This window comes from Caballeronia sp. LZ043 (assembly GCF_031451075.1).
Lineage (GTDB): Bacteria > Pseudomonadota > Gammaproteobacteria > Burkholderiales > Burkholderiaceae > Caballeronia.
The window spans coordinates 72,410-182,811 of sequence record NZ_JARUXT010000001.1; the positions used below are offsets into that span (position 1 = coordinate 72,410).

The following is a 110,402-nucleotide window of genomic DNA, read 5'->3' on the forward strand; positions in this document are numbered from 1 at the left end:
AGTCTTTGACGACTGCTTGCTTGAATCGTGCGCTGTGCTTGCTCATGAAAAAACACCCCAAATCGTTGGACTGGTGTCCAACTTTTGGGGTGCAGTTCACGTGCGCGGTGTTTTGTTCTCAGCAGCCGGCGATCGAAACCGGAAAGCGAAACTCAGCCGATCGCCAGCCGCGCTTTCGCGTCGTCGTATTCGCTCTTCAGCCGGGCGACGAGTTCCGCGACGCTCGGCACGTCGCTCATCAGTCCGACTCCCTGTCCCGCGCCCCAGATGTCCTTCCACGCCTTCGCCTTGGGATCGGCGAAATTCATCGCGGTCTTGTCGGAGACGGGCAGCGCGTCGGGGTCCAGGCCCGCGTTGACGATGCTCTCGCGAATGTAGTTGCCGTGTACGCCGGTGAAGAGATTGGTGTAGATGATGTCGGCGGCATTCGCCTCGACGATCGCGCGCTTGTAGCTTTCCTGCGCATGCGCCTCCTGCGTGGCGATGAAGCGCGTGCCCATGTACGCGAGATCGGCGCCCATGGCCTGCGCCGCCAGAATCGAGCCCCCGTTGGCAATGGCGCCCGACAGCACGATGGGACCGTCGAACATGCGCCGCACTTCGCCGACGAGCGCAAAGGGAGAGGTCGTGCCCGCGTGTCCGCCCGCGCCGGCCGCGACGAGGATCAGCCCGTCGACGCCGGCTTCGAGCGCCTTCTGCGCGTGCCTGATATTGATGACGTCATGCAGGACGATGCCGCCATACGAGTGCACGGCGTCAATCATTTCCTTGACCGGCGCGCGCAGGCTCGTGATGAAGATCGGCACCTTGTGCTCGACGCATACGCGCACGTCCTGTTCGAGCCGTGCATTCGACTGGTGAACGATCTGGTTCACCGCAACCGGCCCGATGACCGCGTCGGGATGGGCTGCCTTGTGCTCGGCGAGCGACGCCTGGATCTGCGTGAGCCATTCATCGAGCATTTCGGCGGGGCGGGCATTGAGCGCCGGGAACGATCCGACGATGCCTGCCTTGCACTGCGCCAGCACCAGTTCCGGATAACTGACGATGAACATGGGCGAACCGACGACCGGCAAGGCAAGGTGCTGCAGGATGGCGGGCAGGGCCATGGCACGAGTCTCCAGAAAGGGGCGCGAGCGGTGTTGAGTGATTTTACGAGCAAGGGTTCGTTGCGGCACGCACGATCGTGCTGCGAACGGTCGTTCGATTGTAAATGAAACAGGCTGCGTGACCACTCGGGGCGTTCCCGAAGAAGTCTTCGGTTTTGCGGTTTCATGGCGCTGCCGCCATCAGTCACGGAAGCCCCGCGCCTACAATGTTCCGCAACGCCACGAGCCCATAACAACCATGTCTTTCGCAGACTACGAAACGTTCAGCGTTGCTGCAGGAGACGTCGATATCGTCGGAATGAAGGGCGGCGACGGTCCTCCGCTGCTGCTGTTGCATGGACATCCGCAAACTCATGAGATCTGGCATCGATGTGCCGATGAACTGGCTCGCCATTTCACGGTGATCGCCACCGATCTGCGCGGTTACGGCGCATCGGGCAAGCCGCCCAGCGACGCGCGGCACACCCCCTATTCGAAGCGCGCGATGGCCGCCGATCAGGTCGCGGTAATGCGCCATTTCGGCTTCGAACGTTTCCTGGTGTGCGCGCACGATCGCGGCGCGCGCGTCGCGCATCGCATGGCCCTGGATTTTCCCGACGCGGTGGACCGGCTGATGCTGCTGGACATCGCGCCGACGCTCGCCATGTATGAAGCCACTGATCGCGCCTTCGCGACCGCGTACTTCCACTGGTTCTTCCTGATTCAGCCGGCGCCGTTGCCGGAACTGCTGATCGGCGGCAATCCCGACGCCTATATCGAGCGCGTGATGGGCAACCGTCACGCAGGCCTCGCGCCGTTCGCGCCGCATGCGCTGCAGGCGTATCGCGACGCGCTGAAATCGCCGGGCGCGATCTTCGGCATGTGCGAGGACTATCGCGCGTCGGCGGGCATCGACCTCGAACACGATCGCGCCGATCTCGAGCGCGGCCTGAAGATCGGCTGTCCGTTGCGCGTGCTGTGGGGGCAGGAAGGCGTGATCGCGCAATGCTTCGATGCGCTTGCCGAGTGGCGGCGCGTCGCGCGCGACGTGAGCGGCCGCGCATTGCCGTGCGGGCACTATATTCCCGAGGAACAGCCGGACGCCTTGCTCGCCGAAATGCTCGCGTTCTTTGCCGCCGAATCCGCCTGAACCGCGCAACGGAACATCGTCTTACACGGGGTCAGGTGAGCGAAAATGTTCTGTAGGGAAAGCACCGATGCACGTGAAAATGTGTCGCGCTACGATACGCTGGACGTTGATCACGTCCCTATGATTCCGCCGCTTGCCGTAGCTGACAAGCGGCTTTCTTTTTGAGCGCGTGGTCCTGGCAATGCGCCTGTTCAGGCCGCCGACACACACTCGCCGCTCACCTTCACCGCACCGCTGCGCGCCAGTTCCCCGACGATCTTCTCCAGCAACGCCCGCCGTTGCGCGGCAGGCGCGAGCGCTTCGGCGGCGGCGCGCATCGCGCGGGCCTCCGCGGTCATCGCGACGATGGCGTCGAGCGTCATCGTGCGGACTTCCATCAGCCGGAACACGATCAGCACCTTGAGCGCGTTCTTCGCGTTGCGGGCCGGGTCGGCTTGCAGATAGTCGAGCCGCGACACGGCGGTGTCGAGTGCGCGGGCGACGTCGGTGAACGGCGCGCCATGGCCCGGAATCACGACATCGATATCGAGCGTGGCGATCAGATCCAGCACCGCGCGCGCTTCCACGAAACCGCTCTCGCCTTCCAGTTCCGGAAAGATCACCCCGAAGCCGTTTTCCCACAACGCGTCGGCGCTGATCAGCACGCGCATTTCCGGGCTATACAGCATCAGCGAATGCGGATCGTGACCCGGCGCGCCGAGCGCGTTCCACGCGAAGCCGCCAAGTTCGAGCGTCGCGCCCTGCGCGAGCGTGCCGCTCAGGGCGAAGCGCTCGCAGTGCTGGCCGGTCGCGCGAAAGGACAGCGCCTCTTCGTCCCAGGCGCGCACGGCCTGCGCGTCGCCGGCGGGCACCAGCGTGTCGCACGCGTAGGTCCGTTGCAGCAGCGCGTTGCCGCCGCAGTGATCGGAATGAAGGTGCGTATTGACGATCAGGTCGAGCGGACGCGCGCCCAGTGTCTGCTGCACCAGCGCGAGCGTCTGCGGCGCATGCGCGGCATAGCCGGTGTCGACGATGGCCGTGCCTTCGGCGCTCGCGAACAGCACGTTGTTCGACGAGAGCCAGCCCCGTTCGAACACCGTCATGGCATCACGCAGCGGCTGCGGCAATGGATTCATGTCGCGCGCTCCAGCGGCATCACGACGATGGTCGCGGTCGCTTCGATGACCGTCTCGCCGGACTGATTGCGCGCACTGCCTTCGAGCTTCACCAGGTCGCCGTTGAGGCTGGCTTTCCATTTCGCGTCGATGACTTGCCAGCGCATCGTCAGCGTGTCGTTCGCTTTCACCGCGCGCCTGAGACGGATGCCGAACTCGAGGCCGAGCGGCTGCGCGAAGGTCGAGAAATGCGCGGCGATCAACGCCATCAGATGCGCGGTCGGCTGCGTACCCGACGCGATCAGCGAGCCGAAACGGCTGGCGCGCGCGTAGGCGTCGTCGTGATGCAGCGGGTTCGTGTCATTGACGAGCGTGGCGAACTGCCGGATGGAGTCGGGCGGCAGCGTAAGCGTCGCTTCGAACGATGCGCCGATCGTCACGACACGCGCACCCTGGCGACGGCTCTCCACGCGCGCCAGCACCGCGCGTTTCTCGCTGTCGCCGCACGATGCCCAGGCGGCGATCTCGTCGATGGTGCGCAGGCAGCCTTCGCAGAAACCCGTTTCCGGATTCATGCGGCAGACGTCCACGCACGGCGACGCCACGTCGCTCATGATTCCGCGGTTTCGCGCAGGGCGACGTCGGCCACCGGCGCGCCGGTCAGCTCGATCAGTTCCTGCGGCGACAGATTGAACACCGCATGCGGATGACCGGCCGCGGCCCACAAGCTGTCGAGCGCGAGCAGGTCGGCGTCGATCAGCGTGACCGGCTCGACCGCATGGCCGATCGGGCAGACGCCGCCGATCGCGTAGCCGGTCTTCTCGCGCACGAACTTCGCGTTCGCACGCGCCAGTTCGCCCACGCGCGCGGCCACTTTCGCTTCATCGACGCGATTCGCGCCGCTCGCGATCACCAGCACGGGCGCATCGTCCTTGCGCCGGCGAAACAGAATCGACTTGGCGATCTGCGCGACCGAGCAGCCGAGCCCGGCCGCCGCTTCGGCCGAGGTCTTGCCGGTCTCGGGCAGCATCACGACATCATGCGGATGGCCGCGTTCCTTGAGTAACAGCGCGACGCGGCGCGCGGATTCAGGCAATTGATCGATCATTGGGGTTTTCCGGAGGTCAGACACAGGCTGCGGCGCCGTCGCGTTTCCTGGTGAGGAGCGCGCGGCCCGCGCGCGAAGAACTGGTCTTGCCGATCGCGCGCGAAATGAAGTCACCGATCTCGATGAGTTCATCGAGGTCGATGCCCGTCTCGATGCCCAGGCCGTTCAGCAGATACACGACATCTTCCGTCGCGACGTTGCCCGTCGCGCCCTTCGCGTACGGACAGCCGCCCAATCCTGCTACCGACGCGTGAAAGATCTCGATGCCTTCGAGCAGCGACGCATAGACATTGCCGACGGCCTGACCGTAGGTATCGTGAAAATGGCCGGACAAGCGCTCGCGCGGAAATGCCTTCGATGCCGCCGCCATTACTTCGCGCGTGCGCTTCGGCGTGCCGACGCCGATGGTATCGGCGATATCGATTTCGTCGCAGCCGAGCGCCTTGAAGCGTTCGACCACATCCACCACGGACGCGACGCTCACTTCGCCCTGATACGGACAGCCGAGTGCGCACGAGACGCTGCCGCGCAGACGGATGCCCGCTTCCTTCGCGGCCAGCGCGACCGGTTCGAAGCGCGCGACGCTCTCCGCGATGCTGCAATTGATGTTCTTCTGCGAGAAGGCTTCGCTGGCCGCGCCGAAGATCACGATTTCGTCGGCTCGCGCTTCGAGCGCGCCTTCGAAGCCGCGCATGTTCGGCGTGAGCACGGAGTAGATCGTGCCCGGACGACGCTCGATGCCGGACATGACGGCGTTGGCATCGGCCATCTGCGGCACCCATTTGGGCGACACGAACGAGGTGGCCTCGACATTCACGATACCCGCCCGCGCGAGCCGGTTGACGAGTTCGATCTTGGTCTCGGTGGGCACGAACTCTTTCTCGTTCTGCAGGCCGTCGCGCGGCCCGACTTCGACGATCTTCACTTTGGCTGGAATCATGCTTGTCTCCTGAAGAGGATTGTGGCGCGTGGCGCTTGCCGAATCATGATGCCGCCATTTTCCGGTTTACTCGCCGCGATTGCCAGAGAAGACTTTTTTGGCAGCAATTCAAGGACTCGGGCAGTGACCGCCGTTGGCAAGCATGTCGCCTGCAATGCACTCGCATGCATGCGGCGATGTGGACGCTCACGGCAGCCGCGAACGCCGAGACTGCGATAAACCTGAGCGAAGTCAATCGCATTGTGCAATTTCGTCCCGCCACGGGGTCGCTCGGCAGAGCGCTTGAATAAAATCCGGCCTCCGAAGTGAAACGTATCGACGGTACATACCGTGTCCGGTCTGTTCTCGAGGCTTTCACTTCGCTTTTACGCGACCTGAAGATGAGGCAGCTCAATGAGATTCGACTTGCTTCCACTCACCGAAACTCAGGCGCGGGCCGTCAGGCATGCCGTCCCGGCCTCTGGTCGGCGCGCGGTGTTTCGATTGCCAGGCGTGCCCGACAGCGAACGTCTCGCGCGCGCGCTGACACGGGTCGCCGAACAATGCCAGGCCTTGCGCTGGCGCGTCGTCGACAGCGAGGACGGACCACGGTATCAGGTGCACGAGTACGGGCTCAACAAGCTGGAAGTCATCGATCTCGACGTTGCCGACGAGTTGGGCGTGTTATCGACGATCAGCATGCTCGGCGACCGTCCCTTGCGGATCGACACAGGCGCGCCGTGGGCAATGACGTTGTTGCGTGGCCAGACAGCAAGCTTCCTGGTGTTCGTCTGTCATCCGGGCCTGCTCGACCGCTTTTCGCTGCAGCCGCTCTTTCGCGCTTTATCCCAAGCGTTTTCGGATGAGCCGGTCGATGCAAGACTCAGTCTCGATCAGCAAGCCTTGGCTTCTGCAGATCGACACAGTCGGTCGCGATGACCATTTCTTCCACGCCGGCGGGAATTTGCTGCTCGCTACACGCATGCAGGCCCGGGTGCTTGCCCGTACCGGACTCGCATTCCAGATGTCCGCGTTCTACCGGTCGCCGACGATCTCGGGGCTCGTGGCAGGCGCAGCGCGGGACGACATCGCGCGGGCCGTCGCCGATGCTGCTGCTCCGGTTGCTCCGGACGTCGGTACTCATCGCGAAGCGGGCGCGAAGTCGATACGCAACGTGATCCTGACCGGCGCGAGCGGTTTTGTCGGCATTCATTTGCTGAGTGAACTGACGCGTCAGGTCGACCGGGTGTTCTGCCTGCAACGCTGTGACACGGCTCGTGCGGGGCATGCGCGGCTCGAGCGCGAAGCGCGCACCGCGGGACTCGCGATCGACTTCACGCACATGGAGGTCGTGCAGGCGGATCTGACGCTGCCCCAGGCCGGCCTTTCCGACGCGGACTGACACCGTCTTGCGGGCGAAGGCGATGCCGTGTGGCATTGTGGCGCGCACGTGCACCATCTGCTTGGCTACAGCAGCCTGAAGGCGGCGAATGTCGACAGCACGGAAAACCTGTTGCGCCTGGCCGTGACCACACGCCGCAAACCGTTCTGCTTCGTCTCGACCATGTCGGTGCCGCTGATGCTCGAAGGCGTAGCGAGTGCGGAGGAACAGGTCGGCACGGAGCGGCCGGCCTCCGACAATGGCTATCTGCTGGGCAAATGGGTCAGCGAGCAGCGTGTCGCCGCCTATGCCCGCGCAGCGGGACTGCCGGTGACCATCGCTCGCATCGGCAACGTCACCGGCCACAGCAAGAGCGGCTACAGCAACCATCGTAACGATCACTTCTGGCTGTTCAACCAGAGCTGTGTGCAATTCGGCGCGTACCCGGACAACGGACAGATGATCGAGATGACACCCGTCGACGTGCTCGCGCGAGCGCTTGGCGCGCTTGCGCTCCATCCGCGTGCCGGATTGCACGTCGCGAACCTGCAGAACCCGGCGCGGATCGGACAGCGGTGAATGGTTCGACGCGTTGAGCAAACTCGGGCTCGTCGCGAAGGCGGAAGCACCCGGCGAGTGGCAGCTGCGTCTTGCGGGGCTGGATGCGTCGAGTGGCCTCGCGCTGCTGCGCGACTTCTACACCGGCGACCTGTCCTGGCACGACACGCCGGTTGAGCAGGCCGGCACGATCGCCTTGCTCGCGCAATTCGACATCGATCTGACGGCGGACTACGCGCGCCTGATTGATGTCTATACGTGCTATTTGCTGGGCGAGCGGTTCTTCACGGTGAAGGAGGCGGCTCTCGCCGCTACGTGATCATCGCCCGGGCAAGAGGGGTGGGCGCGGTCTGTTCGGCCGGTCCGCGCCCCGGTCTCAATATCCGCGCCCGATATCGACGATGCCGCTGATCGGTTCGCCGCGTGCCAGCGCCCGGATCTTGCCGGCGATCTGCACGATGCTCTCCCTCTGCAGCGTTTCCGCCGCAATATGCGGCGTGACCGACACGCGCGGATGCGTCCAGTACGGATGATCCTGCGGCAGCGGTTCGGCGTGGAACACATCGAGCGTCGCGGCGGCGATCTGGCCGCTGTCGAGCGCGGCGAGCAGATCCGCATCGACGAGATGCGGGCCGCGCGCCAGGTTCACCACGTAGGCGCCGCGCGCGAGCCTGCCGAACGTGCGAGCGTTCAGGATACCCTCGGTGTCCGGCGTATGCGGCAACAGGTTGATGAGCACCTGTACGGTGTCGAGGAACGTGTCGAACTGCTCGTGTCCCGCGTACACCTGCACGCCTGCGATGTCCTTGGGCGAACGACTGTAGCCGCGCACCGGCACGCCGAGCGCAAGCAGGCGCCGCGCGACTTCCGCACCCAGCACGCCGAGACCCAGCACGCCGACCGTGAACGACTCGCGCGCGTGCTGCTCCAGCTTCTTCCAGCGCCCTTCGCGCTGCAGCAGATCATATTCGTCGAAGCGGCGCAGATAGCGCAGCACGCAGTAGACCGCGTACTCGATCATCTGCTGCGACATGCCCGTGTCTTCCAGGCGCACGAGCTGCGCATTCGGCGGCAGCGTGCCCGGCTGCTGGCGCTCCACGTCGAGGATCGCATCGACGCCGGCGCCGAGATTGAACACCGCCTTCAGGTCCGGACGGTTCGCGAACAGCTCGCGCGGCGCGCGCCAGACGATTGCGTAATCGGCGGGCGCGGTGTCGCCGGGCGTCCAGACGCGCAGCTCCGCGTCCGGCAACTCTCGTCGCAGGCCGCCCAGCCAGCCGTCGAGATCGGCGTTCTGCTCGTAGAAGATGATTTTCATGAGCGCGCCTGATCAGTTCGCGTGCGTGTGCGCATGCGAGTGCGCAGGCTCGTGACCGCAACCGCGTTCCGCCTGCTCCGCGCCGGCATGCTGCGCGTGCTGGGCGCGCATGCCCAGCCGCTCGATCAGCTTGCGGTCGGCCTCCGCTTGCGGATTGCTCGTGGTCAGCAACTGATCGCCGTAGAAGATTGAATTCGCGCCTGCTGCGAAGCACAGCGCCTGCAGGGCTTCGTCCATTTGTTCGCGGCCGGCGGAGAGGCGCACCATCGCCTTCGGCATCGTGATGCGCGCAACCGCGATCGTTCGCACGAACTCGAACGGATCCAGCGCTTCGGTGCCGGTGAGCGGCGTGCCCGCGACCTGCACGAGATTGTTGATCGGCACGGATTCCGGATACGGGCTCAGGTTGGCGAGCTGCGAGATCAGCCCCGCGCGTTCGCGGCGCGATTCACCCATGCCCACGATACCGCCGCAGCACACGTTGATGCCCGCGTCGCGCACGTGTTCGAGCGTATCGAGGCGGTCCTGATAGGTACGCGTCGAAATGATCTGGCCGTAGAACTCGGGCGACGTATCGAGGTTGTGGTTGTAGTAATCGAGGCCGGCGTCGCGCAGACCTTGCGCCTGATGCGCTTCCAGCATGCCGAGCGTCACGCAGGTTTCGAGGCCCATCGCCTTCACGCCCCGGATCATGTCCTTGATCGGTTCGAGATGGCGGTCCTTCGGATTGCGCCACGCGGCGCCCATGCAGAAGCGCGTCGCGCCGTTGGACTTGGCGATTTCGGCCGACTTCAGCACCTCGTCGACATCCATCAGCTTCTCGGCCTTGAGGCCGGTGTCGTGATGCACCGACTGCGGGCAATAGGCGCAGTCTTCCTCGCAGCCGCCGGTCTTGATCGACAGCAGCGTGGACAGCTGCACGGCGTTCGGATCGAAGTGTTCGCGATGCACGGTCTGCGCGCGATACAGCAGGTCGTTGAACGGCAGGTCGTACAGCGCGACGACATCGGCGACGCGCCAGCGTTGCAGCGGTTGCGGAGTGAGCGTGGCGGTCGTCTCGGTGGCGGTGTGCTGGGTCATGAAATCAATCCTTGTGTTGAAGCGGGTGTGTCAGGGCGCCGATGTCGAGCGCGGCGGCGGCGCGGCTCGCATCTGCCGGCGCGAGATGCGGGATGACGCCGAGCAGCGGCGCGTGCAGGCGTTGTTCGAGTGTGGCGATGTTCTCGTCGGGGTAGAGCATGTCCGGGTCCACGCCGTTCGCGACCCAGCCGGCGAGCGTCAGGCCGCGCGCGGCAATCGCTTCGGCGGTCAGCAGCGCATGGCTGATGCAGCCGAGCCGCATGCCGACGACGAGCACCACCGGCAGATTCAGCGCGACGGCGAGATCGGCGGTGTCGTGCGTGTCGTCGAGCGGCACCCGAAAGCCGCCGACGCCTTCCACCACGACGACATCCGCCTGCGTCACGGCGAAGCGATGCGCCTCGACAATGCGCCCGATATCCAGCGCGATGCCTTCGCGCGCGGCGGCGATATGCGGCGCGATCGGCTCGCGCATCATGAACGGCGTGCGGATCTCGTTCGGCAACGCGACGTTCGCGGCTGCGTCCAGTTGATCGGCGTCTTCGTTGTGCAGCACGCCGTCGCGCAGGACGGCGCCCGAAGCGATCGGCTTCATCGCGGCGGCGCGCAGTCCGGCGCGCACGAAGCCGTGCAGCAACGCGGCGGAGACGATGGTCTTGCCGATCTCCGTATCGGTTCCGGCGACGAAAAAGGACAAGGCGGTCATAGCGTGGTCAAGGCGTGGTCGAGGCGCGCGAGATCGTCCTCGTTGTGCGCGGCGGACAGTGAAATGCGCAGGCGCGAGGTGCCGGCGGGCACGGTCGGAGGACGGATCGCGGGTACCCAGAGGCCCTGGCGGTCCAGCGCAGCGGCAATGTCGAGGGTCTCGTCGTTGCCGCCGATCACGAGCGGCTGCACGGCCGTATGGGAATCGACCGGCAGCCAGCGCGTGCGTTTCAGCATCGCGCGCGTGGTGTCGATGAGCGCGGCGAGATGCGTGCGGCGCGCGTCGCCTTCCTCGCCCGCGATGATCTTCACGCTCGCCGACACCGCATGCGCAACCGCCGGCGGCGACGCGGTCGTGAAGATGTATGGACGCGCGCGCTGCACGAGCCATTCGATCACCGTCTCATGCGCGGCAACGAACGCGCCGGAGACGCCCGCGGCCTTGCCGAGCGTGCCGACATAGACGAGATGCGACGAACGCAGCGCGAGTGCGGCGAGCGCGCCGCGCCCTTGCGGGCCGAGCACGCCGAAGCCGTGCGCATCGTCGACGATGAGCCACGCGCCGTAGCGTTCCGCCAGCTCGACGAGACGCGCGAGCGGGGCGATGTCGCCGTCCATGCTGAACACGGTGTCGGTCACGATGAGCCGGGTCGCGGCTTCGTCGCGCGAGGCGTCGAGCATGGCGTCGAGCGCTTCCATGTCGGCGTGCGGATAGATCTGCGTCTGCGCGCGCGCCAGCCGCACGCCGTCGATGAGTGACGCGTGGTTCAGCGCGTCCGAGAACACCAGCGTGCCGCGTCCGGCGAGCGCGGTGACGATCGCGAGATTGGCCATGTAGCCGGTGCTGAAGTACAGCGCGCGCGGGTTGTCGACGAAGCCGCCCGAGAACGCGGCAAGCTCGTCCTCCAGACGCGCGTGCGCCCGGGAATGGCCGCCGAGCAGGTGCGAGCCGCCGCTGCCCGCGCCATACAGCGCCGCGCCTTCGGCCAGCGCCGCCCGCAGCGCTTCATGCGCGGCGAGACCGAGATAGTCGTTGCTCGCAAATCCGATGATGTCGCGGCCATCCACATTCAGATGCGCCGAGCACGCGCCGTCGATGATCTTGCGGCGGCGCCGCAGACCGCGCGCGTCGATGTCGGCGAGGCCTTGGTTCAGCGTGTGATAAAGCGCCTGCGAGGTGTCCTTCATGCGGCCTCTCCGGCCAGCGTGGCATCGAGCGTCTCGCGCGTGCGGCTTGCGAGCAGCAGCAGTTCGTCATCGCTCAGGATGTACGGCGGCATCAGATAGACCGTCTTGCCGATCGGCCGCATCAGCAGTTCGCGCTGCAAGCCTTGCGCGAAGAAACGGCGCGAGAACGTGGGGTCGTCGGTGCTCACGTCGAACGCGAAGATCGTGCCGCGCTCGCGCAGTTTGCTCACGCGCGGATGCGCGGCGAGCGGCTGCAAGGCTTCGCGCAGCAAAGCCGACTTGCGGCGGTTCTCCGTCAATACGGCGTCGCGCTCGAACAGGTCGAGCGTGGCGAGTGCCGCGCGGCAGGCGAGCGGATTGCCCGTGTACGAATGCGAATGCAGGAAGCCGCGCGTGACGTCGTCGTCGTAGAAGGCGGCGTAGATCTCGTCGCGGGTCAGCACGATGGACAGCGGCAGGTAACCGCCGCTGATGCCCTTGGACAGGCAGATGAAATCCGGCCATATGCCGGCCTGCTCGCACGCGAAGAACATGCCGGTGCGGCCGCAGCCGACCGCGATTTCATCGGCGATCAGATGCACGTCGAACGCGTCGCACAGCGCGCGCAGGCGCGTGAGATAGGACGCGTCGTACATCGCCATGCCGGCGGCGCACTGGACGAGCGGCTCGACGATCACCGCCGCCAACTGCGGCGCGCGTTGTTCGAAGAGCGTGCGCATGGCGTCGAGCGCCGCGTCTTCGCCGACCGCCGCCGGCGACGCCACCACATGCGCGTGGCGGACCAGCGGGTCGTAGGCGTCCTTGAAAAGCGCGACATCGGTCACGCCGAGCGCGCCGATGGTTTCGCCGTGATAGCTGTTCGCCAGACACGCGAACTCGCGCTTCTCGCTCCGGCCGCGATTGCGCCAGGCGTGAAAGCTCATCTTCAGCGCGATCTCGACGGCCGACGCGCCGTCCGATGCGAAGAAGGCGTGGCCGAGCGTGTGCTGCGTCAGTGCCGAAAGACGCTCGGCCAGTTCGATGGCGGGCGCATGCGTGCAGCCCGCGAGCATCGCGTGTTCGAGCGTGTCGAGTTGCTCCTTGAGCGCCCGGTTGATGTCGTCGTTCGCGTGGCCGAAGAGATTGACCCACCACGAACTGATCGCGTCGAGATAGCGCGTGCCGTGCGGATCAAAGAGCCACGCGCCCTTGCCGCGCGCGATCGGTACGAGCGGCACGCGCTCGTGATGTTTCATCTGGGTGCACGGATGCCACACGGCTGCGAGCGAGCGTGCAACCCAGTCCTGATTGGCTTCGATAGTCAAAAACAGCTCCAGGGCCCGCGCGCGCAGCGGGCCGGATGCGTCGCGCAGGCGTTGGGCGCCTGCGTGGCGGTTGAATTGCGGGGGAAAACTGCGCCCGTCAATTATCGCTAAAAGCGCCGCCACCTTCCGTAATCGGAAGGTTTTTGGGCCGCGCACCTGCGCGCAATGGAAATGCAAGAAAACGCTATGGCCCGTAACTTCGCCGATTTCGTCGCCTAACCGGACGATCGGGCGTCGAAGATGTGAAAACGCCGACACTGAGGCCGGCGTTCGAAAGACAGCAGAAGCGGTGAAGCGTCAGCGCGATGCGGTCTGCGTCTGGGCCTGCTGATCGTTCCAGACCACACGGTTGTTCACCGCGTACAGCTTGCACGGGTCGGCGCTTTGCCGTTCGCAGCTGGCAATGGCCACGGCCATCGGGTCGTCACCGCCTTCGGCCCACGACCACGCGCCGGAATCCGACACGGCGAACGCGCGGCTCGAGTACTGCGACAGGAAATTGCGATAGCCCGCACGGCCGTTTTCGTCGATGAACGGCACGGCTTGCACCGAGTCGAGGTTGGCGAAGTCGCTGGCCTTCGGCATGCTCGGCTCCGACACCTGGTACTGCACGGCAGTCGGCATGCCGATCTGCGTGAGAAAGGTCTTCACGCGCGGCCACCAGATCTGCACGCCGTCGCGGTCGCCGACCAGACGATGCGCGTCGTTCTTGTAGTTGCCGAAATCGATCAGGTTGGCGCGCGCGCCGTGCGACGTGAAGGCCGTGAACATCTGCGCCGACAGATCGCCTTGCCAGACCGAGTCGTTGTCGCCGTAGAGCCACAGCGACGGCAGGCGCACGTTCTGGCCATAGTCGCCAAACGCGCTGACGAGATTTTTCTGCCAGCCTTCGCATTCGTCCTGGCGCAGGCCGCCGGAGAAGTTGATGAGGCCGCGCACGCCCGGGGCGGCGATGGCGTCGCGCGCGCCGTAGGCGATGGTCGTCAGGCCGCCGTGCGAGGTGCCCGCCACGACGATATGCGTCTTGTCGACGTACGACTGCGCGCTCATGTAGGCGACCGTCGCGGCGACATCCTCGGCTTGCGCGAAGCCGTTTGCTTCGACATCGCAGCCGTGACCCGCGTAGTCGCCGCCCGAACCTGCGAAGCCGCGGCGGTTCGGCACGACCACGACATAGCCGTGACGCACGAATTCACGGGCCAGCGCGACCGGCCGGTTGCGCGGCTGCGCGTGCGAGTCGCCGGGAAGCTTGCCGTGATTGAAGACGATCATCGGGAACGGGCCCGCGCCGTCCGGCTTGAACACGGTGGTCTGGAGCGCGATGTCGGCTTCGGGGATCTCGATGACGGCTTCGTTCAGGCCGCTCGCGGCGGCGGGAAGGCCGGCATCGAGGGAATCGGGAATCTGCGGAAGCGCCTGGCCAAATGCGGGAGCCTGGAGACCTTCGGACTGACGTACCCCGCCGATGGGTTCGGCGCGCGCGCCGGATGTGACGAACGACGTCGCGAGCGAGCACACCACGCTGCATCCGACTAACCAGGTTCTGATCGCCATCCGTGAACTCCGACCGCACTTTCCAAAGAGACATTGATACGGCTCGGCCCCAACGTGCGTTTTGAAGTCACAAACCTGTCGCGCTGCTCTGCGTGAGCAGTATCGGTTGCGGTATCCGGGAGTCATGCCCTGAACAGGCATGACAAATGGCTTCAAAACAGGACTTCAGTACGGGGCTTCGCTGCGAGCGCCGGGCGCGAGAATGACTGCGCCCTGACCTGAACAGATTAACTGTTCAAAATTGCGCTGCACAATAAGCGTTACCCCGTAACTGTTTAATCTGAAAGGATTATCAGGAAATTAATACCGTGGTATGGCGCACATTTCTTAAAGGCATATTTACTTTTCACTGACCTGGCCGTCGACGTAAATCCAGTCGCCGGCGCTGTTCCGCTCGAAGCGGCTCGCCTCATGAAGACGATGCGCCCGGCCACCCGTCTTGTAGCGTGCGACGAACTCTACTTCCGCGTGCGCTTCGTCGATCTGCTGGTGGCGTCTGATCTGCAAGCCGAGCCAGCGGGTGTGGGTGGTGTCGGAGGCATCGAGGTCGGGCGGGCAGGTTGACGCGGCCCAGGTCGCGCGCAGCCAGGCCGTGTTGCCGAGCACGTAGGCGGTGTAGCGCGAACGCATTAGTTCCAGCGCGGTGGCGGGCTTTTCTCCCTGTTCGATAAAGCGGCCGCAGCAGGTTTCGTAACGCGGCGCGGGCGCCTTTGGTGCGTTAGGTCGAGCATCCGGCGCCGCGCCGCCGCAGGGGCATTCCTCGGGCGCAATCATTCGACCCCCGGCATCGCGACGTAACGCGGCTGCGCGCGCACGCGGTCGAGCCACGCGCGGATGGCCGGATAGCGCGACAGGTCCACGTTCGCTTCATTGGCGACATGTGTATAGGCATAGAGCGCGATATCGGCAACCGTGTAGCGCTCGCCGACGAAGAACCTCCGCGTCGCGAGATGCTGTTCCATCACGTCGAGCGCGCGGTAGGAGCCGGCGATCCTGTCGGGAAGGCGCGCGTCGTCGGGCTGCCTCAGGAATTGCAGGATGAAGCGCGCGACCGCGATATACGGCTCATGGCTGTATTGCTCGAAAAACATCCACTGCAAGACCTGCGCGCGCTCCAGACGGTCATCGGGCAGGAGCGGCGTGCCATCGGCGAGATAGCACAGGATGGCGTTCGATTCGGACAGGATCGTGTGTTCGTCGATGATGAGCACCGGCACCTTGCCGTTCGGATTGATCTTCCGAAAGGCCTCGGTGCGGGTCGCGCCGTTCATCATGTCGACTTCATGCCAGACATAGGGCAGGCCCAGTTGTTCGAGCGCGAGGCGCACCTTGTGGCAATTGCCGGACGGCGAGACGCCGTGTACTTGATAGGTCACGAGCGGGTTTCCTTTCATTACCTTCGAATTTTGTCTGATCACCACTCGAGCTTCGTGCCGTCGTACTGGACGAAGGTTCCGTTGAACTGATCGCGCATGGCGCCGGCTTCGGCGATCACGGCGCGCATGCCGGACACGCTGTGCGCGACGTCGATCGCCGCGCTCGACCCGCCCATTTCCGTACGCACCCAGCCGGGATGCAGCGCGATGCAGGTCGAATGCCGCGATTCGAGCGACGCCGTCTTCAACGCCGAATTGAGCGCCGCCTTGCTCGCGCGATAAAGCCAGCCGGTCGTGCCGCTCGCCTCGCCGATGCTGCCCATCTTGCTCGACACGACCGCGAGCACACCATGGGCGGCGTCGGTGAGCGGCAGGAGCACGGGGATCAACTGCATCGGGCCGCGGACGTTGGTGTGCATGACCTGATCGAAATCGTCGGCGCTGATCGTCTCGACGCCTTCGCTGCGCGGTCCGTAGACGCCCGAGACGAGGATCGCGACATCGATGCGCTCTTCGTCGAGCTGCCACGCCAGGGCGCCGATCTGCTCGGGCTGGGTGACGTCGACGGAGAAGGTCTGCGCGCCGAGCGCGTCGAGGGCGGAGAGCGCGGCCTTGTCGCGGGCGGTGGCGAGCACGCGCCAGCCGTCGCGGCAATACTCGCGTGCGAATTCGTGGCCGAGGCCGCGGGAAGCGCCGACGATCAGGACGGTTTTCATGGGCGAAGTTTTCCTTGGGGAGTTGATTTTCGGAATATAGCGCGTGAGAAGCGCTTGCGCTTCGGCTAGGATGCGTCGGGGGATGAACGGGGCGGAACCTGGCCGTTCGGATGACTAGTCATGCTGATTGATTTCGCGAAAGATGAAGCGTCCGGGGCCGCTCTGGAGAGAGGAAGGTGATGGATAGAGTGGAATTCAAGGTTGTGCAGAGTGAGTGGCCGGCTCACATCAGGAAGGAATGGGTCGAGGAGTTGCGCGCGGAGGTCAAGGCCGAGCGCGAAGCGCTGGCATTGGCTCGGAAAATTCTGGGAAAGGAGGATCCGCCGGATCTGAACGAGCGCTTCATCGACCATCTCATGAATTTTCATGGGATCGATTGTGAGGACGAGATCTTCGCGCGGTATCCGAATGAACCGTCCGTGGTTGCCACGGAAGGAGGAAAGTAATGGATAGAGTGGAATTCAAAGTTGTGAAGGGTAAGTGGCCGTCTTGGCTCAGCAAGGAATACGTTGAAGAGCTTCGCGAGCGCGGGAAGCCCAGGCGTGAAGCGCTGGCATTGGCTCGGAAAATTCTGGGCAAGGAGGATCCGCCGGATCTGAATGAGCGCTTTATCAACGCTCTTTTGAATTTTCCCGAGATCGACTGCGAAGACGACATCTTTGCAAGACATCCCGGCCGGGGAGACTCGGATGTATCTGGCTGACACGAACGTCATCAGTGAGACGGGACGACTGCATCGCGCGAACAAAGGCGTTCGCGCGTTCTTCCGGCAGGCTGAGATCGACAAACGTGACATTCACCTGTCGGTTATCACCGTTGGAGAACTTCGCCGTGGCGTGGAGCAGCTCCGTCGGCGAGGCGACTCTATGCAGGCCGGGAGGATCGAAGCCTGGGTGAAGAATGTCCCGGTCGAATACGAAGGCAAGTTTCTGTCGGTCGATCAGGAAATCGGTGACCTGTGGGGCAAGATTCGTTCGCAGCATCCGGAGCCTGCTGTGGACAAGCTCATCGCTGCGACGGCAATCTTCCATGGCCTCACCGTCGTCACGCGTAACGTCCGGGACTTCGATGTAACGGGCGTAGACGCGATCAACCCCTTCGACGACTGACGCGACTGGGGGCCGGTCCGGCACGCACTCCAACCAGACCGGCCGCGACACTCAAACCATCTCCAAGCCCATCGCCGTCGCTTCCCCGCCGCCGATACACAGACTCGCCACCCCGCGCTTCAACCCGCGCGCCTTCAACGCGCCGAGCAGCGTTACCAGAATCCGCGCCCCGGACGCACCGATCGGATGCCCCAGCGCACACGCACCGCCATTCACATTCACCTTGTCGTGCGGCAGATCGTGCTCGCGCATCGCGGCCATCGTCACCACGGCGAAGGCTTCGTTGATCTCGTACAGATCCACGTCCCCCGCGCGCCAGCCGTTCTTCTCGAACAGCGCGCGAATCGCCCCAACGGGCGCCGTCGTAAACAGCGCCGGCTGTTGTGCGAACGTGCTGTGCCCGACGACCCGCGCGAGCGGCGACACCCCCAGCCGCTCCGCCGTCGATTCACGCATCATCACGAGCGCGGCCGCGCCATCGGAGATCGACGACGAATTGGCCGCCGTCACCGTGCCGTCCTTCGCGAACGCCGGCTTGAGCGACGGGATCTTCTCCACGTTCGCCTTGAACGGCTGCTCGTCGCGCTGGATCACGACGTCGCCTTTCCTGCCCTGCATCGTCACCGGCGCGATTTCCCAGCCGAACGAACCGTCTTCGTTCGCCCGCCGCGCGCGGTTGAGCGATTCGATCGCGAACGCATCCTGCGATTCGCGCGAGAACGCATACGATGACGCACACTGCTCCGCGAACGTGCCCATCAGACGGCCTTTCTCATACGCGTCCTCGAGTCCGTCGAGGAACATGTGGTCCAGCACCTGGCCGTGTCCCATGCGCATGCCGCCGCGCGCCTTCGGCAGCAGATACGGCGCGTTGGTCATGCTCTCCATCCCGCCCGCGACGATCACCTCGGCCGAGCCCGCCAGCAGCATGTCGTGCGCGAACATCGCGGCGCGCATGCCCGAGCCGCACATCTTGTTGATGGTCGTGCAGCCGGTGGCGAACGGCAGGCCGGCGCCGAGCGCCGCCTGTCGCGCGGGCGCCTGTCCCTGTCCGGCCGGCAGCACGCAGCCCATGATCGCTTCCTGGATCTGCTCGGGCGCGATGCCGGCACGCTCGCGCGCCGCGGCGATCGCCGCCGCGCCCAGCTGCGCCGCCGTCAGCGACGCGAATTCGCCCTGAAACGCGGCCATCGGCGTACGCGCCGCTGCCACGATGACTACCGGATCCCTGCGTGTCTCACTCATGTTTGAGCTCCTTGATGACGCCTTGAATGACGGCGGGAACGTCGCCCAGACGCGCGGCCTGCGCCGCATCGGACGCGAGGACGTCGTTCTCCGCGGAATGCGCGCCGCTGCGGCTCATCGCGGCGATGCACGACTGATACACCGGATCGACCTCGGCCGGCGCGCTGATCATCATGCCCATGTTGCGCAGCCGGCCATCGTGCACGCCGTAGGTCCAGCCATGCACGGTGAGCGTCTGGCCGCGCGCCCATGCATCGCCGACGATGGTCGTGCGGCACACGTTGATGGCCTGCTCGATCGTGTTCAACTCCACCAGCCGGCGATGCCGCGCCTCGCCCATCGGCCATTCGTCGAGCAGCGCGGCGTGCTTCTCGCGCACGTCCTCGACATGACGCAGCCAGTTGTCGGCGAGGCCCACGCGCCGGCCCACCAGCGCCGCGCCCACGCCCGAGCAGCCGTAGTGACCGACGACCATGATGTGCTTCACCTTCAGCACATCGACGGCGAACTGGATCACCGACAAGGCATTGAGATCCGAGTGCACCACCACGTTCGCGATGTTCCGGTGCACGAACACCTCGCCCGGCGGCAAGCCGATGATCTGATTGGCCGGCACGCGCGAGTCCGAGCAGCCGATCCACAGATACTCGGGCGCCTGCTGATGCGCGAGGCGCTGGAAGAACTCGGCGTCTTCCGCCAGCTTGCGCTCGACCCAGCTCTGGTTATTCGAGAACAGATGGGCGAGGGGATTGGAAGCGTCGTCGTGGTCGTGATTGGAGTTCATGTTCGATAGTCGATGCAGGGATGCGCGGCCTTCAGGCGCCGGGCGCATCCGTTCGACCGGATGCACCGAACCGTTCCGGATAGCGGACGCAGAATCGGACATTCCGGTCATAGGGAAAAAAGTCGGCGAGTTCGCCGCGCAGCAACTGCTCCTTGTGACGCTGCCAGAGCGCGGGATCGAAGAAATCCGCGTGATGGCGCATGAACGCTGCGCGCACGCGCGGATCGCCGAGCAGAAACGTGCCGTACGTCTCGGGAAAGATGTCGTGCGGCCCGACGGTATACCACGGTTCGCCGGACAGCTCGTCTTCCTCGTGGCGCGGCGGCGGCACGCGGCGGACGTTGCAGTCAGTCAGGTACTCGATTTCATCGTAGTCGTAGAACACCACGCGGCCATGACGCGTCACGCCGAAGTTCTTGTACAGCATGTCGCCGGGGAAGATGTTCGCCTGGATCAGTTGCTTGATCGCGTCGCCGTATTCCTTGATGCCGTGCTCGATCGCTTCGTCGCTGCCGTTCTGCAGGAAGAGATTCAGCGGCACCATGCGGCGCTCGATATACACATGGCGGATCACCAGGTTGTTCCCTTCATATTCGATCATCGACGGCGCGTCGCGCTCCAGTTCGCGGATCAGCGCGTCGTCGAGGCGCGCGAGCGGCAGCGCGACGCTCGAATATTCGAGCGTGTCGGCCATGCGGCCGAGGCGGTCGTGCCGTTTCACGAGCTGATAGCGGTCCTGGATCTTTTCGCGCGTGGTTTCCTTCGGCGGCGGGAACGCGTCCTTGATGAGCTTGAACACATACGGAAACGAGGGCAGCGTGAAGACGATCATCACGAGGCCCTTGATGCCGGGCGCGACAATGAAGCGGTCGCTTGAATGCGACAGATGGTGCAGCAGGTCGCGATAGAAATCGTTCTTGCCCTGCTTCTGCAAGCCGACCGACGTGTAGATCTCGGCCTTCGGCTTGCGCGGCATGATGGTGCGCAGGAACTGCACGAACGCGGACGGCACTTCCATGTCAACCAGAAAATACGAGTGCGAGAAGCTGAAGATGATCAGCACCTGCTCGGGCGACAGCAGCACGGTATCGAGCGCGAGCTGCCCGGGGTGCGCATGACGGATCGCGATGGTGAACGGCAGCAGCGCATCGCCGTTGATGATGCGGCCCACGATATACGCCGCCTTGTTGCGGAAGAACAGCGACGACAGCACATGAATCTGGAAGTTGGGCGCGGGCGTGAGCGTGCCGAATGCGTCGCGCAGCGCCGCCAGGATGCACTGCACGTCGCGCGTCAGGTCCTCGAACGGCGTCTCCAGCTGGAAGTTCGTGACGATGCGTTCGAGCGTCCCGGCAAGCCCGTCCTTCTCCGGGTAATACGCGCGATACGTGGGCTTCGCGGCGGGCTCGTCGTTCTCGATGTATTCCGTCGAGATTGCGGGCCGCACGAAGATGAAGTCGTTGTTGAAGTACGAGCGATGCAGGATCTTGCAGCACACCGAGTTGAAGAAGGTCTCGGCGCACTCGGGTTGACGGTGTGTCGTCAACAGGCCGATGTAGTGCAGCTTGATCTGCTGCCAGACGTCGTCATCGATGTTCTCGGCGTCATATTCGTCCTCGAGCCGCATCACGCATTCCGCCACGCGCTCGTCGTAGGACGCGATGCGATCGCGCGCCAACTGCTGCAAGGCCGGCCAGTCGCCGCGCTCGAACAGCGGCTTGGCGCGGATGGCGGCGTCGCGGAACACGCGGTAATGGCGATCGAATCCTTCGAGCATCGTCTGCGCGACGTCGAAGCCGATTTGCGACGAGAGCAGCTTGGGGAAGTGATTCATGCCGGCGTGCGCCTCCGATGCAATCAGTTCATGCCGCCCTGGGCTTGCGCGGACGCTTTTCCGTGCCCGCCGTGAGCAGCGCGCGGCCCTGTTCCTCGTAGGCGGCGAGTTCGGCCAGCGTCGTGTTCAGGTCTTCCAGCTGACGTTCGAGCACTTCCCGGTGCGCCGCGATGGTATCGACGAAAGCCTGCAGCTGCGTGTTCGTGCCGGTGGGCGAGTCGTACAGATCGAGCAGCGTGCGGATTTCCGATAGCGTGAAGCCGAGGCGCTTGCCGCGCAACGTGAGCTTCAGACGCGTGCGGTCGCGCGGCGAATACACGCGCCGCAAGCCGTTCGACCCCGCGCGCTGCGGCGCGAGCAAGCCCTGATCTTCGTAGAAACGAATGGCGCGCGGCGTGACGTCGAACTCGCGCGCCAGGTCGGTGATGGTGTAGTGCGTCGGTTGAGTCATCGCGGCCGGCAGCGCAAAAGCGCACGCAACGTTAGAATGGACGTTTACGTTATCGTCAACTTCGCCAGATTGCAACGCGGCGCAAACCCGGAGGCAAGGACCGAATGAACGCACTCGAAAGCCAGCTCGACTATGTTTTTTCGGACGAATTGCCGGAGGCCGGCGGCGTCAAGGAAGTCGCGCCGGGTGTGTTCTGGCTGCGCATGGCGTTGCCGTTCGCACTCGATCACATCAACCTCTGGCTGCTGCGTGACGAGATCGACGGCGAGCAGGGCTGGACCGTGGTCGATTGCGGGATTTCGAACGAGACCATTCGCGCGAACTGGGAACGGGTGTTCGATACCGTGCTCGATGGCCTACCGGTGCTGCGTGTGATCGTCACGCACTGTCATCCGGACCATCTTGGCCTCGCCGACTGGATCTGCAAGGGCGGCGACAGGCAGCGCTGGAACGTGCGCTTGTGGATTTCGCTCGGCGAGTATGCGATGGGCCGCGTGATGGCCGCGGGCGACGGCTCGAATGCGGGCGGCGAGCGCGCGGCGGCGCATTTCGCGGCGCACGGCCTGACCGACGAAGCCTCGCTCGACGCGCTGCGCAAGCGCGACAGCTACTATCCGACCCTGGTCCCTTCCATTCCGCATGAATACCGCCGCATTCGCGACAACGATGTCATCCGCATCGGCGGGCGCGACTGGACGGTGGTCGCGGGCTTCGGCCATTCGCCGGAGCATAGCGCGCTGTTCTGCGCGGCGGACAAGCTGCTGATTTCAGGCGACATGGTGTTGCCGCGCATCTCGACGAACGTCTCCGTGTTCGCGCTGGAACCGGAAAGCAATCCGCTGGCGCTGTTTCTGGAATCGCTTGGCCGCTACGAGCCGATGCCCGCGGAGACGCTCGCGCTGCCGTCACACGGCAAGCCGTTTCGGGGCGTGCGGACGCGCATCGCGCAACTGCGCGACCATCATCGCGCGCGTCTGGCGGAAGTGCGCGAGGCGTGCATGGAGAAGCCGTGCAGCGCCGCCGATATCGTGCCGTTAATGTTCAAGCGCAAGCTCGACATCCATCAGATGACGTTCGCGCTCGGCGAGGCGCTTGCGCACCTGCATGTGCTCTGGCTCGATGGAACGCTCAGGCGCCGAACCGGCGATGACGGTGTGATCCGCTTCGCGCCGGCCTGACCGGCATTTACTGCACCGACACGCCACCCAGGTTCAGCCGCCCGAACGGGCTCACGTTGAAGCCGCTGACGTTGGCGCGCGTGAGTGCGGCGGCAGTCGGATAGACGAGCGGAATCCACAGCGCCTGATCGTGAATGATATTCTGCGCGCCATCGTACGACTGCGTGCGTTTGGCGACATCCGGCGTCGCCTTGCCGTCGGCGATGAGCTTGTCGAGTTGCGGGTCGCAGTAGCGCGCGAAGTTGATGCCGGACTTCACCGCGTTGCAACTGAACAGCGGCGACAGATAGTTGTCGGGGTCGCCGTTGTCGCCTGCCCAGCCCATGAAGAGCATGTCGTGCTGGCCAAGCTTCGCCGAGCGGATCAGCTCACCCCACTCGATCACTTTCACCTGCGCCTTCACGCCGATCTTCGCAAGGTCCGCCTGCAGCAACTCGGCGCCGACCTTCGGATTCGGGTTCAGCACGCTGCCGTTCGGACGCACCCAGATGGTCGTGTCGAAGCCGTTCGGAAAGCCCGCTTCGGCGAGCAGCTTCTTCGCGGCATCGGGCGAGTATTTGTAGGCCGCGATGTTCTTGTCGTAGCTCCACGTGTTCGGCGGATACGGATTCACCGCGGCCGTGCCGGTGTTGTCGAACACGGTCTTCATGTAGGTCGTGCGATCGAACGCCATGTTGATCGCCTGCCGCACCTTGGGATTGTCGAGCGGCTTCTTCTCCGTATTGAGCGCAACGAACGCGGTCATGAAGGCCGGCGTTTCGCTCACTTTCAGCGCGTGGTCCTTCTTTGCGTCGGTGACGTCCTGCGGCTTCGGCGAAAGCGCGATCTGGCATTCACCCGCCTTGATCTTCTGCGCGCGCACGGCCGCGTCCGGCGTGATCGCGTAGATCAGCCGGTCGATCTTCGGCTTCGGTCCCCAGTAGGCCGGGTTCACGTCGTAACGGATCACCGAGTCCTTCGTATAGCTCTTCAGTGCGAACGGACCGGTGCCCACCGGCTTGCTGTTCAGGTCGGTCTGCTGGTTCGCCTTCAGCAGCTTGTCGGCGTATTCGGCCGAATAGATGGAGGCGAAACCCATCGTGAGGATCGGCACGAAGGTGGCGTTGGGCTCGTTGAGTTCGAATTTCACGGTGTGGTCATCAACCTTCGTCACGGCCTTGATGAGCTTCACGAGGCCCATCGACTGCGCATGCGGAAAGCCGCTTGCGCCCGCGACCTTGTGCCACGGGTTGCTGTCGTCGAGCATGCGCGAGAAGGTGAACACGACGTCGTCGGCGTCGAGCGCCCGCGTCGGCTTGAACCACTCGGTCGTCTGGAACTGCACGTTCGGACGCAGATGGAAGGTGTACGTGAGGCCGTCGCTGCTCACGTCCCACTTCTCGGCGAGCGCGGGCGCGACCTTCTTCGCGGCTTCGTCGTAGGCGACGAGCGTGTTGAAGATGACATCGGCGGAAGCGTTGGTGGTCACGAGCGAATTGAACTGCACGACGTCGAAGCCGTCCGGGCTCGCTTCGGTGCAGATGGTGAGCGGCTTGGACAGCGCGATGCCCGGCGCGGCGAGCAGGATGGCCGCGGCAGCGGCGGCGACGAGTGTCAGGCGCATGAGATCTCCCGTGACCCGATGGTCACACGGCGTTTCGTTCTTGTTGGCGGATCAGGTCCGATGACGGTCGGCAGGCGCAGCAAGCAGCGCGCCCGGCGCGGCCAGCATAGCGAATGCTCGTTGCATCGACAACGATTCGATCCGCATACGCATATTCCTGCCATGAGCCAGGCGAGAAGGCGCGGCTTGCCGAAACCGGAGGCATCGGGCTACACTTGCGCCGTCTTTGGGGAGTAGCCTTCCTTCGTGCGCGAAGGAGAACGCGTCAACATCCTCGGCCCTGCTGCCGTGGCGCGTTCGACCGGACCGGTTTGGCGAGACCATCGATGCACTGCGTCGTTCCTGGCCGGACGGCGCGTGGTGCATCGTGGTTCGCTCAGCGTCCGGCCGTGGAAAGATCGTGTCCCTACAACTACAACGTCTCCTTCTCACGCGTCTTTCGGCGCTTCCGCCGCGTTCGTCGCATTGCTTCATGCGAGGTGCCGCATGACGATGCTCTTCATCGAACTCGCACTGATGCTCGCGATCATCCTGATCGCGTCCGAACTCTTCACCAACGCGCTCGAACATCTCGGCGAGCGGCTCGGCATTTCCGAAGGCGTGACCGGCTCGCTGTTCGCTGCCGTCGGCACCGCGCTGCCCGAAACCACGGTGCCGATCATCGCCTTGCTCGGCGGCACGCCCAGTCGCGCGGTCAACGAGGAAATCGGCGTCGGCGCGATTCTCGGTGCGCCGCTGATGCTCGCAACGCTCTCCACCTGCCTGATGACGATTGCGGTGCTCAAGTCGCGCGGCTTGCAAGGACGGATCGTGCCGGAGCGCAGCGGCTTCACGCGGGATCTCAACTTCTTCCTGTTTGCGTTTTTGATCGCGTGCGCGGCGATGTTCATCCCGCATCACGCATGGCCCGTGCGAGCGATGTTCGCGGCGGGCCTCGTCGGGCTATACGTCATGTATGTCATCTCGACGTTCAGGGCCTCGGCGAACCTGGTCGAAAGCGGACACGGCACCGAAGCGCCTGAGGCGCTGTTCGCTTCGCGCCTGGGATTGAAGACGTCCATGGGCAGCATCATGCTGCAGTTCCTGGTCGGCATCGTGTTGCTGGTGGGCGGCGCGAAGGGCTTCATTCACGGCGTCGAAGGGGTGTCGCAGGCGCTTGGAATCTCCGCGCTGCTGCTGTCGCTGATCATCATTCCGATCGCCACCGAATTGCCCGAGAAGGTGAACAGCATCCTGTGGGCGCGCAGAGGGAAGGACACGCTCGCGTTCGGCAACATCACGGGCGCGATGGTGTTCCAGGGCACCTTGCTGCCCGCGATCGGCATCATGCTGACGCCGTGGGAACCGCGTGTCGAAGTGCTGACCGGCGTGTTGATCACGCTGGCGGCGGCGGCGTGGCTGCGCTTCAATGCGAAGCCGAATGGCGTGGTGCTGTGGGCGCTGCTCGGGAACGGCGTGCTGTATGCGGCCTATCTGGCGCTGACGCTGGGTCGATAAAGCCCGACAGCTCAAGCCCCGCCACAAATAAGAATGCCCGCGCGAGGCGGGCATCAAGAGCGAAGCAGCGCGCCCGACATCGGCGCGTTGTTCTTGTTGTTCTTGTGTTATCGGCGCGGCAGCTGAAAACTTTAGAAGCGCGCGGCTTGTTGATAGCGGCTTGCGGCCTTGGCGCCGTCCATCGAACGGCGATAGTTCGCGGCGAGCGCCGTCTGCGCCATCTGCGCGCGCGATGCAACAGCATCGATGCTCGCCTGGATCTTGCGGATGACCGCGAGCGACTCCGCCGGCTGCTCGGCCCGCAGCGCCATGACGAGCGGTGCGCGCGCTTCGGTCAGCTCGGCGGCGCGCGCCCAGTCTTCGTTGCCCACTGCCGTTTCGATGGCCTCGGTCAGCGACCAGGCTTCCTGAATCAGTTCGTGCTGGTTCATGTCCGGTCCTTAGCTCTTGTTGGTGGCCAGCGCGCCGGCGCTGTTGGTGCCGCCGAAGAGGGCGGTCAGATAGCTCGACTGCGTGGCCATCGACGACATCAACGAGTTGAGCGCCGTGAACTGGTCGTTGTACGAGGTGGTCAGCTGCGCGGTGTACGCGGTGAGCTGCGTCTGCTGATCGGCGATGCTGGTCAGGTCGTCGTTGAGCGCGGTCGTGCGCGTGTCGATGATGCCGCCGGTCTGCAGGAACGCCGTCAGGCTCGTGTTCAACTGCGCGGCCACGCCGTCGGTCGTGTTGAAGAGCGAGGCGACCGTGCCGCTGCTGTTGGTGAGCGCGTTGGTGAGCGCGTCTTCGTCGGTCGAAAGCGTGCCGTCCGGCTGCAGCGTGATGCCGATCGACGCCAGGTTCACCTTGCCCGTGCCGACGCCGATGCCCTTGCTGATCGTGCTGGAGATCGTATTCTTGATGGTGTTCATCATCGAGTCGCCGAGCAGCGCGCCTTGCGAGCTGGCGGTCGAATCGAACGACGTCAGCGACGACGCCGTGCTGATGAAGTTGTTGTAGGCGGTGACGAAGGCATCGATGGCGGTCTTCTGGCCGGTGACGTCCTGGCCGATCGTGAGCGTCTGCGTCGTGCCGACGGAGTCCGCGGTGATGTTCATCGTGACGCCCGTCACCGCTTCCTTGATCGTGTTGCTCGAACTCGTGACCGGCGTGCCGGCCACCGTCAGGTGCGAGTCCACCCCCGCGCTGGATTGCGTCCAGCCGTTGGTGCTGCTGATGGTGGTGTGTTCGGGAACGGTGATGGTCTTGGTCGGGTCGGTCGGGTCCGGATCGGTGGTCGTGGTGGACGAGCTGACCTGAAGCTTGTTGATGGCGGAGGTGCTGCTGTCCGCGGTGACATCGACGCCGATCTGATTGCCGAGACCCGTCGACGTGGAGCGCAGCACGAGGTGCGCGCCGTCCGAGCCGTTGACGATGGTCGCGGTGACGCCGGGATTGTCGGACGCCGAGTTGATCGCCGACACGATGCCCGACAGCGTGTTGTTGCTGCTGTCGAGCTTGATGGTGCTGCTGTTGTTGCCGACCTTCAGCGTGATCGAGCCGGTGCCGAGCGCGTCGGTGGTCGAGAACGTGCCGGACGTGAGCGATTGCGCCGAGGCGATGTTCTGCACGTTGACCGCGTAGCTGCCGGCCACGGCCGTGGTGTCGGCGCTGCCGGTGAGGCCCTTGCCGTCGGCGGTGGCGGTGAACGAGCCGAGCGTCTTGCCGTTGGCGAGATTCGTGATCGAGCTTTGCAGCAGCGACAGCACGGACTTGAGCGTGCCGATCGCGGTGAGCTGCGTGTTGTCGGCGGTCTTCTTGTTGTTGAGCGCGTCGGTCTGGCCTGCGACCTTCGCGTTGACGATCGCGGTGACGAGCGAGTTCACGTCCATCGTCGAGTTGGTGGAACCGCTGATGATCGACTGTGCGGCCTGTTGTACGGCGCTGGTCGGATCGACAGTGGAACCCGATGTCGTGGCTACGGTGGTCATGTGTGCTCCGCTCGTATTACTTCGCGATCGTTTGGAATGAGGCGGAAGTCGTCATCTTCCGAAAACGCGCACAGGGAGACGAGCTCCCTTTGCGCTGACTGCTTTGCTGCTTTGTTGCTTCCGGCGCGCATTGTACTGGCTGATGCGCGCCGGTTACAGCGTCGGCCGTGATGCTTAGCCGAGGAGCTTCAGAACTTGCTGGGGCATCGAGTTCGCTTGAGCCAGCACCGAGATACCAGCTTGTTGCAGCACTTGAGCCTTCGACAGGTTCGCGGTTTCCTGCGCGAAGTTCGCGTCGGTGATCTGCGACTGTGCCGACGACAGGTTGGTCGACTGAGCCGTCTGCGTCGAAGCGATCGACGAGAAACGGTTCTGTGCGGCGCCGAGGTCAGCTTGAATCGAGTTGACGCTGTCGAGGGCGTTGTCGATCGATTCGATCGCCAGGTTCGCGCCGTTGGCCTTCGTCAGGTCGATGTCGGAGACCTTCGGGGGAACGTTCTGCGCATTGGCTTGAGCGATGCCGTCAGCGGCGCCCGTGGCGTTTGCGTTGTCCGCAAGCGCGCCCTTGCCGGTCAGCGTGCCGCCGGTCGTGTCGAACAGACCGGTCACCGACGCGCTGATGTCGGTTTCCGCGCCGTTTGCATCCACACCCTTGAAGGTGAAGCCGCCAGCGCCGTCGCCATAGATGTTGACGCTGCTGTAGGCCGGCGTGTCTGCCGAGCCAGCGACCGTGCCATCGGCCTTGAGCGAGATCGACACGCTGCCGAGCTTGGTCGTCGGCGAGGTCGTGGTGGCGGTGGCGACGTTAGCTGCGTCGTTCTGAACGGCCGTGATGTCCGTTTGGTCCGCGCCGCCGGTGGTCGTCGTCAGCGCCGTGCCCGTCAGGGTTGCGACACCGCCGGCATTGGGCGTTTGCGTGAAGAGCTTGCTTGCGTCGGCCGTGGACAGGTACGAGCCGCTTTCCGTGCCGTTGGCGACCGTCTTGAACTTGTAGCCGCCGTTGCCATCGGCATAGACATTGATGCCGGTGATGTCCGTGGCTGCACCCGTGCCCGCGCCCGACAGATCCGGAAGCAGACCGTTCGCATCGAGGTCGATCGTTGCGCCGAGCTTCGTGTCGGCGGCGGCATACGTCGTCGTCGTCGTTTGCACGTTCGCAGCCGAGGCGGCCTTGATTGCAGCCGTTTGGGTCGTCGAGGCGCCAACCAGCGCACCCTTTGCCGTCAGCGAGAGCGCTGTGCCCGTGCCGGTGGTCGTACCCGAGAACAGGGCGGTCGTTGCCGCGCTCGACAGCGCCTGGTTGTTCTGGTCGGTGAACGTGAAGCCGCCCTTGCCGTCAGCCAGCACGTTGATCGACGTGATGTCGGCCTTGGCCGTACCCGTCGTTGCAGCACCCGCGCTCGTCAGGCTCAGGCCCGACAGCGTGCCGATCGTCGCGCCCTTCTGCGGCAGACCGCCACCGAGTTGAGCAGCCGACACGCCGTTGCTCAGATCGATACCGATGGTCTGGCCGACGTTCGCGCCAACCTGGAACGACACGGTGCCAGCCGAGCCGTCGAGCACGTTCGTGCCGTTGTAGGTCGTTTGCGAAGCAATACGGTTCACTTCAGCGATACGCTGCGTCACTTCCTTTTGCAGCGAAGCCTGGTCGCTCGACGAGAGCGAGCCGCTCGAAGCCTGCACGGCCAGCTGGCGAATACGTTGCAGGTTGTCCGAGATCTGCGACAGGCCCGAAGCAGCCGTCTGGGTCATCGAGACGCCGTCGTTGGCGTTCGACACACCTTGGTTCAAACCGTTGATCTGCGAGGTCATGCGCGAGGCGATTGCCTGGCCTGCTGCATCGTCGGCCGCGCTGTTGATGCGCTTGCCCGACGAGAGGCGGGTGATCGCCGAAGACAGCGCGCTTTGCGTGCTGTTGAGGTTCTGCTGAGCAACCAGCGAGTTGATATTGCTATTGATACCGATCATTTGTTCTCTCCTGGGAGACTAATCTGGCTTTGGCTAATGGCACCGAGTTGTTGCCTGGCGGTCCTGCGCTCGGTGATAGCCGGCCGCCTACTTGAGGTTATCGGGCCACTCGAAAAAAACTTAAGGCCGGGCTAACCGATTTGTGTAACGAATAGTGTCGAAAGCCTTCGAAGGCCCGCCCAGCAAGCCTTCCGAATCACGCGTATGCTTTTTAGTCCCTCTTCCACGCGGATTCGGAGCATTCATGCAGACACGTAATGTCGGTATATCGGAATTGAAAGTCGCGCCTTTAGTTTTTGGCGGCAATGTATTTGGCTGGACCGCCGATGAACGCACGTCGTTTTCCATCCTCGATGCATTTGTCGACCACGGTCTTAATTTCATCGATACCGCCGACGTTTATTCCGCCTGGGTCGAAGGTCATCAGGGCGGTGAATCCGAGACGATCATCGGCAAGTGGTTCAAGGAGAGCGGCAAGCGCCACAAGATCGTGCTCGCGACGAAGGTGGGCAAGCTCAGCACGCGCCCGGGGCTGACGGCGGCGAACATCGCCGCGGCCGCCGACGATTCGCTCCGACGCCTGAAGACCGATTACATCGATGTCTATTTCTCGCATCACGATGACGAGGCCACCCCGCTCGACGAGACGCTCAACGCCTATCAGAAGCTGATCCAGGCGGGGAAGGTGAGGGTGATCGGCGCGTCGAACTATACGGGCGAGCGTCTGGAGGAAGTCTTGAAGGTCGCGAAGGATTCGGGCCTGCCCGCCTATCAGATCCTTCAGCCGGAATACAACTTGTACGATCGCGAAGGCTATGAGACCGGACTCGAGCCGGTCGTGCAGAAAAATGACGTGGCAGTCGTGCCTTACTACGCGCTCGCAAGCGGCTTTCTGTCGGGCAAGTACCGCTCGAAGGCGGATACGCAGAACAAGGCGCGCGGCTCGCGCGTCGAGAAATATCTGGATGCACGCGGCCTGAAAATCCTTGATGCACTCGACGAAGTCGCGAAGCGCAACGACACGACACCCGCGACGATCTCGCTCGCGTGGCTCATCGCGCGGCCAAGTATCACGGCGCCGATCGCGAGCGCCACGTCCGTGGCACAACTGGAAAGCCTCGCGGCCGCGACGCGCCTTGTCCTGTCGAGCGAAGATGTCGAACTGCTCGACGAAGCCAGTGCGTGGCAGAAATAATCTGTCACATCAAGGAGTTGGGCGGTGCGAAGTGTTGGCAGCGGCGCGCTGTTCTGGTAACATCGCGCCCGAATCGAGAAATGTGCCCGTTTTCCTGCCTTCGCAGCCGAATGACCAAGTCAAAATCGACAACGTCAACATCCGGCGGCGGACGGCTCCGAAACGCGCGTTCACGTCGTTCTTCGAATGCGCATGCCGCTTCGGCGGCTGAATCCCAACTCTCTCTGTTCCGGCCTCCGTGGCCGCTTTGCTCGTGTCCGTCGCGGCGGGCTGTCTGGTGTGATCCAGCGCCGCGTCCGGTGGACGATCGGAGTGCCGGGGCGCGGCGATTTTGTCGTCGCGCGCTTAGAAATACGTTTAGCAAACCAGGATTTACATGACCACTATCGTCCTCAAAGAAAACGAGCCGTTCGATGTCGCGATTCGGCGTTTCCGCCGCACCATCGAGCGCAACGGCACCATCGCCGAACTGCGCGAGCGCCAGTCGTACGAAAAGCCGACCACCGCGCGCAAGCGCAAGAAGGCAGCTGCCGTCGCGCGTCTGCGCAAGCGCCTGCGCAGCCAGATGCTGCCGAAGAAGATGCACTAAGCATCGCGTGCAAGTCGGGGAGCCGCAATTCCTCGGCTTGCATGGCAAAAAGGCGGTGCGACCCGTGAGGGCGCACCGCCTTGTTGCTTGTACGTGAGAGAAACCGGCGTCAGACGAACGCGTGCCGCCTGCCGAGCGCCGCCAGCAGATGCGGCCACTCTTCCACGTCGGCGTCGTCGTGAACCTGTTCGAGTTCGATCAGCAAATCAATGATGTTGGGATCGTAGGCGTTCACATTCGACGCGTAGAGCGCGCGCATCAGCTCGCCATCCTGCGCATGCCGGTAGTAGGAAATGCCGACACCTTCCAGCGCCGCCTCGTACAGATCGTCACGCACGAGCGAACCAATCGCGCACTTGCGGCCTTCCGGGCTGCGCAGGCGGCAGGATCCATTGTCATCTTCGGACACCGCGCGCTGGGTCAGCAAATGCGTGCTGACGCGGTCGTAAATGTCCTTCGGGCTCAACATCTTCATCGGGCTCAACATCACTACACCTACTGTGCTCAGGCAGCCGTTTTCAGAAGTTCGGCCGAAAGCCCGAACTGACGTGCGATCGACGAAAGACGCTCGCGCCATTCCCACTTGCCGAAGACGTCGTGCACGTTCTGCAGGCAAGAGAGCAATTCGACGGTATTGGGATCGAACACGTTGATGCGCGCACGTAGCAGCGCGCGCTTGAGCGCCGCGACACCGACATCCATATAGGCCGGCACATGCTCGGGCGGTTTTGCGATGTAGCGGATGGGCACGCCTTCCATCGCCGTGATGTAGTCGCGCGGCCTGATGAACCGGCCGACAGGGCAGCCGCCGCAGTAACCGCGATAGGCGCCGCCGCCATGCGGGAGCAATGCGGCTTGTCCCTGCATGAACAGATGCTGTACGGCGCTGTTGAAAATCTCCTGATGGGTCAGGAAGTTCAAGCTTTTCATGATCTTCTCCCCTGCGCCCCTGCGCAGCGGCCATGCGTTTGAATTCGAGAACCTGCACCTGCTGCTCCGGAACGGCGGCGTTGTTGCGATGTCCAGCAACATAAAAAAACGCTGATGCCCTCCGGTCACTGCTTCGAACACGGCGCTTTTCCCGGCCTGGGCGTTCGGTCTCACTGTCGCCCTGTGTGCTCGCGTCGGATTTCTACACTCGATGAACGATCCGTACACCGTCTTTATAACGGTTCGGCCCGGTAAAAAGGTGCGCCAGCGCACGCGAGGACGCCATTTTTACACGTACCGTACGTTCGTGCAGTGCGGAAAACCCGGTCAAATGCCTTGCTGTTCGGGGTTTCGCGCGTGCTTCACTGCAAAAAAACACGCTTCCATCAGGACTTTCCCTAGCAAAGAACAATCGCCCTCGAAAATGTGGCCAAAACAGCTAAAACTTGCCGCGCGTGTTGAACTTCACTTCGACCTTGGCGACGCGCTCTTGCGTCTGGTTCTGGCAAAGGTCCGCGCGATGCATTCGGCCGCGTGATCGTTGACCATGCCGGTCGCTTGCATGAAGGCATAGCAGATGGTCGTGCCGACGAACTTGCAGCCGTACTGCTTGAGGGCGCGGCTCAGGGCATCCGACTCGGGTGTCGAGGCGGGCGTGGGATGCTTCGCGTCGCGCGGGGTATCGATGGTGACGCCGTCGACAAACGACCAGACGAACTCCGCGAACGACCCGTGCTCTTTCTGGATCTGCAGGACCGCGCGCGCGTTGAGCACCGCTGACGTCACCTTCGCGCGATTGCGCACGATGCGCGCGTCCTGCACGAGCCGCTCGATGTCCTCATCCGTGAAGCGTGCCACGCGCCCGATGTCGAAATTCGCGAACAAGGCGCGGTATCCGTCGCGCTTGTTGAGGATGGTCGACCAGGACAATCCCGCCTGCGCGCCCTCGAGTACCAGCATCTCGAACAGATGCTGGTCGTCGCGCGACGGCACGCCCCATTCATGGTCGTGGTAGTCGATCATCGCGTCGGTGGTTGCCCACGCGCAGCGGGCGGGTTGGGTGTCTGCCATGTGCGGTTCCCGGTGGTCATCAAGGTCGCGTCAGCATAGCGGAACGTTCTCGTCCCGCCACCTCGTCCATTCGGCTAATTGGCGCAGGCCGCCGCGGCCGGTAAGCTGGTGTCCATGAAATCCATTTCGACTTTGACTTCCTCCACGGCAACGGACGCATTCCTGCTCGGCATTGATGGCGGCGGCAGCGGTACACGCGTGATCCTCGCGGACGCGCATGGCGTTGAGCTCGCACGCGCCAGCGGCGGCCCGTCGGGTCTCGGGCTCGGCGTCGAGCGGGCGTGGAAATCCATCGAGGACGCATGCCGTAGCGCGTTCACCAACGCGGCGCTGCCGTTCGACTGGCGTGCTTGCGCACTCGGCTGCGGCCTCGCCGGCGTGAACAATGCCGATTGGCTCGCGGGCTTTCTCGCGGCCGCGCCCGAAGTGCGCGCGTTGCGTGTCGAGAGCGACGCCTACACCACCGTGGTCGGCGCACATGGCGGCGAACCTGGCGTGATCGTCGCACTGGGCACGGGCAGCATCGCGGCTTCGCTGGATCAGGAAGGAGTGTGTCGCACAGCCGGCGGCTACGGTTTTCCGAGCGGCGACGAGGCCAGCGGTGCCTGGCTCGGGCTGCGCGCAGTGGTTCATCTGCAGCGCGTGCTCGACGGCCGTGCCGCAGAAGACGGCTGGTCTCGTGAATTGCTCGCCCGAACCGGCGCGACGGATCGCAACAGTCTCGTCGTGTGGCTGTGCAACGCGAACCAGACCGCCTACGCCACGCTCGCACCCAGCGTCTTTGCGTTTCGCGATCATCCCGCTGCCGGACGGTTGCTCGCGCAGGCCGGCCAGGAAATCGAAGCGCTCGTGGCCGCGCTCGACCCGCACGGCGCCTTGCCGATTGCCTTGTGCGGCGGGCTCGCCGTTCCATACGAACCGTTTGTTTCGCTTGATCTGCGCGAGCGGATGCGCGCGCCGAGTGCGGATTCGGCTGCGGGCGCGCTTGAACTGGCGCGCCGGGCGGCGTCCGAGTCCAGAGAAGCAGCCGGCACTGCGCGATAAAATGGCGCACTTCGCGGCAGGTTCCCTCCGCTCATCGCTCCGCACAGGGCGCGCGCAACCAGGTATGCAGTGTACGCAGCGCACCCGGCGCCTGAGCCCACGACAAAGGCAGGCATGTACTCGGCCATCGCAACCGATCTCGACGGCACGCTTCTGAACAGCGACCACCAGCTCGATCCCTTCACCGCCGAAACCGTGCGCACGCTGGCCGCGCGCGGCGTGCCCATCGTCATTGCGACGGGACGGCATTATCGCGACGTCGCCGGCATTCGCGACGTGCTCGGCGTCGACGCGTATCTGATTACGTCGAACGGCGCGCGCGTGCATGCGCCGGGCGATCAGCGCATCTACTCGCGCGATCTCGACCCGGCCGCCGTACGGCGCCTCGTGCAGCCGGATCTCACGGGCACGCATGGGCGCGTCATCGTGAACCTGTTCGCCGACGACGCCTGGCTGATCGACCGCCATGCGCCCGAACTGCTGGTCTTTCACCAGGATTCGGGATTTAAGTATGAAGTGATGGATCTGCGCGAGCACGACGGCGAGAACATCGCGAAGGTGCTGTACATCGGCGAGCCGGCGGATCTCAAGGAAGTCGCGGCGAATCTGGAGCGCGAGTTTGGCGACTCGCTGTATGTCACCTATTCGCTGCCGGATTGTCTAGAAGTCATGACCTCCGACGTCTCGAAAGGCCGCGCGCTGCGTTTCGTGCTGGAGCGGCTCGACGTCGATCCGTCGCAGTGCGTTGCTTTCGGCGACAACATGAACGACATCGATCTTCTCGAAACCGCAGGGCATCCGTTCATGATGAACAACGCCAATCCGGACCTTATCAAGCGGCTGCCCGATGTGCCGCGCATCGGCAACAATTTCGAGGCGGGGGTTGCGCATCAGTTGCGCAAGCTGTTCGGGGTTCATGACGAGCTGGCCTCGCCGGGTTACCCGCAGGACTGAGCGCCGGACCCGGCGAAATGCAAGACGGGCGGCTGGTGTGGTCCAGCCGCCCGTCGCGCTTGAGTGGTCTCCCGCGAGTGGGGCATCCGCGTGCTTAGCCGCGATGTCCCCAGTTGTTGCCATAGCCGCGATGATCCCAGCCGGTGCGATTCCAGTGACCTTGATCACGGCCGTCGTGCCAGCGCGGTGCTTCATGACGGTAGTACGGCGCGCGGTACGCCGGCGCAGCCGGGCGGACATAGACGGGAGCCGGGGCCACATAAGCGGGCGCGCCGAGCGACACGCCGATGTGCAGATCGCTGTGAGCCTGAGCGGCGCCGACTGCACCCAAGGCAAGACCGGCGGCGACGAGCATGTGAGTGACGATGCGCTTCATTGTGTTTCTCCTTGAAGGCGACGTGTATGTCGCATGAGTCCAATGTACGGGCGCAGCGTCTTACACGCTTCGACGACTTGTTACCGGTTGCAAGGACGACGTAAGGAGAAAATGAAACGCTCCGATTCGGAGAGTAGGCGTGTGAGGCCCGTCAGATGGGCCTCACACGGATGTGGTCTGCAGCAGATATTTAACGCCGCGGCAAATCATAAGCATGCTTCGTAATTCGGCATTACATTTGTCGCGCCGGTTTAATCGTTCGAGTCTTCGAAGAGCGTGTCGCTCAGCCTTAATCGGCTTCGCGAGCAGTCTCCGCGAGCGGAAAACCCACCGTTTTCGGGTTGCTGCGGACCTCGGAAGGCTCCTGGCGGAATGCCTGACGCGTAAGCGAGGGATACACGAGCCCTGCGATGATCGCGCCGACGATGGGCGCAATCCAGAACAGCCACAGCTGATCCAGCGCCCAGCCGCCGACGAAGAACGCCTGGCTGGTCGAACGCGCGGGATTGACCGACGTATTGGTCACCGGGATCGAGATCAGGTGAATGAGCGTCAGGCACAGGCCGATGGCAAGCGGCGCGAAGCCTTTGGGCGCCCGGTCGTCGGTGGCGCCGAGGATCACGAAGACAAAGAAGAAGGTCATGGCGATTTCGCAGATCAGCGCGGCGATCATCGTGAAATGTCCCGGCGAGTGCTCGCCAAAGCCATTGGCGGCGAAGCCGCTCAGCGAGAAATCGAAACTCGGGCTGCCGATGGCGATCAGGTAGAGCACCCACGCCCCCAACGTCGCGCCGATCACCTGGGCAACGATATATGGCACGAGATCGCGCACGGGGAAGCGCCCCGCGGTGGCCAGGCCGATGCTCACGGCCGGATTCAGATGGCAGCCCGACACGTGACCGATGGCATACGCCATGGTCAGCACGGTGAGGCCGAATGCCAGCGCAACCCCCGCGAACCCGATCCCGAGCTCGGGAAAGGCAGCGGCAAGCACGGCGCTTCCACAGCCGCCCAGGATCAGCCAGAACGTACCGAAGATTTCGGCCCCAAGACGTTTCGATAAATTCATGTTTCCGCCTTCGTGAAATGTGATTGCCGCTGTTTCGAAAAGAGCACTGAATGAGCGCATCGAGCGCAGTTTAAGCGCGCTTTCTTTTGCAAATTGTCAAATTTGTTTGATAAATCGGCGAATTCACCACGTCTGGAAGAATTTTAGGATTGTTCGGTTACGGCCCCCTCCGCAAGCCTGAGACGAAAAAAAACCGCCCCGAAGGGCGGTTCTCGTTGCGGTCATCGAAGGCCGCATGCGTGGGAAGGCTGCTTAGCCGACGGCAACCTGGCGCAGCACCGGACGCTTCGCGGCCTGGAGCATGGCGGTGTAGCTGTCGACGTAATTCTGCGCCATCGTCTGCGCGCTGAAGCGGCGTTCGAACTGCGCGCGAATCTCGGTGCGCGAGAGTTCGTCCAGACGCTGCAACGCGCCCACGGCACCTTGCACGTCCTCGCAGATGAAGCCGGTCACGCCATGGTCGATCACCTCGGGCACCGAACCGCGATTGAACGCGATCACCGGCGTGCCGCAAGCCATCGATTCGATCATCACCAGGCCGAACGGCTCGTTCCAGTCGATCGGGAACAGCAGGGCCTTGGCGCCCGACAGGAAGTCCGGCTTCTGCGCTTCGTTGATCTCACCGATGAACTCAACGTCCGCATGCGACAGCAGCGGCTCGATCGTGGTCTTGAAATACTCCTGGTCGACCTTGTCCACCTTGGCGGCGATCTTCAGCGGCAGGCCGCTTTGCGCCGCGATCTTGATGGCCAGATCAGCACGCTTTTCCGGGCAAATACGGCCGAGGAACGCCAGGTATTCCGGCTTCTTGCTCGTTTGCGGCGTCAGCAGTTCATTCGGCAGACCGTGATACACCGTGTTCAGCCAGTTGGCCTGCGGCAGCGGTCCGCGCTGGTTGTCGGAGATTGAAATCACGTTCGCCTTCGTGAACGTGTTGAAGATCGGCTGCAGTTCTGGCAGGTCGAGACGGCCGTGCAGCGTCGTCACGAACGGCGTGTCCAGCTGCGTGAACAGCGGGAACGGCATGTAGTCAAGGTGGAAATGCAGCACGTCGAACTCGTGCGCGCGACGGCGGACGGTTTCGAGCAGCAGCATGTGCGGCGCGAGGGCGTCGCGGATTGTCGGATCCAGACGCAGGGCGCGCGGCCATGCGGCTTCCAGGGTCGCCTTGGTTTGCGAATCGCCGCTGGCGAACAAGGTGACGTCGTGGCCCAGATCGACGAGTGCGTCGGTCAGGTACGACACTACCCGCTCAGTGCCGCCGTAGAACTTCGGGGGAACTGCTTCGTGCAACGGTGCAATTTGTGCGATTCGCATAACGTGACTCTCCTGTTTCGGGCAGAGCGGGCGCTTTCGCGTCAGGCTCGGGTCCCATGCCGGTGAAGGCGTCATTTAAGGCATCGCAGTCACGCTCCGGTCGAGCGCTCAACACATGCCATTTCGGGCGGGCCGCGCAGGTAAGACGCCGCCCGAGATCGGCCCGGAGATGAAGATTACATCGCGACCGGGTTATCCCTTACTGCTCATTATCGGGATCGAGAGCGGCATTTCACGTCATTTTTCAATCGCTTATCGTTGTTACAGCGCGAAACAATCGCTGTTACGAAGTCAGAAATTGCAGTGTTGTCAGCAATGTAGACGAATCACACATCTGGAAAAATGACCGCGCGGCAGTATTAAGCATGCAGCGTTCCCGGGCGCCGAACCGCACGTTCGGACGCCGCTGGCACGCGCCCGCGGCGCTTAAACTTGTTGAACCTCCATTAAGTCAGACGAATCGCTGCCGATATCCGGTTCTTGCATCCACAGGTGCGTTGCGACCCGTTTCCGCGCCGTGTAGGAAAAAGTCCTACACACAACCTCCTTGAAATCCTGCGATGCTTCGGACACGTTCTCCGACAGCCGCGCCTTCGAGCATCGGCGACAATCGTCTGGCACAAGAGAACACGTGCGGGGCCGGTTTCGTCGCGTCTGCAGCGAACCGAGCAAACGTTCCCCCGCCGGCCTGACCAGCCACGTAACGATTCGGGGAAAAAATGACGAACAGCGCTACGAGTACGCTCGTGGAAATCCGCGAGGTGAATCTGTCGTATGTGCTTCTCGCCCAGCGGCTTCTGCAGGAAGACCGCGTCTCGGCGATGTACCGGCTCGGCCTGTCCGAGCAGGTGGCGCAGGTGCTGTCCTCGCTGACGCTCGCGCAGGCCGTGAAAGTGGCGTCGTCGAGCCATCTGCTGTGCCGTTTCCGCTTCGACGACCACACCATCCTCTCGTCGCTGGCCGACAAGGACAAGAGCGCGGCGCTCACGCAGGCGCATGCGGCGATCCTGCTGGCCGACAGTCCTGTCGCGCAGATCGGCTGACGCACGAAGCGGACGGCCGATGGCAACCAGAAGCGTAGTGGCGGAAGTCCGCGAGATCACGCTCGCGATCGAACTGATCGAGCTGGGCGCGCGCCTGCAATTGCTCGAAGCGGAGACGACCCTGTCGCGTGACCGGCTCATCAAGCTCTACAAGGAACTGAAGGGCGCTTCGCCGCCGAAGGGCATGCTGCCGTTCTCGACCGACTGGTTCATGACCTGGCAGCCGAACATCCATTCGTCGCTGTTCCACGGCATCTATCGTTTCATCCATGAACACGGCGGCGCCGACGGCACGCAGAGCACGATCCAGGCGATCGTGAAAAGTTACCGGCTCTACCTCGAACACGCCGCCCTCTACGGCGACGAACCCGTGCTGTCGCTCACGCGCGCCTGGACCCTGGTGCGCTATTTCGAATCCGGCATGCTCCAGACCAACGCGTGCACCCGCTGCGGCGGACGTTTCGTCGCGCATGCATACGAACTGCGCGCGGGCTACGTGTGCGGCCTATGCCAGCCGCCGTCGCGCGCCGGCAAGACGCGCAAGACGCTGGCAGCGGCCGCGGCGGCGGAGCCGGCGCGGAGCCTTGCGGCCTGACGCCGCACCCGCCCGGGCCCGTTCTGCGGCGCGGATTGCAACGTTTGCCGGCGGCGCGGACACGCCATCAAAGTTTTCCAGTCGAGTGCCGTAAACCACCTAACGGCGGTCTTACCGCATCAAAAACGTGAGGACTCGACTGTGCTGATTTTTGTTGGAGCGCTCGTCACATTGCTGTCCGTGTTCGGCGGCTATGCCATCGAAGGCGGACACCTCGGCGCGCTCATGCAGCCCGTCGAGATTCTGATGATCGTGGGCGCGGGCGTCGGCGCGTTCATCCTCGGCAACAACGTCAAGACCATCAAGGCGACCATCCAGGTCCTCCCGACGCTCTTCAAGGGCGCGAAGTACAACAAGGGCATGTACATGGAGCTGATGGGCCTGCTCTACGTGCTGCTCGCGAAGGCCCGCAAGGAAGGCACGCTGGCGCTCGAGGGCGACATCGAGGATCCCTCCAAGAGCCCGGTCTTCAGCCAGTACCCGCAAATTCTCGCGGATCACCACATCGTCGAATTCCTGACCGATTACCTGCGTCTCATGGTCAGCGGCAACATGAATGCGTTCGAAATCGAAAGCCTCATGGACGAGGAAATCGAAACGCATCACGTCGAGGGCGAAGCCCCCGCGCACGCGCTGACCAAGGTCGGCGACGCGATGCCGGCGTTCGGCATCGTCGCGGCCGTCATGGGCGTGGTGCACACCATGGCCTCCGCGGACCAGCCGCCCGCCATTCTCGGCGAGATGATCGCGCAGGCGCTGGTCGGCACCTTCCTCGGCATTCTCCTTTCCTATGGTTTCATCGGGCCGCTCGCCAACGTGGCCGAGCAGCGCGTGGCCGAGCAGACCAAGATGTTCCAGTGCATCAAGGTCACGATCCTCGCGAGCCTGAACGGCTACGCGCCCGCGATCGCGGTGGAGTTCGGCCGCAAGGTGCTGTTCTCGACCGAACGTCCGTCGTTCGCCGAACTCGAGGAACACGTGCGCCGGGTCAAGGCGAAGTGATGCCTCGCTTCGCGCACGATCCCTCGGTCAGGACACAGCCATGAGCAACGACAGCGAACGTCCCATCTTCATCAAGCGAGTCGTCGGCAAGGGTGCCAAGGGTCATCACGGCGGCGCCTGGAAACTCGCCTATGCGGACTTCATGACCGCGATGATGGCGTTCTTCCTGCTCATGTGGCTGCTCTCCTCGACCTCGCCCGTGCAGCGCCGCGGCATCGCCGAATACTTCAACATGCCGCTCAAGGCGGCGATGGTCGGCGGCAAGACCGTCGGCATGGACAACAGCATCCTGATGGGCGGCGGCCGCGACATCTCCAGCGAAGAGCCGGGCGCCGCGCGCCGCTCGGAAGGCAGCACGCGGCTCGCGCAGCGCGCGTCATCCACGACCGACGAAGAACTCCTCAAGGCCGCGCAGGGCGAGCTCGAACGCCGCGAGCAGGCGCGCCTGCACGATCTGCAGGTCAAGCTGATGGCCGCCATCGAAGCCAATCCGACCTTGCGCCAGTTCAAGCAGCAGATCCGCATCGAAGCGACGCAGCAGGGCTTGCGCATCGAGATCGTCGATACGCAGAAGCGCCCGATGTTCGCGCTCTCCAGCAACGCCGTGCAGCCCTACATGCGCGACATCCTGCGCGAGATCGGCCGGACGCTGAACGACGTGCCGAACCGCATCGTCGTGCAGGGCCACACCGACGCCGTGAAATACGCCGGCGGCGAGAAGGGCTACAGCAACTGGGAGCTGTCGGCGGATCGCGCGAACGCATCGCGTCGCGAGCTGGTCGCGGGCGGCATGGACGAAGTCAAGGTGATGCGCGTGCTGGGTCTCGCGTCCACGCAAAACCTGAACAAGAAGGATCCGTTCGATCCGGAGAACCGGCGCATCAGCGTCATCGTGCTCAATCGCAAGACGGAACTGGCGATGCTGCGCGACGACGGCGGCGCGGGCGCGACGCTCGACAACGGCACGGACGCGAACGGAGCGCCGGCGACGCTCGGGCAACTGATTCCAGGCATCGCGGCGAGAAGCGCGGCGCATTGAGCGCATGAGCCCGTGATAAAGCGGCCTCAAAGAACAGCCTCAAAAACAGCCTCAAAAACAGCCTCAAGACCGGACCCGTTTCGACCGTCAACACGGCAACGGCAAGAGACAAACATGATCAAGAACATTCTGGCAATCGATGACTCGGCCGCGATGCGGCAAATCATCTCGGCGACGCTGGCGGTGGCCGGCTACGCAGTGACGGTCGCGTCCGACGGCGACGAAGGGTTGGAATGCGCGCTCGCCGAACGCTTCGATCTCGTGCTGACCGACCATCACATGCCGGGCAAGAGCGGGCTCGATCTCATCATGGCCCTACGCGCGAACCACGCGTACCGTGCGACGCCGATCCTGGTGCTCACGACCGAAGACGGCGAACCGTTCAAGAACGCGGCGCGCAGCGCGGGCGCGACGGGCTGGATCGAGAAGCCGCTCGATCCGGACTTGCTGACCGAACTGGTCGCCGCGCTCTCGGATGACGCGCAGCACTGAAAACGTCGCAAAAAACAGCATTGAAACGCGCGCAGCACGGCGCCGATTGAACAGCATTCCAGCGGTGACTCAAGCATGACACTCGACATTACCCAGTTCTATCAGACGTTCTTCGACGAAGCCGATGAACTGCTCGCGCAGATGGAGCAACTGCTGCTCGTTCTCGACATCGCGAATCCGGATCCGGAAGACCTCGCGGCGATTTTCCGCGCGGCGCATTCCATCAAGGGCGGCGCGGCGACCTTCGGCTTCACCGCGCTCACCGAAACCACGCACATCCTCGAATCGCTGCTGGATCGGGCGCGCAACAACGAGCTCGTTCTGCGCCGCGACATGATCGACACCTTCCTGGCGACCAAGGACGTGCTCTCCGATCAGCTCGCGGCCTACCGCGCAAGCGAGGAGCCGGATGCCGCCGCGGCGTCGGCGATCTGCGCGAAGCTCGAGCGCCTGAAGAACGAGAGCGCGGAAACCAGCGTGGCGCCGGTAGCGGCCGTAGCGTTGGTAGCAGCGCACATCGAGCCGCCCGCGTTGCCGGGCGCCGAGCACAACGAGGCCGCAGCGCCGGCGTACGACGGGCCGAACGCACCGCCCGCGCACGTGCTGGCGCAGGCCATGGACATTCTCGAAGACGACGGCAACTGGGACGGCGCGTTCGAACTCGCCGACAGCAGCAACGGCGTCACACATGCAGGAACCGTCGCTGATGCGACGCCGGGACACACCGGCGCGCCGCGCGCGGAAGTTGGACCCCACCTGAAAATTACGCTACGGGGGGTGGGCGAGAAGGACCTGACGACTCTGATCGAGGAGTTGGGGAATCTGGGAAGCATCGTCGGGGAACAGAAGGCGGATGCCGAGTACGTCGTATGGCTCGACTCGGACGTTCCCGCCGACGACATCGTCGCCGTGTGCTGCTTCGTGATCGATGAAACGCAGATCACGATCGGCCGGGGCGACGGCGCGGCGCAAGCCATCGAGGCGCAGCCGGCAGCGGCCGCGCCGTACGCGGTGCAACCCACGCTACAGGAAGAGCAGAAGCAATCGCAGGCGGAACCGTCGCCTGCATCCGTGGCCGCTCACGAAGCAGTACCACAAGAAGCGGCAACGGCGGCGGGACAGCCCGCCGCCCAGCCGTCCAGGGCCGCAACGGGCGACGCCGAGAAAAAGGCGCGGCCGCAAGCCGCCGCATCGGCGGAAGGCAGCTCGATTCGCGTCGGCGTGGAAAAGGTCGATCAGCTCATCAACCTGGTGGGCGAACTCGTGATTACGCAGGCCATGCTCGCGGAAACCACCAGCACCTTCGATCCCGCCTTGCACGACCGTCTGTTCAACGGCATGGCGCAGCTCGAGCGCAACGCGCGCGACCTGCAAGAGGCCGTCATGTCCATCCGCATGATGCCGATGGATTACGTATTCAGCCGCTTCCCGCGCCTCGTGCGCGACATCGCCGGCAAGCTCGGCAAGGAAGTGGAACTCGTCACGTTCGGTCAGGCGACCGAACTCGACAAGAGCCTGATCGAACGCATCATCGATCCGCTCACGCACCTCGTGCGCAACTCGCTCGACCATGGCATCGAAACCATGGAAGCGCGCCGTGCGGCGGGCAAGTCCGCGACCGGCCAGCTCGTGCTGTCGGCGGCGCATCACGGCGGCAATATCGTGATCGAAGTGAGCGACGACGGCGCCGGCCTGCGCCGCGACAAGATTCTCGCGAAGGCGCAGAAGCAGGGCATGCAAGTGTCCGAATCGATGAGCGACGAAGAAGTCTGGCAACTCATCTTCATGCCGGGCTTCTCGACCGCCGAACAGGTGACGGACATCTCCGGCCGGGGCGTCGGCATGGATGTGGTCAAGCGCAACATCCAGTCGATGGGCGGTCACGTCGAGATCAGCTCGCGCCAGGGCGCGGGCACGACGACGAAGATCGTGCTGCCGCTCACGCTCGCGATCCTCGACGGCATGTCGGTCAAGGTGGGCAACGAGATCTTCATCCTGCCGCTCAACTTCGTGATGGAGTCGCTGCAGCCGGTGGCCGAGGACATCTACACGGTCGCCAACGGCGAGCGCGTGGTGCGCGTGCGCGGCGAATACCTGCCGCTGGTCGCGCTGCACAGTGTGTTCGACGTCGAAGGCGCGCGCACCGAACCGACCCAGGGCATCGTCACCATCATGCAGACGGAAGGACGCCGCTTCGCGATGCTGATCGACGAACTCGTCGGCCAGCAGCAGGTGGTGGTCAAGAACCTCGAAACGAATTACCGCAAGGTGCACGGCATTTCCGCGGCGACCATCCTGGGCGACGGCAGCGTCGCGCTGATTGTCGACGTGGCCGCGCTCAATCGCGAGTCGCGCGTCCAGCACGGCGCGCACGCACATTAACACTACCCGACCAGACGAAAGACACAGGGAGCTCTCGTGGCAGACATTCAATCGATCAACGCAGCGCCGTCGAGCGCCATGCGCCGCGACGCGCAACAGGCCGAAGCCGCCGGACAGGAATTCCTCGTCTTCACGCTCGGCGCCGAGGAATACGGCATCGACATTCTCAAGGTGCAGGAGATCCGCGGCTACGACAACGTCACGCGCATCGCCAACGCGCCCGCCTTCATCAAGGGCGTGATCAACCTGCGCGGCATCATCGTGCCGATCGTCGACATGCGCATCAAGTTCAACCTCGGCCGGGTCGACTACGACAACCAGACCGTCGTGATCATCCTGAACGTCGCGCATCGCGTGGTCGGCATGGTGGTGGACGGCGTCTCCGACGTGCTCACGCTCACGGCAGAACAGGTGATGCCCGCGCCGGAATTCGGCGGCACGCTGGCCACCGAATACCTGACGGGCCTCGGCACCGTCGAGGGCCGCATGCTGATCCTGATGGACATCGAGAAGCTCATGACGAGCCGCGAGATGGAATTGATCGACGCCGTCGGCGCATGAAACGCACTTAGCCAAGCAGGAACGAAGCCATGCTGAAGAAGTTGTCGATCCGCACGACGCTCACGCTCGTCGGTCTCCTGTTCGCCGGCTGCGCGGCGGTGATCGGCGCGCTCGCGCTCACCGGTCTCAACGCTGCGAACTCCGCGCTCACGTCGCTTGCGCAGCAGGACATGACCGCGATGCGCGCGCTGTCCGAAACCTCGTCGTATCTGCTGCGCTCGCGCGTCACGCTCGACCGCGTGCGTTCGCTCGCTGAAGCGGGTAACGATGCGGAAGCGCAGAAGGCAATCGAACGCGGCCAGTATCTGCTCGGCAAAAGCAACGAGAACTGGAAGCTCTATCTCGACACGTCGAAGCCGACGCTGCCGAAGGACATTCTCGACGCGCTCGTCACGCAGCACGACGCGCTGCTCAAGACGGGCGTGGAGCCGGAGTTCGCCGCGATCCGCGCCAAGGACATGGCCGCGTATCACGCGATCGCCGACACGAAGATCAGCCCGATGTTCGTCGCCTTCGACCAGGCCGTGACGACTGCCGTCGCCGCGCAGCAGGATCATGCCGAAAGCGCGCGTGCGAGCACGGCGTCGCATGTCGCCGCGCTCAACGTGACGATCGGCGCGGTGCTTGCGCTGGCGGTGCTGATGCTGATCGGCACGCGCATGGCGCTGGCGAGCCTGATCGTCAAGCCGATCAACGAGGCGGTCGAGCATTTCGACCGCATCTCGAACGGCGACCTCACGCACACCGCGCACAGCGACCAGGGCAATGAGATCGGCCGCCTGTTCGCGGGCATCGAACGCATGCGCGGCAACCTGACCACGATGGTGGGCGCGGTGCATCGCGGTGCGGAATCGATCGATGTCGGCGCGCACGAAATCGCGAGCGGCAACACGGATCTTTCACAACGCACGGAAGAGCAGGCGGCATCGCTGCAGGAAACGGCGTCGAGCATGGAACAGCTCACCAGCACGGTGAAGCAGAACGCCGACAACGCACGCCAGGCGAGCCAGCTGGCGGTGAATGCATCGGATATCGCATCGCGCGGCGGCGAGGTGGTCGAGCAGGTCGTCGACACCATGCATGCGATCGCGTCGAGTTCGAGCAAGGTCGTCGACATCATCGGCGTGATCGAGGGCATCGCGTTCCAGACCAACATTCTTGCATTGAACGCGGCCGTGGAAGCGGCGCGCGCCGGCGAGGAAGGCCGCGGTTTCGCGGTGGTCGCGGGCGAAGTGCGTTCGCTCGCGCAGCGCAGCGCGGCGGCGGCCAAGGAAATCAAGGCGCTGATCGGCGACTCGTCGGCCAAGGTGGATAGCGGCACGGAACTCGTGGCGCGTGCAGGCGCCACGATGGGCGAGATCGTGCAGGCCGTGCGCCGCGTGACCGACATCATGGGCGAGATCAGCGCGGCGTCGGAGGAACAGTCCGACGGCATCGAGCAGGTCAACCGCGCCGTCACGCAGATGGACAGCGTGACTCAGCAGAACGCCGCGCTCGTCGAGCAGGCGGCGGCTGCTGCCGCGTCGCTCGAAGAGCAGACGCGTCAGTTGAAGGGCGTTGTCGCGCAATGGCGTGTCGAGGGCGCCGCGCCCGTGCGCGGCAGCGCCACGACGGCCGCCGCCCGGCTCACGCCGGCTGCGCGCATCGAGCCGACGCCGGCTCGGCCCGCTGTTGCAAAGACCGCGTTCAAGCCGTCGAAGCCGGCCCACTCCGCGAAAGTTGCGGCGGAGCCTAACGTCGTGACGGAAGCGGCCGTTATCAAGGAAGTTGCGAAGGTAGCTGCGAAGGAACCGGCGAAGAAAGTGGCCGCTCCCGCGCCGCGCAAAAGCGTACCGGCAGCAATGCCCGCGCCGCGCGTCAAGGCGACGACCGCCGACGACGGCGACTGGGAAACCTTCTAAGCCTTCATCCAAGCCTTCATTCAATCAAGTGCGAAACGGAACGACCATGCAGGCAGCGCGCGACACCATCGACGAGCAGCGTTTCTTCGGAACGCCAGGACGTCGCGCGGGCGCAGGGTCTTCGCACGCCACGCGGTTTGCGAGCGCGACGGACACGCCACATCAGGCATCGGCAGCGATGCCGGGGAAGCACGAATCATCATGACGGCCACGCGCAACCCGCGCCTCGATTTGCCTGCCCCTGTGCGCGGCGAAGTCGAGCGCGATTTCGAATTCACGGCGGCGGACTTCGCCCGCATCCGCGAGCTGATTCACCGGCGCGCGGGCATCTCGCTCTCGGACCACAAGCGCGACATGGCCTACAGCCGTCTCGCGCGCCGTCTGCGGGCGTGCGGCATCGACACGTTCAAGCATTATCTCGACCGCCTCGAAACCCACGAGGACAACGCCGAGTGGGAAGCGTTCGTCAATGCGCTGACCACGAACCTCACCGCGTTCTTCCGCGAGTCGCATCACTTTCCGATCCTGTCCGAGTTCGTCAAGCGCCGGCCGCAGCCGTTCTCGGTGTGGTGCTCGGCGGCGTCCACCGGCGAGGAGCCGTATTCGATCGCGATGACGCTGGTCGAAGCGCTGGGCGAACACGCAGCGCGCCAATGCACGGTGTTCGCAAGCGACATCGACAGCCAGGTGCTGGCCAAGGCAGATGCGGGCGTGTATTCGCTGGACCAGGTCAAGGCAATGCCGGTCGAGCGCCTGAAGCGCTTCTTCCTGAAGGGCACGGGTTCGCATGCGGGCCTCGTGAAGGTGCGTCCCGAGCTGCGCGCGATGGTGAACTTCGGCCGCGTGAACCTGACCGATGCGCGCTACGACGTGAAAGGCCCGTTCGACGTCATCTTCTGCCGCAACGTGATGATCTACTTCGACAAGCCGACGCAAGGCCAGGTGCTGTCGCGCTTCGAGCCCTTGATGAAACCGGGTGCGCTGCTGTTTGCGGGGCATTCGGAGAACTTCACGTATGTGTCGCAGGCCTTCAGGCTGCGCGGCCAGACCGTGTACGAACTGGCGCGCGACGCCAAACCGGGCACGGCGTCGAAGAGCGCACGCGCGCTGGCGGGAGAGGCGGCATGAGCGGACTGCCGATCGCGTCGAATCTCTATTACGACAATCACTTCAAGAAGCCGGGCGTCAAGCTGCTGCCCAACGAGTTCTACATGACGAGCGAGGACATGGTCCTCGTCACCGTGCTCGGCTCGTGCGTGGCGGCGTGCATCAACGACCGCACGGCGGGCATCGGCGGCATGAATCATTTCATGCTGCCCGACGACGGTTCCGATGCATCGCATGCGTCTTCCGATTCGATGCGTTACGGCGCCTACGCGATGGAAGTGCTCATCAACGAACTCATCAAGCGGGGCGGGCGGCGCGAGCGTTTCGAGGCGAAGGTGTTCGGCGGCGGCGCGGTGCTCGCGGGCATGACCACGATCAACATTGGCGACCGCAACTCGGAGTTCGTGCGCCGCTACCTCGCGCTGGAAAAGATCCGCATCGTGGCGGAAGACCTGCAGGGCATGCATCCGCGCAAGGTCGCGTTCATGCCGCGTTCGGGTCAGGTCATGGTCAAGAAACTGAAGACGCAGCACGACCCCGTCGTGGTCGAGCGCGAGCAGGCGCTGGTGCAGCGCACGCCGGAAGAGCGCGCCGAACGGCTCGCCCGGGCGCGTGCCCGTGTCGAACTGTTCCAGTCGAATGCCGGCGCTGCCAAACCGCGCGTCGAACTCTTTACCACTTCGGCAAGCACGCTCGCGAAGCCGCGCGTGGAACTGTTCGGCAATGCGGCCCGCAGCCTGCGCGGCGCGAAAACGCCGGAGGAAGCATGAGCCTGAATCACGCGATCCCCGCAAAAACATCCGCTGCGCCGAAGATCAAGGTGCTGTGCGTCGATGACTCCGCGCTCGTGCGCAGCCTGATGACCGAGATCATCAATTCGCAACCCGACATGCAGGTGTGCGCAACCGCGCCGGACCCGCTCGTCGCGCGCGAACTCATCAAGCTGCATAACCCGGACGTGCTGACGCTCGACGTCGAAATGCCGCGCATGGACGGTCTCGATTTCCTCGAGAAGCTGATGCGCCTGCGGCCGATGCCGGTCGTGATGGTGTCGTCGCTGACGGAGCGCGGCAACGAGATCACGCTGCGTGCGCTCGAACTCGGCGCGGTCGATTTCGTCACGAAGCCGAAGGTCGGCATTCGCGACGGCATGCTCGACTATGCCGAGAAACTCGCCGACAAGATCCGCGCCGCGTCGCGCGCACGCGTCAGGCAGCACGCGCATCCGGCGAGCGCGCCGGCGCAGGCGAGCCCGCACAAGCCGGCGCCGCATTTCAACAATCCGCTCGTCTCGACGGAAAAGCTCGTGATTGTCGGCGCCTCGACGGGCGGCACCGAGGCGATCCGCGAAGTGCTGACGCCGCTGCCGCCCGACGCGCCCGCGGTCATGATCGCGCAGCACATGCCGCCGGGTTTCACGAAGTCGTTCGCGCAGCGTCTGAACGGCCTGTGCCGCATCACCGTGAAGGAAGCGGAACACGGCGAGCGCGTGTTGCCGGGCCATGCGTACATCGCGCCGGGTCATGCGCACCTCGTGCTTGCGCGCAGCGGCGCGAACTACGTCGCGCATCTCTCGGATGCGCCGCCGGTGAACCGGCACCGGCCATCGGTCGACGTGCTGTTCCATTCGGCGGCGCAGCACGCGGGCAAGAACGCGATCGGCGTGATCCTGACCGGCATGGGCCGCGACGGCGCCGCCGGTCTGCTCGAGATGCAGCAGGCGGGCGCGTACACGCTGGCACAGGACGAAGCGAGTTGCGTGGTGTTCGGCATGCCGCGCGAAGCAATTGCAATGGGTGGCGCGAGCGAAGTCGCGCCGCTGACGGAAATGAGCCGCCGCGTCATGGCGCGGCTCGCCTCGATGGGCGAACGCGTGCAGCGCGTCTGAGTTTTTTGGATTGAGCGGCGCAGCCGCATTGAGAACACACGGGAGTAATGATGGACAAGAACATGAAGATCCTCGTCGTCGACGATTTTCCGACGATGCGCCGTATCGTGCGTAACCTGCTCAAGGAGCTGGGTTACGGGAACGTCGATGAAGCCGAAGACGGCGCGGCCGGTCTTGCGCGTCTGCGCGGCGGCGGCTTCGACTTCGTGATCACCGACTGGAACATGCCGAACCTCGACGGCTTGGCGATGCTGCAGCAGATCCGCGCCGACGCGACGCTCGCGCATCTGCCGGTGCTGATGGTCACCGCCGAGTCGAAGAAGGAGAACATCATCGCGGCGGCCCAGGCCGGCGCGAACGGTTATGTGGTGAAGCCCTTCACCGCCGCGACGCTCGACGAGAAGCTGACCAAGATTCTCGAGAAGATGGCTAAAGCGGGGAGCTGATCGTGAACGATCTGACCACTGAACTGGCCGCCGCGGTCGCCTCCGCGGCCGAAGCCGAGGGCGACGCGTCGAGCGACCGCATTCTCGCGCGCATCGGCCAGCTGACGCGCACACTGCGCGACTCGATGCGCGAGCTCGGTCTCGACAAGCAGGTCGAAGCCGCGGCGCAGGCCGTGCCCGACGCGCGCGACCGCCTCAAGTACGTCGCGACGATGACCGAACAGGCCGCCGAGCGCGCGCTCAACGCCATCGAGCTCGCCAAGCCGATGCAGGAAGCGATGCAGGGCGAAGCCCAGGCGCTCGACGCGCGCTGGGCTCGCTGGTACGAGGCGCCGCTCGCCCAGGCCGAAGCGGGCGCGCTGCTCGCGGAAACCCGCACGTTCCTGCAGAGCGTGCCGGAACGCACGCAGGCAACCAACGCGCAATTGCTGGAAATCATGCTCGCGCAGGATTTCCAGGATCTCACCGGTCAGGTGATCAAGAAGATCACGGACGTCGTGTATCTGATCGAGCAACAATTGCTGGGCGTGCTGCTCGAAAACATCGCGCCCGAGCGCCGCGAGCAGTTCGCGGCATCGGCGGCGGCATTGATGTCGTCGGCGAGCGGCAGTCCGGAAGGGCTCCTCAACGGGCCGCAGATCAACCCGGAAGGGCGCAGCGACGTCGTGCAGGATCAGTCGCAAGTGGACGATCTGCTGGCCAGCCTCGGCTTCTGACGGTCTTTTGCGGGGCGTCGGTCCGACAGGCCCGGTCCTTGCGATAACGCGGAGCGCATGTCATTGCGCTCCGCGTTTTTTATTGTGCGCGTCCGCGAACGCTAGGCCTGTTCCTCCCGGCTGGCATACTGACGGTAGTCACGTCGCAAGTTTGGGCGTGAAAAAACAGTGGCGCATCAGTCACTCTATTGTCACAAGGCCAGTCGCTTCTGAGAGGGCGGCAGGCCGGAAAATCCGACAGGAGGCCCAGTGAAGGCATCGAAACAAACCCGTCATGGGCGTCTGACGAAGGTGTTGGCTGGCGCGGTCGGCGCGCTGTGCGTATGGACAGCCGCACCCGCCTATGCCGTACTCGGCGGCGCGCCGATGCCCAAGCCGCAAGGCGCCACGTCTCCCACCGCGCAGGTGGTCGCGCGCGCGGCCACCGCGAGCGGCGCATCTTCGAGTTCATCAGCCGGTTACACCGTGCGGTCCACGTTGCTCCCGAGCGGCACCACGATCGACGAATATCTGACGGCGCAAGATGTGGTGTTCGGCATCGCCTGGAAAGGGCCGCGCATGCCCGACCTCGTCTCGCTGCTCGGCAGCTACTTTCCCCAGTACCAGCAAGGCCTGAAGGCACAACGCGCCGCGCGCGGCGGCCGGGGGCCGGTGAGCGTGCAAGGCAGCGGTCTGGTCGTGGAGTCCGGCGGCCACATGGGCGCCTTCCAGGGCCGTGCGTATCTGCCGCAATCCTTGCCCGCCGGCGTCAACGCCAGCGACATCCAGTAGACGACGGGAGATACCGGCATGCAGCGCACGACACTCGGCTTTCCCGCCCTCAACCTGCAACGCGCCGGCGGCTTCGTCCGCTGGATGAGCGCGTTGTTCCTTTCGATCATGCTGGCAGCCTGCGGCGGCGGCAGCGACAACAACTCCAGCTCGAACAACGGTGGCTCGTCCGGAGGTGGCGGATCGGGCGGCGGCAGCACCCCCACCAGCACGGCGACGGCCCAGCCCATCCAGCCCAACGGCACCAACGCCGTGCCGATCAACGTCAATTCGGGCGTGGCCGGCTTCGTCAACATTCCGAATGTCTCGGTCACCGTCTGCGCACCCGGCACCACGGTGTGCCAGACGATCAACAACATCCAGGTGGATACCGCATCGTATGGCTTGCGTCTGCTCGGCTCAGCCGCGCAGTCGGTCATCACGAGCCTGCCTGGCGTGGCCGCGGCGAATGGCGGCCAGCTCGCGGAATGCGCGGGCTTCGCGGACGGCTATACCTGGGGCACGGTCCGCACGGCCGACGTGAAGATCGGCTCCGAAGTGGCGTCGAACGTGCCGGTGCAGATCATCGGCGACCTCAGCGCATCGAGCGCGCCGACGGGCGACAACGGCTGCCCGTCCGGCAACGACGAGAACTCGACGGATCAGATCGGCGCGAACGGCATTCTCGGCGTCGGGCCGCAGGCGGCGGATTGCGGCAGCCTGTGCACGACGTCGGCGCTCAACCAGATGTACTACTCGTGCAGCAACGGCGCGAACTGCACGGGCACCACGGTGCCGGTGGCGCAGCAGGTCACCAATCCCGTCACCCGGTTCGCGGCCGACAACAACGGCGTGATCGTGCAGTTGCCGCCAGTGCCCGACGGCGGCGCAACCAGCGCGACCGGCGTGCTGATATTCGGCATAGGGACGCAAAGCAACAATGCGCTCACGGGCGTGACGAAGTACGGTACCGACCAGTACGGCAACCTGACCGGCATCTACAAGGGCAACACCCTCGCGACCTTCTTCGATTCCGGATCGAACGGCAACTTCTTCCCGGACACCTACACGTTGTGCTCGAATGACAACGCGTTCTACTGTCCGGGTTCGGAGCAATCGCTGTCGGCGAAGATCGCCGGCAGCGAAGGCAATGCCGCGATCGTGCCGTTCCAGCTCGTCAGCGCGCGCACGCTGACGGCGGATGGCTCGAAGTACGCGTTCGACAGCCTCGGCGGCCAATTGGGTCTGACCAACATGTTCGACTTCGGCCTGCCGTTCTTCTTCGGCCGGCACGTCTATGTGGGGTATGAGGTGTCGAACGGCGCGGCGTTCGTGGCGTTCTGATTGCCGGGGCGCGCTTGAAGCGAAACCGGCTGCGTGCGGGCGCAGCCGGTTTTTTTATGACTCGTGGATACGCGACGTGCGCGGCTTGCGTGGCGCGCGTTCGAAGAGCCTGTCATAGAGCCAGCGCGGCAGCGCGTGCAGCAGCATGCCGGCAACGCGCATCTGCCACGGGAAGGTCGCATAACGCACGCCGCGCTCGATTGCCCGCGCAGCCTTCCCGGCGAAGCGGTCGGCATCCATGAGAAAGGGCATCGGATAGGGATTGTGCGCGGTCATTTCGGAGCGCACGTAGCCTGGCGCGATCGTCACGACGCTCACGCCGAGCGGGCGCATCTCCACGCGCAGCGACTCCAGATACTTCGCCGCCGCGGCCTTGGAGGCGCTGTACGCGCCCGAGCCCGGCAGTCCGCGCACGCCCGCGACGCTCGCAATGCCCACGAGCGTGCCGTGTCGCGCGGCCGTCATCGAGGCGATGAACGGCTCGAAGGTCGCGACCATGCCGTAATAGTTGACGTCCATCACGGCGCGGAAGGTGTCGAGATCGCCTTCGCCGGTCAGTACGCCGCGGCTCACGCCGGCATTGGCGATGACGACGTCCGCCGGGCCGTGCTCGTCGATGAAACGGCGTGCGGCATCGGCGAGCGCGGCGGCGTCTCGCACGTCGACGGGATACAGCGAGAGGGAGGCTTGCGGGAACCTGGCGGCGAACGCCGCGAGGGAGTCGGCGCGCCGGGCGACCAGACCGACCACGGCGCCGCGCCGCACGTAATGCTCGGCCAGCGCCTGGCCGATGCCGCTCGATGCGCCGGTGATGAAGACCTTCAGACGAACTGCATTCATACCGGCGTGCTTGACGAGGGAATCAGAGCTTCTTGTCGCGAACTTGCTGGACCAGGAAGTCCATCACCTGCGTCGTGCCTTGCAGGCTGTTGGTCATGGCCGGGCCGGTTTCATACTTGCCTTGCACGACGACCGTCGGCACGCCGTCGATCTTGTAGTCCTGCAACAGCTTGTTGTCGCGCTGGATGGCGCTCTGCGTCGAGAACGAGTTGTAGGCGTCCAGATACTTCTTCTTGTCGATGCCTTGCGTGGCGAGGAAGTCCGCCTGCGCCTGCGGCGTCAGCAGGTAGTTCTTCTTCACGTGGATCTCGTTGAACACGGCGGGCGTGACCTTCTCGGCGACGCCCAGTGCGTCCAGCGCGTGGTACATCTTCGAGTGCGGGATGAAGTCGTCGCGGAACGCCACCGGCACGCGCTTGAACACGACGTCCGGCCCTTGCTTCTTCTCCCATGCCTCGATATACGGCTCGAACTCGTTGCAGTGCGGGCAGCCGTACCAGAAGAACTCGATGACTTCCACCTTGCCGGCGGGTGCGCCGACCGGCTGGGCCGCCTGCAGCACGGAGTAGTCCTTGCCGGCGGTGGGGTCGGCCATGGCCGAACTCGCGACGCTCATCGAGGCGGCAGCAATGCCGAGGGACAGGGCGAACGCGCTAAACAGTTTTTTCATGATGGGAGAGTGAAAGCAAAAGAGTCGCGGAGGCTAAAAAAAAGAGGCCCTCAAGTGGGACACACGATGCTTAAGCCGTGCTTAAACCATGCTCGGGCGAAGTCCGGCGCCGCCGATCCTCGCGTTCGCCCACGCCATGGATGAACAACGGCGCGGGCGCCCGACCCCGATGCAATGCTTACTGCCGCGAGAAACGGATCACCGCAGTGTCGACGCCGGCATCGGACAGACGCTGGCGCGCCGTGTTCATGTCCTCGAACTTCGCGAACGGACCAATCCGCACGCGATAGTACGTCACACCGCCCGCATCGCGCTGCGTGACGCGCGATTCGAAACCCTGGAAGCCAAGACGCGCGCGCTGCTGTTCGGCGTCGGCCTGAGTCTTGTACGCGCCGACCTGCAGGAAGTAGCCGGTGTTCACGTCGCCCGGCGCGGGCGGCGTGGTCTTGGCGGTGGCCGGTGCGGAACCGCCCTTCGGCGGCGTGGCGGCGGCGTTGCTGGTGGCGTTCGGCGCGTTCTCAGGCTTCTTCGCGGCGGCCGAGCTCGCGGCCTTCGGGTTCGAATCGGTCGTGCCCGAGGGCGGCACTTCGACGATCTGCGGTTCGTCGAGCATGCCCGACGACTGCGTCTGATTGTTGGTCTGGCCTGGCGCGGTATTCGGCGGCGTGGGCTGCGCGGCTTGCGGCACCGGCTGGCCCGGCGTCTTGCCTTGCAGCGGACGGTTCGGGTCATACGGCTGCGCAGCGGCGGGCGCGGAGTTGGCGTCCGAGGCCGGCGGCGCGACCTTCGCGACGAACGGCGTGGGCGCGCGGGTGATGTACAGCGCGACGATGACAGCAATGGCCAGGCCGACGATCAGCCCCAGCACGATGCCGATGAAGGTTCCCCCGGTTTGCTTCGACTGCTTGGATTGACTGGTCGTGCGACGTGGTTTTGCCATCGTTTGGATCACCTGCGAGAAAGTCTTCTGGTTTGGCCGACGATTATAGCCGTGGCTTAATACCGATCCGCGCCAGCCTCCCGTCCGCGCGCGCCGAAAAGTCCGATTTCGCAGTGCGCGCGGTGCCGGGGGCGGCAGACATCACATCTTTTGGGGAGCGGAGACGCCGATCGTCGCGAGACCGTTCTCGAGCACCTGGCGGGTGGCGGCCAGCAGCGCGATGCGCGCGCTGCGTTCTTTCTCGTCGTCCACGAGCACGCGCTCCGCATTGTAGAACGAGTGAAATTCGCCGGCGAGATCGCGCAGATAGAAGGCCACCGCGTGCGGCGCGAGTTCGAGGGCCGCGTGCTGGAGCATGTCCGGGTACTCGGCGAGCTTGTTGAGCAGGGCCATGGCGCGGTCGCTCGACAGCGGCGAGAGATCGGCTTGCGCGGCTTGCGACAGGTCGCCGGCGTAGCGTTCCTTCCAGTCGTTGAGGATCGTGCAGATGCGCGCGTGCGCGTACTGCACGTAGTAGACCGGATTCTCGTCGTTCTGCTTGAGCGCGAGATCGATGTCGAAGACGAACTCGGTGTCTGCCTTGCGCGAGATCAGGAAGAAGCGCACGGCGTCGCGGCCGCGCCGGATCGTGGCTTCGTCGATCTGGTCCGGCGCGGTCTCGTGGCCCGGCGCGAGACCGCCGGACCATTCGATCAGGTCGCGCACCGTCACATAGCTGCCCGCGCGCTTGGAGATCTTCACTTCCTCGCCGTCGCGCATGACGGTCACCATCTTGTGCAGCACGTAGTCGGGATAGCCCTTCGGAATGCCGACGCCCAGTCCCTGCAGACCCGCGCGCACGCGCGCGATGGTGCCGTGATGGTCCGAGCCCTGCACGTTGATGACCTTCGTGAACCCGCGCTGCCACTTGGTCACGTGATAGGCGACGTCCGGCACGAAGTACGTATAGGTGCCGTCGGACTTCTTCATGACGCGGTCCTTGTCGTCGCCGTCGTCGGTGGTGCGCAGCCACAGCGCGCCGTCCTGCTCGTAGGTCTTGCCGGCGTCGATGAGCGCCGCGACCGTCTGCTCGACGCGCCCTTCCTTGTACAGCGACGACTCCAGATAGAACTGGTCGAACTTCACGCCGAACGCGGTCAGATCCATGTCCTGCTCGTGGCGCAGATACGCGACCGCGAAGTGACGGATGGCTTCGAGGTCTTCGACGTCGCCCTTGCCCTTCACCGGATCGCCGTCCTTCGCCGCGACGGTTTCGCCCGCCAGATAGTCGCGCGCGATGTCGGCGATGTACTCGCCGTTGTAGGCTGCGTCTGGCCATTCCGCGTCGCCCGGCTTGAGGCCGCGCGCGCGCAGCTGCGTGGAGATGGCGAGATTGTTGATCTGCACGCCCGCGTCGTTGTAGTAGAACTCGCGGTGCACGTCGTAGCCCTGCGTGCCGAGGAGGTTGGAGAGCGCGTCGCCGAGCGCCGCCTGACGGCCATGGCCGACGTGCAGCGGCCCGGTGGGATTCGCCGAAACGAACTCGATCAGCACGCGCCGGCCGGCGTCGCGGGTGGAGCGGCCATAGGCGGCGGCTTCATCCAGCACGGCCGGGATCACGGCTTGCTTCGCCGTCGCGGCAAGACGCAGATTGATGAAGCCGGGACCCGCGACTTCCGCGCTCTCGACCAGCCCTTGGGCCAGCTCGGCGCCGAGCAAGGCATCGACGATCTGCTGCGCAAGCTGGCGCGGATTGGCGCGCAACGGCTTGGCGAGCTGCATCGCGACGTTCGAGGCGACGTCGCCGTGCGCGGCGACCTTCGGCCGTTCGAGCACGATGGCCGGCGCGACGAAGGCCGCTTCGCTGGCGCCCTGGGTGGCTTGCGCGACCTGCTTGACCGCGTCGGTGAGGAGCGTTTCGAGAGTGTGTTTGTGTGCGGGCAGCATGCTGAAAGTGATCCAGTGGAGCGGGTCCGGAAGGGTGCGGCGTCGTGACAATGAACCGCGGGCGAACCGCGCGTTCGCGATCCGTGATGCGGGCGGCGCCGCTTGCCATGTTCATCGCTCAGCGCAACCTTCGGTCACGCGCGGAGCGGCAGTTGGCCCGGTTTTAACCCTATGAAGTGGGGATTTTAGCAGGTGCTAATATGTCGAATCAGGGTGTTGTCACGTTGTCAGGGAGACCGGCTCATCGGCGCGCTGCTTGCAAACCGCCTTCTTGCAAACCGCCTATAACCCAACATAAAGCAAAGGACCATGCCATGCTGATCACATTCAAATCACCCGCCGCACCGGACGTCATGATGCTGGAGAACCTGGCGGAATACCTGCTCGGCATCATCGGGAAACAGCTCACGGAGCGCGGCGTCATCACGCACGAGGACTTGCCCTCGGCCATCGAGAAGCTCGAAGCCGCAGTCAGCAGCGACAAGAAAGAACGCGCCGAGCACGACGGCCACTTTCATGAAGGCGAGGAAGGCCACGAGCCGCATGAAATTCCCATCGGACTGGCGCAACGTGCGTATCCGTTCCTCGACATGATGCGGCTCGCGCAGAAGGACGGCAAAGATATTCTCTGGGGCGTCTGAACGCGCTTATCCGCGTTTGACTCAGCGCTTGTTCATGCGCTGAAAGCGAAAAACCCGCATCGCGTGATGAACGATGCGGGTTTTTTTCCAACGGGTGCTTCTGCTGCGTCGAACGGTTATCGTCGCGTCGATGCCGGCTTACTGCGACTGCCCGTTGGTCGCCGACTTGGGCTTCCTCGGCTTCTTGGGCTTCTTCTTGTGCTCGGTCTGCGGCGGCGAATACGAAGATGCGGTCGTGCTGCTGGCAGGCTGCGCGAAGGCAACCGGACTCGACGCGAGAACGGCGGCTGCGATCGCTAGGGTGGCGGCGGACGTCAGCTTTTTCATGCGACTTTCTCCGAGACGAAGTATGCGTGTCCGTCGTCGTGACGGCGTATCGCAGCGACAGTCTACGGAAAGACAAAATTTCCCGCCGATAGCCTGCCGCTTTTTCGCGCCTTTTTCCCTTTATAACGCCGCGCGTATGGTTTTTCGCCACACGCTGCGTGCAAGTCCGACTGGTCAGCCGCGCGGCTGGACGCTAGTTCAGCGCTGCGGCGCGAGCGCCCGTTCGGCTTCGGTCAACGGCATGTTCATGCGCTGTGCATAGCTCGCCAGCTGATCGTCGCCGATCTTTCCGACCGAAAAATACGTGCTGTCCGGATGCGCCAGATAGAACCCGGACACGCTGGCGGCAGGCGTCATCGCCAGCGATTCGGTCAGCTCCATGCCGATCTCGTCCGCCTGCAGCACGTCGAACATGGCGCGCTTGACGAGGTGATCCGGGCACGCCGGATAGCCCGGCGCCGGCCGGATGCCGACATACTTCTCGGCGATCAGCGCGTCGTTGTCGAGCGCCTCGTTCTGCGCATAGCCCCACAGTTCACGCCGCACGCGCGCGTGCAGCGCTTCGGCGAAGGCTTCGGCGAAGCGGTCGGCGAGCGCCTTCAGCATGATCGCGCTGTAGTCGTCATGATCGGCCTCGAACTGTCGTTCCTTTTTGTCGACGCCCAGGCCCGCCGTCACCGCGAACAGGCCGATGTAGTCCTTCACGCCCGAATCCTTCGGCGCGATGAAGTCGGCAAGCGAGCGGTTCGGACGCATCACGCCGTCCACCACCGGACGCACGCTCTGCTGGCGCAGATTGCGCCAGGTCATCGCGACCTGCGTGCGGGATTCGTCGGTGTAGATCTCGATGTCGTCGTCGTTCACCGTGTTCGCGGGCAGCAGCGAAATCACGCCGTTCGCCGTCAGCCAGCGGCCCTGGATGAGGCGCGAGAGCATCGACTTGCCGTCGGAGAACACGCGCCGCGCCGACTCGCCGACGATCTCGTCGTTCAGGATCGCCGGATACGGACCCGCGAGGTCCCAGGTCTGGAAGAACGGACCCCAGTCGATATAGTTCGCCAGCTCGGCCAGATCGTAGTTGCGGATCACGCGGCGGCCGATGAAGCTCGGCTTCTTCGGCGTGTACGCGCTCCAGTCAATCTTCGTGCGGTTGGCGCGCGCTTCGTCGTAGGTGACCATCGGCTGCGCTTTCTTGTTCGCGTGCTGGGTGCGGATGCGGTCGTAGTCGCTCTTCAAATCGTCGAGATACTTCGCCGCGCCTTCGTCCGACAGCAGGCTCGACGCCACCGACACCGAGCGCGACGCGTCCGGCACATACACCACCGGGCCTTCGTAATGCGGCGCGATCTTCACGGCGGTGTGCACGCGCGACGTCGTTGCGCCGCCGATCAGAAGCGGCGTCTGCTTGCCGCGGAAATAGTCGTCGCGCTGCATTTCGGCGGCGACGTAGGCCATTTCCTCGAGACTCGGCGTGATCAGCCCCGACAGCCCGATGATGTCCGCGCCTTCTTCCTTGGCCTTCTGCAGGATGGTCGCGCAGGGCACCATCACGCCCATGTTGACCACCTCGAAGTTGTTGCACTGGAGCACGACGGAGACGATGTTCTTGCCGATGTCGTGCACGTCGCCCTTCACGGTCGCGATGACGATCTTGCCCTTCGAGCGCACGTCGGCGCCGGCTTCGGCGAGCCGCTGCTTCTCTTCCTCGATGAACGGAATCAGATGCGCGACGGCCTGCTTCATCACGCGCGCCGACTTCACCACTTGCGGCAGGAACATCTTGCCCTGGCCGAACAGGTCGCCGACGATGTTCATGCCGTCCATCAGCGGCCCTTCGATCACGTTGATCGGGCGGCCGCCGGCGGCGTCGATCTTCTGCCGGACTTCTTCCGTATCCTCGACGATGAAATTCGTGATGCCGTGCACCAGCGCGTGCGACAACCGCGCCTCGACCCGCTGGTTGCGCCACTCGAGGTTCTCTTCCTTCTTCGCCGCGCCGGTCTTGAACTTGTCGGCGATTTCGAGCAGCCGGTCGGTGCCGTCTTCGCGGCGGTTCAGCACCACGTCTTCCACGCGGTCGCGCAGTTCGGCGTCGAGATCGGCATACACGCCCAGCTGGCCCGCGTTGACGATGCCCATGTCCATGCCCGCCTGGATGGCGTGATACAGGAACACCGTGTGGATCGCCTCGCGCACCGGATCGTTGCCGCGGAACGAGAACGACACGTTCGACACCCCGCCGCTCACCTTCGCATACGGCAGGTTCTGCTTGATCCAGCGCGTCGCGTTGATGAAATCGACCGCGTAGTTGTTGTGCTCCTCGATGCCGGTCGCGATGGCGAAGATGTTCGGATCGAAGATGATGTCTTCCGGCTCGAAGCCCGCTTCGTTCACCAGGATGTCGTACGAGCGCTTGCAGATCTCGGTCTTGCGCTGGAAGGTGTCGGCCTGGCCGTGCTCGTCGAAGGCCATCACGACCGACGCCGCGCCGTAGCGGCGGATCAGCTTCGCGTGATGCAGGAACTGCTCCTTGCCTTCCTTGAGCGAGATGGAATTGACGATGGCCTTGCCCTGCACGCACTTGAGGCCCGCCTCGATCACCTCCCACTTCGACGAGTCGATCATGATCGGCACGCGCGCGATGTCGGGCTCCGACGCGATCAGATTCAGGAAGCGCACCATGGCGGCTTTCGAATCGAGCATCGCCTCGTCCATGTTGATGTCGATGACCTGCGCGCCGTTTTCCACCTGCTGGCGCGCGACGGCCAGCGCCTCGTCGAACTGGCCGTTCAGGATCATGCGCGCGAACGCCTTCGAGCCGGTCACGTTGGTGCGCTCGCCGACGTTGATGAAGAGCGAACCCTCGTTGACGTTGAACGGCTCGAGGCCGGAAAGACGCATCGTGTGATCGGTCATGGTGTGCGGGGTCGTATGAGTTTCGGTGTCAGGCTGCGTCGCGATACTGCGACGGAAACGCGCGCGGCTTCACGTCGGCGAGCGCCTTCGCGATCTCGGCGATGTGTTCCGGCGTCGTGCCGCAACAGCCGCCCGCGAGGTTCACGAGGCCGGCGGAAGCGAACTCCTTCAGCAGGCCGGAGGTCACGTCCGGGGTTTCGTCGAAGCCGGTGTCGCTCATCGGATTCGGCAGGCCGGCGTTCGGATAGCAGGACACATAGGTATCGCACAGCTTCGAGAGCTCGGCGATATACGGCCGCATCAACGCCGCGCCGAGCGCGCAGTTCAGGCCGAAGGTCAGCGGCTTCGCATGACGCAGCGAATTCCAGAAGGCCTCGACCGTCTGGCCGGACAGGATGCGGCCCGAGGCGTCGGTGACGGTGCCCGAGATCATGATGGGCAGCAGCTCGCCGGTGTCGTCGAACAGCTGGTCCAGCGCGAACAGCGCGGCCTTGGCGTTCAGCGTGTCGAAGATGGTTTCGACCAGGAACAGGTCGCAGCCCGCGTCGAGCAGCGCCTTGGCCTGTTCGTAGTACGCGTCGCGCAGTTCGTCGAAGGTGACGTTGCGGGCGCCGGGATCGTTCACGTCCGGCGAGATGCTTGCGGTCTTGGGCGTCGGTCCGATCGCGCCCGCGACGAAGCGCGGCTTGTCCGGCGTCGAGTAACGGTTGCAGGCTTCGCGCGCAAGCTTCGCCGATTCGACGTTCATCTCGGCGGCGAGCTTTTCCATGCCGTAGTCGGCCTGCGCGACGCTCGTCGCGCCGAAGGTGTTCGTCTCGATGATGTCCGCGCCCGCCGCCAGATACTGCTCGTGAATCTCGCGGATCACCTGCGGCTGCGTGAGCGACAGCAACTCGTTGTTGCCCTTGATGTCGCGGTCGTAGTCCTTGAAGCGCTCGCCGCGATAGGCGGCTTCGTCGAGCTTGTAGCGCTGGATCATCGTGCCCATCGCGCCGTCCAGGATCAGGATGCGCTTCTGCAGCAGTTCGGGCAGCACTGCGCCGCGCGTGTAGGCGCGCGCGGTGGTTGGAATGGCGTTCTGGGTCATGACGGACGAGGCCTGCACCAATGGGGAGAGCCTGACATTGTAGCGGCAGCGCGGGGCGGCCGCCCCGGCGCGCCGCGCGCCTGGCGGGGCAGGCCGGGGCATTGTCGGCAAAAAAAGAACCCCGCCGGTTGCGTGTTGCGGGCGGGGTCTTCGGGGAGACGAGTGTCACCGGAGCCGCATGACCGTGCGGCGGCGGGCGCGGCCGGCGCGATGCCGGCACGCGCGAACGGCGCATCAGTGAAGCACGACGGGCTGGTTCATCAACATGTCGAACTGGCCAAGGAATTCGTCCACGTCCTCGAGCGACGGTTCTTCCTCGATCAGCTTCTGCACGGTCTCGCGAAACTTGGCGGCGAGCGCGCCGTCGATGAAGATCTCGCGCTGCGTGTTTTTGTCGACGATCTCGTAACCGCCGGCGCGCATCGCGAGGTGATTGTCCTGCGGCGGAAACTCGACGACGCAATAATTGGGGCTGTTGTAGATCATTTGCATGGCGACACTCCTTATTCCTTGATTGCTCCTGCAGCCTGAACCTTAAGTGGAGCGAGAGAGTGGGAATTCAAGGGGTGGCCCCGATGTGATGCCGTGGTATCGAGGCGTTCTTTTGCAGCAGCTACGGTAAGAATCACGCGGAATCGCGTAGGAAATTTCCTAGAAGCGCGCTGAAACGTTGCGATTCCTCGACTGGCGTGAGGTGCGCGGCGTCGAGTGTTTCGAATTGCGCGTCCGGGATCGTGTCCGCGATCACTCTGGAAGCAGCAGGTGTCGTGCCAACATCGCCTGAACCCGCGATAACCAGTGTTCGTTTCGCTACGGATGATAATCCCTCGCGGGCGTCGAAACCGCTGACTGCCTCGGCGGCCCGTGCGAAACCCTCGGCTGGCGTACGCGCAATGGTTTCCGCGATCGGCTCGACGACTTCAGGATGGGCTTTCCGAAACCCGGGCGTGAGCCAGCGCTCGAGCGTCGCTTCCACGATACTCGCGGTGCCGTTTTCGCGCACGGACGCTGCCCGTTGCGCGAAGACGGGGCGGGCGTCGTCGGGAATGAAGGCGGGGGCGCCGGCCACGGTCAGCGTGGCGACCTTGTCCGGGTGACGGATGGCCAGCTTCTGCGCGACCATTCCGCCGATCGACAGCCCCACTACATGCGCCGACGGCGCGCCGAGCCGGTCGAGCAGCTCGGCCAGGTCGTCGGCGAGATCGTCGATGGTGAAGCTGTCGGGTGATGCCGTGGTTTCGCCGTGGCCGCGCAGGTCATAGCGCAGCACGGTGAAATCGTTGCGGAAATATCCGGCCATCTGATCCCAGACGGACAGATCGCCCGCCAGTTGATGAATGAAGACGATCCATGGGCCGCCTCCTTCGTTGTCGAGAACATAGCGGGTGTCGATGCGATTGATGGTCAACTGCATATCGGCTCCGTCAAGACTGCGGTTTGCGATGTTGTCGAAAGACTGCGCTTTGCTGCGTTCGATGCCTGCGCGCGGAGTGTCGATGTCACGGCGTGTTACGGCCCCCGAACCGCGAACGTTACGTCGGCGTTACGGCTTGGCCGCATCCCGGGCGTCCGGCGCGGATTCCTCTGACGCATCCGGCGTGCCCGCATCGCTGCCTTGATCCGCGGCGGCGGGCGCCGCGAGCTTGCCGGCCCATAGCAGTTCCAGCTGCATGCCGTTCGGCTCGGTTTGCAGAATCCGCACGGGCAGCCAGCCAATCGACGGCGCGAGCCAGATGTCGAGCTTGCGGCGGTCGCCTTCCTTGCGCGGCAGGCGGGTGAAATGGCGGGCGTTGGTGAAACCGCCGCGGGTCTGCACGGTTTCGTCACCGACGGTTTCGATGGACCAGATCTCGCTGCTGTCGTTGTCCGCGACGCTGAATTGCCGGGTCACGCCCGGCTTGTACCGGTCCGGCGCGCCGCGCACGAGGCTCGACAACTGCATGACGACGCTGAAACGGTCCTGCGCGCCGTCGGCGAGCGGCTGCGCTTGCGGCGTTTTGGTGTAGACGATCTGCTTCGTTTCGCGATTGAAAATGGCGACGTCGGCGGCGCGGCGGCCGCGCTGCTCGGAGTACTGCTCCGGCGCGATGCCGAAGCCATCGATATGGCCTTTGCTCGAATACACATACGGACCGACGAAAGGCAGCGGAATCGAGACGACCATCTCGTAATGCGGACCGTCGTGGGTCCAGTGGATCGTGCCGGTCTGATTCATCATGCCGTTCACAAGCGTGTCATAGCGCAGCTCGCCGCTGGGCGGAACGTTGAACGTGTCGCCCGAGGCGGGGGCCTGCGCGGCTTGTGCTGACTGCGAGGCCGATGCCGGCGCGGGCGCCGCCGGTTGCGCGAGACCCGACGCGGCGGCCGGCGCCGAGGCCGCCACGCCCGATGCAGCGGCGGGCGCATCGGGTTGCGGTGTCGCCGCGCTCAGGATCGGTGCGGCAGGTGGCGCGGCGGGCGCGGGCTTCGGCGCGGGGGCGACGGGCTTCGGAACGGGTGCGGGCTTGGGCGCGGGCGCCGGCGCAACCGGTTTCGGCGTGAGCAATTCGATCTGCACCGGCGGCGTCTCCGGCGGCGGATTCTCGGGCTGCCGGTTCCGCTCGAACCATCGCACCGCGCTCCAGTGCAGTCCCGCGACGATCAGCACGGCCAGCGCCCAGCGTCCCCAGCGGCGCGGCGCGGCGGACTGCGGGGCGGCATCGGACGGCTCGCCGGCGTTCGGGCGAGGGCGGCGGAACGGAAAGAATGGCATCGGGCGAAGGGTAAGGCGCGCGTATGACAGTCAACGCACAGTCAACGCAACAAGAAACGCGAAAGGACTACGACACGCGCGACGGAACCGATGTTCCTGCGCCCGTGCCGTAAGCGCACTCAGCGTTCGCCTTCCTTGTACCCCAGTTCGTACGACAGACTGCGGGCGCAGTCGCGCAGCGCGGTATCGATTTCACCGCCCCAGTGCGTGTCGAAAGCGCCTTCGTGCCCCAGCGCGATGAGGCCCAGCGCGAGTTCGCCGGTGGCGTTGAACACCGGCGTGCAGAACGCGTGGATGGTCGGCAGCAGCATGCCTTCGACGCGCGCCGCGCCGTGCTCACGCACCTGGGCCAGCAGCGGCTCGACATCGGCGAGGCGCTGCTTCGAGGCGGCGAGTTCGCGCTCGAGCATCGGCTGCGTCTTGCTGCGCGGCAGGTACGCGGCGAACAGCAGGCCGGTGGCGGACGACAGCAGCGGCATCACGTCGCCGAGCTTGAGCGACGCTTTCGCCGGATGGCTCGATTCCATCCAGTGCACGACCGTCGGCCCCTGATTGCCCCACACCGCGATGCCGACCGTCTGATCCAGCCGGTCGCGCAGTTCCGCGAGCGCGATCCGCGCGAGCCGCACGCCGTCCACGCGCGCGAGCCGCGCCAGACCCATTTGCAGCGCGAAGCCGCCAAGTTCGTAGCGCCCCGACACCGGATCCTGCGACGCCACGCCCAGCCGCACGAAACTCACGAGATAGCGATGCGCCTTCGCCGGACTCATGCCGGCGCGCTGCGCGAGATCGCGCAGCATCATCGCGCGGGGTTCGTTGGTGAGCACGTCGAGCAGACGGAAGCCCACCTCGATCGACTGAATGCCGGAGCGCGTCTTCTCTTCGGCGGTGTCGGGATCGCTGACGTCGAGCGTGTCGTCGTCGTCGGGCGCGGCGGAGCGGGTCGATGGCATGAATAACAAACGCAGGGAGAGCGCGGCGTTGGGGATTCACCATCGTAAAATACATTTCCCCCAACGTCATCCACGTCACTTCCCGCTCTATGAAACTCGCCACGCTGAAGGACGGCACGCGCGACGGCCAGCTCGTCGTCGTTTCGCGCGATCTGCGCACGGCGGCCATCGCCGACGGAATCGTCTCCACGCTGCAGCGCGCGCTCGACGACTGGACTTTCTACGCGCCGCAACTGCTCGACCTGTACGAGGCGCTGAACCTCGGCCGTGCGCGCAACACTTTCCCGTTCGATCCCAAAGCCTGCATGGCGCCGCTGCCGCGCGCGTTCCAGTGGGCCGACGGCTCGTCGTACGTGAATCACGTCGAACTCGTGCGCCGTGCGCGCAACGCCGAAATGCCGCCCGAGTTCTGGACCGATCCGCTGATGTACCAGGGCGGCAGCGACGACTTCATCGGCCCGGCGGACGACATCGTCTGCGCGACGGAATCGTATGGCATCGACTTCGAGGCCGAAGTCGCCGTGATCACGTCGGACGTCCACATGGCCGCGATGCCCGACGAAGCCCTGAAGAGCGTTCGTCTGCTGATGCTGGTGAACGACGTGTCGCTGCGCAATCTGATTCCCGCCGAACTCGCGAAGGGCTTCGGCTTCTTCCAGAGCAAGCCCGCGACCGCGTTCTCGCCGGTGGCCGTGACGCCCGACGAACTCGGCGATGCCTGGCGCGAGGGCCGCGTGCACCGGCCGATGACCGTGCACTGGAACGGCAAGAAAATCGGCCATCCGGATTGCGGCACGGACATGGTGTTCCACTTCGGCCAGCTGATCTCGCACGCCGCGAAGACGCGCAATCTGCGCGCGGGCGCGATCGTCGGCTCCGGCACGATCTCCAACAAGGACGCGACGCGCGGCTACTGCTGCATCGCCGAGAAGCGCTGCCTGGAGACCATCGAGCACGGCGCGCCGCAGACGGACTTCATGAAGTTCGGCGACAGCGTGAAGATCGAGATGTTCGACGCCGACGGCAAGTCGATCTTCGGCGCCATCGATCAGGCGGTGGTGCAGCCGGAACACTGAAGCGCCGCGCGCCGCAACGGGTTTCGCCCGATGCGGTGCGCGCGAGCCGCGCCTTACACTTTGCCGGGCTGCTTTCGCAGCGATCAGAACAAACAAGAAAAGGAGACTCGGATGGCGGCAGGCAAGTGGAAGTTTCTGGTGGGCGCGGCAATGACGCTGGCCGCGACGGCAGCCTCCGCGCAAAGTGCGCAGCACGTGAAGGTCGGCCTGGTGCTCTCGCTGACGGGGCCGGCCGCGTCGCTCGGGATTCCGGCGCGCGACACCGTCGCGCTGCTGCCGAAGGAGATGGGCGGCCGGCCGGTCGACTACATCGTCCTCGACGACGCGTCGGACACCACGCAGGCCGTGCAGAGCACCAAGAAGCTCATCAGCGAGGACCAGGTCGACGCGATCATCGGCTCGTCCATCACGCCGAACTCGCTCGCGATGATCGACGTCGTCGCGCAGGGACAGACGCCGATGATCTCGCTGGCGTCGTCGGCGAAGATCATCGAGCCCGTCGACGACAAGCGCCGCTGGGTCTTCAAGACGCCGCAGACCGACGCGATGATGGCCTCCGCCATCGCCGAACACGCGAGCAATCACGGCGTGAAGACGCTGGCCTACATCGGCCAGGCGGATGCGCTCGGCGAGACCTTCTATGCCGAAGTCGCGAAGTTCGCCGAACTGCACAAGATCCGCGTGGTCGCGAACGAGCGCTTCAACCGCACCGACCCGAGCGTGACCGGACAGATCCTCAAGATCCTCGCGACCAAGCCGGATGCGGTGGTGGTCGGCGCCGCCGGCACGCCGGCCGCGCTGCCGCCGAAGACGCTGGCGCAGCGCGGCTACAAGGGGCTGGTCTATCACAATCACGGCGTCGGCAACCGCGACTTCCTGCGCGTGTGCGGCGCGGATTGCAACGGCACCTTCCTGCCGACGAGCCCCGTGCTGGTCGCCGCGCAATTGCCGAACGATCATCCCGCGAAGCGCCTCGCGCTCGACTACATCAAACTGTACGAGGCGAAGCAGGGTGCGGGCACGGTGTCGGCGTTCGGCTCGTACACGTGGGACGCGGGCATGCTGCTGAACCGCGCAGTGCCCATCGCGATGAAGGCGGGTGCGCCCGGCACGCCGGCGTTCCGCAGCGCGCTGCGCGACGCGCTCGAAGGCACGAAGCAGTTCGCCGACACCAACGGGCAGGTCAACATGACGCCCAACGACCACATCGGCCTCGACCAGCGCGCGCGCGTGATGGTCGAGATTCGCGACGGCAAGTGGATCTACCAGCCGCGCTGACTCTTCATCTGACAGGATCATGAGCGACCTCTCCATGTACTCGGGCTATCGATCGCTCGAACTGCGCCGCCATCCGCACGGCGTGCTCGAAGTGGTGATGCCCGGCGCGGGCGCGAACAAGAGCGGCCTCTCCACCGCCGACGCCAACATGCATCGCGAACTCGCCGACATCTGGCGCGACATCGATCGCGATCCCGAGACGCGCGTCGCGCTGATCCGCGGCGAAGGCAAGGGCTTCTCGGCCGGCGGCGATCTCGGACTCGTCGAGGAGATGGCGAACGACTTCGACGTGCGCGCGCGCGTCTGGCGCGAGGCGCGCGATCTCGTGTACAACGTGATCAACTGCGGCAAGCCGATCGTCTCCGCGATGCACGGCCCGGCGGTCGGCGCGGGGCTGGTGGCGGGATTGCTGGCGGATATCTCGATCGCGTCGAAGTCGGCGCGCATCATCGACGGGCATACGCGGCTGGGCGTCGCGGCCGGCGATCACGCGGCGATCGTCTGGCCGCTCCTGTGCGGCATGGCGAAGGCCAAGTACTATCTGCTGCTGTGCGAGCCGGTGAGCGGCGAGGAAGCGGAGCGGATCGGGCTGGTGTCGCTCGCGGTGGACGAAAGCGAGCTGATGCCGAAGGCGATCGAAGTGGCGAACCGGCTGGCGCAGGGCTCGCAGACCGCGATCCGCTGGACCAAGTACGCGCTCAACAACTGGCTGCGCTCGGCCGGGCCGACCTTCGATACGTCGCTGGCGCTCGAATTCATGGGCTTCGCCGGTCCCGATGTGCACGAGGGCATGCGCTCGCTGCGCGAGCGGCGCGCGCCGGACTTTCCCGGCGGCGCGCCGTTCTGAGTCTGGGCGTTGAGCGCGAACACACACGCAAAACAAGGAGAGTCAAATGACCGATCATTCTGGCGGAACGCCGCCCTACACGATTCCCGGTTTTCCCGGATTCGGTCAGGCGGACATGATGGGCAAGATGTGGGAACTGATGCGCCTGAATCCGTTCGCCGCCGCGATGCCGGGCGGCGGGCAGGGCGTGGGACCTTCTCTCTCGATGATGTCGGACATGCTCGCGCCGCTCACGAATATCGAGGAACTCGACAAGCGCGTGACCGACATGCGCGCGGTCGAGCAATGGCTGAAGCTCAATCTCAACATGCTGCAGTCGGCGATCCAGGCGCTCGAAGTGCAGCGCGCGACGCTCGCCACCTTGCGTGCGTTCGGCGCGTACGCGCAGACGTCGGTGGAGAGCGCGCAGCAGGCGGCGGAACAGTCGCGCGGCGCCGCTGCCGGCTGGCCGATGGGCGGAGCGTCCGCCGCGAGATCCGAAACGCGGGCGCAGGAAGAAGCCGCGCCCCGGGCGCCCGCGGATGAAGAAGAGCCTCAGGACAAGGAATCGGCCGCGCCGCCGCCCGGCTTCGATCCGTCGGGCTGGTGGAATGTGCTGCAATCGCAGTTCAACCAGCTCGCGCATCTGGCAATGCTGCAGCCCGGCATGACGCCGCCGCCGGGTGCGGCGGGCGCGGGCTCGGGCGAGCCGCCCGCTACGGAAGCGGGCACGCAGGCGGCGGACGAGGAGCCGGCGTCGCCGGCCGCAGCGGCGAAGAAGCCGCCGGCGCGGAAAATCCCGCCCAGGAAGAAGCCTGCCTGAGTCCCCTGTAGTGGACAATTGATCCGACCAAACGAACGGCGACGCATCTTGCGTCGCCGTTTCTTCTTCCGGTGCTGAAGGCTCTCCAGCGAGACACGCCTTGCGCCGGCTTGCCTGCATTCATCCCGTAGAACACTTTTTGTCCTGCACGCATCCGAACGTCTCCCTGCGTCGTATTGAACACGGCAGCAGGGCGTTTCGACGCAGCCAATCGCGCAAATTCTGTCTATGATGAAAAGTAGACGGTGTTGAACTTTGTCCATGCAGATGGTCGAAAAGGCACGCTATTTCGACCTCATCAGAATTGCTTCATCCATTTTGTCCATGACAACTTCGCCACAACAAGAATTCGTTTCGAAGCCGCTCCCGGATGGCGCTGGCCTTCCCGAGTCCATGCCACGGTCTGCCGCAGCCGCCGCGGGCGTGGGCATCGGCATTGGCGCGATCGCTCAGGAGATTGGTCTGACCAAGGACACGCTGCGTGTCTGGGAGCGCCGCTACGGTTTTCCGCAGCCCATGCGGTCGCCGGGCGGCGAGCGGCTCTATCCGCAGGAGCAGGTGACCAAGCTGCGACTCGTCAAGCGTCTGCTCGACGCGGGGCATCGTCCAAGCAAGGTGCTCGGTCAGTCGATCGATACCTTGCAGCACCTCGCCGAAAGCTCAGGCATTGGCCAGGATGCGCCGGACGCCGAACTCGATCATCTGATCTCGCTGCTGCGCGCCAGCAAATACGACGACTTCCGTTTTGGCCTGCTCAAGCGCGCCACCCGCGACGGCCTGGAACGCTTCGTACTGGATGTCGTGGCGCCGTTGTCCGCGCGCGTCGGCAATGCGTGGGCCGCCGGGACCTTGCAGGTGTTCCACGAACATCTGTTCAGCGAATCGATCCAGAGCACGCTGCGCAATCTGATGCGTCCGCTCGCCGAAGCCACGCGCGGGCGCGGCAGCCGTCCGCGCGTGCTGCTCACGACGCTTTCGGGCGAAGGGCATGGCCTCGGCATCCTGATGGCGGAAGCGATGTTCGTGCTTTCCGAATGCGAGTGCGTCCAGCTGGGCTTGCAGACGCCGTTGCACGACATCGCGGCCGCGGTCACGGCGCATGACGTGGATATCGTCGCGCTGTCGTTCACGGCGGTGATGCCGGCGCAGTCCGTCGCGAATGGCCTGAACGACCTGCGCAAGCTGTTGCCGCCGCATGTGCGCATCTGGGCCGGCGGCAGCAGTCCCGCGCTGCGCCGCAAGATTCACGACGGCGTGCAGCACGTGACCGGACTCACGCCCATCGACGAAGTGGTCGCCGAATGGCGGAACTCCGCCGTGCTATGATCGTTGACGCTCGTTCAGACGAGCGTCGGCACGCAATGCATGCCGGGCACGGTCGGACTGTCGGGTCCGCGGAGCCAGGCAAGCACACTCGAAGCGATTGCAAGCGTATCCAGTCAGCGTCACGTGAACTGTCACATGGATACGCCATACTGCGTCGCCGGCACGCAGGCGGCGGCAGGCTCGACGCCACTTGACCATACCTCAGGCACAGGTTTCGCTCCTCACCCACGGTAGAACAAGACGTACGACACGCGACATTTGCACGGGGAAGTGCAGTGTTTCAGGCGGGACGCAATGCGTTGCCGCAGCGCAGATCACGGCGCTTCGTTGTCGCTTTTTGTCTTTGGCCGACGGAATCCCGCGTAAAATTGAAAGCTTCGTCGTTCGCGGGCACGGATTCCGGCCTGCGAGAATCGACAGTCATTACAGATATAACGTCGCATAAGTGGCATCAGGGGTGGACAATGAACACCATGCTTTATCCGGAACTGTACAAATCGCTGGAATCCGTCCGTTGGGACATGGAGAAGGACATTCCATGGGACAGGTTCGATGCGTCCCTGCTGACCGACGAGCAGGCCAAGACCATCAAGATGAACGCGATCACCGAATGGTCCGCGCTTCCCGCAACCGAGATGTTCCTGCGCGACAACCACAACGACAGCGACTTCTCCGCGTTCATGAGTGTGTGGTTCTTCGAAGAACAGAAGCATTCGCTGGTGCTGATGGAATATCTGCGCCGCTTCAAGCCCGAGTTCGTCCCGAGCGAGGAAGAACTGCACGCGGTGCGCTTCGAGTTCGACCCGGCGCCGCCGCTCGAGACGCTGATGCTTCACTTCTGCGGCGAGATCCGCCTCAACCATTGGTATCGCCGGGCGGCCGAATGGCATACCGAGCCGGTCATCAAGCATATCTACGAAACCATCTCGCGCGATGAAGCGCGTCATGGCGGCGCTTATCTGCGCTACATGAAGAAGGCGCTCACGAACGCGGGCGACACGGCGCGCGCCGCGTTTGCGAAGATCGGCGTCCTGATGGCGTCGGCGCGTCGCACTGAAAAGCCGCTGCATCCCACGAACCTGCACGTCAATCAGGCGCTGTTTCCGCGCGATACCGTGCAGTCCCGTCTGCCTGACCCGGAATGGCTCGAACGCTGGCTGGACGACCAGATCCGCTTCGACGACAGCTGGGAGCGCAAGGTGGTCGAACGCATCCTGCACAACCTGTCCATTCTGTTCGAGCGTTCGTTCGCTACGGCGCAGGAACTGAATCGCTATCGCAAGGAAGTGGTGCAGCGTCTGCAGGCCGGGACGGCCGGCGGATCGGCTGAACAGCCTGCCTGATTCGTCAGAGACTCCGCATCGCGCAGTCATAGGGGAGCGGCCCGCCGGCACATGTCGGCGGGCCGTTTGCTTTGGGTGTCGCGCACCGTCACGCACCGTCGCGCACTCTGGCGCCACGTCATCCTTGGCAAAGCCGCCGTGGCACAATGCGCGCTTTCAGAAACCCGCAGCGAGCCCGTCATGTCCGCCATCTTCGAACGCAAGATCATCACGCGCGAGGCGCTCGCCGCGCTGCGCCCAGGCTTGACCGGTCCGGTCGTCTTCACCAACGGCGTGTTCGACATCCTGCATCGCGGCCACGTGACCTATCTCGCCGATGCCAAGGCGCTGGGCGCGACGCTCATCGTCGGGGTGAACAGCGATGCGTCGGTGCGCACGCTCGGCAAGGGCGACGATCGCCCGATCAATCACGAAGACGACCGCATGGCCTTGCTGGCCGCGCTGGAAAGCGTGGACTGGGTCGTGAAGTTCGGTGAATCGACGCCGCTCGAATTGATCGGTGTCCTGCGTCCTGACGTGCTCGTGAAAGGCGGCGACTACGACATGGACAAGCTCGCCGAAGCGGCGCTCGTGCGCGGCTGGGGCGGCAAGGCGCTGGCCATCGCGTTCGAGCACGACCGCTCGACCACCGCGCTGCTCAGGAAGGTCCGCGCGCAGTCCTGACGCGCCCCGTCTTATTGTCCGAGCGGCGTGGATTGCACATTGGCGGCCGGCGCCGGACCGCCGACGCGCGGCTGGTCGAACGCTTCTTCCGGGTGGATCGGGCGCGTGTTCAGCGCCTCGGGATGCACCTGCTGCAACAGGTGATGCGGCTCGCGCGCGCCCGCGGCGGGCAGCGGCCCCGCCATGCCGCGCATCACCGCGAACATCAGCAGGTTGGCGAGTATCAGTAGGGCGATCAGCCAGCGCAGCATTCGTGGGCTCCGTCCGTCGAATCAGCGAATCAGGATGAATGGCGTGCAGCGGCGTCCCGCGCGATGAGCGTCAGACCCGACAGCACAAGTGAATCGTGGCGCGTATAAGGCGCCTCGAGCGCGTCCGCGATTTCGTGCGCCGCGCCGCCGCCGAGCACGAGCCGCACTTCGGCGCGCCAGTCTGCTTTCAGATCGCGCCAGGCACGTTCGATCAGGCTCGCCTGCGCCAGCCGGCAGCCTGCCGAGAGCGCGGCGGCCGTGTCCGCGGCGAACTGGCTGCGGGTCCGTTCCAGCGCGGCCCGCGCGGCGGCGGCATCCAGTGTGGGCAGTTGCGCCGTGTGGCTGCCGAGCGATTCCATCATCAGCGACCACCCCGGCGCGATCAGCCCGCCGGTGAACACGCCGTCGGCGCGCAAGGCTTCGAGCGTGGTCGCGGTGCCGAAGGTCGCGATCAGCAGATGTTCGCCGGGATAGGCGGCGCGGGCGGCGATCAGGCCGCACCAGCGGTCGCTGCCGAGCCGCGAGGGTTCGGTGTAGCCGTTGCGCACGCCGCATTGCTCGGCCTGCGCCTTGACGATAGTGCGCGGAACGGTAGGCCAGCGCGCGTCGATCAGGCGCTGGATACGGTTCTGCACCGGCAAGCCGGCGACGTTGGAGATCCAGACAGCCGACGGCGCGGCGAGCGCGGACCAGGCGTCGAGCGCGGCGTCATCGGCGGCGGTGGAATGGTGCGCGTGCTCGAATGCGCCGTTCGCGAGCGGGGCTCCGTCTGCACTGACGAGCGACCACTTGATGCGGCTGTTGCCGGCATCGATCAGCAAGTACGGCGCAGCGTTCACGGACGCTCCCTCGCGAGCCGCAGCGTGAGTTCGCCGGTCGTGACGGTGCGCGGACCTTCGGGCGCGTCGATCAGCAACTGGCCGCTTTCGTCAACGCCCGATGCAATGCCGCGCGTCACTTCCAGACCCTGGTCGAGCAGCGCGACTTCGCGGCCGGCCCAGGCGTGCGCGTCGAGCCAGCGTTGCCGGAACGGCCGGAACCCTTCGGCCTCGAAACGCGGCAGAGCGGTGTCGAGCGCGTTGAGCAGGGCCGCGAGCGTCTCGGTCAGATTGGCGTCGGGCCATGCGCGCGCGAGGGCGGCCGGCGCGGCGCCGGGCGTGGACGACGAGGCCGCCGCGGACGACCGGTTCGCGTCCTCGACCTGGGTGGCGAGTTGTTCGGCGCCGTGCAGGTTCGTGCCGATGCCGATCACGACGGCCGTGGCGCCGGGCGTGTTCCACGCCGTTTCGATGAGAATGCCGGCGAGCTTGCCGTCATCGAGCAGGACGTCGTTGGGCCACTTCAGCGCGGGGCGCGCGGACGGCGTGAGCGGCAGGCGCGAGAGCGCGTCGAGCACGGCGGTGCCGATGGCGAGACTCAGCCCGGAGAGGCCTTCGACCGGCCGCTTCAGCACGCAGCCGACCGACATCAGCAGCGCGTTGCCCGGCTCGGCGAGCCACGCGCGGCCGCGCCGCCCGCGTCCGGCGGTCTGCGAATAGGCGACGCGCACGCAGGGCGCCGGTGTGCTGTTGCGGGGCAAGGCGCGCAGTTGCGCCATCAGGTCGGCGTTCGTCGAGCCGGTTTCGTCGACGATATCGATGGTCCAGTCGCGGGCGGGACGCTCGGCGAGCGTCGCCAGCCGTGTGAGGTCGATGCGCCAGGGCGCGTCGGGGGCGAAGGGAGTCGGGTTCATGGTGGCTATTGTAGCCGCGCGCCACGCGCCGCCACGGCCGGAACGCTAATACGAAAGCGATGCGCAATGTCTTGCTGCAGGCCGCCGCGTACTTGCGGAGCGTGGCGATGGATGGCGAATGTGTTTCGCTGACCAGCAGGCTTCCGAGGTCCGCGACTGCCCACCCGGTCATGCCCATACGTTCCCCAATCTGCGCTTGATCGAGACCGGCTTCCCGGCGAGCTTGCAGGAGAGCGTCGCGCATTTCATGCCCAGCGTTCGGGATTTGATTCGCGAAGGCAGTCAATTTTCGTTCTCGCGGGGATAACGGATTCGGGCATGCAAGACGTTCAGCACGGTGACGCGGTCGCTGACTCGATTAATCACGAGGTAATTCGGGTGGACGACCATTTCACGTGTGTTGGGAACGCGTCCAGGGCGATAAATGTAAGGATTCTCGGCCAAGGTGATGACGGCTTCCCTGATCAATTCAACCAGGCTTTCAGCCGCCCCCGGGTCACGCTCTTCGATGGATTCGTAGATTTCCTTGAGCCGCCTGCGTGCGCGCGGCCTCCAGTCAACGAGCATGCCGAGCCTTGCGCTTCGCAACGATCAATGCGTCCATTTCCGCGAACAACTCGTCGTGCGGAATGGACGGTGCGGCCTCCGCAAGTTAAGCCTCAATCTCCTCGCGGAACCATTTTTGATAGCGTTCGGCGTCCTCGAAGGACTCGAATTCAGAAATACGCGGATCCAGTTTTCCGTCCATGTCATGCACCCCCGAATTGGTGAAGTCATCATAGCGCGACGCCTTGAGCGCATGGCAAGCCGAATTTTCCCAGTTTCACGCGTCATGTGATGGGTGCCTGCAAACCCCCATCCCGCGTCCCCAAACCAACCTTCGCTACAATGTCCCTTCACCCTTAACCGCGTTTTACCGCGCCATCGATCCTTGGACTTCGACACGCCGCCGCGCCTGAGAGTGGAAGCCGGTCAGCAGGGCAAGGTGGTCCGGCTCTCGGGTCAGTGGACCGCGCTCGCGCTCGCGCGCGACCGGGCCAAGAGCGGCGTCACGCGGCGGCTGCGGGCCATCGGGCGGGAGGCGATCGGCGAATGGGACCTGCTGGCCATCGAGCGTCTCGATCACGTCGGCGGCCAGGCGCTCTGGCGCATCTGGGGCCGCAAGATGCCCGCCGCCGTCGAACTCTCCGACACCCAGCGGGAGATCTTCGAGCGCGTCGCGCTGCTCGACGCCGAGCGCGAGGAGCCTGAACCCGTCGATCGCATCGATCCCGTCACGCGGCTCGGCCAGCTGATCTTCACGTTCTTCGACCACCTGCACGGCGGCCTCGCGATGTTCGGCGCCTTCGTGCTGGACCTGTTCGGTCTCGTGCGCCGTCCGCGCCGTATCCCGTGGACGGAAATCTCCGCCAACATCTACAGCGCCGGCGCCCAGGCGCTGCCGATCACCGCGCTCGTCGCGTTCCTGATCGGCATCGTGCTGAGCTATCTGTCCGCGCAGCAGCTGCGCGCGTTCGGCGCGAACCAGTACATCGTCAATATCCTCGGCCTCTCGGTGATCCGCGAACTCGGGCCGGTGCTCTCGGCCATTCTGGTCGCCGGCCGTTCGGGCTCCGCGATCACCGCGCAGATCGGCGTGATGCGCGTCACCGAGGAACTCGACGCCATGCAGGTCATGGGCATCCCGCACGGCCTGCGGCTCGTGCTGCCGCGCGTGATCGCGCTGGGCGTCGCGATGCCGCTGCTCGTCATGTGGACCAACATCGTCGCCCTGCTGGGCGGCGCGCTCGCCGCGAAGCTCGTGCTGTCCATCGACATGAATTTCTTCATCCGCTCGCTGCCCTCCGTCGTGCCGATCGCCAATCTGTGGATCGGGCTCGGCAAGGGCGTCGTGTTCGGCATGCTGATTGCGCTGACCGCCTGCCATTTCGGTTTCCGCATCAAGGCGAATTCGCAGAGTCTTGGCGAAGGCACGACCACGTCGGTGGTGACGTCGATCACCGTGGTAATCCTCGCCGACGCCGTGTTCGCCATCCTGTTCCAGAACGTGGGGCTGTAGACGCACATGTCCACGACGCTCGCCACCGCCGTCCGCCATCAGCCGCCGCCCGTCATCGCGGAGCCGGTGATCGAAGTGCGCGACCTGACCAAGCGCTACGGCCGCACGGTCATCCACGAGCATCTGGACCTCGATGTGCGGCGCGGCGAGATCGTCGCGCTGCTGGGCGGCTCGGGTTCGGGCAAGACTACGCTCGTGCGGCAGATGCTCGGGCTCGAAGCGCCGACGTCGGGCACCATCCGCGTGCTCGGCGAAGAGTGGACGCGCATGGACGAGGACACCGCCAAGATGCTGCGCTCGCGCTCCGGCATGATGTTCCAGCAGGGCGCGCTGTTCTCGTCGCTGACGGTGTACGACAACATCGCGCAGCCGTTCCGCGAACTCGGCAAGATTCCCGAGGACCTGATCCGCGAATTCGTGATGCTCAAGCTGGAGATGGTCGGGCTGTCGTGCAAGCACGCCACCAAGATGCCTTCGGCGCTGTCGGGCGGCATGGTCAAGCGCGTCGGCATCGCGCGCGCGATCGCGCTCGAGCCGGAACTGCTGTTTCTCGACGAACCCACGGCCGGCCTGGATCCGAAGGCCTCGGACGAGTTCGTCGATCTGATCGCCACGCTGCATCGCGCGCTCGGCCTGACCGTCGTGCTGGTCACGCACGATCTCGATACGATGGTGGCGCTGTCCACCCGCGTCGCCGTGCTGGCGGACAAGCATGTGCTCGTCGCGGCGCCGGTGGAGGAAGCCTGCGCGGTGGATCATCCGTTCATCCGCGAGTATTTTCTCGGCCGGCGCGGCCGCCGCGCGCTGCAGGCGCTGCCGCCGGAGCGCCGCGCGAAGCTGCCCGCGGCGGCGCTCGAGGACGCGCCGATCACCGTCAACAAGTAGCCGCATCACGCATGGACGAAGCCGGCGCCGCCGCGAAGTCAAAGGAACCTGCCGATGGAAAACAAATCACATGCGTTCTGGACCGGGCTGTTCACGATCGCCCTCGTGCTGGCCATCGCGTTCGCCGTGTTCTTCTTCAACGTGGATCGTACGGTGCGCGTGCCATACGACCTGATCGCGCGCACCAACGTGACCGGCCTCTACACGGATGCCGCCGTGCGCTATCGCGGGCTCGGCGTGGGCAAGGTGCAGTCGATCAGCTTTGACAAGGCCCATCCGGGGCAGATCCGCATCCGCATCCTCGTCGACCAGAACGCGCCGATGACGCACTCGACCTTCGCCACGCTCGGCTTCCAGGGCGTGACGGGCATCGCCTTCGTGCAGCTGGATGACACCGGCAAGGACACGAGCCCGCTGGCTTCGTCGGCGCAGCACATCGCCGAAGTGCCGATGCATCCCGGCCTGTTCGAGCAGTTGCAGCAACGCGGGGACGTCATTCTGAAGCGCTTCGAGCGCCTCTCCGAAGACGCCGACAAGTTCCTGTCCGATGACGTCCGCAACCAGTTGATGGCGACCACGAAGAGCCTGCAGGGCGCGGCGGACGGCATCGCGACGCTCGCGAGCCAGGTGCAGCCGGCGACAGCGCAACTGCCGCAGACGCTCAAGCAGCTCGACACCACACTGGCCTCGACCAATCAGCTGGTGCAGAACCTGAATCGCCCGGACGGTCCGCTCGTCACCAATCTGAACAAGGCGGGCAAGGCCGCCGAGGACGCGAGCGCCTCGCTCGCCGACATGAACGAATCGCTGCGCTTCGTGACGGCGCGAGTGGGCTTCGAGGCCTTGCCGCGCTTCTATTCCTTCAGCGACGACGTGAGCGCCGCCGCGCGTTCGGTGGACCGCGCCGCCGATGCCTTCAGCACCAATCCGCGCAGCGTGCTGTTCGGCGCGCCGAAGCAGGCGCCGGGACCGGGCGAGGCGGGTTTCACGTGGCCCGCGCAGCCCGCGCATTGAGTGAGAGAACGACATGCCAGACATCGACACGAAGACCGCCTGGGTGACTCGGCTGTGCATCGGCGCGTGCGCCTGCGTCGCGCTGCTGGCGGGCTGCGCCTCGACGCCGGACGCGCTGCCGGATGCCCGCTACGACCTGGGCGCGCTGCGGATCGGGAATGCGTCGGCGGGGGCGTTGCCGCCGCCGCCGGTCAAGGTGCTGGCCGTGGCCGCGCCGCGCAATCTCGAAACGGACGCGTTCGCCTATCGCCTGAGCTACGTCGACCCGCAGCGCGTCGCCACCTATTCCGACAGTCACTGGACGATGCCGCCGGCGCGCCTGCTGACGCAGCGCCTGCGCGACGCGCTCGCTGCGCGCGGTCAGATCCTGTCGGGCGCCGATCCGGTGCGCGCCGTGCCGCTGCTCGAAGTCGAGCTGACCCGCTTCGAACAGGACTTCGATGCGCCGGAGCAGAGCCATGGCGTCGTCGACGTGCGCGCGACGCTCACGCAGCAGGGCCGCGTGGTGGGCCAGCGCAGCTTCAGCGCCAGCGTGCCCGCGCGCAGCGCGAATGCGGCGGGCGGCGCGCAGGCGCTTGCTGCAGCCTCGGACGATGTGATCGCGCAGGTCTCCGCGTGGCTTGCCGCCCAACCGCTCGCCGCCGCGCGATGACGCGCGGCGGTCCGCTCTTCCGCCCAGCACGGAGGCATCCGGGCGGCTCATGACGATCAAGCAATGGCAGCGCCGCCCGTCGGCGTTTTCCCGGCAGGCGCTCGCCGCGTATGCGGCGCTCGTCGTGTATGGCTCGCTGTATCCGTTTTCCGGCTGGCGCTCGCTGGGCCTGAGCCCGTTCGCCTATCTCACCGATCCGCTGCCGCAATACCTGACGGTCTTCGACGTCGTCACCAACGTGCTCGGCTACATGCCGCTCGGCGCGCTGATCGTGCTCGCGCTGTATCCGCGCTGGCGCGGCACGCTCGCGGTGGGCGCGGCGCTGGCGGGCGGCATGCTGTTGTCGGGGGCGATGGAAGCCATCCAGACCTATCTGCCGACGCGCGTCGCCTCGAACCTCGATCTCGCGGCCAACGCGTTCGGCGCGCTGCTCGGCGGCGTGCTGGCCGCGCCCGCGACGAGCGCGCTGCTCGACCGCGGCCTGCTGCGGCGCATCCGCTTCACCTGGTTCGAGCGCGACGCGGCCTATGTGATCGGGCTGACGGCGCTGTGGCCGTTCGCGGCGATGTTTCCGGCGCCCTATCTGTTCGGCGGCGGCGATCTGCCGCGCGTGCTGTGGGACACGCTCGATCCGGCGATGCAGGACGCGATCCTTGCGTGGACGCCCGTCGCCTGGGACGTGGAAAGCTGGCCGGACCGGCTCGGCGCGCTGCTGCCCGACGACGCCTGGGAGGCGCTGATCACGTCGAGCAGCCTGTTCGGCGCGCTCGTGCTGGCGACGCTGCTGACGCGCACCCGTGCGCCGCGCATGCGCCTGATGCTGGGCCTCGTCGCGCTGACGCTGTTCGCGAAGGCGGGCGCGACTTTTCTGCAGTCGCGCGCCGGCCTCACCTTCGACTGGGCCACGGACGGCGCGCTGGAAGGCGTCGCCATCGCGATGCTGGCGGCGCTGCTCTCGGTGTCGCTGCCGCGCGGCCTGCGCGCAGCGCTCGCGGGGGCGGCGCTGCTGATGTCGCTCGCGCTCGTCAACCTGCTGCCGGTGAATCCGTACTTCGATATCGTCCTCGCCGACTGGCGGCAGGGCCGCTATGTGCATTTCAACGGGCTGGTGCACTGGCTGTCGTGGGTGTGGCCTTACGCGGCGCTCGGCTGGCTCGCTTCGGCGGCGGAGCACGCGTGGCTGGCGCGGCGGCGTGCGCAGCGCGGGCGCTGAGCTTGGGTGGAACCGCCCGGAGCGGGCACGAACATCGCTGGCTATAATCGGCCGATACTCTCAGCGTGCCAGACTCATGGATTCCTTCTACAAGTATCACGTGTTCTTCTGCCTGAACCAGCGCGAAGAAGGCGCCGCGCGGCCAAGCTGCGCCAACTGCAACGCGCAGTCCATGCAGGAATATGCCAAGAAGCGCGTCAAGAAACTGGGCCTCGCGGGCGAAGGCCAGGTGCGCATCAACAAGGCGGGCTGCCTCGACCGCTGCGAACTGGGTCCGGTCGTAGTCGTGTATCCGGAAGGCACCTGGTACACGTATGTCGATGAAACCGATATCGACGAAATCGTGGACTCGCATCTGGCCAACGGCAAGATCGTCGAACGCCTGCTGATCGATCAACCGGCATGAACGCGCAGACCGAGAAGTTCCTGATCGACGGGCCGGTCGGCAAGATCGAATGCGCGCTCGACCAGCCGGACATGGCGCCGCGCGGCATCGCGCTCGTTGCGCATCCGCATCCGCTGTTCGGCGGCACCATGGACAACAAGGTCGCGCAGACGCTCGCGCGCACCTTCGTGCAACTCGGCTACACCACCTTCCGTTCCAACTTTCGCGGCGTCGGGCAGACGGGCGGCGAGCATGACAACGGCATCGGCGAACAGGACGACCTGCTCGCGCTGATCGACCACATGCGCGCGCAGCCCGGCCAGTCCGACGTGCCGATCGTCCTCGCGGGCTTTTCCTTCGGCACCTTCGTGCTGTCGCATGTGGCGAAGCGCCTGCTCGAAGCGGGCAAGCCGATTGAACGCATGGTGTTCGTCGGCACGGCGGCGAGCCGCTGGGAAGTCGCGCCGGTGCCGGAGAGCACGCTCGTGATCCACGGCGAAGTGGACGACACGGTGCCCATCCAGTCGGTCTATGACTGGGCGCGGCCGCAGGAACTGCCGGTGGTCGTGATCCCCGGCGGCGAGCACTTCTTCCATCGCAAGCTGCATATTCTCAAGCGCGTGATCGTCGACGCCTGGCGCTGATCGTCCTTCCCTGCGATGCACTCGCGAGCGCTGCCGCGCAGCGCTCGAAACACTCGAAAAGCGCTGAAGCCGCCTCGGAAAAACGTTAAAACACGCGGCCAGCACGCAGATTCGAAGGAAGACGCAAGCAGCCCGCGCGTATAATGGCGCAGAATTTTTTCGCTGCTCCCGGCCGCACGACGCCTTCCGGCGCGCGTCGCGGCCTTCGGGAACACCGGCTTCCGAGAACCGATTTCGCTTCCGTCTGTCGAACGAGCGCTTTTTGCCGCAGCGCCGCTGCCATGGCCGCTGTCATGGCCGCCGTTATGGCGAAAGGCCCGACCAACAGCGACGGTCTGCCTGTTCAACCCGTGCTTCGCCGATCATCCGATCCCCGATCGCCATCGTCGCAGCCTGCTTTTTCCGCCGATCGATCCTATGCGCTTTGTCCCTTCCGGTCTGTCTCTTCCGTCTGTCTCCGTTTCCTCGAAAGCCGCTCTCGTCCTGCCCGCCATGCTGGCCGCGGCGAGCGCGTATGCGCAGGTCCCGCCGCCCGATGTGACGGCGAACTCGTGGGTGCTCGTCGACGCCACCAGCAACCAGGTGCTCGCGTCCGGCAATCCCGACGAACGTGTCGAGCCCGCTTCGCTCACGAAGCTGATGACCGCCTACCTCGTCTTCGACGCGCTCAAGGCGAAGAAGATCAACATGGACCAGACCGTCATGCCGAGCGAGGCCGTGCGCCGCGTGAAGACCGACGAGTCGCGCATGTTCATCGAGGCGAACAAGCCGGTCACCGTGCACGATCTCGTGTACGGCATGATCGTGCAGTCGGGCAATGATGCGGCCATCGCGCTGGCGGAACTGGTCGGCGGCAGCGAGAGCAACTTCGTGCAGCTGATGAACGCCACGGCGAAGCGCATCGGCATGACGCACACCAACTATGCCGACGTGAACGGCATGCCGGACGCGCAGCACTACACGACGGCCGGCGACCTCGCGCTGCTGTCTGCACGCCTGATCCGCGACTTCCCCGAGTACTACAGCATCTTCTCGGTGAAGGACTTCACGTACAACAAGATCAAGCAGCCGAACCGCAACCGCCTGCTGTGGCTCGATCCGACCGTCGATGGCCTGAAGACCGGCCACACGAAGGCCGCCGGCTACTGCCTGATCGCTTCGGCGAAGCGTCCGCTGGCGGGCGTGCCCGATGCGAGCCGCCGTCTGGTGTCGGTGATGATGGGCGAGCCGAAAGAGCATAACCGGGTGCAGGACAGCCTGAAGATGCTCAACTACGGCTACACCGCGTACGACGCGCTGCGCCTGTACAAGGCGGATCAGGTGATCGCCTCGCCGCGCGTCTACAAGGGCGCGGCCAACAACGTGCAGGCCGGCGTGACGACGGATCAGTACATCACCGTGCCCAAGGGTCTCGGCGACAAGGTCAAGCCGACCGTCACGCAGGATCAGCTGATCGTCGCGCCGATCAAGAAGGGCCAGCAGATCGGCTCGGTGAAGATGATGGCCGACGGCAAGGAAGTCGCGCAGTTCCCGCTGGTCGCGCTGCAGGACGTGCCGGAAGCCGGCATGGTCGGCCGTCTGTGGGATTCGGCGCTGCTGTGGTGGCAAAAGCGCAAGTAAAGCCGGAACGAACGAGGAGCGGTATCGATGAGCCAGTCTGACGATTTCGATCCCACGGTGTATCTGAACGGCGCATGGGGTCCGCTTTCCGAAGCGCGCATTCCCGTGCTCGACCGGGGCTTCATCTTCGGCGACGGCGTCTATGAAGTCGTGCCGCTCTATGCACAGGCCGCAGGTCCGCGCTTGCCGTTCAGGCTGAAGCAGCATCTCGCGCGGCTCGAGCGCAGCCTCGGGAAAATCCGTATCGGCAATCCGTTCGACGGAGCGGGCTGGCGCGCGCTGATCGACCGCGTGGTTGCCGAGAATCCGGGCGAGGGCGATGCGCTCGTCTATATTCAGGTGACGCGCGGCGTTGCCAAGCGGCGCGGCCATGCGTTCCCGGCGGGCATCACGCCGACCGTGTTCGTCATGCTCGGCAAGCTCGCGTTCCCGAGCCCGGCCGAACGCGCGCAAGGCGCCGTGGCCGTGACCGCCGAGGACAAGCGCTGGCTGCATTGCGACATCAAGTCGACCTCGCTGCTCGGCAACGTGCTGATGGCGCAGCACGCGGCCGAACACGATGCGCTGGAGACCATCCAGCTGCGCGACGGGCTGCTGACCGAAGGCTCGTCGTCGAACGTGTGGATCGTGAAGCAGGGTGTGCTGCTGGGCGCGCCGCGCGGACCGCGCATTCTGGAAGGCATTCGCTACAGCCTGATCGAGACGCTGGCGCAGGACGCCGGGATTGCCTTCGAGGAACGCGACATCAGCGAAGCCGAACTGCGTTCCGCCGATGAAATCATGATCAGCTCCGCGACCAAGGAAGTGATGCCGGTCACGACGCTGGACGGCGCGCGCGTCGGCGACGGCCGTCCCGGTCCGGTCTATGCTGCGCTGTATGAGGCCTACCAGCGGGCCAAGACGCGCGAATTCGCCGACGAGGCGCCGCGCGCGAAGTGAAGGAGAACATCATGTCCGATACGAAACCAGACTCGAAGCCCCAAGCCACCGATCCCACCGACTCCGCCGCGCACAGCGCCGACGAGCTGTTCGACTTCCCGTGCGACTTTCCGATCAAGGTGATGGGCAAGTCGCATCCCGAGTTCCAGGACACGATCGTCGGCGTGCTGAAGCAGTTCGACCAGGACTTCGACGCCTCGCGCGTCGAGACCCGGCCGTCGTCGGGCGGCAATTACACGGGCCTCACCTGCACGGTGAAGGCGCAGAATCGCGCCCATCTCGACGACATCTATCGCGCGCTGACCGGCCATCCGATGGTCAAGATAGTGCTTTGAGCTTGCCGGCGGGGGCGTCGCAGACGGCGGGCGTGCGCTCGTAAAGCTGCCTGAACTGCTCGGCCTCGTCGAACACCCAGTTCCTGAATGCCTGCACCCGCGCCGTTCCGAGCAGCGCGGGCGGGCACACGAAGAAATACTTCCACGGGCTCGGTCCGTCCACGTTGAACAGGCGCACGAGCCGTCCCGCGAGAATCTCCTGCATCGACAGCGAACGGCGCACGAGTGCGATGCCCTGACCGTCGATCGCCGCCTGCAGCAGATTCGACGAATCCTCATACAACACGCCGCGCTTCGGCTCCGCCAGGTCGGTGAGCCCGGCCGCGTCGAACCATGGGCGCCACAGTTCTTCATCCGAGCGCAGCAGCGGCAGGCTGGCCAGATCGGCCGGCACGCGCGGCAGGTCGCCGCCGCGAAAATTCGGCGAGCACGCCGGAAAGAACACTTCGTCCAGCAGTTCCTCCGTATGGATGCCGGCGTACTTGCCGTAGCCGAAGCGGATCGCGACGTCCACGTCGTCGCGGTTGAAGTCGGTGAGCGCGTTCGTCGACAGCAGTTCGAGGTCGATCTCTGGATGCTTCTCGATGAAGCGGCCCACGCGCGGCGTCAGCCAGCGCGCCGCGAACGACGACAGCATCGACACGATCAGCCGCCGGTCGCGGTCGCCCGAGCGGATGCGGCGGGTGGATTCCGCGAGCGCGAGCAGCGCCGCGCGCACTTCGGCAGCGTACTGCCGGCCGCGATCCGTGAGCCGCACGCGCTTGCCGTCGCGGGCAAACAGCGGCACGCCGAGCTCGGTCTCCAGCGCGCTATCTTGATTTCGGACGGCGCCTTGAGTGACTAAGAGTTCGTGGGCGGCGCGGGAAAAACTCTCGTGACGCGCGGCGGTCTCGAAGGCGCGCAGAGCGTTCAACGCAGGAAGCTGTCGCAGGTCCATATGCAGGGTCGCCGGGTCCGTTGTCAAATTGGCTCACATAGCGGTGAAAATTGATCGTTTTGCCTGATGCCTTGCCACGCCTAGGATTGTAGTCATCGAAACGTTCCTTTGGCGGAGTCGGTCATGCGAGAAATTTCAACAAGCGTCACCTTCGAAATCAAGCCCGGCGAAACCGTGCCGATGCGCATTGCCCGCGGCACACGTCTCGCGGTGCAGGGCAACGCGGTCTGGGCGACGCGCAGCAACGACATCGACGATTACTGGCTCGAACCCGGCGACAGCCTGAAGTTGCGCGAACGCGAGCGGCTCTGGCTGTCGGTGGAGGGCGAACAGCCGGCTTACGTCGTCTTCACGATCGTGCCGCGCTGCGACGAACGCGCGATCCAGTGGCTGTCGGCAGGCATCGAACGGCTCGCGCAGCGTTTCCGGTCCGGCTGGCGCACCGTCTGAAGCGTGCTGCAACTATTCGGTTTTGTCATCGCAGGCATGCGAATTCACCATCGGCGGGCATGATCCACTTTCGGTAAACTACCGGGATCATGTCCGCCATACCGCTCGCCCTCCCACAAGACACAGCCGACACGTCCGACACCGCCCTCGAAGCCGGTGAATGGCCGGTCACGCTGCGCTGGCTGGGGCTCGAATCCTACGATCACAGCTTCGACGCGATGCGCGCGTTCACCGACGCCCGCACGCCCGACACGCCCGACGAAATCTGGCTCGTCGAACATCCGCCGGTGTTCACGCTCGGCCTGGCGGGCAATCCCGCGCACTTGCTGCTTGCCGACAGCGGCATTCCGCTCGTCAAGGTGGATCGCGGCGGACAGATCACGTATCACGGTCCGGGGCAGGTGGTGGCCTATCTGCTGATCGATCTGCGCCGGCGCAAGCTGATGGTGCGAGAGCTGGTGCGGCGCATCGAGGAAGCCGTGATCGAAACGCTCGCGACGTATAATCTCGCGACCGACCGCAAGGCCGGCGCGCCCGGCATCTATGTGGCGCAGCCCTCCGGACGTCCGGAGGCGCAGGGCGCGGTCGGTCGTCTGCGCGAACAGCACGCACTGCATGAGGGCGCGAAGATCGCGGCGCTCGGACTCAAGATTCGCAACGGCTGCAGCTACCACGGCGTGAGCCTGAATGTGAACATGGACCTGCAGCCCTTTCTCGCGATCAACCCGTGCGGCTACGCGGGGCTCGAAACGGTCGACATGGCGACGCTCGGCGTCGCGGCCGACTGGCGCGACGTAGCCTTTACGCTGGCCGAACGGCTGGCGCATCAAATCGGCGGCCTCCCCGCATTTGCCGCTGCAACCACCGGATCGACCGAATGACTGACGCAACCGCAAACCTGGCCGGCGACACCGCCGCTGCTTCGGCCTCTCCCGCGCCCTACGACGCCACCGCGAAGCAGAAAGCGCAGGCCAAGACCTCGCGCATTCCGATCAAGGTCATCCCGATCGAGAAGCTCAAGAAGCCGGAATGGATCCGCGTGCGCACGGCGACCGGCAGTTCGCGCTTCAACGAGATCAAGCAGATCCTGCGCGAGCACAACCTGCACACGGTGTGCGAGGAAGCGAGCTGCCCGAACATCGGCGAATGCTTCGGCAAGGGCACCGCGACCTTCATGATCATGGGCGACAAGTGCACGCGCCGCTGCCCGTTCTGCGACGTCGGTCACGGCCGCCCGGATCCGCTCGATGCCGACGAACCGGCGAACCTCGCCCGCACCATCGGTGCGCTGAAGCTGAAGTACGTGGTGATCACGTCGGTGGATCGCGACGACCTGCGCGATGGCGGCGCGGCGCATTTCGTCGAATGCATCCGGCAGGTGCGGGAGCAATCGCCGGAAACGCGCATCGAGATTCTCACGCCGGACTTCCGCGGCCGTCTGGATCGCGCGATCAACATCCTGACCGCCGCGCCGCCTGACGTGATGAACCACAACCTCGAAACCGTGCCGCGCCTGTACAAGGAAGCGCGTCCGGGTTCGGACTATCACCATTCGCTCAAGCTGCTGAAGGACTTCAAGGCGCTGCATCCGGAAGTGGCGACGAAGTCGGGCCTGATGGTCGGACTCGGCGAGACGGAAGAGGAAATCCTCCAGGTGATGCGCGACCTGCGCGCGCACGACGTAGACATGCTGACGATCGGCCAGTATCTGCAACCGTCGGAGCATCACTTGCCGGTGCGTGCATACGTCCATCCGGATACGTTCAAGATGTACGAGGAAGAGGCCTACAAGATGGGCTTCACGCATGCGGCGGTCGGCGCGATGGTGCGATCGAGTTATCACGCGGATCTTCAGGCGCATGGAGCGGGGGTGGTTTAAGCCTGTATATGCGCTTCGTGAAAAACCCACGGGAAACTGTGGGTTTTTTGTTTGTGTGGAGAAAGCCCGGCACGCAACGCATTGGACCGTTGAATCCTGTCCGGATCGCCGGACGCCTTGATTCCGGATTTCCGGAATCCCGGATTCCGCGCTTGCCGCAGCGAAAAATAAACGATAAAAATCAGCGGCTTATAGAAGAGTGAATCCTGGCATCACCCTTGCAATCAGAAAGGCACGGCCCATGAGCCGCCCATAAAAGTCAAGGAGACAAGCCGATGACCCCTCTCGCATCCCAACGTCCCTGAATTCGTCGACGAAGCGGCTAAACGCCCTTGCGGCGCGATTCACCGGACGCATCCCTCGAAGCTTCACCGCGCACGGACGAATCCTCCCGCACGTCACGCTCGCCGCTGGCTGACTTCCCGCCAACTGCTGGTTATTGCCTGGAAACATCGTGAAAAAACCTCTCCATAAAATCCTGTACGTGCAGGTGATCGTGGCCATCATCATCGGCATCGCGCTCGGGCACTTCTATCCCGCGCTCGCCACCGACATGAAGCCGCTCGGCGACGCCTTCATCAAGCTCATCAAGATGGTGATCGGTCCGATCATCTTCTGTACCGTCGTCACCGGCATCGCCGGCATGGAAGACATGAAGAAGGTGGGGCGCGTCGGCGGCAAGGCGCTGCTGTACTTCGAAATCGTCTCGACCTTCGCGCTGATCCTCGGCCTCGCCGCGACGCACCTGCTGCGTCCGGGCGTCGGCTTCAACGTCGATCCGGCCACGCTCGACCACAAGGCCGTCGATTCGTTCGCGACCAAGGCGCACGGCCAGAGCACCGTCGACTTCTTCATGCACATCATCCCGGACACGCTGGTCTCGGCGTTCTCGCAAGGTGAAATCCTGCAGATCCTGCTGATCGCGCTGCTGTTCGGCGCGGTGCTCACGCACGTCGGCGAGCGCGGCAAGGTGGTGACGAACTTCATCGAAGGCCTGTCGAGCATCCTGTTCGGCATGGTCGGCATCATCACGAAGCTCGCGCCGATCGGTGCGTTCGGCGCGATGGCGTTCACCATCGGCAAGTACGGCATCGGTTCGCTGCTGCCGATGCTCAAGCTCATCGGCACCTTCTATCTCACCTCCATCGTGTTCGTGGTCTTCGTGCTCGGCGCCATCGCCCGCATGGTCGGCTTCAACATCCTGAAGTTCGTTGCGTACATCAAGGAAGAGATGCTGATCGTGCTCGGCACGTCGTCGTCGGAAGCCGCGCTGCCGCAACTGATGCTCAAGCTCGAAAAGCTCGGCTGCTCGCGCTCGGTGGTGGGTCTGGTCGTGCCGACCGGCTACTCGTTCAACCTCGACGGCACCAACATCTACATGACGATGGCCGTGCTGTTCATCGCGCAGGCGACCAACACGGATCTCTCGTGGGGCCAGCAACTGACGCTGCTCGCGGTCACGATGCTGACCTCGAAGGGCGCGAGCGGCGTGACCGGCGCGGGCTTCATCACGCTGGCGGCGACGCTGGCCGTCGTGCCGACCATTCCGCTCGCGGGCATGGTGCTGATTCTCGGCATCGACCGTTTCATGTCGGAGTGCCGCGCGCTGACGAACATCGTCGGCAACGGCGTGGCGACGGTGGTCGTGTCGGCATGGGAAAAGGAACTCGACCGCAGCAAGCTGAAAGCGGCCTTGTCCCGTGACGTCGACGTGACCGACGTCGAAGAAGCGAAGTCGGTCTAAGCCGGCCCGGGCACTTCAGGCCTCCTTCCTCCGGACGACGTCATCATGCAAGCGGCGAAGCCTCACTCCACGAGCGCTTCGCCGCCGTCGTCTGCGGGTCCGGATCTCGCGGGCGCGTATGCCACAATGGTTGATCCTCTTTCGCGGGACTCAGCCCACGTGACGCGCCGCATCCTCGTGTTCTTCGTGCTTTTCGCGGCGCTCATGGCGTGCTGCGCGCTCACGTGGCACGTGGCCTGGCAACGCGGCACCGACGAATTGCGGCTGAATGCGGCCGCGCGCGTCGATCGCACCACCAATACCCTCAAGAGCACGCTCGACCGCTACGAATATCTGCCGTACCTGCTGTCGCGGCATCCGGTCGTGCAGGACGTGCTCGATCATCCCGACGCGGCGCGCGTCGAACGTGCCGACCGCTACCTCGAAGACCTCAACGCGCGCGCGCACGCCACCGTCACCTATCTGATCCGCGCCAACGGCATCTGCGTGGCCGCCAGCAACTGGAACGGGGCCGACAGCTTCGTCGGCGTGGACTACAACTTCCGGCCGTATTTCATCGACGCGATGAAGGGCGGCGTCGGCCGCTTCTTCGGCATCGGCACCATCTCGACCGAACCCGGCTACTACATCTCGCAGCCGGTGTATCGCGAAGGCACGAAGGAGGTCATCGGCGTCGTGGTCGTGAAGCTCAATCTGGAGTGGCTGCAAGGCGCGGATGCGTCGGAACCGCTCATCGTCACCGACGATCACGGCGTCATCTTTCTTTCGTCGGTGCCGGGCTGGAAGTACCACACGGTGCGGCCGCTGCCGCAGAACGTCGAGGCCTCGGTGTACGCGACGCGCCAGTACGCGCAGCAGGCCATCACGCCGCTGCCGCTCAGCATCGTGAAGACGCTCGAAGGCGGCGCGCAGATCGTGCGCGTGGGCGGCGGCCGCAATGCGCCGGCGTTCCTCGCGACCCATCGTTCGATCGGCGAGCCCGACTGGCAGCTCATCACGATGGCCGCGCTCGATCCCGTAGAAAGCGCCGCGCAGAACGCCGTGATCGTCACCGCGCTCGTATTTGTCTCGCTGTGCCTGCTCGCGTTCTACTGGCGCATGCGGCGCGCGCGCGTGCGCGAGATGATCCGCAGCCGCGGACTGCTGCAGACCGCGTATGCCGAACTGAACCAGCGCGTCGCGGAACGCACGGCGGACCTCTCGCAGGCCAACGCGCAGCTGACCAAGGAAGTGGCCGAACGCACCCGCGCGGAACAGGACCTGCGCGCCGCCCACGACGAGCTCATCCAGGCGAGCAAGCTCGCCGCGCTCGGTCAGATGGCGGCGGGCATCACGCATGAACTGAATCAGCCGCTCGCCGCGTTGCGCAGCTTTTCCGACAACACCCGCGTGCTGATCGAGCGGGGCGAGCAGGTGGCGGCGCGCGAGAATCTCGAAGCGATCGCCGCGCTGACGGAGCGCATGGGCAACATCACGAACCAGCTCAAGCTGTTCGTCACCAAGGCGCGGCCGAAGAACGCGCGCGCCGACGTGGCGCGCGCGCTGCGCAACGTGTTCTCGATGTTGCGTCCGCGCATGAAGCACGTCACGGTCGACATCGCGCCGGAGCTCGACGGCGACAGCCCGCCGCTGTTCGTGCGCTGCGAGGATCTGCGGCTGGAGCAGGTGCTGATCAATCTGGTCGGCAATGCGCTGGACGCGGTGGCGTCGTGCGACCGGCCGCGCATCGTCATCGAACTCGATGCGCGCGCCGGGTCGATCGAACTCACGGTGCGCGACAATGGTCCCGGCATTCCCGCCGACGCCCTGCCGCGCCTCTTCGAGCCGTTCTTCACGACCAAGGAAATGGGCCAGGGGCTGGGCCTCGGCCTGGCGATTTCATCGGCGATCGCGCGCGATTACGGCGGCACGCTGGCCGCGCGCAATCGCGAGGCGCCGATCGTCGCGGACGGTCCCGAGGGCGGCACGCAGGCCGATGCCGATCATTCGCATGGCGCGGAGTTCGTACTGACGCTGCGGCGCGCGTGAACGTGCCGCGCAACCTCTAGCTGGAGCAAGACATGACCACCGGTTTGCAGGTGATCTTCATCGAAGACGACGAACTCGTGCGGCGCGCCAGCGTGCAGAGTCTGCAACTCGCGGGCTTCGACGTGACCGGGCACGGCAGCGTCGAGGCTGCGGAGCGCCTGATCGTCGCGAACTTTCCGGGCGTGATCGTCAGCGACATCCGCCTGCCGGGCGCGAGCGGTCTTGACCTGCTCGCGCAATGCCGCGAACGCGCGCCGGAAGTGCCCGTGATCCTCGTCACCGGTCACGGCGACATATCGATGGCCGTGCAGGCGATGCGCGACGGCGCCTATGACTTCATCGAGAAGCCGTTTGCCTCCGAGCGCCTGATCGAAGCGGTGCGCCGCGCGCTGGAGCGGCGGTCGCTGGTGCTCGAAAACCAGGCGCTGCGGCGCGAGCTGGCGGGACAGAGCCGCATCATCGGGCGCAGTCCGGCGATCGGGCAGGTGCGCCAGCTGATCGCGAACATCGCGCCGACGGACGCGTCCGTGCTCATCAACGGCGATACCGGCGCGGGCAAGGAGCTGATCGCGCGGAGCCTGCACGAGATGTCGCCGCGTCGCGACAAACCCTTCATCGCGGTGAATTGCGGTGCGTTGCCGGAGCAGATGTTCGAATCGGAGATGTTCGGCTATGAAGCCGGCGCTTTCACGGGCGCGCAGAAGCGGCGTATCGGCAAGCTGGAAGCCGCCTCGGGCGGCACGCTGTTTCTCGACGAAATCGAAAGCATGCCGCTCTCGCTGCAAGTGAAGCTGCTGCGCGTGCTGCAGGACGGCGTGCTGGAGCGGCTCGGCTCGAACCAGCCGGTGCGGGCGAACCTGCGCGTCATCGCGGCGGCGAAGGGCGACATGAACGAACTCGTCACCGACGGCACGTTCCGGCGCGACTTGCTGTACCGCCTGAACGTCGTGACCATCACGCTGCCCCCGCTCAACGAACGGCGCGAAGACATCGTGCCGCTGTTCGAGCATTTCCTGCTCGATGCCGCTGTGCGCTACGAGCGGCCCGCGCCGCTCATCACGGATCGGCAGCGCGCGGAACTGATGCAGCGCGACTGGCCCGGCAACGTGCGCGAACTGCGCAACGCGGCGGACCGCATGGTGCTGGGCATTCTCGACGACGGCGGCGCGGCCGCGCTGGAACCGTCGACACAATCGCTGAAGGAGCGCACCGAGCTGTTCGAGCGCGCGGTGATCACGGAAGCGCTGGAGCACTGCGGCGGCGTGGTCGCGGTGGCGGCGGACCGGCTGCAACTCGGCAAGGCGACGCTCTACGAAAAGATCAAGCGGTATGGGATCGTGGTGAAGGGAGAGGCGGCGGAGCGCTGAAAAGAAAAACGCCCGCTGGACTTAAGCGGGCGTCGCATGCCAGGCGGTGGCTCTGCTCAGGCTGCGCTGAGCGCCTTGTCAAGCAGTTGATCCAGTTCCGCGAAAGTCGGCTCGCCGACATAGCGCTTGAGGATCTTGCCGTTCTTGTCGATGACGAAGGTGGTCGGCGTCAATTGCACATTGCCGAACTGCTTGGCGACGCTGCCGTCGTCCATCGCCACCTTGAACGGCAGATTGCGCGTCTGCGCGTAATTGGTCACGTACATCGGCGCGTCGTAGTTCATCGCGACCGCGACGAATTCCAGTCCGCGCCCCTTGAACTTGTTGTACGTGTTGATCATGTCGGGCATTTCCTTCATGCAGGTTTCGCAGCTCGTCGCCCAGAAATTGACGAGATAGACCTTGCCTTTCAGATCGCCCTGAGTGGAGACCTTCTGCCCGGACAGCAGCGTGAAGGTCGCGTCCGGCACCTTCTGCTGGCCGCCGAAGGCGAAATAGCCGGTGCCGGCGATGACGCCCGCGACGAGCGCCATCGCGATATAGCGCAGCGGGCCTTTGGCGCGCCTGGATGAGTCTTGCGTGGCTTGGGACATGTGAACCTCGGATTGCCGGAAACGGCGCCGGAGACTGGCGCGGCCGCACGGGGAAGTGCTGCGTATTCTAGCGCCGTTTTCGGGATGGAGTCGTGACGCGCCGATAGGCCCGGGATCAGCGCGAGATAATGAAGGTTTTCACGCACGAGTTTTCCACGAGTCTTCCATGAAGCGAGCTTTCCCTCTGTCCGGCAGGTTTTCTCTCTCGAATTTCCGCCATACGAATCTCTTCGCTGGCCGGACGATGCGTGCCGTGGTGTGCGCTTCTGTCGCATGCGGCGCGCTGCTGGCCTGCACGCCCGCCTACGACTGGCGCACCATCATGAACAACGACGATGGCTACGAAGTCACCCTGCCTGCGAAGCCGCGTTCGGACGAACGCGAGATCGAAATTGCCGGCCAGGCGATGACGATGCGCATGCAGACCGCCGAGGCCAACGACGCCGTGTTCGCCGTCGGCACCGTGGTGCTGCCGAGTTCGGATCCGGCCCTGCAGCGCGCCGCGCTGGACTTTCTCCAGGCGGGACTGGCGCGCAACGTGAACGCGCGGCCTGCCACACGCGATACACAGATCGACCTCGCCATGGGCGGCCACGTCCCCGGAAGCGAGATCGAAGTTCAGGGCGAGAGCGGCGCCAAGCGCGAGGCGCGAACCATTCACGCCCGCTTCGTGGCGCGCGGTGCGCACGTTTATCAAGTCGCGATCGTCGGGGACAAAATGCCGCCGGCCGAGCAGTCAGATCAGTTCTTTTCGTCGTTCAAGCTGTTTTAGAGGGAACCCTCGAATTCAGCATTCACTGACAACGGAGGCGGCTTTGTTCCGCTTCCGGACTGAAAGTTCCGTCGCAAGTTTGGAAGCTAATCGACGGATTCATATGGGTTTTTTGCACTATCCACAGTGTCTGTGGATAACTATGTGGAAAACAGCTTACGTTTACGCGCACATGCCCGATTGATGCGGTTTACGTTACTTTGCCTGCGTTCGCGGCAAGTTAAATAATTCAATAAAATCAATAGTCTGTGCAGAAACGTTGTTTCCGGGGTTTGATCAGACAAACATCGGTCCCGGATCGCTCCAATGTGCATAAGTCAAGTCTTGACAAGCATGTTTCTGCCTTACGAGCCCCGAACCAGAGCGTTTCGGCCCGCTCAGGCCACCGACAGGGCACGCCGGTATTGCACGGCTTCTGCCACATGCGCGGCGTCGGGCCGGTCGGCGCCGGCCAGATCGGCGATCGTCCGCACGACTTTCAACACGCGGTAGTACGCCCGCGCCGACCACCCGAACCGCTCACCGGCCGCGCGAAGCAGCGCTTCGCCGTCGGCGTCGGGGCGGCAGAGTGCGTCGGCTTCGCGGCCGCTCAGTTCGCGATTGGTCTTTCCCTGGCGCCGCAACTGGATCTCGCGCGCCGCCGCCACGCGGGCCGCGACCACGGCGCTCGATTCGCCGCGCGCAGTGCTGCGCGCCGACAATTCCGCCGGCGACAGCGCGGGCAATTCGATCTGAATGTCGATGCGGTCCATCAACGGCCCCGACAGCTTGCGCAGATAGCGCGTGGCGACCTCCGGCGAGCAGCGGCAGCGGCCGCTCGGATCGCCGCGCCAGCCGCAGGGACACGGATTCATCGCCGCGATCAGCTGGCACGCTGCGGGAAAGTCGGCCTGCTGGGCGGCGCGTGAGATGGTGATGTGACCGACTTCGAGCGGCTCGCGCAGGGTTTCCAGCACCTTGCGGTCGAACTCGGGGATTTCATCGAGAAACAGCACGCCGAGATGGGCGAGGGTGATCTCGCCCGGTTGCGGCGGATTGCGGCCGCCGACGAGCGCAGCCGAACTCGATGAGTGATGCGGCGCGCGAAACGGCCGTTGCCGCCACTGCTCGGGCGCAAAGCCGATGGAACTGGCGGAGAGAATCGCGGCGGAGGTGAGCGCTTCGTCGTCGCTCATCGGCGGCAGGAGGCCGGGCAGACGGGCGGCGAGCATCGACTTGCCCGCGCCGGGCGGGCCCACCATCAACAGATGATGTCCGCCTGCCGCGGCGACCTCGAGCGCGCGGCGGGCGGCCGGGTGACCGATGACGTCGGCAAGGTCGGGGCCGGGCGCGGCCGTCTGTTCGAGCGATGCGGCCTGCACCGGACGCAGGCGCGCGCCGGGCACCCCGTTCAGGTGGGCGCAGAGCGCCGGCAAGTCAGCGGCGCCGAACACCTCGATGCCCGGCACGAGCGCCGCTTCCGCCGCGCTCGCGAGCGGCACGTAGATTTCCGGCACGCGCTCGCCCCGCTCGTGTGCGGACGCATGCTGGCGCGCGGCGCCGCAGACCATGGCAAACGCGCCGCGCATCGGGCGCAGCGCGCCGGTGAGCGACAGCTCGCCCGCGAACTCGCGGGATTCGAGCGATTCAACGGGAATCTGGCCACTAGCGGCGAGAATGCCGAGCGCGATCGGCAGGTCGAAGCGGCCCGTCTCCTTCGGGAGATCGGCGGGCGCGAGATTGACGGTGATCCTGCGTACGGGAAAGTCGAAGCCGCAGTTCTGCAGCGCGGCGCGCACGCGCTCGCGGCTTTCGCGGACTTCGAGATCGGGCAGACCGACGATGGAGAACGACGGCAACCCGTTGGCGAGATGGACTTCGACGACGACTTCCGGCGCGCGCCCAGGAGCGGGCGCGCGGCTGCGTACCACGGCAAGCGACATGATTTCACCTGAAACGGCGCGGCACACGCGCCGGCAACACATCTGGGAACTGACGGCTCGCTGGCCGGGATACGCGGGTGAGGAGTGAGGAGCCTCAGTCCTGCGCGGTGCTGCCTCCGCTCCCGCCAGCAAGACGCTGCTCGAGCTGCGCGACGCGCTTATCGAGTTCTTCCAGCCGCGCGCGCGTGCGCATCAGCACCTGCGTCTGCGTGTCGAACTCCTCGCGGGTCACGAGATCAAGCTTCGAAAAGCCCTGCGACAGCATGGCCTTCATGTTTCGTTCGACGTCCTTGGCCGGCGAATTCTTGAAGAGATCGCTCATCTTCTGCTGCAGATCGTTGAAAACGTCGTTGGGCTGTTTCATCGTTGCTCCCTTCTTTGCACAGGAATAGTGCATTCATTGTTAGGTCAGTGCCCCGAATAATCGAATGGTCGATTTTGGTGCGTACCGGCTTTGACGCCGCCACGCCTCGGCGCACCTTCAAGGCGCCGCGATTTTAGCGCCGCAGCGCCTCGCGTATCCCGCCCGTGCCCCTTTTTGCGGGACTTCGAGGCCACTCTAGCAATGAACCAACCTCGACGCCAGCAGGCGCGGCGCGCGCTGGCCGTTCGGCCGAGGCTCTGCCCTCGCGTTTCGGAAAATCGCGCAAACCCGCATGAACACTCGCATGGCATACGAGTTGCATAACTGGCGCGACCTTTTCGGCACGCTGCTCCCGGCGGCGTGGACCTGCGGACATGGCGGTAACACCCGGCGCATCCCGCTTCCGAAGGCAACGAAGGATCAGCACACCACCGCGAGGGATACATGAAGCTCATTACCGCAATCATCAAGCCGTTCAAGCTGGACGAAGCGCGTGAAGCGCTCTCGGCCATCGGCGTCTCGGGCATCACGGTGACCGAGGTGAAAGGCTTCGGCCGGCAGAAGGGCCACACCGAGCTCTACCGTGGCGCGGAATACGTCGTCGACTTCCTGCCGAAAGTGAAGATCGAGGCCGCCGTGTCGGATGACATCGTCGACCAGGCGATCGAAGCCGTCGAACGCGCCGCGCGCACTGGCAAGATCGGCGACGGCAAGATCTTCGTCACCGCAATCGAACAAGTTATCCGCATCCGCACCGGCGAGACCGGCGCCGACGCGCTCTAAGAAGAAATTGGCGATAAGAGGAACCAGAAGAATGCGTAATTTTTTGATGTCACTGATGGTGGCGGGCGCGCTGATCGGCGCGAATGTCGGCACCGCTCTCGCGCAGGACGCGTCGGCTCCGGCCGCGGCCTCGGCGCCCGCGTCGTCGGACACTGCCGCCAGCGCACCGGCTTCCGCCAACACGGCGATGGCCTCGTCGGCTGAAGCGGCCGCGGCGGCTTCCGGCGCCTCGGACGCCGCGCCTGCGGCGCCGACCGAGCCGTTCATGGTCGATTCGTCGAAGATCAGCGCGGGCGATACCGCGTGGATGCTGACTTCGGTGGCCCTCGTGCTGTTCATGACGATTCCGGGCCTCGCGCTGTTCTACGCCGGCATGGTCCGCAAGAAGAACGTGCTCGCGACCGCGATGCAGAGCTTCGCGATCTGCTGCCTGATCACGATCATCTGGACCGTGGTCGGCTACAGCATCGCGTTCACGCCGGGCGGTTCGTTCCTGGGCGGCTTCTCGCGCGTGTTCCTGCACGGCATGGCCTACATCAAGGGCGACAAGGCGACGACGCTCACCGTGAGCCACCTCGCCTCGACGATTCCGGAGTCGGTCTACTTCGCGTTCCAGCTGACCTTCGCGATCATCACGCCGGCGCTCATCACCGGTGCGTTTGCCGACCGCATGAAGTTCTCGGCGATGCTCGTGTTCATGACGCTGTGGTCGCTGATCGTCTACTCGCCGATCGCCCACATGGTCTGGGAACCGACCGGCTGGCTCGCATCGGCGGGCGTGCTCGACTTCGCCGGCGGCACCGTGGTTCACATCAACGCCGGTATCGCGGGCCTGATGTGCTGTCTGGTGCTCGGCAAGCGCGTCGGCTACGGCCGCGAAGTGATGGCGCCGCACAACCTGGTGCTGTCGCTGATCGGCGCATCGATGCTGTGGGTGGGCTGGTTCGGCTTCAACGCGGGTTCGGCGGTCGCGGCTGACGGCCGTGCCGGCTTCGCGATGCTCACGACGCAGATTGCCACCGCATTCGCCGCTTTCGGCTGGATGTTCGCGGAGTGGATCACCAAGGGCAAGCCGTCCGTGCTGGGCATCATCTCGGGCGCGGTTGCCGGCCTGGTGGCGGTGACGCCGGCGTCGGGCTTTGTCGGCGTGACGGGCGCGATCGTGATCGGCATCGTGGCGGGCGTGGTCTGCTTCTGGTCGGCCACCTGGCTCAAGCACAAGTTCAACTATGACGACTCGCTCGATGCGTTCGGCGTGCACGGCGTCGGCGGCATCATCGGCGCGCTGCTGACGGGCGTGTTCGCGGTGAAGGACATCGGCGGCTTCGACGGCAGCCTGCTGGTCCAGGCCAAGGGCGTGCTCGTCACGCTGATCTACAGCGGCGTGGTGAGCTTCATCCTGCTGAAGGTCATCGACATGACGATGGGGCTGCGCGTCACCGAAGAACAGGAACGCGAGGGTCTCGACGTCACGCTGCACGGCGAACACGTCGAGTAACAACGAGGTTTGCCGGACGTCGCGAGAGGACGTCCGGCCAGCGCAAAGGTATGAGCGCAGCGACTTTGCCCGCCCTTTCAGGCGGGCATTTTTTTGCCTCGGGCGCGCGTCGGGGTTTCGTCCATGGGAGCGCGGCGGATTGCGGCGCATCGGGCCCGGAAGGCCGGCGGATCAAGCCCGGGAAACCTTGCCAATTGCCGGTTCATCCCCAATTGGGCAAGGCAATTGCTCTACAATCTTCGCTCCCCTGTAACGGCCGGCGGGGGCTTGAGCGCCTTTCCGGTCATACGCAAAACGCACTGCGAGTACTACATGGTTCCGCATTTAGTCACGGCGTTGAATGGCCCGCTGCTCGACCTCGAGCGGAAAATCCTCGAGGCCATGCCCGCCATCGAACGGTGGTTCCGGCTTGAATGGCAGGAGCACACGCCGCCGTTTTACTGTTCGGTCGACCTGCGCAACGCGGGGTTCAAGCTCGCGCCCGTCGACACCAACCTGTTTCCCGGCGGCTTCAACAATCTGCCGCAGGAAGTGCTGCCGCTCGCGGTGCAGGCGGCAATGGCGTCGATCGAGAAGATCTGTCCGGACGCGAAGAATCTGCTCGTGATTCCCGAGCGCCACACGCGCAACGCGTTCTATCTGGAGAACGTCGCGCGTCTCGCGCTCATCATGCGACAGGCGGGGCTCAACATCCGCTTCGGCACGCTCGATGAAAACATTCATGGCCCGGTGACCATCGCGCTCGCGGACGGCCAGAAGATCGTGCTCGAACCGCTCGAACGCACGCCGCGACGTCTCGGCCTGAAGAACTTCGACCCGTGCTCGATCCTGCTGAACAACGATCTCTCGGCCGGCATCCCGCCCGTGCTGGAGAACCTGCACGAGCAGTACCTGTTGCCGCCGCTGCACGCGGGCTGGGCGGTGCGGCGCAAGTCGACGCACTTTTCCTGCTATGACGACGTCGCGAAGAAGTTCTCGAAGCTGGTCGAGATCGATCCGTGGATGGTGAATCCGTACTTCGCGCATGTGGAAGGCGTGGATTACGAGGCGCGCACCGGCGAGGAAGCGCTGGCTGATGCCATCGACGGCGTGCTCAAGAAGATCGCGAAGAAGTATCGCGAGTACGGCATCAGCGAGAAGCCGTACGTGGTCATCAAGGCGGATGCCGGCACCTACGGCAAGGGCGTGATGACGGTGCACGACGCCAGCGAGGTCGCGGCGCTGACCAAGCGCGAGCGCGTCCGCATGAACGACGCGAAGGAAGGCTTGCAGGTGCACGACGTGATCGTGCAGGAAGGCGTGCACACCTTTGAGCGCGTCGAGAACGCGGTGGCCGAGCCGGTCGTGTACATGATCGACCGCTATGTGGTCGGCGGCTTCTACCGGGTGCACGAATCGCGCGAGCGCGACCAGAACCTCAACGCGCCGGGCATGCATTTCGTGCCGCTCGGCTTCGAGCACACGGCGTTGCCGGACACCCACGCGAAGCCCGGCGCCGCGCCGCCGAACCGCTTCTACATGTATGGCGTGGTGGCGCGGCTGGGGCTCCTGGCCGCATCGGTCGAGCTTGAAAAGACCGACCCGGAAGCCATTCAGGTGTGATCGGGCGGCTTGCGGTAAGCTCGCAGGCCGCGCACCGAACCCGCAAATCGTCATGAACATTCTCTTTATCGCCGACCCGCTCGACCGCTTCAAGATCTACAAGGACACGACCTACGCGATGATGGCCGAAGCCGCGCGGCGCGGCCACGTGCTGTACGCGTGCGAGCCGCAGCATCTTGCGTGGACCGGCACGAAGGTCGAGGCGGGCGTGCGGCGCATTGCGATCGTCGGCGACGAGGCGAACAGCGACCGCTGGCCGTGGTTCGCGGCCGAACAGGCCGAGCATCTCGCGCTCACGCATTTCGATGCCGTGCTGATGCGCAAGGATCCGCCCTTCGACATGGAGTACGTGAACGCCACGTGGCTGCTGGAGATCGCCGAGCGTAGCGGCGCGCGCGTCTTCAACAAGCCCCAGGCGATTCGCGATCACTCGGAGAAACTCGCCATCGCGGAATGGCCCCAGTTCGTCACGCCGACGCTCGTCACCCGCGACGCCGCACGGCTGCGCGCGTTTCACGCCGAGCATGGCGACGTCATCCTGAAACCGCTCGACGGCATGGGCGGCATGGGCGTGTTCCGCGTGAAGGCGGATGGCATGAATCTCGGGTCGATCGTCGAGATGCTGTCGGAGGACGGCGCGCGCACGGTAATGGCGCAGCGCTTCATTCCCGAGATCAAGGACGGCGACAAGCGCATTCTGGTGATCGGCGGCCAGCCGGTTCCTTACTCGCTCGCGCGCATTCCGCAGGGCAGCGAAGTGCGCGGCAATCTGGCGGCGGGCGGGCTCGGCCGCGCGCAGCCGCTGTCGGCGCGCGATCGCGAAATCGCGGAAATGCTCGGGCCGGTGCTGCAGGAACGCGGCCTGTTGCTCGCGGGCCTGGACGCCATCGGTGACTATCTCACCGAGGTCAATGTCACGAGCCCCACGTGCTTCCGCGAAATCATGGATCAGACGGGCTTCGACGTCGCGGGCATGTTCATCGACGCGCTGGAGCGCGCGGTTCACTGAGCGGGATACCCGCGTTGAAGCGGGTGAGCAGCGCCAGAACCGAGTCGGGAGAGACTGTTACAATTGGTTCCCCTGCGCTTTAAAGCTGCCTTAAGCTGGCAAGCACAGGGTGGAGTAACAGTATCGAAAGCAACGGGCGCGTGGATTGCATCTATTTGATTTCCATCGTTCCGCGCCCATCTTCTTTGCATGGCCGCGCCGCTCGCGCGCTTTCGAGCGAACTCTGACGATTCCGTCTGATTTTTGCTGAGATTGCATTCCTGACATGGCTGGCATTCTGATCATCGCGCACGCTCCTTTCGCCACCGCGCTACGCGAGTGTATTGCTCATATCTATGGTGGCTTGCCCGCGCGCATCGGCGTCATCGATGTCACGCCGGACTGCGATCCGGTCGAGGTGCGGGCGTTCGCGCGATCGGAGATCGATCGTCTGAAGGAAGACAATGGCGCGATCGTGCTGACCGACGTGTTTGGCGCGACGCCGGCGAACATCGCCGCCAGCCTGCATGATTCCGACGTGCGCGTGCTCGCCGGCTGCAACCTGCCGATGCTCGTGCGCGCCGTCTGCTACCGCGCCACGCCGCTCGACACGCTCACTGAAAAAATTCTCCAGGGCGGCTCCAAGGGCATCCAGGAGCTGGACGCATCCACGCCGATGAACCCCTGCGCGCTCGCCGCGAAAGCCGCCGGTTCGCCCGATCCGGCCTGTTCCGCGAGCGCCGATCTCGAGAACGCCAAGGCCGCCGCCAGCCACTGACGCCGCTCACTTTTTCCACCTAGCGTTCGGAGCATCATGCTGCAACAAGAAACAACAATCGTGAACAAGCTGGGTCTCCACGCACGTGCTTCGGCGAAGCTCACGCAACTGGCGGGCAACTTTCAATGCGAGATCTGGATGAGCCGGAACGGCCGCCGGATCAATGCCAAGAGCATCATGGGCGTGATGATGCTGGCGGCGGGGATCGGCAGCACGGTCACCATCGAGACCGAAGGCGCCGACGAAGCCGAAGCCATGCAGGCCATCCTGGCGCTGATCGCGGACAAATTCGGGGAAGGCCAGTAACACGCTGTCACCCGTCATGGAACTAGCCGAACAAGCCGCGCACCGACGCGGCTTTTTTGCATGTGCGCCGTTTGCAGCAACGGCGGCGCAACCGTGCCGGCCTTGCTGCGACCCGCTGTTCCGGGACTGGACAGCGGATTCGAATTTATAATGAGCGAGCGGCTGGCGCCCACCGAGGGGCGCCCGAGGGGCTGCGACATCACAACTAGAGGAGGTGCGCGTGTCGTTCACGCTGCATGGAATTCCCGTCTCGCGCGGCATTGCCATCGGACGCGCCTATCTGATCGCGCCGGCGGCGCTCGACGTGGCGCATTACCTGATCGACCCCGATCAGATCGACGCGGAAATCGCCCGGTTTCTTGCGGCGCAGGCCGCTGTCGTCGCGGAACTCGCGGAACTGCGCAGCGACCTCGCCGCCGATGCGCCCAGCGAAATGGGCGCCTTCATCGATGTCCATACCATGATCCTGAACGACGCCATGCTCGTGCAGGAAACCATCGACCTCATTCGTACGCGCCGCTATAACGTCGAGTGGGCGCTGACCGAACAACTGGATATCCTTGGCGGCTATTTCGACGACATCGAAGACGAGTATCTGCGCGAACGCAAGGCGGACATCGAGCAGGTGGTCGAACGGCTGCTGAAGGCGCTGGCCGGCGCGCCCACCGCTGCTTCGCTGGTCGTGCATACGGCCGCGAGCAACGGTCACAACGAAATGATCGTCGTCGCGCATGATATCGCGCCGGCCGACATGCTCCAGTTCAAGACGCAGGCGTTCAAGGGCTTCGTGACGGATCTCGGCGGCCGCACGTCGCACACGGCCATCGTCGCGCGCAGCCTGGGCATCCCGGCGTCGGTCGGCGTGCAGCAGGCGAGCGTGCTGATCCGTCAGAACGATCTGATCATCGTCGACGGCGACCATGGCATCGTGATCGTCGATCCGGCGCCGATCGTCCTCGAAGAATATTCCTACCGCCAGAGCGAAAAGCAGCTCGAACAGCGCAAGCTCCAGCGCCTCAAGTTCTCGCCGACCCAGACGCTGTGCGGCACGAAGATCGAGCTGTGCGCGAACATCGAATTGCCGGAGGACGCGAAGGTCGCCGTGGAGGCGGGCGCGATGGGCGTCGGCCTGTTCCGCACCGAGTTCCTCTTCATGAATCACAAGAACCGGCTGCCGGAAGAAGAGGAACAGTTCGAGGCGTACAAGCGCGCGGTCGAGCTGATGAACGGCAAGCCCGTGACGATCCGCACGATCGACGTCGGCGCCGACAAGCCGCTCGATTCGATGAGCGGCGGCGACGGCTACGAAACCGCGCCGAACCCGGCGCTCGGCTTGCGCGCGATCCGCTGGAGCCTGTCCGAGCCGCAGATGTTCATGACGCAGTTGCGCGCGATCCTGCGTGCGTCCGCGTTCGGCCCGACCAAGATCCTGATTCCGATGCTCGCGCACGCGCAGGAAATCGACCAGACGCTGGACCTGATCCGCGAGGCCAAGCGCCAGCTCGATGACGCGGGCATCGGCTACGACCGTCAGGTGCAGGTCGGCGCGATGATCGAGATTCCCGCCGCGGCCATTGCCGTGCGGCTGTTCCTGAGCCGGCTGGATTTTCTGTCGATCGGCACGAACGATTTGATCCAGTACACGCTCGCGATCGATCGCGCGGACAATGCCGTCGCGCATCTGTACGATCCGCTGCATCCGGCGGTGCTGAACCTGATCGCGTTCACCTTGCGCGAGGCGAAGCGCGCGGGCGTGCCGGTGTCGGTGTGCGGGGAAATGGCCGGCGATCCGTCAGTCACGCGGCTGCTGCTCGGGCTCGGGCTGACCGAGTTCTCGATGCATCCGAGCCAGTTGCTCGTGGTGAAGCAGGAGATCCTGCGTTCGAACCTGAAGGCGTTCGACAAGCCGGTCGCGGACGTGCTCGCGGCCTATGAGCCCAATGAACTGCTGGCCGCGCTCAACGTGCTGCAGAAGGTCTGAAGTTCTTCAACCCTTGGAATGCGCGCCGCAGACCGGACAGTCCGGCTGCCGCGCGATCTTCATCGTGTTCCATTCCATGCGCAGCGAGTCGAGCATCATCAGCCGGCCCGCGAGCGTTTCGCCAAAGCCGCCGATCACGCGCAACGCTTCCGCCGCCTGCATCGCGCCGATGATGCCGACCGTCGGCGCGAACACGCCCATCGTCGAGCAGGCAACTTCCTCGAACGCCTGGTCCGGCGGAAACACACACGCATAGCAGGGCGAGTCGGGCGAGCGCAGATCGAAGGTGCTGATCTGGCCGTCGAAACGCAGCGCCGCGCCCGACACGAGCGGCACCTTGTGCTCGACGCAGGCTGCGTTGATGGCGTGGCGCGTGGCGAAGTTGTCGCTGCAATCGAGCACGACCGAGGCGCCGGGCACATTGAGCGCGAGCCACGCAGCGTCGGCGCGCGCGTTCACCGCGATGACGTTCACCTCCGGATTCAGCGCGTTCAGCGTCTCACGCGCCGATGCCACCTTGGGCGTTCCGACCGATCGCGTCATATGCACGATCTGCCGTTGCAGGTTGGTGAGATCGACGGTATCGGCGTCCACCAGCGTGATCCTGCCGACGCCCGCCGCCGCCAGATACATCGCCGCGGGCGCGCCCAGACCGCCCGCGCCGACGATAAGCGCATGCGCATCGAGGAAGCGCTGCTGCGCCTCGATGCCGATCTCATCGACAAGAATATGGCGGGAATAGCGGAGGAGTTGATCGTCGTTCATCGAGCTCGCGCAATGGAATGCGCTGTGAATGCCGCGAAGGGAACGCCGGTGAGAACGGCGCGCTGGAAGCGAATATTTTAAGCGCACCAAAGACGAAGGGCTTCGCGGCGCGATGCCGCGAAGCCCTTCGTGTACGACGCTGACTCGCTTACTTCGACTGCTGTGCGGTCGGCGAAGAGGCAGGCTGTGCACCCGACGCCGGCGCGGAGCCCGGCGTGGCCGGCAGTGCCGGCGGTGCGACGACCGGCGCCGAAGCCGAACGTCCCGGCTTGTTCTGCGCGAGCTTGCGTTCGCTATACGACTTCGACTCGACCACCGTCTTGCCTTCCAGCTTGTTCAGAGCCTGTTGCAGCATGAAGTCGTCCGAGCTGCCGAACTCGACCGGCTTGCGCTCGCGATCCTTGCGACGCTGTTCGGGGGTCTTCTTGTCGTTCTGCTCTTCGAGAATGCGCAGTTGCTCGAGACGGTCCGCCTCGCGTTGCTCCTGCTCCTTCTTCTCGTTCGGATCCTGCGTGTTCGCGAGGTGGTTCGAGTAATCCACTTCGCGCGTGACGAGCGCGTCGTCCGGATCGCCGTCCGCGTACTGGTCGACCGGCACGTCAGGACGCACGCCCTGGTTCTGGATCGACTTGCCGCTCGGCGTGTAGTAGTACGCCGTGGTGAGACGCAGCGCGGTGTCCGCGGTCATCGGGCGCACGGTCTGCACCGAGCCCTTGCCGAACGTGGTCTTGCCGACGATCAGCGCGCGATGATGATCCTGCAGCGCGCCCGCGACGATCTCCGACGCCGACGCCGAGTAGGCGTTGGTCAGCACGACCATCGGCACCTTCTTGAAGATTTCCGGCACGTTCTTCAACGGGTCGGAATCGAAGGACGGCAGACGGTAGTTGTCATAGGTGTCGCGGAAGGTCTGCTTCGCGTCCGCGATCTGGCCATTCGTGGAGACGACCACGGAGTTGTCCGGCAGGAACGCGCCCGCGACGCCGACCGCGCTCTGCAGCAGACCGCCGCCGTTGTTGCGCAGGTCGAGCACGAGGCCCTTCAGGTTCGGTTGCTGGCGCGCGAGGTCTTGCAGCTTCGCGGCGAGGTCCGGCACCGTGCGTTCCTGGAAGCTCGTGATGCGGATATAGCCATAACCCGGCTCGGGGATCTTCATCTTCACCGACTGCACGCGGATCACGGCGCGCGTGACGGTGAGCGGGAAGGTGCGGTCGTCGCTCTTGCGGAAGATGGTCAGCGTGACCTTGGTGCCCGGCTCGCCGCGCATCTGCTTGACGGCCTTGTCGAGCGTCATGCCGCGCACGGGCTTGTCGTTGATGCGCGTGATCAGGTCGCCCGGACGGATGCCGGCGCGGAACGCGGGCGTGTCTTCGATGGGCGAGATGACCTTGATGAGCCCGTCTTCCGACGAGATCTCGATGCCCAGCCCGGCGAAGCGGCCCTTGGTCTGTTCCTGGAGTTCCTCATAGTCGGTCTTGTCGAGGTAGGACGAGTGCGGGTCGAGGCTCGACACCATGCCCTTGATGGCGGCGGTGAGGAGCTTCTTGTCATCGACGGGTTCGACGTATTCGTGCTTGATCTGACCGAAGACTTCGGCGAAGAGCCTCAGCTGGTCGAGCGGCAGAGGCGACGATGCGGCTTGTTGCGCGAAGGCAGAGATCTGCAGGGTTGCCAGTGCGCCGGCAGCAACGCCAACGGCGACCAGGCTGAAGTTTTTCAGGTTCTTTCGCATAGAGGGGGTGCGGTCGGAATCGGATGGGCTGCATCGTGGTGACGGGCCAGTATACCTGCTCGTCTCAAATGGCGACTTAATCGCAACTTAAATGCCTGAGGCTCACATGCCCGCCAGCAGGGGATGAGCCCGGTCATGGACGTTGCTGTCGATGCGGCCCGCGAGGCGTCAGCGGGGCGTCATGTGCGGGAAGGGGCGCGCTGTTCGTGAAGGCGCCTCTGCCTGCGCGATGCGCGCGATAAGCACGATCCGTGCGATAAGCGCGACGCGCAGGCCAGTTCGCGAGCGCCCGGCCGAAGCCGGGATTGCCGGCGAGCCCCGTGTGCGTCAGCCTGCCTTGCCCTGCTTGGCGACGGCTGCCTGCGCGGCCGCGATGGCTTCCGGATCGCCCAGGTAGTAATGCTTGATGGGCTTCAGTTCGCTGTCCAGTTCATAGACGAGCGGCACGCCGTTCGGAATGTTCAGCCCGACGATGTCCTGATCCGAAACGTTGTCGAGATACTTGACCAGTGCGCGAATGGAATTGCCGTGCGCCGAGATCACGACCTGCTTGCCCGACTTGATGGCCGGCGCAATGGATTCGTTCCAGATGGGCAGGACGCGCGCAACCGTGTCCTTCAGGCATTCGGTGAGCGGCAGTTGCTCGCGCGGCACCTTGGCGTAGCGCGGATCGTTGAACGACGCGCGCTCGTCCGACGGCTCCAGCGCGGGCGGCGGGGTGTCGTAGCTGCGGCGCCAGACGAGGACCTGATCATCGCCGTATTTCTTCGCGGTCTCGGCCTTGTTGAGGCCCGCGAGCGCGCCGTAGTGGCGTTCGTTCAGGCGCCACGAGTGCACGACCGGGATATACATCTGGTCCATTTCGTCCTGCACGTGCCACAGCGTGCGGATGGCGCGCTTCAGAACCGAGGTGTAGGCAATGTCGAACGCATAGCCTGCTTCCTTCAGCAGCACGCCGGCCTGGCGGGCTTCGCGGTTGCCCTGCTCGGTCAGGTCGACGTCGACCCAGCCGGTAAAGCGGTTTTCCTTGTTCCACGTCGATTCGCCGTGGCGGATGAGCACTAGCTTGTACATGATTTCGGTCGGTCAGTTGGAAAAGCGGGTGCGCCGATCGCACCCCGTCATCCTGCCTGCGCGCGCGTCGCGGCGCCATTGGCCGAATGGCAGAGGCCATCGCGGGAAACGGTTATTTTATAATGCGCCGATTGCCCTCATTTCTGTTTCTCCCTTTTTCACTCAATTTCGGCGGCCCTCGACGTGAAGTTTTTCACTGAATACCAGAACATCGCACTCATCGTCATCGCGCTCGTGTCCGGCGCGCTGCTCCTGTGGCCGGCCATCATGCGGCGCGGCCGGGGCGGCATTTCCGCCGCCGAGGCCACCACGCTGATCAACCGCCGCAATGCCGTCGTGGTCGACTTGCGGCCGGCCGCGGAATTCGCCAATGGCCACCTGCCGTCCGCGCGCAATCTCGAAGTCTCCGAGCTCCAAGCAAAAATTGGCCAGATCGCAAAGAATAAGAGTAATCCGGTCGTGCTCGTCTGCCAGACTGGTCAACAATCGCAACGTGCGAGCCGCAGCGTGTCCGAAGCAGGCTACGCCGAAGTCCATGTCCTGGAAGGCGGCGTCGATGCCTGGCAGAAAGCCGGCATGCCGGTGGTGAAACAAGGAGCAGTGAAGTGAAGAAAGTCGTCATGTACAGCACCGTCGTGTGCCCGTATTGCCAGATGGCCGAACGTCTTTTAAAGTCCCGCGGGGTCGAAGCCATCGAGAAGATCCTGATCGACCGTGAACCCGGCCGCCGCGAGGAA

Annotated in this window: 111 protein-coding genes, 2 pseudogenes and 1 riboswitch (1 of these 114 cut by a window edge); of the genes and pseudogenes, 62 read left to right on the forward strand and 51 right to left on the reverse strand. The window is 64.8% G+C overall.

Going from position 1 to position 110,402, the window contains the following annotated elements:
* Positions 1-152: 152 nt before the first annotated feature.
* Positions 153-1,109: a nitronate monooxygenase family protein gene (locus QCE64_RS00335; protein ID WP_309806975.1), complete on the reverse strand. Its 957-nt coding sequence runs from the start codon at positions 1,107-1,109 to the stop codon at positions 153-155.
* A gap of 238 nt (positions 1,110-1,347) precedes the next feature.
* Here QCE64_RS00335 and QCE64_RS00340 point away from each other — a divergent pair, with 238 nt between their 5' ends.
* Positions 1,348-2,238 (forward strand): alpha/beta hydrolase, encoded by an 891-nt coding sequence (locus tag QCE64_RS00340; RefSeq protein WP_309913193.1) that lies wholly within the window; start codon positions 1,348-1,350, stop codon positions 2,236-2,238.
* A 191-nt stretch (positions 2,239-2,429) separates the two neighbouring features.
* Here QCE64_RS00340 and QCE64_RS00345 read toward each other — a convergent pair whose 3' ends face one another.
* From QCE64_RS00345 to QCE64_RS00360, 4 genes are read right to left on the reverse strand one after another with little or no spacing between them, the layout of a single operon-like run.
* Complete coding sequence (locus QCE64_RS00345) at positions 2,430-3,353, reverse strand: MBL fold metallo-hydrolase (RefSeq protein ID WP_310002407.1); 924 nt, start codon at positions 3,351-3,353, stop codon at positions 2,430-2,432.
* Complete coding sequence (locus QCE64_RS00350; RefSeq protein WP_404987342.1) at positions 3,350-3,907, reverse strand: MaoC/PaaZ C-terminal domain-containing protein; 558 nt, start codon at positions 3,905-3,907, stop codon at positions 3,350-3,352. Before QCE64_RS00350 ends, QCE64_RS00345 begins: the two co-directional genes overlap by 4 nt.
* A gap of 35 nt (positions 3,908-3,942) precedes the next feature.
* Positions 3,943-4,440 (reverse strand): YbaK/EbsC family protein, encoded by a 498-nt coding sequence (locus tag QCE64_RS00355; protein WP_310002409.1) that lies wholly within the window; start codon positions 4,438-4,440, stop codon positions 3,943-3,945.
* Between the two features lie 16 nt (positions 4,441-4,456).
* Positions 4,457-5,380 (reverse strand): hydroxymethylglutaryl-CoA lyase, encoded by a 924-nt coding sequence (locus QCE64_RS00360; RefSeq protein WP_309928839.1) that lies wholly within the window; start codon positions 5,378-5,380, stop codon positions 4,457-4,459.
* A 405-nt stretch (positions 5,381-5,785) separates the two neighbouring features.
* Between QCE64_RS00360 and QCE64_RS00365 the strand changes: the two genes are divergently transcribed.
* The 3 genes and pseudogenes from QCE64_RS00365 (at position 5,786) to QCE64_RS00375 (ending at position 7,617) form a co-directional block, all read left to right on the forward strand.
* Positions 5,786-6,298 (forward strand): condensation domain-containing protein, encoded by a 513-nt coding sequence (locus QCE64_RS00365; RefSeq protein WP_310002410.1) that lies wholly within the window; start codon positions 5,786-5,788, stop codon positions 6,296-6,298.
* A pseudogene (locus tag QCE64_RS00370) lies at positions 6,234-7,319 on the forward strand (thioester reductase domain-containing protein). The gene QCE64_RS00365 and the pseudogene QCE64_RS00370 overlap by 65 nt, the downstream one beginning before the upstream one ends.
* 13 nt (positions 7,320-7,332) lie before the next feature.
* On the forward strand, positions 7,333-7,617 hold the full coding sequence (locus tag QCE64_RS00375) for a hypothetical protein (RefSeq protein WP_310002411.1): 285 nt from the start codon (positions 7,333-7,335) through the stop codon (positions 7,615-7,617).
* A gap of 57 nt (positions 7,618-7,674) precedes the next feature.
* On the opposite strand, the gene QCE64_RS00380 is transcribed toward QCE64_RS00375, so the two are convergent.
* The 9 genes from QCE64_RS00380 to QCE64_RS00420 all read right to left on the reverse strand — a co-directional run bounded on the left by QCE64_RS00380 (position 7,675) and on the right by QCE64_RS00420 (position 16,539).
* Complete coding sequence (locus QCE64_RS00380; protein ID WP_310002412.1) at positions 7,675-8,616, reverse strand: glyoxylate/hydroxypyruvate reductase A; 942 nt, start codon at positions 8,614-8,616, stop codon at positions 7,675-7,677.
* A 12-nt stretch (positions 8,617-8,628) separates the two neighbouring features.
* Positions 8,629-9,696: a biotin synthase BioB gene (gene bioB / locus QCE64_RS00385; protein WP_309913215.1), complete on the reverse strand. Its 1,068-nt coding sequence runs from the start codon at positions 9,694-9,696 to the stop codon at positions 8,629-8,631.
* Between the two features lie 4 nt (positions 9,697-9,700).
* Entirely contained in the window at positions 9,701-10,402 is a 702-nt protein-coding gene (gene bioD / locus QCE64_RS00390) for a dethiobiotin synthase (RefSeq protein WP_310002413.1), read from the reverse strand.
* Positions 10,399-11,589, reverse strand: coding sequence for an 8-amino-7-oxononanoate synthase (bioF, locus tag QCE64_RS00395; RefSeq protein WP_310002414.1), 1,191 nt, complete (start codon positions 11,587-11,589; stop codon positions 10,399-10,401). The genes bioD and bioF overlap by 4 nt, the downstream gene beginning before the upstream one ends.
* Positions 11,586-12,893 (reverse strand): adenosylmethionine--8-amino-7-oxononanoate transaminase, encoded by a 1,308-nt coding sequence (locus QCE64_RS00400; RefSeq protein WP_310002416.1) that lies wholly within the window; start codon positions 12,891-12,893, stop codon positions 11,586-11,588. Before QCE64_RS00400 ends, bioF begins: the two co-directional genes overlap by 4 nt.
* A 297-nt stretch (positions 12,894-13,190) precedes the next feature.
* Positions 13,191-14,447 (reverse strand): prolyl oligopeptidase family serine peptidase, encoded by a 1,257-nt coding sequence (locus tag QCE64_RS00405; RefSeq protein WP_309913227.1) that lies wholly within the window; start codon positions 14,445-14,447, stop codon positions 13,191-13,193.
* Between the two features lie 339 nt (positions 14,448-14,786).
* Positions 14,787-15,221, reverse strand: a complete 435-nt coding sequence (locus QCE64_RS00410; RefSeq protein WP_310002417.1) for a YchJ family protein — start codon at positions 15,219-15,221, stop codon at positions 14,787-14,789.
* Positions 15,218-15,823, reverse strand: coding sequence for a glutathione S-transferase family protein (locus tag QCE64_RS00415; protein ID WP_310002418.1), 606 nt, complete (start codon positions 15,821-15,823; stop codon positions 15,218-15,220). Before QCE64_RS00415 ends, QCE64_RS00410 begins: the two co-directional genes overlap by 4 nt.
* Positions 15,824-15,861: 38 nt before the next feature.
* Complete coding sequence (locus tag QCE64_RS00420; RefSeq protein ID WP_310002419.1) at positions 15,862-16,539, reverse strand: SDR family oxidoreductase; 678 nt, start codon at positions 16,537-16,539, stop codon at positions 15,862-15,864.
* A gap of 188 nt (positions 16,540-16,727) precedes the next feature.
* Here QCE64_RS00420 and QCE64_RS00425 point away from each other — a divergent pair, with 188 nt between their 5' ends.
* The 3 genes from QCE64_RS00425 to QCE64_RS00435 are packed head-to-tail and all read left to right on the forward strand — an operon-like array spanning position 16,728 to position 17,648.
* A complete protein-coding gene (locus QCE64_RS00425) occupies positions 16,728-16,985 on the forward strand; it encodes a hypothetical protein (RefSeq protein ID WP_310002420.1) in 258 nt (85 codons plus the stop codon).
* Positions 16,985-17,242 carry a hypothetical protein gene (locus QCE64_RS00430; RefSeq protein WP_309913241.1) on the forward strand — a complete coding sequence of 86 codons (258 nt, stop codon included), beginning with the start codon at positions 16,985-16,987 and terminating at the stop codon, positions 17,240-17,242. Before QCE64_RS00425 ends, QCE64_RS00430 begins: the two co-directional genes overlap by 1 nt.
* Complete coding sequence (locus tag QCE64_RS00435; protein WP_310002421.1) at positions 17,229-17,648, forward strand: type II toxin-antitoxin system VapC family toxin; 420 nt, start codon at positions 17,229-17,231, stop codon at positions 17,646-17,648. Before QCE64_RS00430 ends, QCE64_RS00435 begins: the two co-directional genes overlap by 14 nt.
* A 51-nt stretch (positions 17,649-17,699) precedes the next feature.
* On the opposite strand, the gene QCE64_RS00440 is transcribed toward QCE64_RS00435, so the two are convergent.
* From QCE64_RS00440 to QCE64_RS00455, 4 genes are read right to left on the reverse strand one after another with little or no spacing between them, the layout of a single operon-like run.
* On the reverse strand, positions 17,700-18,893 hold the full coding sequence (locus tag QCE64_RS00440; protein ID WP_310002422.1) for an acetyl-CoA C-acetyltransferase: 1,194 nt from the start codon (positions 18,891-18,893) through the stop codon (positions 17,700-17,702).
* Positions 18,886-19,677 carry a carbonate dehydratase gene (can, locus tag QCE64_RS00445; protein WP_309928874.1) on the reverse strand — a complete coding sequence of 264 codons (792 nt, stop codon included), beginning with the start codon at positions 19,675-19,677 and terminating at the stop codon, positions 18,886-18,888. The genes QCE64_RS00440 and can overlap by 8 nt, the downstream gene beginning before the upstream one ends.
* Before the next feature lie 31 nt (positions 19,678-19,708).
* The gene (gene aceK / locus QCE64_RS00450; protein ID WP_310002423.1) at positions 19,709-21,511 is read right to left on the reverse strand and encodes a bifunctional isocitrate dehydrogenase kinase/phosphatase; all 1,803 of its coding nucleotides are present in this window, start codon (positions 21,509-21,511) and stop codon (positions 19,709-19,711) included.
* A gap of 28 nt (positions 21,512-21,539) precedes the next feature.
* The gene (locus QCE64_RS00455; RefSeq protein WP_309913256.1) at positions 21,540-21,962 is read right to left on the reverse strand and encodes a MerR family DNA-binding transcriptional regulator; all 423 of its coding nucleotides are present in this window, start codon (positions 21,960-21,962) and stop codon (positions 21,540-21,542) included.
* Positions 21,963-22,066: 104 nt separating this feature from the next.
* On the opposite strand from QCE64_RS00455, the gene QCE64_RS00460 reads away from it, so the two are divergent.
* A complete protein-coding gene (locus QCE64_RS00460; protein WP_310002424.1) occupies positions 22,067-23,140 on the forward strand; it encodes an MBL fold metallo-hydrolase in 1,074 nt (357 codons plus the stop codon).
* A gap of 7 nt (positions 23,141-23,147) precedes the next feature.
* Here the strand turns inward: QCE64_RS00460 and QCE64_RS00465 are convergent, their stop codons facing one another.
* On the reverse strand, positions 23,148-24,743 hold the full coding sequence (locus QCE64_RS00465; protein ID WP_310002425.1) for an ABC transporter substrate-binding protein: 1,596 nt from the start codon (positions 24,741-24,743) through the stop codon (positions 23,148-23,150).
* A 211-nt stretch (positions 24,744-24,954) separates the two neighbouring features.
* Positions 24,955-25,132, forward strand: a riboswitch (yybP-ykoY riboswitch).
* Between the two features lie 97 nt (positions 25,133-25,229).
* On the opposite strand from QCE64_RS00465, the gene QCE64_RS00470 reads away from it, so the two are divergent.
* The gene (locus tag QCE64_RS00470; RefSeq protein WP_309928886.1) at positions 25,230-26,240 is read left to right on the forward strand and encodes a sodium:calcium antiporter; all 1,011 of its coding nucleotides are present in this window, start codon (positions 25,230-25,232) and stop codon (positions 26,238-26,240) included.
* A gap of 131 nt (positions 26,241-26,371) precedes the next feature.
* Here QCE64_RS00470 and QCE64_RS00475 read toward each other — a convergent pair whose 3' ends face one another.
* The 3 genes from QCE64_RS00475 to QCE64_RS00485 all read right to left on the reverse strand — a co-directional run bounded on the left by QCE64_RS00475 (position 26,372) and on the right by QCE64_RS00485 (position 30,175).
* A complete protein-coding gene (locus tag QCE64_RS00475) occupies positions 26,372-26,671 on the reverse strand; it encodes a flagellar protein FliT (RefSeq protein WP_309913269.1) in 300 nt (99 codons plus the stop codon).
* 9 nt (positions 26,672-26,680) lie between these two features.
* The gene (gene fliD, locus QCE64_RS00480; RefSeq protein ID WP_309913272.1) at positions 26,681-28,207 is read right to left on the reverse strand and encodes a flagellar filament capping protein FliD; all 1,527 of its coding nucleotides are present in this window, start codon (positions 28,205-28,207) and stop codon (positions 26,681-26,683) included.
* A gap of 174 nt (positions 28,208-28,381) precedes the next feature.
* A complete protein-coding gene (locus QCE64_RS00485; RefSeq protein ID WP_309913275.1) occupies positions 28,382-30,175 on the reverse strand; it encodes a flagellin in 1,794 nt (597 codons plus the stop codon).
* 244 nt (positions 30,176-30,419) lie between these two features.
* On the opposite strand from QCE64_RS00485, the gene QCE64_RS00490 reads away from it, so the two are divergent.
* Both QCE64_RS00490 and rpsU read left to right on the forward strand, forming a co-directional pair.
* Complete coding sequence (locus QCE64_RS00490) at positions 30,420-31,370, forward strand: aldo/keto reductase (protein WP_309928896.1); 951 nt, start codon at positions 30,420-30,422, stop codon at positions 31,368-31,370.
* A gap of 376 nt (positions 31,371-31,746) precedes the next feature.
* Positions 31,747-31,959: a 30S ribosomal protein S21 gene (gene rpsU, locus QCE64_RS00495; RefSeq protein WP_309807007.1), complete on the forward strand. Its 213-nt coding sequence runs from the start codon at positions 31,747-31,749 to the stop codon at positions 31,957-31,959.
* 109 nt (positions 31,960-32,068) lie between these two features.
* On the opposite strand, the gene QCE64_RS00500 is transcribed toward rpsU, so the two are convergent.
* The 3 genes from QCE64_RS00500 to QCE64_RS00510 form a co-directional block, all read right to left on the reverse strand.
* Entirely contained in the window at positions 32,069-32,434 is a 366-nt protein-coding gene (locus QCE64_RS00500) for a hypothetical protein (protein WP_309913280.1), read from the reverse strand.
* 29 nt (positions 32,435-32,463) lie between these two features.
* Positions 32,464-32,889: a hypothetical protein gene (locus tag QCE64_RS00505; protein ID WP_309919520.1), complete on the reverse strand. Its 426-nt coding sequence runs from the start codon at positions 32,887-32,889 to the stop codon at positions 32,464-32,466.
* A gap of 465 nt (positions 32,890-33,354) precedes the next feature.
* Positions 33,355-33,960, reverse strand: a complete 606-nt coding sequence (locus QCE64_RS00510) for a DNA-3-methyladenine glycosylase I (protein WP_309913282.1) — start codon at positions 33,958-33,960, stop codon at positions 33,355-33,357.
* A gap of 114 nt (positions 33,961-34,074) precedes the next feature.
* On the opposite strand from QCE64_RS00510, the gene QCE64_RS00515 reads away from it, so the two are divergent.
* Both QCE64_RS00515 and QCE64_RS00520 read left to right on the forward strand, forming a co-directional pair.
* Positions 34,075-35,004, forward strand: coding sequence for a BadF/BadG/BcrA/BcrD ATPase family protein (locus tag QCE64_RS00515; protein ID WP_310002426.1), 930 nt, complete (start codon positions 34,075-34,077; stop codon positions 35,002-35,004).
* 114 nt (positions 35,005-35,118) lie between these two features.
* Complete coding sequence (locus QCE64_RS00520; protein ID WP_309913286.1) at positions 35,119-35,958, forward strand: Cof-type HAD-IIB family hydrolase; 840 nt, start codon at positions 35,119-35,121, stop codon at positions 35,956-35,958.
* A gap of 94 nt (positions 35,959-36,052) precedes the next feature.
* On the opposite strand, the gene QCE64_RS00525 is transcribed toward QCE64_RS00520, so the two are convergent.
* From QCE64_RS00525 to QCE64_RS00535, 3 genes are all read right to left on the reverse strand, one after another.
* Positions 36,053-36,334, reverse strand: a complete 282-nt coding sequence (locus QCE64_RS00525; protein WP_309928902.1) for a hypothetical protein — start codon at positions 36,332-36,334, stop codon at positions 36,053-36,055.
* Between the two features lie 289 nt (positions 36,335-36,623).
* Complete coding sequence (gene aqpZ / locus QCE64_RS00530) at positions 36,624-37,403, reverse strand: aquaporin Z (RefSeq protein WP_309913291.1); 780 nt, start codon at positions 37,401-37,403, stop codon at positions 36,624-36,626.
* A gap of 252 nt (positions 37,404-37,655) precedes the next feature.
* A complete protein-coding gene (locus QCE64_RS00535) occupies positions 37,656-38,720 on the reverse strand; it encodes a glycosyltransferase family 4 protein (RefSeq protein ID WP_309913293.1) in 1,065 nt (354 codons plus the stop codon).
* 719 nt (positions 38,721-39,439) lie between these two features.
* Between QCE64_RS00535 and flhD the strand changes: the two genes are divergently transcribed.
* The 15 genes from flhD (at position 39,440) to QCE64_RS00610 (ending at position 53,986) form a co-directional block, all read left to right on the forward strand.
* The gene (flhD, locus tag QCE64_RS00540) at positions 39,440-39,763 is read left to right on the forward strand and encodes a flagellar transcriptional regulator FlhD (protein ID WP_309807015.1); all 324 of its coding nucleotides are present in this window, start codon (positions 39,440-39,442) and stop codon (positions 39,761-39,763) included.
* A gap of 19 nt (positions 39,764-39,782) precedes the next feature.
* The gene (gene flhC / locus QCE64_RS00545) at positions 39,783-40,358 is read left to right on the forward strand and encodes a flagellar transcriptional regulator FlhC (protein ID WP_309913296.1); all 576 of its coding nucleotides are present in this window, start codon (positions 39,783-39,785) and stop codon (positions 40,356-40,358) included.
* Between the two features lie 141 nt (positions 40,359-40,499).
* Entirely contained in the window at positions 40,500-41,360 is an 861-nt protein-coding gene (gene motA / locus QCE64_RS00550) for a flagellar motor stator protein MotA (RefSeq protein WP_309913300.1), read from the forward strand.
* A gap of 40 nt (positions 41,361-41,400) precedes the next feature.
* Positions 41,401-42,399 (forward strand): flagellar motor protein MotB, encoded by a 999-nt coding sequence (gene motB, locus QCE64_RS00555; protein WP_309807018.1) that lies wholly within the window; start codon positions 41,401-41,403, stop codon positions 42,397-42,399.
* Between the two features lie 114 nt (positions 42,400-42,513).
* Positions 42,514-42,891, forward strand: a complete 378-nt coding sequence (locus tag QCE64_RS00560; RefSeq protein WP_309913303.1) for a response regulator — start codon at positions 42,514-42,516, stop codon at positions 42,889-42,891.
* A gap of 75 nt (positions 42,892-42,966) precedes the next feature.
* Positions 42,967-45,273, forward strand: coding sequence for a chemotaxis protein CheA (cheA, locus tag QCE64_RS00565; RefSeq protein WP_310002427.1), 2,307 nt, complete (start codon positions 42,967-42,969; stop codon positions 45,271-45,273).
* 78 nt (positions 45,274-45,351) lie between these two features.
* Complete coding sequence (gene cheW / locus QCE64_RS00570; RefSeq protein WP_404987344.1) at positions 45,352-45,834, forward strand: chemotaxis protein CheW; 483 nt, start codon at positions 45,352-45,354, stop codon at positions 45,832-45,834.
* Positions 45,835-45,863: 29 nt separating this feature from the next.
* Entirely contained in the window at positions 45,864-47,735 is a 1,872-nt protein-coding gene (locus QCE64_RS00575; protein ID WP_309913311.1) for a methyl-accepting chemotaxis protein, read from the forward strand.
* A gap of 201 nt (positions 47,736-47,936) precedes the next feature.
* Positions 47,937-48,863, forward strand: a complete 927-nt coding sequence (locus QCE64_RS00580) for a CheR family methyltransferase (RefSeq protein WP_310002428.1) — start codon at positions 47,937-47,939, stop codon at positions 48,861-48,863.
* Positions 48,860-49,612 carry a chemoreceptor glutamine deamidase CheD gene (gene cheD, locus QCE64_RS00585; RefSeq protein ID WP_309928919.1) on the forward strand — a complete coding sequence of 251 codons (753 nt, stop codon included), beginning with the start codon at positions 48,860-48,862 and terminating at the stop codon, positions 49,610-49,612. Before QCE64_RS00580 ends, cheD begins: the two co-directional genes overlap by 4 nt.
* Positions 49,609-50,730: a chemotaxis response regulator protein-glutamate methylesterase gene (locus QCE64_RS00590; protein WP_309913319.1), complete on the forward strand. Its 1,122-nt coding sequence runs from the start codon at positions 49,609-49,611 to the stop codon at positions 50,728-50,730. The genes cheD and QCE64_RS00590 overlap by 4 nt, the downstream gene beginning before the upstream one ends.
* 50 nt (positions 50,731-50,780) lie before the next feature.
* A complete protein-coding gene (gene cheY / locus QCE64_RS00595) occupies positions 50,781-51,176 on the forward strand; it encodes a chemotaxis response regulator CheY (RefSeq protein WP_310002429.1) in 396 nt (131 codons plus the stop codon).
* A 23-nt stretch (positions 51,177-51,199) separates the two neighbouring features.
* Positions 51,200-51,892: a protein phosphatase CheZ gene (gene cheZ, locus QCE64_RS00600; protein WP_309811318.1), complete on the forward strand. Its 693-nt coding sequence runs from the start codon at positions 51,200-51,202 to the stop codon at positions 51,890-51,892.
* Between the two features lie 249 nt (positions 51,893-52,141).
* Positions 52,142-52,663, forward strand: a complete 522-nt coding sequence (locus tag QCE64_RS00605) for a DUF2844 domain-containing protein (RefSeq protein WP_309913325.1) — start codon at positions 52,142-52,144, stop codon at positions 52,661-52,663.
* Positions 52,664-52,681: 18 nt separating this feature from the next.
* A complete protein-coding gene (locus QCE64_RS00610) occupies positions 52,682-53,986 on the forward strand; it encodes a DUF3443 domain-containing protein (RefSeq protein WP_309913328.1) in 1,305 nt (434 codons plus the stop codon).
* 54 nt (positions 53,987-54,040) lie between these two features.
* On the opposite strand, the gene QCE64_RS00615 is transcribed toward QCE64_RS00610, so the two are convergent.
* The 4 genes from QCE64_RS00615 to argS form a co-directional block, all read right to left on the reverse strand.
* Complete coding sequence (locus tag QCE64_RS00615) at positions 54,041-54,826, reverse strand: SDR family oxidoreductase (protein ID WP_310002430.1); 786 nt, start codon at positions 54,824-54,826, stop codon at positions 54,041-54,043.
* Between the two features lie 22 nt (positions 54,827-54,848).
* The gene (locus QCE64_RS00620; protein WP_309913334.1) at positions 54,849-55,496 is read right to left on the reverse strand and encodes a thiol:disulfide interchange protein DsbA/DsbL; all 648 of its coding nucleotides are present in this window, start codon (positions 55,494-55,496) and stop codon (positions 54,849-54,851) included.
* 178 nt (positions 55,497-55,674) lie between these two features.
* Complete coding sequence (locus QCE64_RS00625) at positions 55,675-56,436, reverse strand: SPOR domain-containing protein (RefSeq protein ID WP_310002431.1); 762 nt, start codon at positions 56,434-56,436, stop codon at positions 55,675-55,677.
* A 141-nt stretch (positions 56,437-56,577) separates the two neighbouring features.
* Positions 56,578-58,362 (reverse strand): arginine--tRNA ligase, encoded by a 1,785-nt coding sequence (gene argS, locus QCE64_RS00630; protein WP_309928921.1) that lies wholly within the window; start codon positions 58,360-58,362, stop codon positions 56,578-56,580.
* 314 nt (positions 58,363-58,676) lie between these two features.
* Between argS and QCE64_RS00635 the strand changes: the two genes are divergently transcribed.
* A complete protein-coding gene (locus tag QCE64_RS00635; RefSeq protein ID WP_310002432.1) occupies positions 58,677-59,003 on the forward strand; it encodes a DUF1840 domain-containing protein in 327 nt (108 codons plus the stop codon).
* Positions 59,004-59,141: 138 nt separating this feature from the next.
* Here QCE64_RS00635 and QCE64_RS00640 read toward each other — a convergent pair whose 3' ends face one another.
* The 7 genes from QCE64_RS00640 to QCE64_RS00670 all read right to left on the reverse strand — a co-directional run bounded on the left by QCE64_RS00640 (position 59,142) and on the right by QCE64_RS00670 (position 67,038).
* Positions 59,142-59,330: a hypothetical protein gene (locus tag QCE64_RS00640; protein ID WP_309913344.1), complete on the reverse strand. Its 189-nt coding sequence runs from the start codon at positions 59,328-59,330 to the stop codon at positions 59,142-59,144.
* A gap of 198 nt (positions 59,331-59,528) precedes the next feature.
* Positions 59,529-62,246, reverse strand: coding sequence for a methionine synthase (gene metH, locus QCE64_RS00645; RefSeq protein WP_309928924.1), 2,718 nt, complete (start codon positions 62,244-62,246; stop codon positions 59,529-59,531).
* Between the two features lie 28 nt (positions 62,247-62,274).
* Positions 62,275-63,333, reverse strand: a complete 1,059-nt coding sequence (locus tag QCE64_RS00650) for a homocysteine S-methyltransferase family protein (RefSeq protein ID WP_309807036.1) — start codon at positions 63,331-63,333, stop codon at positions 62,275-62,277.
* A gap of 234 nt (positions 63,334-63,567) precedes the next feature.
* Complete coding sequence (locus QCE64_RS00655; RefSeq protein WP_309807037.1) at positions 63,568-63,825, reverse strand: DUF3567 domain-containing protein; 258 nt, start codon at positions 63,823-63,825, stop codon at positions 63,568-63,570.
* 133 nt (positions 63,826-63,958) lie between these two features.
* The gene (locus tag QCE64_RS00660) at positions 63,959-64,747 is read right to left on the reverse strand and encodes an alpha/beta fold hydrolase (RefSeq protein WP_310002433.1); all 789 of its coding nucleotides are present in this window, start codon (positions 64,745-64,747) and stop codon (positions 63,959-63,961) included.
* A 129-nt stretch (positions 64,748-64,876) separates the two neighbouring features.
* Positions 64,877-66,085, reverse strand: coding sequence for a DUF3108 domain-containing protein (locus QCE64_RS00665; protein WP_310002434.1), 1,209 nt, complete (start codon positions 66,083-66,085; stop codon positions 64,877-64,879).
* Between the two features lie 119 nt (positions 66,086-66,204).
* Positions 66,205-67,038, reverse strand: coding sequence for an IclR family transcriptional regulator (locus QCE64_RS00670; protein WP_310002435.1), 834 nt, complete (start codon positions 67,036-67,038; stop codon positions 66,205-66,207).
* An 89-nt stretch (positions 67,039-67,127) separates the two neighbouring features.
* Between QCE64_RS00670 and QCE64_RS00675 the strand changes: the two genes are divergently transcribed.
* From QCE64_RS00675 to rfaE2, 7 genes are all read left to right on the forward strand, one after another.
* A complete protein-coding gene (locus tag QCE64_RS00675) occupies positions 67,128-68,114 on the forward strand; it encodes a fumarylacetoacetate hydrolase family protein (RefSeq protein ID WP_309913361.1) in 987 nt (328 codons plus the stop codon).
* 111 nt (positions 68,115-68,225) lie between these two features.
* A complete protein-coding gene (locus tag QCE64_RS00680) occupies positions 68,226-69,392 on the forward strand; it encodes an ABC transporter substrate-binding protein (RefSeq protein WP_310002436.1) in 1,167 nt (388 codons plus the stop codon).
* Between the two features lie 19 nt (positions 69,393-69,411).
* Entirely contained in the window at positions 69,412-70,239 is an 828-nt protein-coding gene (locus QCE64_RS00685) for an enoyl-CoA hydratase/isomerase family protein (RefSeq protein WP_309928933.1), read from the forward strand.
* Positions 70,240-70,285: 46 nt separating this feature from the next.
* Positions 70,286-71,041 (forward strand): PhaM family polyhydroxyalkanoate granule multifunctional regulatory protein, encoded by a 756-nt coding sequence (locus tag QCE64_RS00690; protein WP_310002437.1) that lies wholly within the window; start codon positions 70,286-70,288, stop codon positions 71,039-71,041.
* A 393-nt stretch (positions 71,042-71,434) separates the two neighbouring features.
* Positions 71,435-72,367, forward strand: coding sequence for a MerR family transcriptional regulator (locus QCE64_RS00695; protein ID WP_309913370.1), 933 nt, complete (start codon positions 71,435-71,437; stop codon positions 72,365-72,367).
* Positions 72,368-72,831: 464 nt separating this feature from the next.
* Positions 72,832-73,710, forward strand: a complete 879-nt coding sequence (locus QCE64_RS00700; RefSeq protein WP_309913372.1) for a ferritin-like domain-containing protein — start codon at positions 72,832-72,834, stop codon at positions 73,708-73,710.
* A gap of 180 nt (positions 73,711-73,890) precedes the next feature.
* Complete coding sequence (gene rfaE2, locus QCE64_RS00705; RefSeq protein ID WP_309928939.1) at positions 73,891-74,373, forward strand: D-glycero-beta-D-manno-heptose 1-phosphate adenylyltransferase; 483 nt, start codon at positions 73,891-73,893, stop codon at positions 74,371-74,373.
* A gap of 11 nt (positions 74,374-74,384) precedes the next feature.
* On the opposite strand, the gene QCE64_RS00710 is transcribed toward rfaE2, so the two are convergent.
* The 5 genes and pseudogenes from QCE64_RS00710 to QCE64_RS00730 form a co-directional block, all read right to left on the reverse strand.
* Positions 74,385-74,624, reverse strand: a complete 240-nt coding sequence (locus QCE64_RS00710; RefSeq protein ID WP_310002438.1) for a hypothetical protein — start codon at positions 74,622-74,624, stop codon at positions 74,385-74,387.
* A gap of 29 nt (positions 74,625-74,653) precedes the next feature.
* Positions 74,654-75,463, reverse strand: coding sequence for a type III pantothenate kinase (locus QCE64_RS00715; protein WP_310002439.1), 810 nt, complete (start codon positions 75,461-75,463; stop codon positions 74,654-74,656).
* Positions 75,460-76,356, reverse strand: coding sequence for a biotin--[acetyl-CoA-carboxylase] ligase (locus tag QCE64_RS00720; RefSeq protein WP_309913380.1), 897 nt, complete (start codon positions 76,354-76,356; stop codon positions 75,460-75,462). The genes QCE64_RS00715 and QCE64_RS00720 overlap by 4 nt, the downstream gene beginning before the upstream one ends.
* Positions 76,357-76,408: 52 nt before the next feature.
* A pseudogene (locus QCE64_RS00725) lies at positions 76,409-76,591 on the reverse strand (helix-turn-helix domain-containing protein); the annotation flags it as partial.
* A gap of 47 nt (positions 76,592-76,638) precedes the next feature.
* The gene (locus QCE64_RS00730) at positions 76,639-76,923 is read right to left on the reverse strand and encodes a type II toxin-antitoxin system RelE/ParE family toxin (protein ID WP_310002440.1); all 285 of its coding nucleotides are present in this window, start codon (positions 76,921-76,923) and stop codon (positions 76,639-76,641) included.
* Between the two features lie 364 nt (positions 76,924-77,287).
* On the opposite strand from QCE64_RS00730, the gene QCE64_RS00735 reads away from it, so the two are divergent.
* The 10 genes from QCE64_RS00735 to QCE64_RS00780 all read left to right on the forward strand — a co-directional run bounded on the left by QCE64_RS00735 (position 77,288) and on the right by QCE64_RS00780 (position 86,102).
* A complete protein-coding gene (locus QCE64_RS00735) occupies positions 77,288-78,415 on the forward strand; it encodes an ABC transporter permease (protein WP_309913387.1) in 1,128 nt (375 codons plus the stop codon).
* A 6-nt stretch (positions 78,416-78,421) separates the two neighbouring features.
* Complete coding sequence (locus QCE64_RS00740) at positions 78,422-79,300, forward strand: ATP-binding cassette domain-containing protein (protein ID WP_309913390.1); 879 nt, start codon at positions 78,422-78,424, stop codon at positions 79,298-79,300.
* 54 nt (positions 79,301-79,354) lie between these two features.
* Entirely contained in the window at positions 79,355-80,314 is a 960-nt protein-coding gene (locus tag QCE64_RS00745; protein WP_309807054.1) for an MlaD family protein, read from the forward strand.
* A gap of 13 nt (positions 80,315-80,327) precedes the next feature.
* On the forward strand, positions 80,328-80,966 hold the full coding sequence (locus tag QCE64_RS00750) for an ABC-type transport auxiliary lipoprotein family protein (RefSeq protein WP_310002441.1): 639 nt from the start codon (positions 80,328-80,330) through the stop codon (positions 80,964-80,966).
* A gap of 49 nt (positions 80,967-81,015) precedes the next feature.
* Positions 81,016-82,179: a VanZ family protein gene (locus QCE64_RS00755; RefSeq protein WP_310002442.1), complete on the forward strand. Its 1,164-nt coding sequence runs from the start codon at positions 81,016-81,018 to the stop codon at positions 82,177-82,179.
* Between the two features lie 76 nt (positions 82,180-82,255).
* A complete protein-coding gene (locus QCE64_RS00760; RefSeq protein WP_309913401.1) occupies positions 82,256-82,585 on the forward strand; it encodes a (2Fe-2S) ferredoxin domain-containing protein in 330 nt (109 codons plus the stop codon).
* Positions 82,582-83,208, forward strand: a complete 627-nt coding sequence (locus QCE64_RS00765) for an alpha/beta hydrolase (protein WP_309928960.1) — start codon at positions 82,582-82,584, stop codon at positions 83,206-83,208. Before QCE64_RS00760 ends, QCE64_RS00765 begins: the two co-directional genes overlap by 4 nt.
* 417 nt (positions 83,209-83,625) lie before the next feature.
* Entirely contained in the window at positions 83,626-84,828 is a 1,203-nt protein-coding gene (locus QCE64_RS00770; RefSeq protein WP_310002444.1) for a D-alanyl-D-alanine carboxypeptidase family protein, read from the forward strand.
* Positions 84,829-84,855: 27 nt separating this feature from the next.
* Positions 84,856-85,767, forward strand: a complete 912-nt coding sequence (locus QCE64_RS00775) for a D-amino acid aminotransferase (protein WP_310002445.1) — start codon at positions 84,856-84,858, stop codon at positions 85,765-85,767.
* 11 nt (positions 85,768-85,778) lie between these two features.
* Positions 85,779-86,102, forward strand: a complete 324-nt coding sequence (locus QCE64_RS00780) for a DUF493 family protein (RefSeq protein WP_309830184.1) — start codon at positions 85,779-85,781, stop codon at positions 86,100-86,102.
* On the opposite strand, the gene QCE64_RS00785 is transcribed toward QCE64_RS00780, so the two are convergent.
* Positions 86,086-87,039 carry a transcriptional regulator GcvA gene (locus tag QCE64_RS00785; protein WP_310002446.1) on the reverse strand — a complete coding sequence of 318 codons (954 nt, stop codon included), beginning with the start codon at positions 87,037-87,039 and terminating at the stop codon, positions 86,086-86,088. The genes QCE64_RS00780 and QCE64_RS00785 overlap by 17 nt on opposite strands.
* Before the next feature lie 123 nt (positions 87,040-87,162).
* On the opposite strand from QCE64_RS00785, the gene QCE64_RS00790 reads away from it, so the two are divergent.
* The 6 genes from QCE64_RS00790 (at position 87,163) to QCE64_RS00815 (ending at position 94,507) form a co-directional block, all read left to right on the forward strand.
* Positions 87,163-87,489, forward strand: coding sequence for a DUF2917 domain-containing protein (locus QCE64_RS00790; RefSeq protein WP_309913419.1), 327 nt, complete (start codon positions 87,163-87,165; stop codon positions 87,487-87,489).
* A gap of 89 nt (positions 87,490-87,578) precedes the next feature.
* Complete coding sequence (lipB, locus tag QCE64_RS00795; RefSeq protein WP_310002447.1) at positions 87,579-88,370, forward strand: lipoyl(octanoyl) transferase LipB; 792 nt, start codon at positions 87,579-87,581, stop codon at positions 88,368-88,370.
* Positions 88,367-89,368, forward strand: a complete 1,002-nt coding sequence (lipA, locus tag QCE64_RS00800; RefSeq protein ID WP_309913425.1) for a lipoyl synthase — start codon at positions 88,367-88,369, stop codon at positions 89,366-89,368. The genes lipB and lipA overlap by 4 nt, the downstream gene beginning before the upstream one ends.
* A 454-nt stretch (positions 89,369-89,822) precedes the next feature.
* A complete protein-coding gene (locus QCE64_RS00805; RefSeq protein ID WP_309807068.1) occupies positions 89,823-91,112 on the forward strand; it encodes a dicarboxylate/amino acid:cation symporter in 1,290 nt (429 codons plus the stop codon).
* Positions 91,113-91,157: 45 nt separating this feature from the next.
* Positions 91,158-93,140 (forward strand): ATP-binding protein, encoded by a 1,983-nt coding sequence (locus QCE64_RS00810; RefSeq protein WP_404987111.1) that lies wholly within the window; start codon positions 91,158-91,160, stop codon positions 93,138-93,140.
* Positions 93,141-93,172: 32 nt separating this feature from the next.
* Positions 93,173-94,507, forward strand: a complete 1,335-nt coding sequence (locus tag QCE64_RS00815; protein WP_309913432.1) for a sigma-54 dependent transcriptional regulator — start codon at positions 93,173-93,175, stop codon at positions 94,505-94,507.
* A 56-nt stretch (positions 94,508-94,563) separates the two neighbouring features.
* Here QCE64_RS00815 and QCE64_RS00820 read toward each other — a convergent pair whose 3' ends face one another.
* A complete protein-coding gene (locus QCE64_RS00820) occupies positions 94,564-95,100 on the reverse strand; it encodes a TlpA disulfide reductase family protein (protein ID WP_309807071.1) in 537 nt (178 codons plus the stop codon).
* Positions 95,101-95,266: 166 nt separating this feature from the next.
* Here QCE64_RS00820 and QCE64_RS00825 point away from each other — a divergent pair, with 166 nt between their 5' ends.
* Entirely contained in the window at positions 95,267-95,872 is a 606-nt protein-coding gene (locus tag QCE64_RS00825) for a hypothetical protein (protein ID WP_404987114.1), read from the forward strand.
* Positions 95,873-96,249: 377 nt separating this feature from the next.
* Here QCE64_RS00825 and QCE64_RS00830 read toward each other — a convergent pair whose 3' ends face one another.
* Both QCE64_RS00830 and QCE64_RS00835 read right to left on the reverse strand, forming a co-directional pair.
* A complete protein-coding gene (locus QCE64_RS00830) occupies positions 96,250-97,794 on the reverse strand; it encodes a YifB family Mg chelatase-like AAA ATPase (protein WP_310002448.1) in 1,545 nt (514 codons plus the stop codon).
* Positions 97,795-97,888: 94 nt separating this feature from the next.
* Complete coding sequence (locus QCE64_RS00835; RefSeq protein ID WP_310002449.1) at positions 97,889-98,158, reverse strand: accessory factor UbiK family protein; 270 nt, start codon at positions 98,156-98,158, stop codon at positions 97,889-97,891.
* Positions 98,159-98,602: 444 nt separating this feature from the next.
* On the opposite strand from QCE64_RS00835, the gene QCE64_RS00840 reads away from it, so the two are divergent.
* From QCE64_RS00840 to ptsP, 7 genes are all read left to right on the forward strand, one after another.
* Positions 98,603-98,941 carry a P-II family nitrogen regulator gene (locus tag QCE64_RS00840; RefSeq protein ID WP_014190273.1) on the forward strand — a complete coding sequence of 113 codons (339 nt, stop codon included), beginning with the start codon at positions 98,603-98,605 and terminating at the stop codon, positions 98,939-98,941.
* A gap of 31 nt (positions 98,942-98,972) precedes the next feature.
* The gene (locus QCE64_RS00845; RefSeq protein ID WP_309913443.1) at positions 98,973-100,439 is read left to right on the forward strand and encodes an ammonium transporter; all 1,467 of its coding nucleotides are present in this window, start codon (positions 98,973-98,975) and stop codon (positions 100,437-100,439) included.
* A 312-nt stretch (positions 100,440-100,751) separates the two neighbouring features.
* Complete coding sequence (gene gshA / locus QCE64_RS00850) at positions 100,752-102,041, forward strand: glutamate--cysteine ligase (RefSeq protein ID WP_309807077.1); 1,290 nt, start codon at positions 100,752-100,754, stop codon at positions 102,039-102,041.
* 52 nt (positions 102,042-102,093) lie between these two features.
* Complete coding sequence (gshB, locus tag QCE64_RS00855; protein ID WP_309928977.1) at positions 102,094-103,050, forward strand: glutathione synthase; 957 nt, start codon at positions 102,094-102,096, stop codon at positions 103,048-103,050.
* Positions 103,051-103,315: 265 nt separating this feature from the next.
* Positions 103,316-103,807, forward strand: a complete 492-nt coding sequence (locus QCE64_RS00860; RefSeq protein ID WP_309807079.1) for a PTS sugar transporter subunit IIB — start codon at positions 103,316-103,318, stop codon at positions 103,805-103,807.
* Positions 103,808-103,843: 36 nt separating this feature from the next.
* The gene (locus QCE64_RS00865; RefSeq protein ID WP_008351787.1) at positions 103,844-104,113 is read left to right on the forward strand and encodes an HPr family phosphocarrier protein; all 270 of its coding nucleotides are present in this window, start codon (positions 103,844-103,846) and stop codon (positions 104,111-104,113) included.
* Positions 104,114-104,333: 220 nt separating this feature from the next.
* Positions 104,334-106,094, forward strand: a complete 1,761-nt coding sequence (gene ptsP / locus QCE64_RS00870) for a phosphoenolpyruvate--protein phosphotransferase (RefSeq protein ID WP_309913449.1) — start codon at positions 104,334-104,336, stop codon at positions 106,092-106,094.
* Between the two features lie 6 nt (positions 106,095-106,100).
* Here ptsP and QCE64_RS00875 read toward each other — a convergent pair whose 3' ends face one another.
* The 3 genes from QCE64_RS00875 to gpmA form a co-directional block, all read right to left on the reverse strand.
* Complete coding sequence (locus QCE64_RS00875) at positions 106,101-106,859, reverse strand: molybdopterin-synthase adenylyltransferase MoeB (RefSeq protein WP_309913452.1); 759 nt, start codon at positions 106,857-106,859, stop codon at positions 106,101-106,103.
* Between the two features lie 148 nt (positions 106,860-107,007).
* Positions 107,008-108,591: a S41 family peptidase gene (locus tag QCE64_RS00880; RefSeq protein WP_309913454.1), complete on the reverse strand. Its 1,584-nt coding sequence runs from the start codon at positions 108,589-108,591 to the stop codon at positions 107,008-107,010.
* 327 nt (positions 108,592-108,918) lie between these two features.
* Positions 108,919-109,665 carry a 2,3-diphosphoglycerate-dependent phosphoglycerate mutase gene (gpmA, locus tag QCE64_RS00885; RefSeq protein WP_309913457.1) on the reverse strand — a complete coding sequence of 249 codons (747 nt, stop codon included), beginning with the start codon at positions 109,663-109,665 and terminating at the stop codon, positions 108,919-108,921.
* Positions 109,666-109,848: 183 nt separating this feature from the next.
* Between gpmA and QCE64_RS00890 the strand changes: the two genes are divergently transcribed.
* Both QCE64_RS00890 and grxC read left to right on the forward strand, forming a co-directional pair.
* A complete protein-coding gene (locus QCE64_RS00890) occupies positions 109,849-110,274 on the forward strand; it encodes a rhodanese-like domain-containing protein (RefSeq protein ID WP_309807084.1) in 426 nt (141 codons plus the stop codon).
* Positions 110,271-110,402: the 5' portion of a glutaredoxin 3 gene (gene grxC, locus QCE64_RS00895; RefSeq protein ID WP_309913461.1), read on the forward strand. Its footprint extends 129 nt past the window's final position; 132 of the gene's 261 nt are visible here — the first part of the coding sequence; it begins with the start codon at positions 110,271-110,273; its stop codon lies beyond the right edge, outside the window. The genes QCE64_RS00890 and grxC overlap by 4 nt, the downstream gene beginning before the upstream one ends.

Bases quoted from the DNA above. Each gene is read 5' to 3' on its own strand.
- bioB (WP_309913215.1), bottom strand. From the start codon at position 9,696: ATGACCCAGCACACCGCCACCGAGACGACCGCCACGCTCACTCCGCAA.
- QCE64_RS00660 (WP_310002433.1), bottom strand. From the start codon at position 64,747: ATGCAGTTGACCATCAATCGCATCGACACCCGCTATGTTCTCGACAAC.
- QCE64_RS00765 (WP_309928960.1), top strand. From the start codon at position 82,582: ATGAACGCGCAGACCGAGAAGTTCCTGATCGACGGGCCGGTCGGCAAG.
- QCE64_RS00410 (WP_310002417.1), bottom strand. From the start codon at position 15,221: ATGATTGCGCCCGAGGAATGCCCCTGCGGCGGCGCGGCGCCGGATGCT.
- QCE64_RS00515 (WP_310002426.1), top strand. From the start codon at position 34,075: ATGAAATCCATTTCGACTTTGACTTCCTCCACGGCAACGGACGCATTC.
- QCE64_RS00770 (WP_310002444.1), top strand. From the start codon at position 83,626: ATGCGCTTTGTCCCTTCCGGTCTGTCTCTTCCGTCTGTCTCCGTTTCC.
- QCE64_RS00750 (WP_310002441.1), top strand. From the start codon at position 80,328: ATGCCAGACATCGACACGAAGACCGCCTGGGTGACTCGGCTGTGCATC.
- QCE64_RS00420 (WP_310002419.1), bottom strand. From the start codon at position 16,539: ATGAAAACCGTCCTGATCGTCGGCGCTTCCCGCGGCCTCGGCCACGAA.
- QCE64_RS00785 (WP_310002446.1), bottom strand. From the start codon at position 87,039: ATGGACCTGCGACAGCTTCCTGCGTTGAACGCTCTGCGCGCCTTCGAG.
- QCE64_RS00680 (WP_310002436.1), top strand. From the start codon at position 68,226: ATGGCGGCAGGCAAGTGGAAGTTTCTGGTGGGCGCGGCAATGACGCTG.
- QCE64_RS00880 (WP_309913454.1), bottom strand. From the start codon at position 108,591: ATGCGAAAGAACCTGAAAAACTTCAGCCTGGTCGCCGTTGGCGTTGCT.
- QCE64_RS00500 (WP_309913280.1), bottom strand. From the start codon at position 32,434: ATGAAGATGTTGAGCCCGAAGGACATTTACGACCGCGTCAGCACGCAT.
- QCE64_RS00560 (WP_309913303.1), top strand. From the start codon at position 42,514: ATGATCAAGAACATTCTGGCAATCGATGACTCGGCCGCGATGCGGCAA.
- QCE64_RS00475 (WP_309913269.1), bottom strand. From the start codon at position 26,671: ATGAACCAGCACGAACTGATTCAGGAAGCCTGGTCGCTGACCGAGGCC.
- QCE64_RS00640 (WP_309913344.1), bottom strand. From the start codon at position 59,330: ATGAAAAAGCTGACGTCCGCCGCCACCCTAGCGATCGCAGCCGCCGTT.
- QCE64_RS00835 (WP_310002449.1), bottom strand. From the start codon at position 98,158: ATGAAACAGCCCAACGACGTTTTCAACGATCTGCAGCAGAAGATGAGC.
- gshB (WP_309928977.1), top strand. From the start codon at position 102,094: ATGAACATTCTCTTTATCGCCGACCCGCTCGACCGCTTCAAGATCTAC.
- QCE64_RS00615 (WP_310002430.1), bottom strand. From the start codon at position 54,826: ATGAATGCAGTTCGTCTGAAGGTCTTCATCACCGGCGCATCGAGCGGC.
- aceK (WP_310002423.1), bottom strand. From the start codon at position 21,511: ATGAATCACTTCCCCAAGCTGCTCTCGTCGCAAATCGGCTTCGACGTC.
- QCE64_RS00675 (WP_309913361.1), top strand. From the start codon at position 67,128: ATGAAACTCGCCACGCTGAAGGACGGCACGCGCGACGGCCAGCTCGTC.
- gshA (WP_309807077.1), top strand. From the start codon at position 100,752: ATGGTTCCGCATTTAGTCACGGCGTTGAATGGCCCGCTGCTCGACCTC.
- QCE64_RS00810 (WP_404987111.1), top strand. From the start codon at position 91,158: ATGCAAGCGGCGAAGCCTCACTCCACGAGCGCTTCGCCGCCGTCGTCT.
- QCE64_RS00490 (WP_309928896.1), top strand. From the start codon at position 30,420: ATGCAGACACGTAATGTCGGTATATCGGAATTGAAAGTCGCGCCTTTA.
- QCE64_RS00875 (WP_309913452.1), bottom strand. From the start codon at position 106,859: ATGAACGACGATCAACTCCTCCGCTATTCCCGCCATATTCTTGTCGAT.
- QCE64_RS00695 (WP_309913370.1), top strand. From the start codon at position 71,435: ATGCCACGGTCTGCCGCAGCCGCCGCGGGCGTGGGCATCGGCATTGGC.
- QCE64_RS00430 (WP_309913241.1), top strand. From the start codon at position 16,985: ATGGATAGAGTGGAATTCAAAGTTGTGAAGGGTAAGTGGCCGTCTTGG.
- QCE64_RS00350 (WP_404987342.1), bottom strand. From the start codon at position 3,907: ATGAATCCGGAAACGGGTTTCTGCGAAGGCTGCCTGCGCACCATCGAC.
- flhD (WP_309807015.1), top strand. From the start codon at position 39,440: ATGACGAACAGCGCTACGAGTACGCTCGTGGAAATCCGCGAGGTGAAT.
- QCE64_RS00830 (WP_310002448.1), bottom strand. From the start codon at position 97,794: ATGTCGCTTGCCGTGGTACGCAGCCGCGCGCCCGCTCCTGGGCGCGCG.
- QCE64_RS00580 (WP_310002428.1), top strand. From the start codon at position 47,937: ATGACGGCCACGCGCAACCCGCGCCTCGATTTGCCTGCCCCTGTGCGC.
- QCE64_RS00820 (WP_309807071.1), bottom strand. From the start codon at position 95,100: ATGTCCCAAGCCACGCAAGACTCATCCAGGCGCGCCAAAGGCCCGCTG.
- QCE64_RS00860 (WP_309807079.1), top strand. From the start codon at position 103,316: ATGGCTGGCATTCTGATCATCGCGCACGCTCCTTTCGCCACCGCGCTA.
- QCE64_RS00340 (WP_309913193.1), top strand. From the start codon at position 1,348: ATGTCTTTCGCAGACTACGAAACGTTCAGCGTTGCTGCAGGAGACGTC.
- QCE64_RS00455 (WP_309913256.1), bottom strand. From the start codon at position 21,962: ATGACTCAACCGACGCACTACACCATCACCGACCTGGCGCGCGAGTTC.
- QCE64_RS00710 (WP_310002438.1), bottom strand. From the start codon at position 74,624: ATGCTGCGCTGGCTGATCGCCCTACTGATACTCGCCAACCTGCTGATG.
- QCE64_RS00610 (WP_309913328.1), top strand. From the start codon at position 52,682: ATGCAGCGCACGACACTCGGCTTTCCCGCCCTCAACCTGCAACGCGCC.
- QCE64_RS00620 (WP_309913334.1), bottom strand. From the start codon at position 55,496: ATGAAAAAACTGTTTAGCGCGTTCGCCCTGTCCCTCGGCATTGCTGCC.
- QCE64_RS00470 (WP_309928886.1), top strand. From the start codon at position 25,230: ATGACGATGCTCTTCATCGAACTCGCACTGATGCTCGCGATCATCCTG.
- cheW (WP_404987344.1), top strand. From the start codon at position 45,352: ATGCGCCGCGACGCGCAACAGGCCGAAGCCGCCGGACAGGAATTCCTC.
- QCE64_RS00685 (WP_309928933.1), top strand. From the start codon at position 69,412: ATGAGCGACCTCTCCATGTACTCGGGCTATCGATCGCTCGAACTGCGC.
- rfaE2 (WP_309928939.1), top strand. From the start codon at position 73,891: ATGTCCGCCATCTTCGAACGCAAGATCATCACGCGCGAGGCGCTCGCC.
- cheY (WP_310002429.1), top strand. From the start codon at position 50,781: ATGGACAAGAACATGAAGATCCTCGTCGTCGACGATTTTCCGACGATG.
- QCE64_RS00730 (WP_310002440.1), bottom strand. From the start codon at position 76,923: ATGCTCGTTGACTGGAGGCCGCGCGCACGCAGGCGGCTCAAGGAAATC.
- QCE64_RS00405 (WP_309913227.1), bottom strand. From the start codon at position 14,447: ATGGCGATCAGAACCTGGTTAGTCGGATGCAGCGTGGTGTGCTCGCTC.
- QCE64_RS00790 (WP_309913419.1), top strand. From the start codon at position 87,163: ATGCGAGAAATTTCAACAAGCGTCACCTTCGAAATCAAGCCCGGCGAA.
- QCE64_RS00815 (WP_309913432.1), top strand. From the start codon at position 93,173: ATGACCACCGGTTTGCAGGTGATCTTCATCGAAGACGACGAACTCGTG.
- QCE64_RS00755 (WP_310002442.1), top strand. From the start codon at position 81,016: ATGACGATCAAGCAATGGCAGCGCCGCCCGTCGGCGTTTTCCCGGCAG.
- QCE64_RS00435 (WP_310002421.1), top strand. From the start codon at position 17,229: ATGTATCTGGCTGACACGAACGTCATCAGTGAGACGGGACGACTGCAT.
- QCE64_RS00700 (WP_309913372.1), top strand. From the start codon at position 72,832: ATGAACACCATGCTTTATCCGGAACTGTACAAATCGCTGGAATCCGTC.
- QCE64_RS00690 (WP_310002437.1), top strand. From the start codon at position 70,286: ATGACCGATCATTCTGGCGGAACGCCGCCCTACACGATTCCCGGTTTT.
- QCE64_RS00745 (WP_309807054.1), top strand. From the start codon at position 79,355: ATGGAAAACAAATCACATGCGTTCTGGACCGGGCTGTTCACGATCGCC.
- rpsU (WP_309807007.1), top strand. From the start codon at position 31,747: ATGACCACTATCGTCCTCAAAGAAAACGAGCCGTTCGATGTCGCGATT.
- QCE64_RS00465 (WP_310002425.1), bottom strand. From the start codon at position 24,743: ATGCGCCTGACACTCGTCGCCGCCGCTGCCGCGGCCATCCTGCTCGCC.
- QCE64_RS00670 (WP_310002435.1), bottom strand. From the start codon at position 67,038: ATGCCATCGACCCGCTCCGCCGCGCCCGACGACGACGACACGCTCGAC.
- QCE64_RS00865 (WP_008351787.1), top strand. From the start codon at position 103,844: ATGCTGCAACAAGAAACAACAATCGTGAACAAGCTGGGTCTCCACGCA.
- QCE64_RS00720 (WP_309913380.1), bottom strand. From the start codon at position 76,356: ATGAACCCGACTCCCTTCGCCCCCGACGCGCCCTGGCGCATCGACCTC.
- QCE64_RS00520 (WP_309913286.1), top strand. From the start codon at position 35,119: ATGTACTCGGCCATCGCAACCGATCTCGACGGCACGCTTCTGAACAGC.
- QCE64_RS00775 (WP_310002445.1), top strand. From the start codon at position 84,856: ATGAGCCAGTCTGACGATTTCGATCCCACGGTGTATCTGAACGGCGCA.
- QCE64_RS00665 (WP_310002434.1), bottom strand. From the start codon at position 66,085: ATGCCATTCTTTCCGTTCCGCCGCCCTCGCCCGAACGCCGGCGAGCCG.
- QCE64_RS00345 (WP_310002407.1), bottom strand. From the start codon at position 3,353: ATGAATCCATTGCCGCAGCCGCTGCGTGATGCCATGACGGTGTTCGAA.
- QCE64_RS00355 (WP_310002409.1), bottom strand. From the start codon at position 4,440: ATGATCGATCAATTGCCTGAATCCGCGCGCCGCGTCGCGCTGTTACTC.
- aqpZ (WP_309913291.1), bottom strand. From the start codon at position 37,403: ATGAATTTATCGAAACGTCTTGGGGCCGAAATCTTCGGTACGTTCTGG.
- QCE64_RS00625 (WP_310002431.1), bottom strand. From the start codon at position 56,436: ATGGCAAAACCACGTCGCACGACCAGTCAATCCAAGCAGTCGAAGCAA.
- QCE64_RS00760 (WP_309913401.1), top strand. From the start codon at position 82,256: ATGGATTCCTTCTACAAGTATCACGTGTTCTTCTGCCTGAACCAGCGC.
- QCE64_RS00650 (WP_309807036.1), bottom strand. From the start codon at position 63,333: ATGACCCAGAACGCCATTCCAACCACCGCGCGCGCCTACACGCGCGGC.
- bioD (WP_310002413.1), bottom strand. From the start codon at position 10,402: ATGACCGCCTTGTCCTTTTTCGTCGCCGGAACCGATACGGAGATCGGC.
- QCE64_RS00485 (WP_309913275.1), bottom strand. From the start codon at position 30,175: ATGATCGGTATCAATAGCAATATCAACTCGCTGGTTGCTCAGCAGAAC.
- QCE64_RS00840 (WP_014190273.1), top strand. From the start codon at position 98,603: ATGAAGCTCATTACCGCAATCATCAAGCCGTTCAAGCTGGACGAAGCG.
- QCE64_RS00460 (WP_310002424.1), top strand. From the start codon at position 22,067: ATGAACGCACTCGAAAGCCAGCTCGACTATGTTTTTTCGGACGAATTG.
- bioF (WP_310002414.1), bottom strand. From the start codon at position 11,589: ATGAAGGACACCTCGCAGGCGCTTTATCACACGCTGAACCAAGGCCTC.
- motB (WP_309807018.1), top strand. From the start codon at position 41,401: ATGAGCAACGACAGCGAACGTCCCATCTTCATCAAGCGAGTCGTCGGC.
- cheA (WP_310002427.1), top strand. From the start codon at position 42,967: ATGACACTCGACATTACCCAGTTCTATCAGACGTTCTTCGACGAAGCC.
- flhC (WP_309913296.1), top strand. From the start codon at position 39,783: ATGGCAACCAGAAGCGTAGTGGCGGAAGTCCGCGAGATCACGCTCGCG.
- argS (WP_309928921.1), bottom strand. From the start codon at position 58,362: ATGCTGCCCGCACACAAACACACTCTCGAAACGCTCCTCACCGACGCG.
- QCE64_RS00440 (WP_310002422.1), bottom strand. From the start codon at position 18,893: ATGAGTGAGACACGCAGGGATCCGGTAGTCATCGTGGCAGCGGCGCGT.
- QCE64_RS00635 (WP_310002432.1), top strand. From the start codon at position 58,677: ATGCTGATCACATTCAAATCACCCGCCGCACCGGACGTCATGATGCTG.
- QCE64_RS00575 (WP_309913311.1), top strand. From the start codon at position 45,864: ATGCTGAAGAAGTTGTCGATCCGCACGACGCTCACGCTCGTCGGTCTC.
- QCE64_RS00335 (WP_309806975.1), bottom strand. From the start codon at position 1,109: ATGGCCCTGCCCGCCATCCTGCAGCACCTTGCCTTGCCGGTCGTCGGT.
- QCE64_RS00380 (WP_310002412.1), bottom strand. From the start codon at position 8,616: ATGAAAATCATCTTCTACGAGCAGAACGCCGATCTCGACGGCTGGCTG.
- cheD (WP_309928919.1), top strand. From the start codon at position 48,860: ATGAGCGGACTGCCGATCGCGTCGAATCTCTATTACGACAATCACTTC.
- QCE64_RS00510 (WP_309913282.1), bottom strand. From the start codon at position 33,960: ATGGCAGACACCCAACCCGCCCGCTGCGCGTGGGCAACCACCGACGCG.
- fliD (WP_309913272.1), bottom strand. From the start codon at position 28,207: ATGACCACCGTAGCCACGACATCGGGTTCCACTGTCGATCCGACCAGC.
- QCE64_RS00505 (WP_309919520.1), bottom strand. From the start codon at position 32,889: ATGAAAAGCTTGAACTTCCTGACCCATCAGGAGATTTTCAACAGCGCC.
- lipB (WP_310002447.1), top strand. From the start codon at position 87,579: ATGTCCGCCATACCGCTCGCCCTCCCACAAGACACAGCCGACACGTCC.
- QCE64_RS00825 (WP_404987114.1), top strand. From the start codon at position 95,267: ATGAAGCGAGCTTTCCCTCTGTCCGGCAGGTTTTCTCTCTCGAATTTC.
- QCE64_RS00740 (WP_309913390.1), top strand. From the start codon at position 78,422: ATGTCCACGACGCTCGCCACCGCCGTCCGCCATCAGCCGCCGCCCGTC.
- QCE64_RS00590 (WP_309913319.1), top strand. From the start codon at position 49,609: ATGAGCCTGAATCACGCGATCCCCGCAAAAACATCCGCTGCGCCGAAG.
- QCE64_RS00360 (WP_309928839.1), bottom strand. From the start codon at position 5,380: ATGATTCCAGCCAAAGTGAAGATCGTCGAAGTCGGGCCGCGCGACGGC.
- metH (WP_309928924.1), bottom strand. From the start codon at position 62,246: ATGACCGATCACACGATGCGTCTTTCCGGCCTCGAGCCGTTCAACGTC.
- can (WP_309928874.1), bottom strand. From the start codon at position 19,677: ATGAACTCCAATCACGACCACGACGACGCTTCCAATCCCCTCGCCCAT.
- lipA (WP_309913425.1), top strand. From the start codon at position 88,367: ATGACTGACGCAACCGCAAACCTGGCCGGCGACACCGCCGCTGCTTCG.
- gpmA (WP_309913457.1), bottom strand. From the start codon at position 109,665: ATGTACAAGCTAGTGCTCATCCGCCACGGCGAATCGACGTGGAACAAG.
- QCE64_RS00655 (WP_309807037.1), bottom strand. From the start codon at position 63,825: ATGCAAATGATCTACAACAGCCCCAATTATTGCGTCGTCGAGTTTCCG.
- QCE64_RS00525 (WP_309928902.1), bottom strand. From the start codon at position 36,334: ATGAAGCGCATCGTCACTCACATGCTCGTCGCCGCCGGTCTTGCCTTG.
- QCE64_RS00535 (WP_309913293.1), bottom strand. From the start codon at position 38,720: ATGCGAATCGCACAAATTGCACCGTTGCACGAAGCAGTTCCCCCGAAG.
- QCE64_RS00780 (WP_309830184.1), top strand. From the start codon at position 85,779: ATGTCCGATACGAAACCAGACTCGAAGCCCCAAGCCACCGATCCCACC.
- QCE64_RS00845 (WP_309913443.1), top strand. From the start codon at position 98,973: ATGCGTAATTTTTTGATGTCACTGATGGTGGCGGGCGCGCTGATCGGC.